Source organism: Paenibacillus sp. GQ49 (assembly GCF_059759055.1).
In genome coordinates, this window is sequence record NZ_JCAXEL010000005.1 from 115343 (window position 1) to 230685 (window position 115343).

Annotated in this window: 85 protein-coding genes (2 of these 85 running past the window's edge); 63 read left to right on the forward strand and 22 right to left on the reverse strand. The window is 44.5% G+C overall.

The window, feature by feature from the left end:
* The 6 genes from AC6CIF_RS11860 to AC6CIF_RS11885 all read left to right on the forward strand — a co-directional run.
* Window positions 1-46 carry the 3' end of a sensor histidine kinase gene (locus AC6CIF_RS11860; RefSeq protein WP_498199776.1) on the forward strand. The gene continues 1424 nt to the left of window position 1, outside the view, so only the last 46 of its 1470 coding nucleotides appear in the window; its start codon lies off the left edge, out of view; its stop codon occupies window positions 44-46.
* 6 nt (window positions 47-52) lie between these two features.
* Complete coding sequence (locus AC6CIF_RS11865; protein WP_498199777.1) at window positions 53-745, forward strand: response regulator transcription factor; 693 nt, start codon at window positions 53-55, stop codon at window positions 743-745.
* Window positions 746-864: 119 nt separating this feature from the next.
* Complete coding sequence (locus AC6CIF_RS11870) at window positions 865-2373, forward strand: S-layer homology domain-containing protein (RefSeq protein WP_498199778.1); 1509 nt, start codon at window positions 865-867, stop codon at window positions 2371-2373.
* Between the two features lie 10 nt (window positions 2374-2383).
* A complete protein-coding gene (locus AC6CIF_RS11875; RefSeq protein WP_498199779.1) occupies window positions 2384-3088 on the forward strand; it encodes an ankyrin repeat domain-containing protein in 705 nt (234 codons plus the stop codon).
* A 312-nt stretch (window positions 3089-3400) separates the two neighbouring features.
* Window positions 3401-4114 carry a beta-glucanase gene (gene bglS, locus AC6CIF_RS11880; RefSeq protein ID WP_498199780.1) on the forward strand — a complete coding sequence of 238 codons (714 nt, stop codon included), beginning with the start codon at window positions 3401-3403 and terminating at the stop codon, window positions 4112-4114.
* Between the two features lie 227 nt (window positions 4115-4341).
* A complete protein-coding gene (locus AC6CIF_RS11885; RefSeq protein WP_445253372.1) occupies window positions 4342-5988 on the forward strand; it encodes an extracellular solute-binding protein in 1647 nt (548 codons plus the stop codon).
* A gap of 156 nt (window positions 5989-6144) precedes the next feature.
* Here AC6CIF_RS11885 and AC6CIF_RS11890 read toward each other — a convergent pair whose 3' ends face one another.
* Window positions 6145-7785, reverse strand: a complete 1641-nt coding sequence (locus AC6CIF_RS11890; RefSeq protein WP_498199781.1) for a response regulator — start codon at window positions 7783-7785, stop codon at window positions 6145-6147.
* An 11-nt stretch (window positions 7786-7796) separates the two neighbouring features.
* Window positions 7797-9506, reverse strand: a complete 1710-nt coding sequence (locus AC6CIF_RS11895; protein ID WP_237175284.1) for a sensor histidine kinase — start codon at window positions 9504-9506, stop codon at window positions 7797-7799.
* A 146-nt stretch (window positions 9507-9652) separates the two neighbouring features.
* Here AC6CIF_RS11895 and AC6CIF_RS11900 point away from each other — a divergent pair, with 146 nt between their 5' ends.
* The 9 genes from AC6CIF_RS11900 (at window position 9653) to AC6CIF_RS11940 (ending at window position 21602) form a co-directional block, all read left to right on the forward strand.
* On the forward strand, window positions 9653-10603 hold the full coding sequence (locus AC6CIF_RS11900) for an ABC transporter permease (RefSeq protein ID WP_017688355.1): 951 nt from the start codon (window positions 9653-9655) through the stop codon (window positions 10601-10603).
* Between the two features lie 15 nt (window positions 10604-10618).
* Complete coding sequence (locus AC6CIF_RS11905; RefSeq protein ID WP_076210648.1) at window positions 10619-11497, forward strand: carbohydrate ABC transporter permease; 879 nt, start codon at window positions 10619-10621, stop codon at window positions 11495-11497.
* Between the two features lie 43 nt (window positions 11498-11540).
* Window positions 11541-15998 (forward strand): carbohydrate binding domain-containing protein, encoded by a 4458-nt coding sequence (locus AC6CIF_RS11910; protein ID WP_498199782.1) that lies wholly within the window; start codon window positions 11541-11543, stop codon window positions 15996-15998.
* Between the two features lie 97 nt (window positions 15999-16095).
* Window positions 16096-16224, forward strand: a complete 129-nt coding sequence (locus AC6CIF_RS11915) for a DUF6254 family protein (protein ID WP_219845137.1) — start codon at window positions 16096-16098, stop codon at window positions 16222-16224.
* Window positions 16225-16587: 363 nt separating this feature from the next.
* Window positions 16588-17886 carry an NCS2 family permease gene (locus AC6CIF_RS11920; protein ID WP_498199783.1) on the forward strand — a complete coding sequence of 433 codons (1299 nt, stop codon included), beginning with the start codon at window positions 16588-16590 and terminating at the stop codon, window positions 17884-17886.
* A gap of 164 nt (window positions 17887-18050) precedes the next feature.
* Window positions 18051-19028 carry an alpha/beta hydrolase gene (locus AC6CIF_RS11925; protein ID WP_498199784.1) on the forward strand — a complete coding sequence of 326 codons (978 nt, stop codon included), beginning with the start codon at window positions 18051-18053 and terminating at the stop codon, window positions 19026-19028.
* A gap of 143 nt (window positions 19029-19171) precedes the next feature.
* Window positions 19172-19936, forward strand: coding sequence for a MerR family transcriptional regulator (locus AC6CIF_RS11930; RefSeq protein ID WP_498199785.1), 765 nt, complete (start codon window positions 19172-19174; stop codon window positions 19934-19936).
* 12 nt (window positions 19937-19948) lie between these two features.
* Window positions 19949-20593, forward strand: coding sequence for a GNAT family N-acetyltransferase (locus AC6CIF_RS11935; RefSeq protein WP_498199786.1), 645 nt, complete (start codon window positions 19949-19951; stop codon window positions 20591-20593).
* A complete protein-coding gene (locus AC6CIF_RS11940; protein WP_498199787.1) occupies window positions 20586-21602 on the forward strand; it encodes an alpha/beta hydrolase family protein in 1017 nt (338 codons plus the stop codon). The genes AC6CIF_RS11935 and AC6CIF_RS11940 overlap by 8 nt, the downstream gene beginning before the upstream one ends.
* A gap of 110 nt (window positions 21603-21712) precedes the next feature.
* On the opposite strand, the gene AC6CIF_RS11945 is transcribed toward AC6CIF_RS11940, so the two are convergent.
* A complete protein-coding gene (locus AC6CIF_RS11945) occupies window positions 21713-23065 on the reverse strand; it encodes an MATE family efflux transporter (RefSeq protein ID WP_498199788.1) in 1353 nt (450 codons plus the stop codon).
* Between the two features lie 136 nt (window positions 23066-23201).
* On the opposite strand from AC6CIF_RS11945, the gene AC6CIF_RS11950 reads away from it, so the two are divergent.
* Window positions 23202-23882 carry a TetR/AcrR family transcriptional regulator C-terminal domain-containing protein gene (locus tag AC6CIF_RS11950; protein ID WP_498199789.1) on the forward strand — a complete coding sequence of 227 codons (681 nt, stop codon included), beginning with the start codon at window positions 23202-23204 and terminating at the stop codon, window positions 23880-23882.
* Window positions 23883-23972: 90 nt separating this feature from the next.
* On the opposite strand, the gene AC6CIF_RS11955 is transcribed toward AC6CIF_RS11950, so the two are convergent.
* Both AC6CIF_RS11955 and AC6CIF_RS11960 read right to left on the reverse strand, forming a co-directional pair.
* Window positions 23973-24209 carry a hypothetical protein gene (locus AC6CIF_RS11955; protein ID WP_498199790.1) on the reverse strand — a complete coding sequence of 79 codons (237 nt, stop codon included), beginning with the start codon at window positions 24207-24209 and terminating at the stop codon, window positions 23973-23975.
* A gap of 37 nt (window positions 24210-24246) precedes the next feature.
* Window positions 24247-24906, reverse strand: coding sequence for a helix-turn-helix transcriptional regulator (locus AC6CIF_RS11960; RefSeq protein WP_498199791.1), 660 nt, complete (start codon window positions 24904-24906; stop codon window positions 24247-24249).
* A 166-nt stretch (window positions 24907-25072) separates the two neighbouring features.
* Here AC6CIF_RS11960 and AC6CIF_RS11965 point away from each other — a divergent pair, with 166 nt between their 5' ends.
* From AC6CIF_RS11965 to AC6CIF_RS11990, 6 genes are all read left to right on the forward strand, one after another.
* Window positions 25073-26431: an MFS transporter gene (locus AC6CIF_RS11965; protein ID WP_498199792.1), complete on the forward strand. Its 1359-nt coding sequence runs from the start codon at window positions 25073-25075 to the stop codon at window positions 26429-26431.
* Between the two features lie 12 nt (window positions 26432-26443).
* A complete protein-coding gene (locus AC6CIF_RS11970; RefSeq protein WP_370511441.1) occupies window positions 26444-26791 on the forward strand; it encodes a winged helix-turn-helix transcriptional regulator in 348 nt (115 codons plus the stop codon).
* On the forward strand, window positions 26781-27137 hold the full coding sequence (locus tag AC6CIF_RS11975; RefSeq protein WP_498199793.1) for a HesB/IscA family protein: 357 nt from the start codon (window positions 26781-26783) through the stop codon (window positions 27135-27137). The genes AC6CIF_RS11970 and AC6CIF_RS11975 overlap by 11 nt, the downstream gene beginning before the upstream one ends.
* Before the next feature lie 187 nt (window positions 27138-27324).
* Complete coding sequence (locus tag AC6CIF_RS11980; RefSeq protein ID WP_498199794.1) at window positions 27325-28689, forward strand: MFS transporter; 1365 nt, start codon at window positions 27325-27327, stop codon at window positions 28687-28689.
* 70 nt (window positions 28690-28759) lie between these two features.
* The gene (locus tag AC6CIF_RS11985; protein WP_498199795.1) at window positions 28760-29980 is read left to right on the forward strand and encodes a macrolide family glycosyltransferase; all 1221 of its coding nucleotides are present in this window, start codon (window positions 28760-28762) and stop codon (window positions 29978-29980) included.
* A 138-nt stretch (window positions 29981-30118) separates the two neighbouring features.
* A complete protein-coding gene (locus tag AC6CIF_RS11990; RefSeq protein ID WP_498199796.1) occupies window positions 30119-31348 on the forward strand; it encodes a multidrug effflux MFS transporter in 1230 nt (409 codons plus the stop codon).
* Between the two features lie 170 nt (window positions 31349-31518).
* Here the strand turns inward: AC6CIF_RS11990 and AC6CIF_RS11995 are convergent, their stop codons facing one another.
* Window positions 31519-32493: a helix-turn-helix transcriptional regulator gene (locus AC6CIF_RS11995; RefSeq protein WP_498199797.1), complete on the reverse strand. Its 975-nt coding sequence runs from the start codon at window positions 32491-32493 to the stop codon at window positions 31519-31521.
* Between the two features lie 105 nt (window positions 32494-32598).
* Here AC6CIF_RS11995 and AC6CIF_RS12000 point away from each other — a divergent pair, with 105 nt between their 5' ends.
* Complete coding sequence (locus tag AC6CIF_RS12000) at window positions 32599-33081, forward strand: GyrI-like domain-containing protein (RefSeq protein WP_498199798.1); 483 nt, start codon at window positions 32599-32601, stop codon at window positions 33079-33081.
* 94 nt (window positions 33082-33175) lie between these two features.
* Here AC6CIF_RS12000 and AC6CIF_RS12005 read toward each other — a convergent pair whose 3' ends face one another.
* From AC6CIF_RS12005 to AC6CIF_RS12015, 3 genes are read right to left on the reverse strand one after another with little or no spacing between them, the layout of a single operon-like run.
* Window positions 33176-34297, reverse strand: a complete 1122-nt coding sequence (locus AC6CIF_RS12005; protein ID WP_498199799.1) for a Ger(x)C family spore germination protein — start codon at window positions 34295-34297, stop codon at window positions 33176-33178.
* Window positions 34294-35382 (reverse strand): GerAB/ArcD/ProY family transporter, encoded by a 1089-nt coding sequence (locus AC6CIF_RS12010; protein WP_076210622.1) that lies wholly within the window; start codon window positions 35380-35382, stop codon window positions 34294-34296. The genes AC6CIF_RS12005 and AC6CIF_RS12010 overlap by 4 nt, the downstream gene beginning before the upstream one ends.
* Window positions 35375-36838 (reverse strand): spore germination protein, encoded by a 1464-nt coding sequence (locus tag AC6CIF_RS12015; protein ID WP_498199800.1) that lies wholly within the window; start codon window positions 36836-36838, stop codon window positions 35375-35377. The genes AC6CIF_RS12010 and AC6CIF_RS12015 overlap by 8 nt, the downstream gene beginning before the upstream one ends.
* Window positions 36839-37070: 232 nt before the next feature.
* Between AC6CIF_RS12015 and AC6CIF_RS12020 the strand changes: the two genes are divergently transcribed.
* From AC6CIF_RS12020 to AC6CIF_RS12070, 11 genes are all read left to right on the forward strand, one after another.
* Window positions 37071-39371, forward strand: coding sequence for a copper amine oxidase N-terminal domain-containing protein (locus AC6CIF_RS12020; RefSeq protein ID WP_498199801.1), 2301 nt, complete (start codon window positions 37071-37073; stop codon window positions 39369-39371).
* Between the two features lie 117 nt (window positions 39372-39488).
* Window positions 39489-41774 (forward strand): preprotein translocase subunit SecA, encoded by a 2286-nt coding sequence (locus AC6CIF_RS12025; protein WP_498199802.1) that lies wholly within the window; start codon window positions 39489-39491, stop codon window positions 41772-41774.
* 278 nt (window positions 41775-42052) lie between these two features.
* Window positions 42053-43000: an ABC transporter permease gene (locus AC6CIF_RS12030; RefSeq protein WP_498199803.1), complete on the forward strand. Its 948-nt coding sequence runs from the start codon at window positions 42053-42055 to the stop codon at window positions 42998-43000.
* Window positions 43001-43013: 13 nt separating this feature from the next.
* Complete coding sequence (locus AC6CIF_RS12035) at window positions 43014-43883, forward strand: carbohydrate ABC transporter permease (RefSeq protein WP_498199804.1); 870 nt, start codon at window positions 43014-43016, stop codon at window positions 43881-43883.
* A 65-nt stretch (window positions 43884-43948) separates the two neighbouring features.
* On the forward strand, window positions 43949-45535 hold the full coding sequence (locus AC6CIF_RS12040) for an extracellular solute-binding protein (RefSeq protein WP_498199805.1): 1587 nt from the start codon (window positions 43949-43951) through the stop codon (window positions 45533-45535).
* Window positions 45536-45628: 93 nt separating this feature from the next.
* Window positions 45629-47368, forward strand: coding sequence for a sensor histidine kinase (locus AC6CIF_RS12045; RefSeq protein WP_498199806.1), 1740 nt, complete (start codon window positions 45629-45631; stop codon window positions 47366-47368).
* Window positions 47368-48978 carry a response regulator transcription factor gene (locus tag AC6CIF_RS12050; RefSeq protein ID WP_498199807.1) on the forward strand — a complete coding sequence of 537 codons (1611 nt, stop codon included), beginning with the start codon at window positions 47368-47370 and terminating at the stop codon, window positions 48976-48978. Before AC6CIF_RS12045 ends, AC6CIF_RS12050 begins: the two co-directional genes overlap by 1 nt.
* A gap of 111 nt (window positions 48979-49089) precedes the next feature.
* Window positions 49090-51306: an FAD-dependent oxidoreductase gene (locus AC6CIF_RS12055; protein ID WP_498199808.1), complete on the forward strand. Its 2217-nt coding sequence runs from the start codon at window positions 49090-49092 to the stop codon at window positions 51304-51306.
* Window positions 51307-51323: 17 nt separating this feature from the next.
* A complete protein-coding gene (locus AC6CIF_RS12060; RefSeq protein ID WP_498199809.1) occupies window positions 51324-52532 on the forward strand; it encodes an SGNH/GDSL hydrolase family protein in 1209 nt (402 codons plus the stop codon).
* Window positions 52533-52802: 270 nt separating this feature from the next.
* Window positions 52803-57866 carry a golvesin C-terminal-like domain-containing protein gene (locus AC6CIF_RS12065; RefSeq protein ID WP_498199810.1) on the forward strand — a complete coding sequence of 1688 codons (5064 nt, stop codon included), beginning with the start codon at window positions 52803-52805 and terminating at the stop codon, window positions 57864-57866.
* A 337-nt stretch (window positions 57867-58203) separates the two neighbouring features.
* Window positions 58204-59094 carry a cation diffusion facilitator family transporter gene (locus AC6CIF_RS12070; RefSeq protein ID WP_498199811.1) on the forward strand — a complete coding sequence of 297 codons (891 nt, stop codon included), beginning with the start codon at window positions 58204-58206 and terminating at the stop codon, window positions 59092-59094.
* A 137-nt stretch (window positions 59095-59231) separates the two neighbouring features.
* On the opposite strand, the gene AC6CIF_RS12075 is transcribed toward AC6CIF_RS12070, so the two are convergent.
* Together AC6CIF_RS12075 and AC6CIF_RS12080 are read right to left on the reverse strand one after the other, a co-directional pair.
* Window positions 59232-59672: a hypothetical protein gene (locus AC6CIF_RS12075; RefSeq protein WP_076210601.1), complete on the reverse strand. Its 441-nt coding sequence runs from the start codon at window positions 59670-59672 to the stop codon at window positions 59232-59234.
* 533 nt (window positions 59673-60205) lie between these two features.
* Window positions 60206-61564: an alkaline phosphatase gene (locus tag AC6CIF_RS12080; protein ID WP_498199812.1), complete on the reverse strand. Its 1359-nt coding sequence runs from the start codon at window positions 61562-61564 to the stop codon at window positions 60206-60208.
* Window positions 61565-61912: 348 nt separating this feature from the next.
* On the opposite strand from AC6CIF_RS12080, the gene AC6CIF_RS12085 reads away from it, so the two are divergent.
* The 6 genes from AC6CIF_RS12085 (at window position 61913) to AC6CIF_RS12110 (ending at window position 70152) form a co-directional block, all read left to right on the forward strand.
* Window positions 61913-63727: a glycoside hydrolase family 43 protein gene (locus tag AC6CIF_RS12085; RefSeq protein WP_498199813.1), complete on the forward strand. Its 1815-nt coding sequence runs from the start codon at window positions 61913-61915 to the stop codon at window positions 63725-63727.
* Window positions 63728-63961: 234 nt separating this feature from the next.
* Complete coding sequence (locus AC6CIF_RS12090) at window positions 63962-64276, forward strand: ArsR/SmtB family transcription factor (protein ID WP_339296825.1); 315 nt, start codon at window positions 63962-63964, stop codon at window positions 64274-64276.
* Window positions 64273-66747: an FAD-dependent oxidoreductase gene (locus tag AC6CIF_RS12095; protein WP_498199814.1), complete on the forward strand. Its 2475-nt coding sequence runs from the start codon at window positions 64273-64275 to the stop codon at window positions 66745-66747. The genes AC6CIF_RS12090 and AC6CIF_RS12095 overlap by 4 nt, the downstream gene beginning before the upstream one ends.
* Before the next feature lie 255 nt (window positions 66748-67002).
* Window positions 67003-67821, forward strand: a complete 819-nt coding sequence (locus tag AC6CIF_RS12100; RefSeq protein ID WP_498199918.1) for a MerR family transcriptional regulator — start codon at window positions 67003-67005, stop codon at window positions 67819-67821.
* 24 nt (window positions 67822-67845) lie between these two features.
* On the forward strand, window positions 67846-69018 hold the full coding sequence (locus AC6CIF_RS12105; RefSeq protein WP_340904743.1) for an MFS transporter: 1173 nt from the start codon (window positions 67846-67848) through the stop codon (window positions 69016-69018).
* 189 nt (window positions 69019-69207) lie between these two features.
* Window positions 69208-70152, forward strand: a complete 945-nt coding sequence (locus AC6CIF_RS12110; RefSeq protein WP_498199815.1) for an ROK family protein — start codon at window positions 69208-69210, stop codon at window positions 70150-70152.
* 46 nt (window positions 70153-70198) lie between these two features.
* On the opposite strand, the gene AC6CIF_RS12115 is transcribed toward AC6CIF_RS12110, so the two are convergent.
* Complete coding sequence (locus AC6CIF_RS12115) at window positions 70199-71455, reverse strand: helix-turn-helix domain-containing protein (protein ID WP_498199816.1); 1257 nt, start codon at window positions 71453-71455, stop codon at window positions 70199-70201.
* A gap of 274 nt (window positions 71456-71729) precedes the next feature.
* Between AC6CIF_RS12115 and AC6CIF_RS12120 the strand changes: the two genes are divergently transcribed.
* Window positions 71730-73082, forward strand: coding sequence for an MFS transporter (locus tag AC6CIF_RS12120; RefSeq protein ID WP_498199817.1), 1353 nt, complete (start codon window positions 71730-71732; stop codon window positions 73080-73082).
* A 75-nt stretch (window positions 73083-73157) separates the two neighbouring features.
* Window positions 73158-74945 carry a beta-glucuronidase gene (uidA, locus tag AC6CIF_RS12125; protein ID WP_498199818.1) on the forward strand — a complete coding sequence of 596 codons (1788 nt, stop codon included), beginning with the start codon at window positions 73158-73160 and terminating at the stop codon, window positions 74943-74945.
* 354 nt (window positions 74946-75299) lie between these two features.
* Here uidA and AC6CIF_RS12130 read toward each other — a convergent pair whose 3' ends face one another.
* Entirely contained in the window at window positions 75300-75536 is a 237-nt protein-coding gene (locus AC6CIF_RS12130) for a hypothetical protein (protein ID WP_498199819.1), read from the reverse strand.
* 252 nt (window positions 75537-75788) lie between these two features.
* On the reverse strand, window positions 75789-76550 hold the full coding sequence (locus AC6CIF_RS12135; protein WP_498199820.1) for a helix-turn-helix transcriptional regulator: 762 nt from the start codon (window positions 76548-76550) through the stop codon (window positions 75789-75791).
* A 163-nt stretch (window positions 76551-76713) separates the two neighbouring features.
* Between AC6CIF_RS12135 and AC6CIF_RS12140 the strand changes: the two genes are divergently transcribed.
* Window positions 76714-78135 (forward strand): family 43 glycosylhydrolase, encoded by a 1422-nt coding sequence (locus AC6CIF_RS12140; RefSeq protein WP_498199821.1) that lies wholly within the window; start codon window positions 76714-76716, stop codon window positions 78133-78135.
* Between the two features lie 122 nt (window positions 78136-78257).
* Here the strand turns inward: AC6CIF_RS12140 and AC6CIF_RS12145 are convergent, their stop codons facing one another.
* Window positions 78258-79172, reverse strand: coding sequence for an AraC family transcriptional regulator (locus AC6CIF_RS12145; protein ID WP_498199822.1), 915 nt, complete (start codon window positions 79170-79172; stop codon window positions 78258-78260).
* Window positions 79173-79389: 217 nt separating this feature from the next.
* Between AC6CIF_RS12145 and AC6CIF_RS12150 the strand changes: the two genes are divergently transcribed.
* The 5 genes from AC6CIF_RS12150 to AC6CIF_RS12170 all read left to right on the forward strand — a co-directional run bounded on the left by AC6CIF_RS12150 (window position 79390) and on the right by AC6CIF_RS12170 (window position 85886).
* Window positions 79390-80265, forward strand: coding sequence for a fumarylacetoacetate hydrolase family protein (locus AC6CIF_RS12150; protein WP_498199823.1), 876 nt, complete (start codon window positions 79390-79392; stop codon window positions 80263-80265).
* Window positions 80266-80286: 21 nt separating this feature from the next.
* Window positions 80287-81753: an alpha-ketoglutaric semialdehyde dehydrogenase GucD gene (gucD, locus tag AC6CIF_RS12155; protein WP_498199824.1), complete on the forward strand. Its 1467-nt coding sequence runs from the start codon at window positions 80287-80289 to the stop codon at window positions 81751-81753.
* A 16-nt stretch (window positions 81754-81769) separates the two neighbouring features.
* Window positions 81770-83746 (forward strand): YjhG/YagF family D-xylonate dehydratase, encoded by a 1977-nt coding sequence (locus tag AC6CIF_RS12160; RefSeq protein ID WP_498199825.1) that lies wholly within the window; start codon window positions 81770-81772, stop codon window positions 83744-83746.
* Window positions 83747-83808: 62 nt separating this feature from the next.
* Window positions 83809-85395 (forward strand): glycoside hydrolase family 43 protein, encoded by a 1587-nt coding sequence (locus AC6CIF_RS12165; protein WP_498199826.1) that lies wholly within the window; start codon window positions 83809-83811, stop codon window positions 85393-85395.
* 140 nt (window positions 85396-85535) lie between these two features.
* Window positions 85536-85886, forward strand: a complete 351-nt coding sequence (locus tag AC6CIF_RS12170) for an SH3 domain-containing protein (RefSeq protein WP_498199827.1) — start codon at window positions 85536-85538, stop codon at window positions 85884-85886.
* Here the strand turns inward: AC6CIF_RS12170 and AC6CIF_RS12175 are convergent.
* On the reverse strand, window positions 85806-86753 hold the full coding sequence (locus tag AC6CIF_RS12175) for an alpha/beta fold hydrolase (protein ID WP_498199828.1): 948 nt from the start codon (window positions 86751-86753) through the stop codon (window positions 85806-85808). The two genes, AC6CIF_RS12170 and AC6CIF_RS12175, sit on opposite strands and share 81 nt — an antisense overlap.
* 95 nt (window positions 86754-86848) lie before the next feature.
* A complete protein-coding gene (locus AC6CIF_RS12180) occupies window positions 86849-87463 on the reverse strand; it encodes a TetR/AcrR family transcriptional regulator (RefSeq protein ID WP_307412507.1) in 615 nt (204 codons plus the stop codon).
* Window positions 87464-87639: 176 nt separating this feature from the next.
* Here AC6CIF_RS12180 and AC6CIF_RS12185 point away from each other — a divergent pair, with 176 nt between their 5' ends.
* On the forward strand, window positions 87640-88377 hold the full coding sequence (locus AC6CIF_RS12185; RefSeq protein ID WP_076210575.1) for an SDR family NAD(P)-dependent oxidoreductase: 738 nt from the start codon (window positions 87640-87642) through the stop codon (window positions 88375-88377).
* A gap of 152 nt (window positions 88378-88529) precedes the next feature.
* On the opposite strand, the gene AC6CIF_RS12190 is transcribed toward AC6CIF_RS12185, so the two are convergent.
* Entirely contained in the window at window positions 88530-89402 is an 873-nt protein-coding gene (locus AC6CIF_RS12190; RefSeq protein WP_498199829.1) for a helix-turn-helix transcriptional regulator, read from the reverse strand.
* Between the two features lie 309 nt (window positions 89403-89711).
* Between AC6CIF_RS12190 and AC6CIF_RS12195 the strand changes: the two genes are divergently transcribed.
* The 10 genes from AC6CIF_RS12195 to AC6CIF_RS12240 all read left to right on the forward strand — a co-directional run bounded on the left by AC6CIF_RS12195 (window position 89712) and on the right by AC6CIF_RS12240 (window position 108446).
* A complete protein-coding gene (locus AC6CIF_RS12195; RefSeq protein ID WP_445253004.1) occupies window positions 89712-91010 on the forward strand; it encodes an IS110 family RNA-guided transposase in 1299 nt (432 codons plus the stop codon).
* Window positions 91011-91423: 413 nt separating this feature from the next.
* Window positions 91424-97810: a rhamnogalacturonan lyase family protein gene (locus tag AC6CIF_RS12200; RefSeq protein WP_498199830.1), complete on the forward strand. Its 6387-nt coding sequence runs from the start codon at window positions 91424-91426 to the stop codon at window positions 97808-97810.
* A gap of 276 nt (window positions 97811-98086) precedes the next feature.
* On the forward strand, window positions 98087-99799 hold the full coding sequence (locus AC6CIF_RS12205; protein WP_498199831.1) for a sensor histidine kinase: 1713 nt from the start codon (window positions 98087-98089) through the stop codon (window positions 99797-99799).
* Complete coding sequence (locus AC6CIF_RS12210; RefSeq protein ID WP_498199832.1) at window positions 99796-101202, forward strand: response regulator transcription factor; 1407 nt, start codon at window positions 99796-99798, stop codon at window positions 101200-101202. The genes AC6CIF_RS12205 and AC6CIF_RS12210 overlap by 4 nt, the downstream gene beginning before the upstream one ends.
* 249 nt (window positions 101203-101451) lie before the next feature.
* The gene (locus AC6CIF_RS12215) at window positions 101452-103032 is read left to right on the forward strand and encodes a type 2 periplasmic-binding domain-containing protein (RefSeq protein WP_498199833.1); all 1581 of its coding nucleotides are present in this window, start codon (window positions 101452-101454) and stop codon (window positions 103030-103032) included.
* Window positions 103033-103047: 15 nt separating this feature from the next.
* Complete coding sequence (locus AC6CIF_RS12220) at window positions 103048-103188, forward strand: hypothetical protein (RefSeq protein WP_498199834.1); 141 nt, start codon at window positions 103048-103050, stop codon at window positions 103186-103188.
* A 62-nt stretch (window positions 103189-103250) separates the two neighbouring features.
* Window positions 103251-104165, forward strand: a complete 915-nt coding sequence (locus tag AC6CIF_RS12225; RefSeq protein ID WP_047843154.1) for an ABC transporter permease — start codon at window positions 103251-103253, stop codon at window positions 104163-104165.
* Between the two features lie 13 nt (window positions 104166-104178).
* Complete coding sequence (locus AC6CIF_RS12230) at window positions 104179-105072, forward strand: carbohydrate ABC transporter permease (protein WP_100527586.1); 894 nt, start codon at window positions 104179-104181, stop codon at window positions 105070-105072.
* Between the two features lie 22 nt (window positions 105073-105094).
* Window positions 105095-106723 (forward strand): glycoside hydrolase family 13 protein, encoded by a 1629-nt coding sequence (locus tag AC6CIF_RS12235; RefSeq protein WP_498199835.1) that lies wholly within the window; start codon window positions 105095-105097, stop codon window positions 106721-106723.
* 52 nt (window positions 106724-106775) lie between these two features.
* The gene (locus tag AC6CIF_RS12240; protein WP_498199836.1) at window positions 106776-108446 is read left to right on the forward strand and encodes a glycoside hydrolase family 13 protein; all 1671 of its coding nucleotides are present in this window, start codon (window positions 106776-106778) and stop codon (window positions 108444-108446) included.
* A gap of 99 nt (window positions 108447-108545) precedes the next feature.
* On the opposite strand, the gene AC6CIF_RS12245 is transcribed toward AC6CIF_RS12240, so the two are convergent.
* The 3 genes from AC6CIF_RS12245 to AC6CIF_RS12255 all read right to left on the reverse strand — a co-directional run bounded on the left by AC6CIF_RS12245 (window position 108546) and on the right by AC6CIF_RS12255 (window position 111705).
* Window positions 108546-108881: a GNAT family N-acetyltransferase gene (locus tag AC6CIF_RS12245; protein WP_498199837.1), complete on the reverse strand. Its 336-nt coding sequence runs from the start codon at window positions 108879-108881 to the stop codon at window positions 108546-108548.
* Complete coding sequence (locus tag AC6CIF_RS12250; RefSeq protein ID WP_498199838.1) at window positions 108826-110580, reverse strand: methyl-accepting chemotaxis protein; 1755 nt, start codon at window positions 110578-110580, stop codon at window positions 108826-108828. Before AC6CIF_RS12250 ends, AC6CIF_RS12245 begins: the two co-directional genes overlap by 56 nt.
* 285 nt (window positions 110581-110865) lie before the next feature.
* Window positions 110866-111705: an alpha/beta fold hydrolase gene (locus AC6CIF_RS12255; protein ID WP_498199839.1), complete on the reverse strand. Its 840-nt coding sequence runs from the start codon at window positions 111703-111705 to the stop codon at window positions 110866-110868.
* Window positions 111706-111857: 152 nt separating this feature from the next.
* On the opposite strand from AC6CIF_RS12255, the gene AC6CIF_RS12260 reads away from it, so the two are divergent.
* Complete coding sequence (locus AC6CIF_RS12260; RefSeq protein WP_498199840.1) at window positions 111858-112721, forward strand: LysR family transcriptional regulator; 864 nt, start codon at window positions 111858-111860, stop codon at window positions 112719-112721.
* A 17-nt stretch (window positions 112722-112738) separates the two neighbouring features.
* Here AC6CIF_RS12260 and AC6CIF_RS12265 read toward each other — a convergent pair whose 3' ends face one another.
* Complete coding sequence (locus AC6CIF_RS12265; RefSeq protein WP_498199841.1) at window positions 112739-113143, reverse strand: VOC family protein; 405 nt, start codon at window positions 113141-113143, stop codon at window positions 112739-112741.
* A 166-nt stretch (window positions 113144-113309) separates the two neighbouring features.
* On the opposite strand from AC6CIF_RS12265, the gene AC6CIF_RS12270 reads away from it, so the two are divergent.
* The 3 genes from AC6CIF_RS12270 to AC6CIF_RS12280 all read left to right on the forward strand — a co-directional run.
* Window positions 113310-113477 (forward strand): hypothetical protein, encoded by a 168-nt coding sequence (locus AC6CIF_RS12270; RefSeq protein WP_498199842.1) that lies wholly within the window; start codon window positions 113310-113312, stop codon window positions 113475-113477.
* 259 nt (window positions 113478-113736) lie between these two features.
* Window positions 113737-114975: a sensor histidine kinase gene (locus AC6CIF_RS12275; protein ID WP_498199843.1), complete on the forward strand. Its 1239-nt coding sequence runs from the start codon at window positions 113737-113739 to the stop codon at window positions 114973-114975.
* Window positions 114962-115343, forward strand: the 5' portion of a protein-coding gene (locus tag AC6CIF_RS12280; RefSeq protein WP_498199844.1) for a response regulator transcription factor. The gene runs 263 nt beyond the window's last position; only the first 382 of its 645 coding nucleotides appear in the window; its start codon is at window positions 114962-114964; the stop codon falls past the right edge of the window. The genes AC6CIF_RS12275 and AC6CIF_RS12280 overlap by 14 nt, the downstream gene beginning before the upstream one ends.

A 115343-nucleotide genomic window follows, 5' to 3' on the forward strand; every position in this document is an offset into this window, starting at 1 on the left:
GAGTATATATATCAAGCTGAAACGGCTGAATGAAGAGAGGAATTAATAAGTAATGGCAAACATTTTGATCATTGAAGATGAAACAACGATTGCGGAACTGGAACGGGATTATTTTGAGCTCAACGGATTTTCCGTGGATCTCTGCCATACTGGAGATGAAGGTCTGAAGCAGGCATTGGAGGGGGACTATAATCTGATCATTGTTGATCTGATGCTTCCGGGACTTGACGGATTCGAATGTTGCAGGCGTATTCGCGAGGTAAAAGAGGTGCCCATCCTTGTCGTTTCCGCGAAAAAGGAAGAAATCAATAAGATCCGGACATTTAATCTGGGAGTGGATGATTTTATTACAAAACCGTTTAGCCCAAGTGAGTTGGTTGCACGAGCAAAGGCTCATTTGACCCGATACGAGAGACTACTTGGCAAAAACAAACCAGCTGAGCAGGATGAAATCCACATTCGGGGGCTTCACATTGACAAAGGATCACGCCGCGTTTTTGTTAATGGAGAAGAGGTGGCGATTACAACCAAGGAATTCGAGTTACTTGTATTTCTTGCGAGTCATCCCAACCGTGTATTCAGCAAATCAGATCTGTTCGAGCGGATCTGGGGCATGGATTCCACCGGAGACATTGCAACGGTTACCGTCCATATTCGCAAACTGCGGGGGAAGCTGGAGACAGACCCCAAAAATCCGGAGTATATTGAAACCGTCTGGGGTGCAGGCTACCGGTTTACTGCATAAGTTTCGTGAAAATTTAGAGCCAGTTTATATTTTGTTAATAACTTTAGCCTTCGGAGTTTCTTTTTGTTCTCTATTCTATAGATACAGGCAACTACAACCTATAGAGGAGGAATTCAACCATGAATTCTACAACCCGCAAAATCGCTACATTTCTAACTATAACTGCATTAGGTACAGCAGTGTTCCCGTTAACTGCGAATCAAGTACATGCAGCTACATACGTTACTAACATTGCGGCAACAACCACACAGCTTACCCAACAACAGATTGAAGCTGCTATCAAGGATCTGAATAGCTTGGGGATCATGAACGGATATGCAGATCAATCTATGGGTGAACTTCGAGCAATTACCCGTGCGGAGTTAGCTTCATTGGTTTTCAAATCGTTTAATTTGGAGAGCAAGACGGGAGAAATCGTAGAATTAACGGATGTCAATACCAATGCATGGTATGCGCCATATGCGGCAAAGCTTGTTGAACTTGGCATCATGCAAACGAATGATGGACAATTCAATCCGCAAACTCAAGTGTCGGATGCTGAACTCGAACAGATCGTATCCAAAGCGATGCAACGTGATGTAAAGTCTGTTCACCATTGGATGAGCGAGTTTTACTCCGAGAACGGTTTAGCAACGCGAGGCGAAACAGCAGTGTTGTTGCAAACTGCACACCAAGCTATTCCTTCGGAGCAAGCTCAAATCAAGAGCGTTAGATCACTGAATGGCATTACGTTAATTGTAACTTTTGACAAACCGCTGACAGCAGCGAATGAAGCTTTTGCCAAGGCACAAACGGACTTTGCGTTTAGTGGCGGGTTGACGTTAACCAATATGCCCCGTTTGAAAACAGGGTCGATTGCGACTTACATCGTTCCAACGTCTGTACAAGATGCTGGTGAAGTGTACAACCTGACTTACAAAGGCCAAGTCGCTGGTTCCTTTGAAGGCAGTGGCACGAAAATAAACATGACAACGGTTAGACAAGTAACAAATGATACATTCGAGATTGAAGCACTGCAAGTGAACGGTGTAGTGGATTATGGTTACATCATTTCGGCTTACAGTGGTGGTCGAGGAGCTAATGCATTTGTCCTAAATGATCAAGAGCAAGCAGGAGGCAAAACGTATCAAGTTATCTCCTCCATGCAGGCAAGACAAGTTGTAATTACGCCAGAAGGTGGCGAGCCTATCGTTGCCAGATATGTTCCGTTCACGCAATCCACAGATGGTAAACAAGAACCGAAGTTTCGTTTGCCTGAAGGACAAACGCTGAAATCAGGTGTCACATATACGGTTTCTTCGGATTGGGCCAACATCGAAAATGCTTCATTTACGGCGAAATCGTTTGATGCACTAGTGGTTGCAAGTGCTCAAGCAGTGAGCGAAACCTCCATTGAAGTTACGCTTGACCATGACCCTGGGGATGAACTGTTCTCTGGTCGAAGTGTAACGTTAACTTCACCTAGCGGAGATGTTCTGACGGCCACTTATAAATATTCAAGTCGAAAAGGTGCGACGGGTGTATTCGACATAACGAATGATGGGAAGTTGACTCCAGGTACTACGTATACAATAAACCCAGTTGGGGATTGGGGTATCGCTTCTTCGGTCACCTTGACACTGGAGTAAAGGAGGCAGTATGAGTAAATCGCTGATCATCGTTGTCCTGATAAGTAGTATGTTGATCGTCCAAGGCTGCGTGCCTGAAATGAGAAACGACTCTAACGTGGAGGTAAAGGCCATGACTTCAGCAGATGAACAGCTGTTCAAGGCAGTAGAGGACAGCGATACTGAACGCATCGAACAAATGATTCAAGCAGGCGCCAATATCAATGCTCAAGATCAGAGTGGACGAACCGCTACAATGATTGCAACCTACAATAATGATCTAACATCGGCTAAAGTGTTAATTGAAGCGGGGGCAGATGTGAATATACAGGACGATATGCAAAATACCCCGTTTCTGTATGCTGGCGCTGAAGGATACTTGGATATTTTGAAGCTGACAATCGAGGCCGGAGCGGACCCAGCGATAACGAATCGATATGGAGGGACAGCACTTATTCCAGCTTCGGAGCATGGATATGTGGATGTAGTGCAAGAATTACTGACTCAAACTTCGGTGGATGTGGACCATGTGAATCAATTGGGATGGACAGCACTACTCGAAGCGATCATTCTTAACGATGGCAATGCTCGGCAGCAGGAGACGATACAATTACTCGTTGACCACGGAGCAGACGTAAACATATCGGACCGTGATGGGGTGTCACCACTCAGTCATGCGAAGAATAGTGGCTTTAAAGAAATTGAAGACATTTTGGTACAAGCTGGTGCGAAATAGAACCCTTTTAGGGTGAATAAATTAACAAACATATTGAGATATATGTAAAAATGGTTTTGATGGAGCGCCTGATTCCTTCTATGCTGAAGGGCAGGCGCTTCATTCAATCCATCTTACGTATATGAAATTGGCGTAGTCTTAACATGACATGAATAGATACGAGAACGAGGATCTTAAAAATTGAATATCTCTGCTTTGAAGTTTGCTATAGTTTACCACCATGCTTCCGGATAAAATGGAAATACCAACCATGTAAGCGCTATCTATTATTGCGCTGCTTATACATGTTGGAATCATTCATGGAGGTGTATGATGAAGAGGAAGTCTTGGTATAGTTTGGCGGTAACGGGTGTCATCTCTTTGTTTTTTTCGGTAAGCGCTTTCGCGGGTTATGTGTTCTGGGAACCTCTAACCTATTTTAACGCAAGTACGTGGCAAAAAGCGGATGGGTATTCCAATGGGAACATGTTTAACTGTACGTGGAGGGCTAACAATGTTAATTTTACAAGTGACGGCAAGCTTAAGCTTGGTTTGACCAGCTCTGCACAGAACAAGTTTGATTGCGGAGAGTATCGTACCACGAATACGTATGGGTACGGCTTGTATGAAGTCAGTATGAAACCTGCCAAGAACACAGGTGTAGTTTCCTCATTTTTCACATACACAGGCCCTGCACATGGCACCCAATGGGATGAGATTGATATCGAATTTTTAGGAAAAGACACAACCAAAGTGCAGTTTAATTATTATACCAATGGGGTTGGTAATCATGAGAAGATTATCAATTTAGGTTTTGATGCATCCCAGGGCTTCCATACGTACGCATTTGACTGGCAACCGGGACATATCAAATGGTATGTTGATGGTGTATTGAAGCACACGGCAACCAGCAATATTCCGAAAACACCTGGAAAAATTATGATGAACCTCTGGAATGGAACAGGAGTAGATAGCTGGCTCGGTCCTTATAACGGGGCTAATCCGCTCTATGCAGAGTACGATTGGGTCAAATATACGAGTAATTAAGCAGACTGAAGCAGCCGTTAGCGGCTGCTTTTTGCTATATTCAGGCATTGTATTTATTCAATATATGTATTCAATATCCAATATCCTAAATTAATGCAATAAATGTTGCAATATTAGTATGGGCATAAATATCAAAAATTCATTATGATTAACCTGTAAGCAACATTACATAGACTGGGGGAACGAAGTTGGACACAAGTAAAAAGAGACGAGTAGGCAGTTTGGTCATGATTGGTGTATTGGCCCTATCTGCAGCCTTGAGTGGGTGTAGTAACGGGAGCGACAAGAAAACAGAATCGAGTACACCAGCGACAACGTTGGAGCTCAAAGATGGAAAGTATGATCCACCAGTATCCATTACGTATTTACGACCATGGGGTCCAGACGTGAAGTTTAAGTCAGGCGAGGATCAGGATAATAATGTCCATACAAAATGGGCCAAGGAGAAACTCGGAATTGAGTTGAAAAACCAGTGGATATCTCCTTCTACCAATAATGCATTTGAGACGAAACTGCGTCTGTCACTGGCTTCCAATGCAGACATGCCAGACATTATTTCGTATCGCGGTGAATTCAATCTGGTGCGTGAATTGATTGAGTCCGGAAAATTTGTCGATGCGGGCGAGTTGTTTGACAAATATGCCAGCGACACATGGAAAGCAGCCGTAAACGAAGATCCTTCCGTATGGTATCCATACATGCAAGATGGCAAAAAGATCGGTATTCCGATTCTTGACTATTCCTATAATGGTGATCCTGTCATGTGGATCCGTGAAGACTGGATGAAGAAATTCAATCTGGAAGCACCTAAAACGATAGATGATCTTGAAGTCATTATGGAAACGTTTACGAATCAAGATCCGGATGGCAATGGGAAGCAGGACACTTACGGACTCACCATTGGCTTCAAGAACTGGCTGAACACATGGATGTCTGAAGCTGGGTGGGTATTTGGCGCTTATGGTACAATGCCAAACCAATGGAATCTGACGGCAGACGGAAAACTTGAATACGGTTCCGTTACACCTGGTGCAAAACAGGCTTTGGCCAAATTACAGAGCTGGATGAGCAAAGGGTATATCCCGGAAGAAGCCGGCGTGTATGACGAGACAAAAGCAGCTGAAGAATTTACTGCCGGAAAAGCAGGTATTGTGGTTGGTCCTCACTGGATGCCATCCTGGCCGCTGGAGGATGTGAAGAAAAACAATCCTGAGGCTGAATACAAGGCGTATCCAATTCCTTCCGGTCCAAATGGTCAAGCAGGAAGACATGGTACGTCAAACGGAAATGGCGTAGTTCTAATTAACAAAGACATGAAAAATCCGGAAGCCTTTTTCACCTATCAGAACTATCTCTTTGATCACTATGCGAATCCTAAAGAGGGCGATGAGTTTGAGCATGGATTTGCGGAAGGATACGATTGGGTTATGGTAGATGGGAAACCATCAACCGATGCAAGTCTTACGGGTGGTTATGCTCCCGAGAAGTACACGTTGACTTTTGATGGCGCGAGAATTCCGAATTTGAGTATGACAACACTCGCGAAGCTGGCAAGTGGTGAAGAAGCAACTACACCGTTTGAGAAGAAAATCAAATCAGGTGTACCAGTACCTATGCTTGATGCAGCCAAGATTGTTTTGGATCAAAAGGATATCGTGTTCAATCAAATGTTTACCGGTGCACCTTCAATGACGATGCAGATGAACAATGACATTTTGACGAAGATGGAGAAAGACACCTTCTCTCAAATTGTATATGGCAAAACCTCTGTGGACGCGTTCGACTCATTTGTTGAGAAGTGGAAGTCTTCAGGTGGAGATCAGATTACGAAAGAAGTTAACGAGTGGTATGATTCCGTGAAAAGCGGAAAATAGGATGACAAAGGGCTGGCTGAAATGATTCATCCCGGCCACATAAGCACCAAAAAGGCATTGCAGGAGAAGATCTCCGGCAATGCCTTTTTGTATTTGATATGGAGAAGGGGAAACCGGAGAGATTACTAGAACGTCAAGTCTGGTCTGTGTACTCTCTTAAACCGGCAGATTTTCCCGATATTCCTGTGGTGTAAGATCATAAAATTTCTTGAAAACTCGAATGAAATATGCGGTATTGTTGTAACCGACAAGTTCTGCAATCTCAAACACTTTGGCGGTTGATGTTCGCAAATGATAGGCTGCTTTCTCCATTCTTAACCGGTACACATAGGCAGTAAGTGCTTCACCTGTCTCCGCCTTGTATACCTTGGACAAGTAGACTGGGTGCAGATGCACATGGTCGGCAATTGCAGGCAGTGATACATCTCCAGCCAGATGAAGGTCGACAAAACTTTTGACGCTGCGCACAATGGTGCTGTGATTGTCTCTAAGCTCTTGTTCAGCATCATCTCGTATGTAATGAAGTGTACGCACGGACCAGTCCTGTAGCTGCTGCGCAGTGGAATAGCTGGGAGCTTGAAAGTAACGATAGGACTCTGCTGGTATCAAAGAAGAGATTTGTTTGCCATTTTTATGAATGATGTACGCAAACGCGCCCGCTATAGCAAAATACACCTCAAAGGTTGACTCGGCAATATCATGATGTTCATTGGAATGCAGCAGTTCCGCAAAAATGTGTTCGATTTTCTGTTCCACATCCTCAAAGCGACCAGCTTCGAGCAGGCTAATCAACGTTGGTGGCTGATACAGCGACCTGATCGTATGTAGAGGGTTAGCATCCGTTTCATCGGAAGCGGTGACAAACAAACCTTGCACCTGACCCATCCGTTTACGCATGGACATAACCGTTCGCTCATAGAGTTCTCCAATTTCATGGGGAAACTTGCCCCAACTGGAGACCGAAATGGAGATAGCACCTTTCAAGTATAACTGAACATTGGTTTGAATCTGGGCAGCATACTGCTCAAGCAATGTCTGAGGCGTCTCGCTCCTGCTATAACTCATCGTTGTTGAATGTTTCATGCTTACCAGAACAACAATGTAATCGTGCACGTCACGTGTATGCCAGATATGAAAATGATTATGCATCACTTCACTTATGATATTACATATCGCATATTCCATTAGGGCCAGGTCGCCGTGTGCCATATCGGATAGATGTTTCTCCATACGAATAATCAGCATGCCGAGGTCTTCGCCTACGGAGTAGGGAAGTTCCAGCAGATCAAGCTTGTCTGCCAGTGTCTTCGGATCATAGACTTTTCCAGTCAGCAACTCATGCAGCATCGTGGATTGAAGCAATGGCAGATGATCCTGAAAGGCGTGTAAGGCACGTTGATGAGATGCTGCCGTTTCCCACTTTTCTTTAATCCGATGAACAAGACGTTGCACGGATTCGATCAGATCTTCATCGCTAACAGGTTTCAGCAAGTAATCAAAGCTTTCCTGCGCAATGGCCTGTTTCGCATATTCAAAGTCGGCGTGGCCTGATAACAAAATCGTCTGCACATGCGGCCACTTTTCATGAATCGCTGTAATCAGTGCAATGCCTGACATTTCGGGCATACGTATATCCGTAATTACAATGTCAATGTCGTGGTTGTCCATAATTTCCAGCGCTACTGCACCGGATAATGCTTCATGAACTGTACCGATCCCGCAGCTTTCCCACGGAATGGTCTCTGCCAGCGTTTCCACGACGGAACGTTCATCGTCAACTAATAATATTTGCAGCATGGGTCGTTCACCTACTTGTCTGTATTGTCGTGCCATGTGATGTTAACTTTAATCCCACCCATTGAAGAATGATCATAAGATAGTCCAGATCCTTCACCGTACAGAAAAGATAAACGCTGATGGACATTCCATGTACCACATCCCATATTCTCATCCAGCGGTTTAAGAAGATTATCTCTCAGATGATCAAGCTGTTTCTCAGACATGCCAAGCCCGCTGTCCTCCACGATAATCGTGTACACATCATCCTCGCAGTCCGCATAGATTTTAATCTCACCATCCACCGATTTGGGCTCCAGACCATGAATAATAGCGTTCTCAATAATAGGCTGGAGGGTTAGTCTGGGAACTGTTTTATCTAAAATATCATGGGGCACGTCGATTGTAAAATGCATTCGTTCCAGACGAAGTGACTGGATTTCCAAATAATTTTTGACCATTGTCAGCTCTTCACGAAGCGTGGCTTGATCCTTTTCGGACCTGGTTATGTATCGGTAATACTCCCCCAGATTCAGTGCCATGGCTACCACGGCCTTTTCATTTTTCATGCGGGCCATGTTCTTGATATAGAACAGACAGTTATATAGAAAATGCGGATTAATCTGCGATTGCAACTGTTTGAGCGTGGCTTCCCGACTTCGTAATTTCTCCTCATATACATTCTCGATTAATTCTTGAATTCGTTGAGCCATGATGTTAAAACGTGCAAATAACAGGCTGAACTCATTGCGTGCAGAATGATGAAGCCGAACGGAAAAGTCCCCGGTGGACAGGCGATTTGTCCCTTTCACCAACTGTAAAAGCGGAAGCTGCACACTTCGGTAGAGTGTATATAATACAACAACGCTCATCACGATCAGAACGGCAATTGAAGCGTAAAAGAGATTCCGGCTGCTCGTAATCGGTTTCAAAATTTGCTGCATAGGCACATAGTCAACATAATACCAGCCGAGGCTCTTGGATTGAATGTAAGAGACGTAATATTCCGTTTTGTTCAACGTTGTACTGAATCCACCGCTGGCTTGCAGTTTTGCTCCTTTCAGAGAAGGCAGGATCGCGTTCAAGGTTTCCTTTCCAGAACTATTGCTGATTAATCCATAATCGGGATGGAACATGAACGGGTCGCCTTTATTATTTAACTTGTTTTGATTAAGAAGTGCAGTTAAGTGATGAACTGGAAAACTGATTTTGGTAATCAATCTGGCTTTGCCAGGTCTCGCCATCGCTGTCGTTGGATCGGTAGTGTACCAGATAAACTGATTGTCGGCATAGGTCCAGGATTGCGAGAGAGGCTCCTTAAATTCATCATCCCTGTAAGGAATGTAAGCATAATAATCCGTTGATATCACTTTTTGCATCCTTGGGAAGTATAGTGTGATGGTCGAATGCCATTTGCTTGCTGCGTTGTACAGATTCATTTTCTCCAGAATGGCACTTCCAACTTTCACACGTTCATAGGGAATGTCCTTGTAGTCGGGACGCTGATATTCCTGAATACTCGAATCTTGCCCAATAGACATCCCATACAATGACAGTTGGTAAATGTTGGATTCTACTGAATCAGCAAATGTTGAGAGATGATTCATCGTATTGTTCTGAATCTCGTGTTCGATAACACGCACGCTTTCCCGGTTCGAGTATGTATAGAGAAACAGCACCAGAATAAGCAGCATCACAAACAACAGTGTAATTTTGGTAAAGACATTCAAACGTGTGAACAAAGTCCAACCTCCTTAATCTTATTAAAATATTGATATCGTTGTTGCAATATTAGGATATAGATCACAAATTTCCATTGCTATAATTTTAATATACAAGTTCACGATGACTTGTAAAATACAAAATTTAGAACATGGGGGATGCAGGAGTGAAGGAACATACGTTAGAAACGCCGCATAAACGGCGCTCCACCAGGGTTAAACAGCGCTGGAATATGCAACGGAACTGGACCTTGCATATGATGCTCATTCCAGCTGTATTGCTGGCACTGGTGTTTCAGTACATACCGATGGGTGGCATTGTAATTGCTTTTCAGGATTTCAAACCATACTTGGGATTTTCTGAATCCAAATGGGTGGGTTGGGACAATTTCCGATATTTATTTTTATATCCGGACGTAGGTCAGGTGATCTGGAATACGCTGGTCATTGCATTTTTCAAAATCATCGCAGGTCTGTTCGCTCCATTCCTGTTTGCCATTTTGCTCAATGAAGTGCGTTTGACGGCATTCAAGAGAGTAAGTCAAACGCTTGTGTATCTACCGCATTTCCTATCATGGGTTATTCTCGGTGGTATTCTGCTCGATATCCTGTCTCCTCAGGGCGGCATGGTCAACCAGCTTGTCGTAGCCTTTGGAGGAGAACCGATCTTCTTCCTGGGAGACGGTACATGGTTCCGAATAACGCTGATCCTCAGTGATGTGTGGAAAGAATTTGGTTTTGGTACGATCGTATTTCTGGCTTCTCTCTCAGGAATTAATCCTGCACTCTACGAGGCTGCCGAGGTGGATGGGGCCAACCGATTTAAACAGACGCTGCACATTACGATTCCGGCATTAATGCCGATTACAATCGTACTGATGACACTCTCTATCGGCAACATCCTGAACGCCGGTTTTGATCAGGTATTCAACTTGTACAATCCGCTTGTGTATGACAAAGGCGACATCATTGACACCTTTGTATATCGACTCGGGATTCTGAACGGGAAGATGAGTTTTGCCACAGCAGTAGGGTTGTTCAAATCTGTGGTTGCTACCATTTTGATTGTTATATCTTACAGAATGGCTTACAAACTAGCTAATTATCGAGTTTTCTAGAGAGGAGAAAAGGGCTTGTATTATAAAACAAAAGGATACCGCATATTCAGCATCGCTAACTATACTTTTCTTGGGATATTATCGATACTCTGCATTTTACCAATTATTCATATATTGGCTGTTTCATTCAGCAGTATGGCGCCAGCATCATCAAACCTGGTTACCTTCTGGCCCATCGGGTTCACAACCGACGCATATGTGAAAACATTTGGGAATTCAAACTTCATCAACTCCTTGATCGTATCACTTAAACGGACTGTAATTGCAACGATCATTGGTATGGTCATCATGCTCATAACCGCATTTCCGTTGTCGAAGGAAGATATCAGTTTTAAAGGTCGCTCCTTATATACGTGGTTTTTCGTATTTACCATTTTGTTCAGCGGCGGTTTGATTCCAAGTTACATTCTGATCCAGAAGCTTGGCCTGATGAATACAATCTGGGCACTTATTCTGCCTGGCGCGCTGTCCGTGTGGAACGTTATTCTCATGATGAACTTCTTCCGCGGACTGCCCAAAGAACTTGAAGAAGCAGCTTATTTGGATGGAGCAGGTCATATCAAAACGTTGATTCTGGTCTACGTACCGCTTTCACTTCCAGCGATCGCAACCTTGTCCTTATTTACGATGGTGTATCAGTGGAACTCCTGGTTCGACGGCATGATCTATATGTCTGATATTAAAAATTATCCACTTGCTTCTCTGCTACAGACCATTATCGTTCAGCAAGATCTCAGCAAAATCAACGTCGATCCTTCCATGTTGGAGAATATCTCGCAGCGAACCGTACGCGCAGCACAGATCTTTATCGGCGCGCTTCCGATCCTGATGGTATACCCGTTTTTACAACGTTTCTTCGTTAAAGGGATCGTTATTGGAGCAGTTAAGGAATAGGTTATGCAAATGCAAGGATAACTGAGCTGAGGGAGGAAGAAGGATGAGAAAAGGACTGGCATGTATGGTGGCATGGAGTTTAATAGCTTCTCTCGTTTATCCAGCAACTGCTGGAGCAGAAAGTGTAAAGGGTCAAGCGGAGGTGGGAAATGTGCAGGCGAAAAGCCTGCACTCCTCTGTTCCCTATACAGACCTGACCGGGCATTGGTCACAATCTGCAGTTACACGGTTGCAAGAGTTGAATGTATTGAAAGGTTATACGAACGGTACATTCAAGCCTAATCAGGAAATTAGCCGAGCTGAATTCGTTATGATTTTGGATCGGGCCTTTGGTTTCACGGGTAAAGCGACGATTGATTCATATGCGGATATGACTTCAGACGATTGGTACTATGACGTAATGGTGCGAGCGAATGGTTCCGGCATCATCGAAGGCACAGACCGTGAACATCTCTCACCGCAAAAACCGATTACCCGCCAAGATGCAGCGGTTATGGTAGATCGAGCTTTTCAGCTTTCCACGGTTACAAGTGAAGATAATGAACGATTGGAATTTCAGGATGCAGATGATATTTCCATTTACGCAAAGAAAGCGCTTACCTATCTGGTGAGCGAAAATATTATAAAAGGCTTCCAAGGTAAATTAAATCCCAAATCCCCGATTACACGAGCAGAGACGGCAACAATGTTGTCGGCGATGATTGCAGATGTAAAAAGTGCTCCTGGTATATATGAGTCCCCGGTGGAGGGCAACTTGATTATTAAATCGACGGATGTCACGTTAAAAAATATGGTTGTTAATGGAAATCTGCTGCTGGCAGAAGGCATTGGCGAGGGATCTGTTGTTCTTCAGGGCGTAACCGTCACAGGAAGTGTCATCATTAAAGGCGGAGGCAGCCATTCCATCGACATTAACAACTCCAAGCTGAATCGAGTAGTCGTTGACAAACGTGGGGAACCCGTCAGAGTTGCCATTACGGAAGAAAGTAACATTCAGGAGATGCATGTAAAGCAGAAATCCATTCTGGAGATCTCTTCAAACAGCCTGATTGATTCCATGAATATTCATGCAGAAGCCAGTCAGACTCGAATGGATACCAAAGGTACAATCCAAAAATTGAGTGTAGATGCCGATGATGTTGTGATCAACGGAGAGAAAGTAAAACAAGGATTACGCACATCCATGGTGGGTGAAGCCCACCAACCTGCTTCTTCGCAGCCTGGTGGTTCAACAAATGTGACAAGCACACCCACACCATCTTCTCCAGACGGGCAATCACCGTCTACACCATCGACACCAAGCCATCCGGCTGGCGAAAAACCGGTTCCAGCAACAACGATTCCGCATGATCAATGGGAGCTGGTCTGGAATGATGAGTTTAACGGACCTTCGATTGATTCTTCCAAATGGACCGTACAGGATACAGGACTTGTTTATAACAATGAAATGCAATATTACAGCCCCGATAACACTCGCATTACAAAAGATCAGAATCGAAGCGTGTTGCAGATTGAAGCAAAAAAGGGTCCGAAAAACGGAAAGGATTACAGCTCTGGCAAACTGATCTCCATGGGAAAAGGCGACTGGACCTACGGTAAAGTAGTTGTACGTGCGAAGCTTCCGATCGAAAAAGGCATGTGGCCTGCCATATGGATGATGCCAACAGATGAAGCACATTATGGTGGATGGCCTGCCTCAGGAGAAATCGATATTATGGAGCTAATTGGTGGCAAAGAGAGTAATAACAAGGTATATAGCACATTGCATTATGACAGTGTGAAGCCTGACGGTTCCCATGGACATGATCAGGGAAGCCATACTCTTCCGAAGGGAGAAACTTTTGCTGACGATTATCATGATTTCCAGGTGGAATGGTTGCCGGGTATGATTCGTTTCTATGTGGATGGAAAGCTGCATCATGAAGTGACCAACTGGCAAACGAAGGCCGCGGGCCAACCCGAGTATTATACGTTCCCTGCACCATTTGATCGTCCATTCTATCTGATTCTGAATCTGGCAGTTGGAGGAGACTGGCCGGGGGCACCTGAAAGCAACTTCACTTCCGAAAAGATGAATGTTGACTTTGTGCGAGTATATTCTTACAAAAATCTAGACACATGGCCTGATGTAACAACAAATCCCATCGAGCCTGCGCAACAGCGTGACCCACAAACCGATGGCAATCAAATATACAATGATCGTTTTGCGGAAGGGTCTGCAGACAATGGAGTGCCTCATCAGTGGAAATTCATCACAAATGCTGATGGAGCTGGCAGTGTCAAAGTTGTAACGGATGAGCAGAAAGGGAAAGCAGCAGAAGTTACCATTGATGCATCGGGTACTGAAAACTACTCGGTTCAACTCACTCAGATGCCGATGTACATCAAGAAAAACAAAAAGTACAAGATCCAATTTGATGCGAAAGCATCTGCTAACCGTACGATCATGTCCAAACTGAACCAATTTGAAAAAAGCTGGACCAATTATTCGGGTGATAACACCTTTGAACTCACGACAGATTGGCAATCCTATGACTATACCTTCAATATGCGGGATGGCACGGATAACAATGCCAGATTCGAATTTAATCTGGGGTTGGATGATACAACCGTTTGGTTTGCCAATATCAGACTGATCGAGGTGGGTGAAGCTGATCCGTTAACTGTCGAACGAAACGCGCTACCTGATGGCAACTTTATTTACAATGGCACATTCGATCAGGGCAAGGAGCGTCTGGGATTCTGGTCAAGCAGCATTCAGGAGAGTGCGGCAGCCAATATAAGTGTAAATAACTTTTCGAAATTCCCGATCATGGAGCGTCAGCTGGTTGTTGATGTTACTCAAACGAATGGTGACCCACAGCAAGTTTCGGTGAACCAACCGGATTTGAAGCTGGAAGCGAATACAACGTATGGTTTCTCCTTAGATGCCAAGGCAGACACACCGCGAAGCATCGACATTGATGTTGTCAGCAGTAACGGGCATACGGTACAGATTCATCAAGGACAAAACCTCTCCTTGAACCAAGAAATGAAAACATTCACCGGAGAAATCATCATTGGAGATGGAGCATCAATCGCACAATCCGAGCTAAAACTGTTATTCGGCAGTTCTGAAGGTAAGGTATATGTGGACAATGTTCGTCTGACGAAACGCGGCAAACCTCTGTCAGTGAATGGCTACGCACATGTACCTGCAACCGAAGCCTGGATGATGCAGGGCTTACAACTGGAGGACTCCGTAGAAGGAGGAAAACATGTCAGTTACATGGATCAGGGAGATCTGCTGCAATATAAAATCGATGTAGCTCACGACGGAGTATATGTTCTGTCTGCCCGAATGGCCAGTGGAAAGAGTGATTCCAAGGTTCAGTTCAGCATTCAGGATGAACAAGGTACAACCGTTGCACAATCAGACCTGAGTCTCGGAGACACGGGTGGATGGCAAGCATATAAAATGGTGTATTTCCCAGGGGTCAACTTGACAGCAGGCAAACCCTATTATGTGAATTTTGAAGGAGCAGATTATAATACACGTTGGGTGGATATTTCACAAAACAAAATTCAGAACAGTGAGCTAACAGCTGATCTGAATCATTGGGAGCTAATTCCTAATGATCTGACAGCCTCACATGACGAGGGTGAAGGATTAATGGTTAAATTGCCTGGTACAAGTGAACATTGGTGGGATGCTTTGTTGCAACAAGGTCAGATCAAACTCGATGCAAACAAAACGTACCGACTTACCTTCGAGGCATTTGCTTCAAGTCCTAAATCCATGCAAGCGGTTCTTTCTCAGAATGCAGGGGATTTTGTGAAGTATTTTGAAGAAGAAGTGGAATTAACCGCGGATCAAAAGTCATATAGTTACACCTTCACTATGGGGGATAGCTCCGATTCGGCAGCTATGCTTGCATTTGGATTAGGATATCCGCTCTCTACAGGTGAACACTCGATTCACATCAATAACGTCCAATTATATGAAGTGAATCCGAATGCAGATCAAGGAGGGCAGCCTGCTCATGTTAATCTTATTCCTAATGGAGACTTCTCCAAAGGTAAGGAAGGTTGGTTTACCCATGCGGATGGTGATGCAGCGGACCTTGAGATGCAAGTTAGCAATCAACAGCTTCAAGCCAAGATTGGTCATGCAGGACAGCATCCATGGGATCGTCAAGTCATCAATGAAGGATTTGGCATACAGCAAGGTTTTAAATATAAATTAACGTTTAAAGCCAAAGCGGAGAAGTCCAGAAAATTGGGTTTGGGAGTTGGATGGGTCGATGCCGCTGCCAACTATGAATGGCATGGTTTCTTTGGGGCACGAGTTGATTTGACTCCAGAAGAACAGGAGTTCACGTTTACATTTGATGCAACAGAAGACAGCTATGCGAATACTCGAATTTCATTTGATCTGGGTAACATTGATGGTGAGCAAGATGGCAACACAACCGTCTCATTATCCGAGGTCAGCTTGATTAATCTGGGTCCTGCCAATTAGCTTCTGAATTCTCTATATGCATGCAGAATAAAGTTGTCCAGAAATGACATCATAAAGAAGTAGTAAACATCTCAGTTTCCAGAGGAGGATATCTTGTATGGCTGACCAGAAGAAACGCAAAGAAGCTGCCTGGAAGTCACGAAAGCAAGAACAGCATCCCCATGGCAAAATCAAATCGCTTAAAGAATTATCCAGCGAATATGAAGAGAAACCTACTACGAATTAACCAAGAGACTGTCAGTGAACATTGCTGGCAGTCTTTCTTCATATATTGCAGACATTGAGCGATACGTACTTACTCTATTCTAAAAACGAATGAACACAAGATATAATGTCTGTATAGTTCGTAAACAACTGTGAACAAATCGTTAATTCATTGACATTGCATGTGATTTTAATTAAAATACGAAATGGACTTCAGGTTGAAAACAGATATGAGTATCTTTATGTTTAGTTTAGAGCTTAGCTGTTGAATCTTTAAATCCTAACAACGAATATAGGAGCGACAATATTACAATCCTATATGAAGATTAGGATTTTTTGTTTTTAGCTTTGGAGTATAATTTGAAAGTTGGAGGCTGGCTTTACCATGGACAAATGGTTCAAACTTAAAGAACGAGGCACGAGCATCCCCACAGAAATTATCGCAGGGGTTACAACATTTTTCACAATGGTATACATAGTTATCGTAAACCCAGGAATACTCAGCAGCACAGGCATGGACTTTAACGGAGTATTCATAGCAACGGTACTGGCAAGTATTGTGGGAACTCTGATTATGGGAATATGGTCCAATTATCCAATCGTCATCGCGCCGGGTATGGGCCTGAATGCATTCTTTGCCTATAGCGTAGTTGCCGGATATGGCGTGTCTTGGCAGGTTGCACTGGGAGCCGTATTTATAGCAGGGATTTTGTTTATTATTTTATCACTGACTTCATTCCGTTACATGTTGCTTGATGCAATTCCTGCTAGCTTAAAACATGCCATAACCGCAGGGATCGGATTGTTTATTACAACGGTAGGTTTGCAAAATGCCGGGATTATTGCCGATTCAGAATCAAATTTGATTACGATCGGAAACTTGGCTGAGCCAATGGCTTATCTGACCATTATCGGATTAATTATCACAGTTGTGCTAATGGCTTACAAAGTGAAGGGTTACCTGTTCATCGGCATGGTGGTTACAGCGATACTTGCCTGGATCATGGGACTATTCCAAATGCCAGAATCAATTGTCTCCATGCCGCAAGGACTCACCTCAACGGCTTTGCAACTGGATCTGGCAGGTGTATTCTCGAATGGCTTGTATACGATCATATTTACGTTCCTGCTGATCACACTGTTTGATACGACCGGCACGATGCTTGGCGTTGCTGAACAAGCAGGATTGCTTAAGGATGGTAAATTCCCACGCTCGCGTGGCGCATTATTGGCAGATGCCGTAGGAACAACCAGTGGCGCTTTGCTCGGAACAAGCCCAACATCAGCTTATATCGAGTCCAGCACAGGAGTCGCTGCAGGCGGAAGAACGGGACTGACAGCGGTAACGGTAAGTGTGCTGCTTGCGCTGACCTTGTTCTTCACACCGATCGTAAGTGTAATATCAAGCATTCCGGCGATCACTTCTCCGGCACTGATCATTGTTGGGTACTTTATGATTAACGTTATCAGCAAAATCAAATGGGATGATCTCGAAGAAGCATTTCCTGCCTTCCTGATTATCATCCTTACTCCATTGACGCATAGTATTGCGACAGGCATCGGCGTAGGTTTCATCTTCTATCCGGTACTCAAGCTGCTTCGTGGAAAAGGTAAAGATGTTCATCCCATCTTCTACATTTTTGCGGTATTGTTCTTCATTCAGCTTGTATTCCTGGACCACTAAAAATGTTCTAATCATAAAGAGAACTGCTTTAACAAGCAGCTCTCTTTTTTTTGTAGTTCATACTCCGTTCATATTCCCGTCACGTAGGGGACATCTTCTATGGTTACACTATACCTATGTCGCAAGAGCGGCTCTACAGATATAAAGGACAGGAGAAGATGGATATGGCAGAAGCAGTGGATGTAACAACAACGGGGACTAAGGGCCGTAAAAAACGGAACTTATGGTTGAAAATAATAGGTGGTATTGTCGGCGCGTTGGTGCTGTTCATGGGCATCACGTTTGTCGTTCATACAATCAGTAATGGGATCGAGAAAAAGAAAATTGAATCGTATGGTCAATATGTTAATGTTGATGGGAAAAATATGAATGTGTCCATTCAAGGTAGCGGTGAACAAACCATTGTGCTACTACCTGGACAAGGAACAACGTCGCCAGTACTTGATTTCAAATTATTAATCGATGAATTAACCTCTGATTACAAAGTTGTGGCAATTGAACCTTTCGGTTATGGGTTAAGTGACCAAACCGAAACGGAGAGAACCACCGAGAATATTGTCAGTGAAATTCATGAAGCTGTACAGCAGCTCGGTATAGATCGTTATATTCTGATGGGGCATTCCATCACGGGACTGTACGCGGCGACTTATGTGAACACGTATCCGGATGAAGTCTCTGCTTTTGTCGGGATCGATAGCAGTGTTCCGAATCAACCTGGCATGGATGTTAAATTACCTTTGAACTTAATGAAATTCCTTCAAAAATCAGGCTTAATGAGAGTACTCAATAAAGTAAGCGGTGATTCATATGCATCACTTGCCTATGATGAACATACCAAAGAACAGATGAAGTTGATTTCGAATCAAGTCTCGACGAATCCTACATTAGTAGATGAGCTTAAACACCTGGGTTCCAATTTCAAAAATGGAGAAAATCTCACTTACCCTCGTGATCTGCCGATGCTTCTCTTCGTACAATCCAATAACGAGCACAATCCACAGTGGATTCCACTACATGAAGAACAAGTGAAACAATCGGCACAGGGCAAAATGATCCCAATGGAAGGTTCGCATTACCTGCATCATACGAAATACAAAGAAATCGCCGAGGAATTCAAATCTTACATGAAAGAAATTCAATAGTATAAGTGATCATTGAACTGCGGTGCCAAAATGGGTGCCGTGGTTTTTTTGTTATCAGGAGAGGTTAAAATAAAAACTTGACCTTAGGTCAGACCTAAGGTTTATGCTTGTAATATGAAAAACAGCAAAGGTGGTGAATTTGGTTGAGTGATGAAATTACGATTAGCGAGCTGGCAAAGCTGATGAAAGTCTCTGTACATCAAATTCGATACTTCGAAGAAAAAGGGGTGTTAAACCCCGCTTTTATAGCAGAAAACCAATACAGGATGTATGGGGTTGATGAAATTTATCGTTTATCTCATATTTTGTTGCTTCGCAAAATGGGACTGTCTGTTCAAATGATCAAGGAATGTTTGAGTAATCTGACATGTGATCAAATCACATCATTATTTCATCAAGCGTTGGTAGACACGGAAGCAGCTATCAATCAGCTTCAGCAAACAAAACAACTTATCAGCAAGTTGTTGCATGAGAAAGAGCATATTCCGCCAGAGGATCAAGTTACTTATTATATTGTTACTCGTGAGGAGATTCACTTATCACTGTGGTTCCATATGGAAGCGCAAGGGTACTTGCAAGCAAGGCAACTGACCCAACATAAGGGGAACATTCCCAATTTATTTGAAGCCGACATCCATTATGCGTACGACGAGACGGACACCGTAGGAATTTATACACAAAAGGAGGGAGCAAACGATTTAGTTTTGCCTAGAGGAAAATACCTTTCTCGTCATGTATATGTACAAATTGAAGCTGAACTCAAAGAACATATCAACGAATTTTATGCTTACGCAGAAGATCAGGGCTATCCCTATCACGGTCCACTTATAATGGTAGAGAAATCTTATTTATCTTTATTCACACCAGAAAAGCTTCATTACGAGCTATTGTTACAAATGATTGATTAGGGGAGGCACACAGTGACAACTTCCATTCAGATAGAACCCGTTTGTCCCCAGTTTCATCAAGCTGTTGCTGAACTCATGGCTTATGGTTTTGGACACAAATTTCAAAAGATCACATCATTGTCCATAACTGATCTGGCTTACGTATTTGAACAGTTGCTCAATCATCCCCCCATGGAACTAAGTAGTCTTCGAGTCATTGCCCGTGAAAATGAGGAGATTGTTGGCACCATGTGCTTGAAATGGAAGGAAACAGATAACAGAGCAGCAATAACAAGCGTTCGTACCAACCCTCATTGGTGGGACCAGTGCAATAGGGTTGGCATGTGGAAACTGCTTCAGTTAATAACTGGTTTACATCTGCTGAAGCATACTCCTACATTAGGCGAATGTTATGTGGAAGATCTGGTTGTACATCCACAGCACCAAGGCAAGGGAATTGGTACGCAGTTGCTTCAATGGGCACAGAAATATATGTTGCAATCCAAATCAATGTCATTTCTTAGCTTGCATGTGGCAAGTCAGAATCATCAAGCGATAAAGTTATATGAACGCTATCAATTTCGCAAGCAGTATAGTACAAACAGTTTTCTGACCGGCCTACTATTAGGCGAAAAGCAATGGCATTACATGATTTACAAAGGAGATTCTTATGTTTAAACGAAAAAAAATATACATCTCAGTTATTGTGGCAATCTTATTGTTGGTTGGTACAGCAATGTATATAATCGCTCAAAGTGAATTTGACATGGTGGAACAAACCGTTGAAATTCAATCACCCCAGGGCAAGTTAACAGGCACGCTGACTGTACCGAGAAACCATTCAGGCAAGCTGGGTCTAGTGCTGTTTATTCACGGTGACGGTCCGATAGACTCTACTCATGGTGAGGGATACAAACCGTTGTGGGAGCGACTGGCATCGATCGGGTATGCATCCTTGTCGCTAGATAAACGAGGAATCGGGGGATCAGAGGGAAACTGGCTAGATCAAAGCATGGATGATCGTGTTGTGGAGGCACAGCAAGCTATTGCATGGGCGAAAGAACAATCCATCATTGATGATTCCAAAATAGGCGTATGGGGTGCCAGCCAAGCAGGTTGGGTGATTCCTAAGCTTGCGGGCAAAGAACATCTCGCCTTCAGTATCTTGGTATCACCAGCGATAAACTGGTTGGAACAGGGGGAATACAACACACGCAGCCAAATGGCGAAGGATGGTCATTCCCCCGAGGAGATCCAAAATCAGGTCGATTATGAAAACCAGATTAAAGAGATTTTAAAAAAACATGGCACATATGAAGAGTACACCAAGATTGCTCGAGAGGATGATCTGATTTCCAAAGAACGCTGGAACTTCATAAAGAAAAATTTTGCTTCAGATGCCACGGCGGATTTGCATCATTTCAAAACCCCTGTACTACTTCTGCTTGGAGAAGATGATGTGAATGTGGACATTGTTGATACAGAGCAAGCATACCGTAAAGGAATTCAACCATCTTCCTTGCTTCATGTGAAAATCTTCTCTAATACAGAACATTCGATGTTACCAACCTCTATTGCAGGCTCGGAATGGAAACAAACACTACGGTTTCTGTTTGCTCCGAGAAGTATTACAGTGGATGGGTATATGGATGAGATAGAACATATGTTGACCACTTCTTCCTTATAAAAGACGGTTTACGATCTCTTCGTATCACCAGATAGATATTTGTCATTTCGAAATGAAAGAGCAGGGTCAGGGTGCGCCCTTATCCTGCCTTTTTGCGTGTTATATGTTAACTACTGTGCCAAATGTTCCAGATCCGGCTGCAATTTGGTCCGCAAAGCATATAACATGATGGCCCCAACTAGGAACGCCACCGCATCCGCAATAACGAGTGACCAGATCACTCCATGAAAGCCGTTCATTTGATTAGCGATATACAAGACAGGAATTAGTGTAATCCCTTGAATGATGGACATAACAAACGCCGCGGTTCCTTGGGCTGTTGCTTGGAAGATCCCCATAAACAAAGAAGTCATTCCTGTAATAAACAAGGATAAGAAGGTCACATGAAGAATGTAGCTACCCATTTCAATTAATTGCGGGTCAGTCGTAAATAAACCAATTAAGTGATCGGAAATCAGATAGACGACAACCCCAAACAGGATGGCTAATGCCAAAATAGATTTGATCGTGAATCCAATGGTTTGTTTCATGCGTAATTTGTTCGCTGTGAATGAAAAGGCAATCAATGGCACAACTCCCTCGCACAAGCCCATCAGAATAAACTCAGGAAATTGCAATAAACGTGATGAGATTCCATACCCCGCAACGGCCTGATCCCCATATTCGACAAGAAAAAGGTTAAGAATAAGGGACATTGCACCCAAGAAGACACTCATAACAAAGACGGGAACACCGATTTTGAACACATTGCTCAGGATGTCCTTGGTCACCTTGAACCATTTTAGGGAGACGGTTAAGAATTGACTCTTATAACTCATATGGTAAGCGTAAAATGCACTCGCAACCAAGTTGGAGATGACGGTAGCAGATGCAACGCCGATCACGCCCCAATGGAAGACAAAAATGAATAGTGCATCGAGGATAATATTTATAACAACACTGAGAATCATACCGGTCATAGAAGTCATTGCTGAACCTTCTGAGCGCACGATATTCTCCAGGGTGAAGAATAAGATGACGAAGGGTGAACCCATAAGCATAATCGTGACATACTCTTTCGTAAATCCGAAGGACTCTGGCGTTGCCCCCAGCCCATGAACGATTGGTTCAATCAGCGGGAGCCCAACGGCCATCACAATAATTCCGAGAACTAAACTACTGTAAAAGGCAAATGAAGATACATGCTTCAGATCATCTACTTTTTTCTCTCCCAGCAAACGGGAGATGAATGTACCGCTGCCTATACCAATTAAATTACCAAGGGCCATGATAACCGCGAATAAAGGTAAAGTTAATGCGAGTGCGGTTAACATTGCCGTATTACCCAGTGTGCCAAGGAAATAGGCATTCAAGATGGAGTAAATAACACTCATTGACGTGCCTAGCATCATTGGGACAGCAAAATGAGCTACGGCTTTGGCGATTGGTGCTTTTTCAAAGTAATGGAGGTTTTCTGCATCCATGTGGGTCACTACTTTCTTCGTTAATATTGATCTAATCTAACACCGTTAGATTGAACCTTACAGTGTTAGATGTTATCATGAACTTATGAACCTGTAAAGCATAAACTTACACTGTTAGATAAAAGGGCGGATACCGATGAAAAAACAACAGCCTCAGATTTCGGAAGATAAGATTTTGGAAATTTCGTGGGAGCTTCTGGGGGAAGAGGGCATCGAGAAATTCAGCATGAGACGCTTGGCAGACAAGCTGGGGATTCAGGCTCCATCTCTATACTGGTACTTTAAGAGCAAGCAGACGCTCTACCAGCGTCTGGCCAACCAGATATCGAAAATTATTCTGGACGAGTTTCATACTGAAGGGGACTGGAAGGAGCAGATGGAGGGGCTTGCGGTGACGATACGGAGTGTGCTCAGCCGATACCCGTGTTCCACACAACTCATGATGATGACGCTGCCCCACGAACCGGACATGATTCGATTTACCAACCGCATGTTGCTCTGTATGGAATCAACGCCACTAAAGCAAGAGCAGAAATTACAGGCCGTTCTTACACTGGTCAACTATGTATTCTATTTCGTACTGGACGATTATCAGCATCAGCGCAATATATCTGCTGTTCTTAAGGACCAGGAAGCACTTCAGGGTGAAGAGATGATCAGCCTTCTGGACTCTATGAGTGAGAAGGAAGCTGGACTATTCAGCAGGATGTATAAGAACGGTCTGTTTGAGGTGATGGGAACCGACGGAGCGTTTGAGTTCGGCTTGAAGCTTATTTTGCTCGGGATCGAACAAGTGATAAAGGAACATGAGAAGTAGACGTGTGAAGAAACGGAGAAAGTAACGAGGATTACCGGGTGGTGAATGAATATGTAAAATAACAAATAATGATAACAAAACTAGCCATTATTATAGACAGATTGTTGTTATCGTTATTTGTTGTTGGAGGATCAGGAAAATGATTTTATCGGAAGCTTCAGCGAACTCGACTTTATGAATAAAGGCATCAACTTCTTCTCTACTGTCAGCACCAATGGAAAATATCACTTCTGCGCTATGGGAAGTATCTGCGGTTTTGGCACCTGTAAATTTCTCAAACGCTGAATCCGGAAACAGTAGAATCGTTCTAATCTTGTTCAAATCCAAACCAAAAGAGCAATCTCCAATGAGGTTGCTCTTTTGGTCATGGCTTATTATGCCTAACGGTGTATACGCAGTTTCTTCCTCCGGCTAAAATGTATTCTCCCCGTTCAATATGAACATTATCGCCTAGAACCGTTTTGAATAAATGTAGCTCATTCTTGCATAACCCGGTACATACCGCGGCCGCTTCACAGATCGGACAATGCTTCTCAATAAATAGAAGACTGCCATCATCCTGCTCCTTAACCTCGGCCATATAACCTTCATTTGTACGAATTTCGGCCAATTTCTCCAATCTCTCTCTGACACCTGATGAATCACCAAGATGCTGAAGATATTGTTCTTGCATATTTTTATTTCGAACATCCAGCAGCTTGTCCAGCCCTTCAGTACCAAAAGCCTCTTTCATCGAATTGATGAGACTGACGGATAAATCGGAATATCCACTTGGGAAAAAACGATTAGCCGCGGGAGTTAATATCCATAGCTTGGTGGGGCGACCCATGGGACGGGCCTCTTCCACAGTGGTAACCAATCCTTCTTCTTTTAGCGCATTCAGATGTTGCCGAATAGCCATTCCAGATAACGAAAACTGAGTGGAGAGTGCCACGACATCCATTCCCCCGCGCTCTTTTAACAGATTAATAATTGCTCTCCGGGTACTGGTCGAGGCATCCTTTTTGGTTTGATTTCCGCTCATGGTGCACCTCCTTTTGAAACAACTGAATCTACATGACTAACTACATTTTAAACAAACATGTTGACAAAGTCAAAGCCGAACTGTAGCTTAGACATTATAAACAAAAATGTTTACTAAGTATCCGGATACGATGTATACATACCAATTTTCTTGGAGGTCACATTTCATGTCGTCTAATCATCAAAGTATTTTCAGCCCGCGTTATTTTGCACTAACCATAGGGATTATTTTGTCAGTGATGGCCGTTGGATTCGAAGGTTTATCCGTCACCACCATTGCTCCTTCAATTGCTGGAGACTTGAACGGCCTTAGCCTGTTCGGATGGATATTCAGTACATATCTGCTTGCGCAGATTATCGGAACTTTGGTCGTCGGTCGAATCATTGATAAAAGAGGACCTGCAGCACCGTTCACTTTTGCACTTCTGTTGTTTATCGTAGGGCTGATCGCTGCCGCAACCGCAGGCGACATGTATACCATGATAGGATCACGGGCTCTACAGGGTTTGGGTGCCGGAGCTATGATGACTTGTGTGTATACAGCTATATCGTTAAGTTACCCGGATGAGTTACGTGCCAAAATTCTTGGAGCATTTGGTACTGCCTATGTTCTTCCGTCCATGCTCGGTCCATATGTAGCAGGAGTTATCGCAGATCAGTGGTCCTGGCGCTTTGTTTTCTGGGGGATCTTACCTGTGCTGGTGGTTTCAGCATTGCTTAGTTTACCTGCCTTTAGGAAATTGAAAGTGCAGAAGACGGGAGGGGATAGCGGATCTTCATCCACTTGGATGGCTTTACTCTTAACGTTGGGTACAGGGGTTTTCCTGGTTGGTCTAAGTAGGCTTCCGAGCATTATGGGATTTGTTTTAGTCATAATTGGCTTCGTATTGATGATATTTCCTCTCCGTAAATTGCTACCGAAGGGAACACTTACGTTGCGCAGAGGAATGCCAGCTATTTTGGCAACACGTGGATTGTTCTTCGCTGCCTATACTAGTACACAGAATTTCCTGGTATTGGCTCTAATCGATGTGAAAGGAATTACACCTTCTCAGGCCGGATTAATTGTGGCGAGTGCTGCATTAAGTTGGTGTATCATTGCGTATCTGCAAGGACGGTGGGATGCGGCAGATCAGGGCAGTGGACGTCATATGAGAATTATTCTTGGCGTATTGTTACTTGCCATAGGGATTGCCATCGTATTTTGGGTACCTGTTGTGACCGTTACCATTGCAGTTCTTGGTCAGATCATTGCAGGAGTTGGTATTGGATTGGCGCATCCGATTAGTGGTGTTGTCGCATTTTCCCAAACGGGGGAAGAAGGGGTGGGCCAAACCTCGGCAAATCTGCAATTTGCAGATTCTTTTACACCTGGTGTAGTGATCGGCATTGGTGGTTCCATTCTTGTCGTGTGTCAGGCTGGCGGTATGTCACTTCAATCCGGCTTAATTGTAGCCATGGGTTTCCATCTCTTGTTGATCGTCACGAGTATCATTGCCAGCACTCGGATCTCACCACGCGGATGAATAAGAAAGTGGGTGTACAGACCATTGCTCACTGAAGATCCGAATAAACTATTTACAGCTTATCGCATCATCGGAACGAAATGGACGATCCATATTTTATGTGCTCTGTCTCAAGGCCCGAAGAGATTCGGTGAAATATTCGATAACATTCCTTCCATTTCCGAAATGATCCTCTCCAGACGTTTAAAGGGTCTTCAACATGATCATTTGGTCAAAAGAACAATACGGACACGTCCTACACAAATTATTTATGAACTTACGCCAAAAGGAGCTGCTCTTGCAGCATTCATACCCTGTCTAATGGACTGGGATACCAAATTTCAAAATGATACCACCGGGAGGAATAAAGATGATCATTGAGGTCAGTGATACAGCATCGGACAAAATCGTTGAGATCCTATCAAGTGCGGATATCCAAAATGCCTTCCTTAGAGTAGGCGTTGATGAAGGGGGATGCAGTGGTTTATCTTATACCCTTATCGTGGATGAACAGCAGGCACAAGAAGACATTGTGTTAAATAAAAAGCAATTTAAGATATTGGTTCACGCAAACAGTATTCCATATATTGATGGTCTTGAGATTGACTATGAAGAGAGCGGAATGTTAGGTGGATTCACCATGAATAATCCAAATGCCAAAGTTTCGTGTGGATGCGGGGCCAGTTTCAGAATGGCCAATTATCGTGGCGAAGTGAAAAAATGTTGATTCTATTCTAGACCATCATTCTACTTTTTAAACATTTAACTTTACAAAGTATAACACTTCATGTATATTCAGGAAGTTAAAAGGTTTATTTTACCATAATATCCATCTAATTATGGAGGTGTAGAAGACAAATAACAATCAGATTGGGATTTTTGATGCTCAGTACAGGGCGACTACAATTGGTATTATGCTGGTTCTGTCAACCGTAGCTTTCGAAGGACTGGCTATCACAACGATTGCCGCGAAAATGGCACAAAGTTTAGAGGGCATTCATTTATATGGTTGGATCTTCAGCGCATTTTTGTTATCTCAGCTTATTGGAACCTTGGTTATGGGTCAGCAGATTGACAAGCGCGGCGTTTTTACATCCATGCTGATATCTTTTAGTGTTTTTGTGTTCGGAACTGTGGTCTCCGCGATCTCTTTCGATATGCACATGCTTATTGCTGGAAGAGCCCTTCAAGGTTTTGGAGCGGGGGCCCTGATCACATGCATTTATACCTGTGTGACGTTACATTATCCAGATACACTTCGTACTCAAATCCTGGCCGCATTCTCCATGGCATTTGTCCTGCCTACCTTAATCGGACCTTATGCAGCAGGCCTTATAGCTTCCTACATCTCGTGGCGATATGTTTTCTGGATCGTTTTACCCTTGATTGGAATAGCGCTCAGTCTCACATTCCGTTCTTTCCGTCATTTGCAGCTTCAGCAAGATCTGTCAGGTCCAGCGCGAGCAACCGACTCAAAGATTATGTATGCGATTCTGCTTGCCGTTGGAACGGGGCTGTTACTCACAGGCCTTGGTATGATTACCGATTGGAAAGGCACAGTACTCACTTTGGCTGGATTAGTCGTCATGATCACACCAATGCGTAAATTGCTGCCTGTGGGCACTTTCTCGGTACAAAAAGGATTGCCTGCTACTTTGGTTTCGAGAGGGCTATATGTTGCTTGTTATTTTACAACGGAAAGTTTTGTGATCTTGGCACTAACCGAAGTGAAGGGACTATCAGCTGACCTTGCTGGTCTCATTGTAGCAGCAGGTTCTCTGAGCTGGTCCGCCGCAGCGTGGTTACAAGCCAAGCTGGATGCACGAGATCAAGGTCGTGCCCGAAAGGGCAGAGTCATGACGGGCATTGGGATTATGATCGTTGGAACTGCACTTGTGATCCTGGCTCTTATTTTGACGGACGGCGGGATTATACTCATCCTTCTCTCACAAATGATTACAGGGTTCGGTGTTGGATTGGCCAACCCTACAACGGCAGCCATTGCTTTACAACATGCCTTGCCCAGGAAAGAGGGCGAAATGTCCGCGAATCTGCAATTTGTGGATTCCTTCTATATGGGCGTAAGCATTGGAGTTGGTGGCGCCCTGATTGCCTTGTCCGAAACGTTACAGTGGGGCATATCGACAGGTGTTTTGATCGTGTTAACACTACAATTATTATGGGTCTTGTTAAGTTTCTTAGCATCACTACGAATTACCAAACTCGTTCATCAAGAACATCATCCAATCAGCCCAGTGAAGGATAACATCTCCATGTAACGGATGACGACCGCGTCGTTAAATACATCACGAAGAACGGGGGGACTAATTGCATTGGGAGGTGGGTAAGATGGCACGTGTATTAGTAGTCATTACTCCTGCTGAAGGACATGTGAATCCGTCGTTAGGATTAGTTACTCAGTTGATAGACAATGGTGAAGAAGTCATCTATGTGTGCACGGAGGAGTACCGTTCCCGCATTGAACAAAGCGGTGCCCAGATCATTACCTATCCATTTCCACAAGATGCCTTCTCTCATGATCCGGTGTTGAAACCCCAGGAATACAAGCATCCTTATCAGTTCATTTATATGATGGTAAGTATTATCCGGAGGATCGTCCCCGATGTACTGCAGGTGATCGAGGATCAAAAGTTCGATTATATGATCTTTGATTCCCTGGTGGGATGGGGAGGGACTATTCTTGCAGAAAAACTGGGAATTCCTGCGGTGTGCTCGATTGCGTCCTTTGCTTTTGTGGAGCCTCTGGGGTCTAGCTCAGTTCTGAATGAGACGGAGACGAAGGAGTTATATGAGGCTACGATGAAGATCACAACGGAGTTAGCCGAAGAGTTTCAAGTGAGTATTCCAGCCATGGAAGAGATTCCGGCACATGCAGGTCAGTTAAAACTCGTGTACACCAGCCGTTATTTTCAGCCACAGGCCGACAAGCTGGATGATCGTTTTATTTTCACGGGTCCTTCGATCATAACACGGCAAGATGCACCGGGCTTCTCGTTTGAGTTGCTTCGTGAACGGTACCCGCAAACCGTGTACATTGCTATGGGTACGATTTTAAATAAAGACTTGGATTTCTATCAGCTTTGCTTTGAAGCATTAGGGGATCTACCCGTGAATGTTGTTTTATCTTCAGGAAAATACACGGATATGGAGCCGCTGGCTGATCAAATACCTCCTAATTTTATCGTCAAGCCATACATTGCTCAGTTGGACATGCTGCAGCATACCGATGTGTTTATTACACATGCTGGAATGAACAGTACAAGTGAGGCGTTATATTACAACGTTCCGATGGTGATGATTCCATTAACATCGGATCAGCCTCTTGTTGCCAATCGGGTACAGGAGCTGGGCGCGGGTATTACTTTAAATAAACATAATCTCAGTGCAACTCATTTGAGAGAGGCATTAACAGAAGTACTACACAATTCACTTTATAGACGGCAGGCTTACCTGATTGGTGAATCTTTAAGGCAGGCAGGCGGTTACAAGCGAGCTGCTGAAATAATTATGAGTCATATGGGTTCAGGCCGGGGAAGTTACACAATTTAGATGGTTTTCCATTCAAAGTCGCTTAATAAGCGGCTTTTTTTGGTTTTAATAGTCTCAAGACTTGACCTACAGTTAACTCTATGTCTTATACTCGATTAGGCTTGCAAATTATATAAGGAATTGGAGATTTTATTTATTATGGCGAAGAGCACAAATTGGAATGTTTTTGGACTGGCAATACTACTAGGTTTATTTTCTACATTAGGTCCATTTACGATTGATATGTATTTACCGGCTTTTCCGGAGATTGCACAAAATATGAATACAACGGCATCACTTGTACAATTTAGCCTTACTGCTTGTTTATTAGGACTCGGTGTAGGACAACTCGTTATGGGTCCTTTGAGTGACGCGTACGGTAGACGAAGACCATTGTTGATCTGTATGGCAGCCTATATTATTTGTTCCTTGGCATGTGCTTTTGCTCCGAATATCGGACTATTGATTTTGTTTCGGTTCACGCAAGGATTTGCGGCATCAGCTGGAATTGTCATTTCCCGTGCGATAGCTAGAGATCTATACAGTGGACATGAACTCACTAAATTTTTCTCTTTGCTGTTGCTCGTAGGGAATTTGGGGCCTTTGGCAGCACCGATTGCGGGAAGTGGGGTTCTTTCATTCACAACCTGGATTGGCGTATTTATCTGCCTTTCATTCTTGGGTATTTTCTTATTAATCATGACAAAGTGGAGCTTAAAAGAAACACACCCCGTCGAAAGACGTATGGTTCCTGACTTCAAACAGCAATTGGGTAATTACAGAATGCTTCTGCGTGACCGAAAGTTTGTTGGTTACATGCTGGCACAGGGAATCATGACGGCAGGGGTTTTTGCTTATGTGGCGGGAACACCATTTATTTACCAAAATATATATGGAGTCACACCCACAGTATTTGCTATACTGTTTGCTTCGAACGGCATCAGCTTGATCATCGGATCTCAAATCGTAGGTCGATTGGCCAAACGTATCCCTGAGCAGACGCTACTATTATCTGGTCTATGGCTTGCTATAATAGCAAGTGTGGCTGCTTTGGTCGTAACTCTGGTTCATGGTCCACTTTTCGCGTTGGTGATTCCATTGTTCTTCTTCGTTTGCTCGATCGGCATTACGTCTACAGCTGCATTCCCGCTGGCCATGGAGAGTCAAGCTAAGATGGCCGGAAGTGCAGCAGCACTGCTCGGCGTTGTTCCTTTTCTTCTGGGTGCACTGGTTGCTCCTTTGGTCGGCATCGCAGGTGAGGACACTGCCGTCCCGTTAGGACTCACTTTATTAATGACCAGTATCATTGCCATTGTTACTTATTTTCTACTCGTCAAAAAAATCTCGCAGCATATACCTAATCATGCCCAGTCTAATGCTGACTTTTAGTATAGAAGGAACAGCTCGCCAAGCATTGGTGTAAGACATGAATGACTATGAATATGATTCCATCACAAGTCGCTGCAATAGCGGCTTTTTTGGTTTTTCTAACTGAACGCTCAGCCTGAATTCCGGTAAGGCATTGTTAGAAAATGGAGAGACTAGGGAGGAGGAGCTGCTCACTGCTTCATTTGGTATAGGCTTAATCTCTCTTGTACAGCATCCAGGACTTCTTCCGGAATTTCCTTAACCTTGATGTCTTCACCTAGAAAGAGCAACCAATTGGTGATTTCGGTTAACTCTTCCGAGTTATGAACATTCATAAATGCCTTTAGGAGGGCTGTAGTTTGGTATGGATTCGTATAGGCTATTGAAAACTTTAAAGGATGGTATTTTTTGAATTGCGCAATCGCCTTTGGACCAAGTTCCAGGACAAGGTTGATAACTTCTTCCTGTGTATTTCGTTTGAGTTGTTCTACAATCTTTTTTGTACTCCGTCTTTTTTTCGCCGGGTATGCTTCAACATGGATGAGGTTATCAACGGATACGATCCGTCTTTTTTCTTCCTCCAAGTCAAAACCTTCAATGATCCAATGTCCTTTTTGATGATGAAGGTGCAAGAGAACAATGGGATAGGACTTTGTTTTCTTCTCTTCTTGGACAGTAACTAACAGATAACGTTCTATAAGAAGAATTTGGATAAGTTTTTCCAAGGTAGGGTGAGGCAGGTCTGATAGATCAAGCAAGTCTGGATTATGGGGATTGGTCCCTTCAAAAAGCAATATTTGATTCAAATGCACAAGGTCATCTTGCTGATTTTCTGAGATAAGGCCCAATAATTTTTCAGCCAAAGAATGACGACTCTTCAGATAAGGAAGCTGTTGATTTCTTGTCGCCATAAAGGCAATGAATAACGCTTTGATTTCATTATCGGTAAACCGGACCGTGGGCAGGAGGGAGTTGTTCATGACAAAATAACCCCCGTCACGCCCAACTTCAGCGACAAGTGGCATTCCCATGGCTTCAATTTCTCTGATATCTCGAATGGCTGTTGAACGAGAAATATTAAATTCTCGCATGATTTCAGAGATGGTAAAGTGGGCACGGTTATTGATATACCGCGTGATGGTATTTATGCGTTCAACTTTTTTCATTGGGCCCCCTAAACAGTATCATATTCTGACATGATTTAAGGTTATTATAAACCTATCAAGTGAAAACACAAATCAACTGAAAATTTAAAGAGGACGGTGTAAACCATGAGTAATTATCATTTCGAAGAAAAAGACAGCTTTATCGTTTTGGGTATTGGAACAGAGCTAAAAAGCGACTACACAGACTATGCTGGGATCAGCAAAGAGAAGGCGGATTTTTGGTCCGCTGTGAAAGAGGATGGAAGTCTGGACACATTAAAGTCTCTAGCTACGAATGACTACATTTTTGCTGTGAACGAAGCAGTGAATAACAAGATGATGCATTATGCTGGGGTCATGACAGAACAATCTCTGCCAGAAGCAACGAGAGTAATCCAATTTCCTAAGGGAGCATACCTGGTTGTGAAGGGCGAAGCTGAAACGGCTGATGCGCTCAATAATATGCTTACTGGCATTGCCTTTGGTCAAGCTCTACCGACGGAAAAGGATTATGCCTATGTTGGTGGCCCAAACACTACGGTTGAAATGGGAGAGAGAAACGGTCTGCTATATGGTGAAATGTGGATTCCTGTTGTAAGGAATGGATAAGAAGTGGAGATCTGAAGACTTTTGAATTGAATATGAAGGAGAAAGCTCTCTTCCAAATGGAAGAGAGCTTTCCCAATTACATGATATCAAGTTGCTAATTTAAAACGCCACTGCCGACTATTGTAACCTTTACTTCCGGGTGAAAACGAACTTGCGCATATTCTTTATTCCAGTCTAGGCTTTTCCATAAGTCCGGGTAATGGGCAATTACATGTCTGCCAATACCGAAGGAATCACAACCACTTTGCTGAAGTGTCTTGATAATTTGTTCTGCGTCCTGAGTCATGTCATCGGATAACTGGCGGTTCAGACGTTCAATGGTGTCTTTTTCCTGAAGATGATTCATTGCATACTCAACGATCGTTACTGGAAGTTCGATACGGAGATTCACATCAATTTGGCTATCATTTGCCACCTTTACCGCAAGTTTGCGCTTAATTTGTGCGATATTTGCTTCATAAGTGACATAGTTCCGCGGGTTGTTGGAAGGCCCTGGGTGGACCTTTTTGACAAAACGCGCCGTTTTATTCCATTTCCCACTCATAATAATGTATAGGGGAGCCTGTTCGGTATTAAGACTGCCACTGAACCTTTGCCCATGAAACAGGGCAATTCCCCGAGCATCAATTTCCTCTCCATCCTTATATAGATAAGGCAGCGTAAAATCCTGTCCCGGATCCAGCATGGGAGGGAGAAGGGTCTCTAACGTCATCTCAGGAAAAATACATAATTCCTCCAGACTCTTAATTTTTTTCGTGATAAACTCACCAATCAATATGCTGCCAACTCTTTTTTGGTGTAACAAATCTCCGGCATCGCCATCCACAATCGCAATTTTCACATGTGAGGTTGGGTAATCGGGTTCCCGATATAAGACGTCCAGGTATGGGTAGATATCATTTTGTGCGAGTTTGTTGCCGTATAAGATCATCCCATATTTGAAAAACCGGATATCACCAGTCACTTTAGCGCGAATTCTATCTGTACTTTGACGGACAGATCTCCCGGTGCCTGAGTGGACTTCATTACCGCTGCTCCCTTGTTGACTCTCAGAATCATCGACAATTTCAAGCGTCTGTTTAATTTCACCCTCTGAGGTGATGTCAAACGCCGAAGCACTAGCCAGTCTGGCATCCTTTAAACTATCCTGATCCCAACATCCCGTCATCACCATGAGCAGGGTCAGCAGGATGAGGATTTTCCCCCGTTTACTCATATCATCTTCTCTTTTCGTTTCATTATATAAGATAGAACCAACAGGAGCAGAGGCAGGATCATGAGAAAAAAGTATGCCGATCTGTTGGCAATCGTACTAATCAACTCCAGTTTTTCCTTCTGTTGTGGCAGATAGGCAATTATGCAAGAAGCAAGAACGACATACGGTACGGCTTTTTTATGGTGTTTTTGTTTGAAGAGATAACTTATCCCATAGGATGCCGTATAGTAATAGCCACATATGGCCCCAAAAATGGATATTAACCAGATGGGGAGGAACAGGAAATCGGCCCGATCCATTGTCCCAAGTGGGATAGAACGAAGCAGATAAATGACCGGTTCAGGCATTAAGTCAAGTTGCTGGGGGCTAAAAGCCGTTGAACAGATGAACACGGTGAACGCATACAACAACACTACAACAGCACTTGCTGAAGCAACAGACTTAAGTTTGCCACCGCTGCTACCTTCAACCATAGGAAACACAACGAGAAAAAACTCGAATCCAAACATAGCCATTAATGTTTCGGTTGATCCACTAATGATATTGGGCCATCCTGCTTCGGTTAAAGGCAAAAGATATAACAGATTGACTTCCTTGAGTCCATAACTGATCAATACCATCATGGGCAAGACCAAAAAGGAGATGAGCACTAGTACTCGCGCAATGATTCTTAATTTTTGCCGAACCAAATAGATACTGCTGAACAGGAAGAGGGCTAATATAGCCCATCGAGGCGTATCCTGCAGCATCCAGCGGTTAATCACACCGTAAGCGTTCACCAGAACAGAAGTGCCCATTAACAGGAAATATCCAACATAGGCAATGATCAGCAACTTGCCAATCCATTTACCCGTGATCAGCGTTAAAATGTGGTAAATGGACGAACTCGGGAATCTTCGCATCAAAAGCCAGCACAACAGTATGACAAGTTGAATCAGAAACCCTCCAAGGAAAACAGAGATCCACCCGCCGCCCTTAGAGAGAAGGTGTATGCGGTAAGGGAGGGACAAAATATCTACACCGATCTCAAATTTCAGAATGAGCAAGAATAATTGTCCCTGAGTGATTGTTGTTTCCTTATTCACGTTTTTTCCCACTCCTATAGAACTTCTGCTGATTCAGCCGCTGCGGGCGGGCATCATGAGGACGCCCGCGAAGCGCCCAAATGGGAAATCGAATCCATACATCCTTCATGTCAGCTAATCGGAAAGGGGCCACTGGAGCAAAATAAGGCGATCCGAAGTTTTCCATCTTACTGAGGTGAATGGTTAGAATCACCAGACCAAAAGCGATGCCGATATATCCAAAAAGTGCCGCTCCAATCATCATTGGAAACCGGAGGATACGTACTGCCGAACTCATCTCATGAGAAGGCACCAAAAATGACGAGATAGCGGTTAGTGAAACCACAATAATCATTGTGTAGGATACAAGCCCCGCACGAACGATAGCATCTCCGATAACCAAACCGCCAACGATGCCGATAGTCTGGCCCACGCGGCTGGGAAGTCGGACCCCGGCTTCTCTTAATACTTCAAAGATCAATTCAAGCAACATTGCCTCTACAAGTGCAGGAAAGGGGATGTTCTGCAATGATTTCTTGATTGTGTGTGCCAGCTCGATCGGTAAAATAGCGGAGTGAAAGGAGATGGTAGCAATATAAACAGCAGGTAATGTAAAAGCAATGACAAAACTCATCATGCGAATTAAACGTAAAAAGGAACTGACGATCCAGCGACCATGATAATCATCCGGACTTTGATAAAAAGCAAAAAACGTAACTGGAGCGATAAGAGCTGAAGGACTCCCTTCGGCAAGTATGGCGACACGTCCTTCCATCAAGTTGGCAATAACCCGGTCAGGTCTTTCTGTATTGAGCTGCTGGGGAAACAGAGAGAAGGGGTTATCCTCTATAAACTCTTCAATAAAACCTGGAGCCAGCACCATATCTGAAGATATGGATGTGATTCGCTCTTCTACTTCGTTCACCAACTCCGGATTGGCCAAGTCCTGAAGATATACAACTGCAATTTTGGTATGTGTCTTCTCGCCGACGTTAAAATATCGAACGATTAAGGATGGACTGATAATTTGTCTACGGATCAGATTCAAATTAACGGAAAGCTGCTCTACGAATCCATTGTGCGGACCGCGAATAACACCTTCGTTTTCAGGTTCGGTTGTGCTACGGACATACATTTTCTCGGTAGAAAGAATGTAAAACTCCCGGTACCCGTCGATTATGTAAAGACATTTCCCTTGAATAAGTGAGTCTATTCCACGTTGCAGATCCGTATCTTTTCGACTTTCTAAAGTGGTGAACGATGGGTAGATTTCCGAATGAGCTTGGCCATTCAGTGCTGTTAAGACATGTGTTTGAATGATCTCCTGATCTACAAGTGAATCGATGTAGAGAAGTACACTCTGTACACCATGTAGTAGAAGCTGTTGTTGTTTCAAATCGTCAGTACAGTAGAGGGACTGTTCCACATAAGAAATATTCATTTTTAATTCAGAGAAAGCCTGATTGGTTGGGGTCATTGATCCACCTCTTTATAAAATGCGACATGGATTATCTTGTGCAAAATCAAGACTATTATTCAATAGGTGTTTCTTATTCAAAGAACTTATAACCAAACATTGAAAAAATAGTTGCACAAAAATCCATAATTTACAATTCAATTAGAAACTTTTTCCTAAATCTAGCGTCTAATATTATGACTTTTTGAGGGGTTATAAATTACTAGAGAGTAGAAGGAGCCAAAGACAACACATGAATATGAAGAAGAAATTATCCATTTTTACCGCTTTAGCCGTTTTTCAAGCATTTGCAGTCGGTTCTGTGAATGCGCAATCAGCACCGCAAGGTGACACCGCGTCAGTAAACACGGCCAATGTAGAATCAGTTGAGGTGTTACAGCAAGAGCAGCCGATTGCAGAGCGTGAAGTGAAGACGGAGAGCAACAACAAATCTACCAATACTCCGCCCACTGAAGCCAAGGACACTCAAACTTCAACCGGCACTGAGGCAACACCCAAAACAGATAGCGAGAAACCTGCATTGGATGGGGGAGAGACCCCTACAAACGAAACGGATACAAAACCTGTAGTTCAAGAGGAAACCCCTGAGAAGGTTGAAACGCCAGCTACGCCTGCTCAGATAGAGCAACCATCCGTTGATGGGACGTCTCCTGCAGTAGCAGGTGGAAATCTGACGTTGTACATGAATAGCAACAAAATGGAGCAGGATGGAAAAACGTATCTTGCTGGCCAGCCAATGGCTGTAAAAAACGGTGTATCCTATGTTGCAATCCGTGCGCTGGTTGACCGTGTGGGATACGGCGTCAAATACGATAACAAAACCAAGGAAACCATCATTATTAGTGGTGAGGATGAACTCCGATTCAAGACTAACAGCAAGGACTATACGGTAAACGGAGAGACCAGAACGATGAAAGGCCCTGCATATCAGCAAAAAAGTACATTCATGGTACCGTTAACTTCCATTACTCAAGCCCTGAATATTACCTATAAAGTGAATCAGTCGGCGAAGACGGTTGTGCTGAATCTGAATACAAAACCTGTTGCAAGCTTCACCATTTCCCAAAAGGAAATCTTTGCGGGTGATCAAGTGGACTACGTGACTTCTTCCAGTTCACCTAATGGAATGGATATCGTTGACGAACGCTGGACAGGTCGCCAGGATTCATTTGATCAAGCAGGTACATATACGATTTCATATCAAGTACAGGATTCCAATGGTCAATGGAGCGATCCCTATTCAACTACGATTGAAGTTTTGGCTCCTAATCTTCCTCCTGTAGCCATGTTCGCCACGGATAAAGAAGAGTATAAAATGGGCGAAAAAATAACATACACAGACCAAAGTACAGATGATGAAAATAATATTGTTAAAGCGGCGTGGGAGAACAATTCACTTGCGTTCTTTGAACCGGGGCCAAAAACGGTGACTCTTACGGTTACTGACAATCACGGCGCTACGAACACGTACTCCAAAGTCATCACCATAACCAATGAGACCTTATATTCATTTACCGATTTTAATTTACTCTTCACGCCGGTAGGACAGAAATTCACCTTTAACGGCGGCGAAGTGACTACGATGGAGAAAGTGCCTTATACGTACATGGATGAGCCAAGTTTGCTGATCCGCAGCAACAGTCCGGAAACTGTGAATACGGAAGGCATTGTATATAAAGAATCATCTTCGGGGCAGACCCGTTTCATGATTCACCACGTGAACAATACAGGCAAAAGAGTAAAAATGTATGTGATTGCAACCAATAACAACCCAAATCCGGCCGTATTTGAACAACAGAATATGGGCTTTGCCGGCCCTACTCCGTATGCTACCGTAGCTGGGAAATTGTCTATTGATAAATGGTTCAAGTCGATTCAGACCGGAGCGGATCAAAAGAAAGAGTACCTTCAACCTGGGGAAAGTAAATTGATTTTGACTGAACTTAATAAAACGCCGATGAAAGAAGGACAAGTAATCTCTCTCTATTCGGACGCTTATAGTGATTATTCCTTAGACTATAACGTTATCCTGGTGGAAGAAAATAAAGATCCGTTCGAGGCTCTGCCATTGTTACCTGTGCTGGATCGTGACGGCGTACACAACCGGGGTACGTACCCGAATGCGACTCGCACTATAAAGTACGATGAGCACGTGGGAATCAAACCTGCCCGTCTGCCACTTGGTGACAATTCAAGCGATCCCAATCTGGTAGGAACAGATCCTATGGCTTACACTGACGCATCCAATGCAGGTAATTTCGGTGTACTGTACAAAATCACGCTGTCCAATGTTGCTCCGCGTACACTTATCTCCTTTAACCCACGTGGAGGGAAGTACTCCGGAGTAGCTCTGGTGAACAATCAGTTGGTTGCGATTGCCGAAGGTAACGTTGCGGTTAGCAATTCAAGTGAACAAAGCGTTCTTTACCGCACCGGGTTAACTGGAGAGAGCGTAACGATTCTTTTCTCTGCCGCGCCAGGAAGTAACCTGCCGGTCAATCTGCTCTTCACACCACTCCCATCGGAGAAGTAATGTAGTTGTCTCTTATAACAAATGGTTTGAGTGGCACGTTAATCATCGACAGAAAAGACTCCGTATGGAGTCTTTTCTTTTCACTACTTATTTCTACTAAGGAGGAATCAGAATCCGATGAATGTAGTCGTCAAGTTGATACGTGAATTCAAAGAGCGCGATACCCGGCGTTTGTTGAAAGATTATCGAGACAGAGTGGAGCTTATAAGGAAACGGAATTTGGAAACTTGGGACGATCAGCGCCTGCAAGCGGAATCCCTTCGGCTGCAAGAAGAAGCAAGATTAGGCACGTCTTTGGATGAGCTACTTGTTGATGCTTATGCTTTAGTCTGCGAGGCTGCGAAGAGAACACTCGGATTACAGCCGTATGATGTCCAGATTATGGCTGCTATCGCTTTGCACGAAAGATTTTTGATCGAGCAGCATACCGGTGAAGGAAAAACACTCTCTGCTGTTATGCCTGTTTATCTCAACGCGTTGACAGGCAAAGGCGTTCATGTGCTTACTTTTAACGACTACTTGGCAAATCGAGATGCGGAGTGGATGGGCCCGATCTATCGCTTCCTCGGGTTAACGGTAAGCTCGGTTCAATCGGACATGAGCCTGTTCGAGAAACGGGAAGCTTACGCCAAGGATATAACCTATGTTACGGCTAAAGAAGCAGGGTTCGATTATTTGCGTGACACAATAGCATTAAATGAGGCTGATACCGTACACCGTCCTTTCCACTACGTCATCGTTGACGAAGCGGATTCGCTGCTTCTTGATGAAGCGCGGGTGCCGTTAGTCATTAGTGGCGATTCGAGTGCTTCCAAAAGTGATGGCGTTCTTTTCGCAGAAGTGGCCCGGCAGCTGCAGCCAGGAGAGCATTACGATTTTGACGAGTTCCAGCGGAACGTTTACTTGAATGAAGCAGGTGCTGCAAAAGCGGAGTTGCTGCTGGGATGTGGCAATCTGTACGATAGCCATAACAGTCATTGGTTAACGTCATTGAATTGTGCGCTGCATGTGGAATCGTTATTAAAAAAAGACGTCGATTACATCGTCAGGGACGGTGAAATTGAGCTAATCGAGGAACACACCGGACGTGTGGCCGAGAACAGGTATTTGCCTGACGGGCTGCAAGCTGCGCTGGTGGCCAAAGAAGGGTTGCAGTGGAAGGCCGGTGGGAGAATTCTCGGCACGATCACCATTCAGCACTTTATTAGTCTGTATTCGGGAATTTGCGGAATGACGGCTACGGCGCACACTTCAGCAATGGAATTCGAAGATATCTATGCGCTGCAGGTCGTGCGAATTCCGCCGAACCAACCAAACATACGGATTGACCACAAACATCGAATTTACACCCACAAAGAAGCCAAATATAAGGCGCTTGTACGAGAAATCTCTTCCGTCCATAGGATGGGACGGCCCATTCTTATTGGTACGTCAAGCGTCGAGGAGTCTGACATGCTGGCGGAGGCGCTAGCGGTTACCGGTGTACCTTGTCAGGTTCTGAATGCAAAAAACGATGCAAAAGAAGCCGAAATCATCGCTAAAGCCGGAGAAATCGGGGCAGTAACGGTATCTACGAATATGGCAGGACGCGGCGTCGATATTCGTCTCGGTGGCGGCAACCCCGCGCAGGCAGAAGTCATTGCCAAGCTTGGCGGATTATACGTGATAGGTACATATGTGAATGAAAGTATGCGGATTGATGACCAGCTGCGCGGACGTTGCGGCCGCCAAGGTGACCCTGGAGCTTCCGTATTTTATATTAGCCTGGAAGACGAGTTGATGCTTCGGTTTGGCATTCATAAACTGTTTCACGCTCCCAATCAGGACGAGGTTCTTGATGATCCGGCGCTCCACAGCAAAATCGAGCATATTCAGCGCGTTATTATAGGCCAAAACTTCGATATTCAGCGGGAATTGAACTGTTATTCGGATATGGTGGAGGATCAGAGGCGAATCCTATACGAAGAACGGCTCGGAATATTGAAAGGCGAGAGACCGATGAGCCCATCGGAGCAGCGGGTACGGCTTTTTTATATCGACGAGTTCTGGGCTGACCATCTGGCATTCGTTTCTTACATTCGTGAAAGCATTCATCTCGAGAGCATTACCAGTCGCAACCCAATCGACGAGTTTCATACGCAAATCACCCAAGCATTCGAGCAAATTCCGGCTAAAATAGATCATGAATCGGCGAATATGCTTAGAAAACTCGGAGGTTCGAATGATCCCGAGAAATGGGAACAGTTCGGTCTGAAGAGTCCTATTTCGACTCGGACTTATATGATCAACGATCAATACAGCCAAGATAAGCGCAGCTCATGGACAGGAACGACGGTATTTGCTTTTTGGGGGAGTAAGATTTTGAAGTTGTTACTGAAGCCAGTATATAGGATGTCAAAATAGGGATGGGAGCGTGAAAATCGATGAACAATAATTATTGAATTCGATTATGAAACTGAGATTTTTTGGGGAGAAGTATAAATACGGCATTTGAAAGTCGCTATTATAGCGGCTTTTTTTTATTTTAGTAGAACAAGTTCTTGTCTCAGTTGCCGGAATTAGCTGTTGGAACGAACCCAAGCACACTTCCTTAAAATCTTATAAGAAATTCTTGATATTTCAGAAATTTATCCGATAGGTGGGTGCTATTATACAAATACAAACAAAGACGAGGTGATGAAATGCAAGCAAAGTTGGCAGCGGACGCCATTCCCATCTCCAAAAAGCGAAAGACATGGATAAGGATGATGCAAAAGTACAAAGTGATGTATGCTCTCTTATTACCAGCCTTAATTTACTTTGCGGTATTCAAATACATTCCTATGGCGGGAATCATGATTGCTTTTAAAAACTACAACCTGGCTTTGGGACTATGGGATAGCCCATGGGTGGGATTCAAAAATTTTACGGATTTTATGAACGGCGTTTATTTCTGGGACATCATGAAAAATACGATCATTATATCGCTTTATAAGCTATTGTTCGGTTTCTCCGCGCCCATCGTACTTGCTTTACTCCTCAATGAAGTGTATAGCCAATGGTTTAAGAAAATCGTGCAGACAATCACTTATTTACCTCATTTTCTATCATGGGTCATTGTGTATGGAATTATGGTAGCTTTACTAGCCCCAGGCGATGGTCTCTTTAACATGATTTTAAAGGACTTTGGTGTTGAACCCATCTCGTTTCTAACCGAACCTGCCTGGGGCAGAATGCTGATCATCTTATCTGAAGTATGGAAGGATATTGGATGGGGGGCGATTTTGTACCTTGCCGCCTTGGCAGGAATCGATCCAAGCTTGTATGAAGCGGCTCGAATGGATGGTGCATCTAAATGGAGACAGCTCTGGCATATCACGTTACCTGGTATTCGAGGCGTCATTATTCTGATGCTGATTCTTAAATTAAGCCATATCCTGGATGCGGGTTTTGACCAAATATTCATGTTTGCCAACACCTTTAACCAGGAGAAGATCGATATTATCGACACATGGGTATACCGGGAAGGGTTGGAGCGTCTTAAGATTGGCTTGGCTACTGCTGTAGGATTGTTTAAAGCTGTCATCGGATTTGCTTTAGTGTTGGCAGCGAATAAGCTCGCCAAAAAATTCGATGGGCAAATCTGGTGAGGTGGTCTTTAGAATGATCCATTTGACAATTGGGGAAAAAGTCTGGCAAACCGTCGTTTATGTAATTCTTATTATATTATCCCTACTGTGCGTGCTGCCATTTCTATATGTGGTTGCTGTCTCCGTAACGCCAGAATCGGAAGTACTGAGAAGAGGGATTGTGATTATACCAGAATCCTTTACCTTTCTGGCCTATAAAGAAGTATTCATTTCTCATGGGATCTGGCAGGCGTATAAAATTACGTTGTTCCGAACGATTGTAGGGACTGCGTTAAATGTGTTTTTTACGGTGATCGCGGCCTACCCGTTATCCAAAAAATATTTGCCCGGAAGAAGTCCGTTTTTACTCTTCATTGTGTTTACCATGATGTTCAGTGGGGGGTTAATTCCGACATATTTACTAATCCGCTCTCTGGGATTGTTAAACAGTCCTTGGGTATTGATCATTCCAAATCTCATTAGTGCATTTAATCTGGTGATCATCAAAGGCTTTTTTGAGCAATTACCTGGTGAAATCGAGGAATCAGCAAGGGTAGACGGTGCGAGTGAGCTTCAGACGTTATGGCGGATCATTTTACCCTTGTCCTTACCCGTACTTTCTACCATTTCCCTATTTTACGCAGTCGGGCATTGGAACAGTTATTTTGATGCCATTGTATATATCAATGATTCCAACTACATGCCACTTCAAGTGATTTTGCGCAACATCCTGCTTAACGTCGCAACTCAAAGCGCTGATTCGCTCGCCAATTCCGGCGCTGTCAGTACGTTCGCTGTGCAAATGGCTACAGTTGTTGTAACTACGGTCCCGATTTTGATCGTTTATCCATTTTTGCAAAAACATTTTACCAAAGGTGTACTCCTGGGATCTGTTAAAGGTTAAAAGGTGTTCCAACCTAACTTATTACGGGGAATCCGTGATAATATACAAGCAAAGGAGAGGTCAATATGCAGCGTAAAAAGATTTCATTTGCTATTCTGTCGGCAATCTTAGGACTTGGAACGCTATTGTCAGGATGTGGGGGAAATGAAGAAATTACATCGACAACTTCGAGTAATTCGCAAGGCCAGTCTGGCCAGTTTGCAACCAAAATGAAAATCTCAATGTTTAACCAAGGCACTTTTAATGCTGCTGCTCCAGTACCTCCACGTGATGAAGATATTCAACGCCAAATGTTGGAAGAAGAGATGAACATCGACTTGGAGATGATGATTCCTCAAGCGGGTCAAGCAACAACCAAACTGAATACACTCATTGCAGGCGGGGATATTCCAGATTTAATCTTCTTAAAGAGCCGTGCTGATCTCGCGCAATATTATGACCAAGGTGTTCTTGCAGATTTGACACCGTATCTGGATCAATTCCCTGAATTGCAGAAACGGTTTGGCAGCGACTCCTGGGAGGCAATGTCCTATCAAGGAAAAATGATCGGAGTTCCAGGTTATGATAATGTAAACGGTATCAGTAGAAGCTTTTTCATTCGGAACGATTGGCTGAAAAAGCTGAATCTGGAAGTACCAACGACACCGGATGAGCTGTTCGAAGTTATGAAAGCCTTTACAGAGAAAGATCCGGACGGTAATGGCAAAAACGATACGTACGGATTCATCGGCGGTATGAATAAAGAAGGCAATCTGCAAACCTACGGCTTCGATAGCTTGATGTGGATGTTCGGCGTCAATCCTCCTTCGGCCATTGAAGTGAAAGATAATGAACCGGTATTCCTGTTTATCGATCCCAAAATGAAAGAGGCGCTTGCTTACATTAATAAAATGATGACAGCAAAAGTGGTTGACCCAGACTGGGTGACGATGAATTCGCCTGATTTGTTGGACCAAAAGATGTTTAAGGGGAAAGTTGGTTTCATGATCAGAGATGCCCGCAGGCTGGAGCCGGATTATCAGCAAAAAATGAAAGAAATTAGTGGCGAAGTGCCGGAGTGGATCGTTATTCCTCCGATGAAAGGTCCTTATGGTGATCAAATTGTTGAGAGAAAATCGTTCCAAGGCAATTCATGGGCTATCTCCGCGAAAGCGGATAAGGACAAAATCATTCGGATCTTGTCTATGCTGAATTATCTCTTTACAGACGAAGAAGCTTATCCAAACTTTGCATACGGAATCAAAGGCATCCATTGGGATGTAGTGGACGGCAAGATCAAAAATAAAACCTCCGAGTTATCGAAGGAAATGAAAGAGAAGTACCTGTGGGTCGATCATTATAGAATGCCGCGCCGTGGTGATGATGCGGAGTACTTCAGCTTCCAGAATCCGAAGACTGCGGAAGCTTTCAAGAACAACCAGCAATATGTGGGGCCAACGCTGCCCGGAAATTTATTGACTCCAGACCCCAACGATACATTGGATGCTGACCGCCAACGTTTCATTAATGAAAGCTTGGTTAAATTTATGACGGGCAAAGAGCCTCTTTCCAACTGGGACAATTTCCTCCAGACGCTGGATACCAAGTTTGACATGCAGAAATATAAGGAAACCGCAATCCAGCAATTTAAAGAAGCCGGCCTTATCAAGTAAAAATAAACGAAGAGAGAGTGGCTATTCGTAGCCCCTCTCTTTATTAGCATATGCTATTCTTAGTTTAAAACGGAACTAAAAGGAAGATGATGGATGCGAAGAAGAATCAGCTTGCCTTTAAAATTATTTTTTATCGTGTTTGCCTTTGTATTAGGCTGCATCATCTTGATAAGCCAATTGTCTTATCGCTATGTCCAAAAGGAAATAAGAACCAATGACATTTTTTACACCAATCAAATATTAGACAAGGTAGACCAGTATTTCACCGTTAATTTTTCCTCCTTCCAGACGATTCTCTTCTCAGTTGAAACATCAGTGAAAGCCAACATTAACAATACCGAAGTGATTAAAAAGCAATTAAGGGAGCTGTATGAACTCAACAGTATTTATGTCAGTAATATTTATTTGATCAAAAGCGATTTATCCATTCTAGGCGGAAGTACACCTACTCGAATATTCGATGAACCTTTAGCTGAAAGAGCACCTTTATTTGATGCGGCTGACAAGAATAGAAGGACTACCTTTGTTAGTGAACCTTACAAATCGAAGTATTCCGGCTGGACCGTTACGATGGTTCGATATCTGAACGGTGCTCCGTTTCCTATGGCCATTGCGGTTGATTTGGATCTAAATGCCATTGAAGAAACCTTATTCAAGATTAATAAACAGGAACAAATGAATCTGGCTCTGATCACTGCGTCAGGTAAGATCATTGCCGGATTTTCTGAAAATAAAGGACCTCTGAATATTCAAGATCATTCTTTTTCGATCGGAGAGACGTCAGCGGAAGAAATTCTGGATACAACAGAAACAAACCTTCAACTGTATACCAACGATGGTATTCCGGTCTCCCTTTTGAAAAAACCAACGGAGAAATTCAACTGGACCATCATCTCGATCAACGATGAATCACGCTTAAAAGCAGCGTTGTCCAGATTGGAAACCTATTACCTCGAGTTGCTCGCTGCAGGTCTTCTTTTAAGTTTGTTCATTTCTTTTTTGGTTGCCAAATATATAAGAAAACCACTTTATACGCTCAAAACAAAAATGAAGCAGGTAGAGCAAGGCATCCTCACAACAACAATAACCATTAAGCGAAACGATGAGTTTGGAGATCTTTCACGAGCATTCGATCGTATGTTACAGCAAATTGTGGAACTGATTCGCCGGGCCGAGCTTCATAATGAACTTGAGCGGAAGCTGGAAATCCAAGTGTTACAGTCTCAAATAAACCCACATTTTCTGTATAACACACTTGGTTCAATCAGCAATGTGATACGTCTCGGACAAATAGAGAAAGTAGATGTGGTGATCGGGTCACTAATTTCATTATTGGAGTATGGGATAGACGATGCATCTGAGAAGGTTTCCCTACGCCAGGAATTACGCAATGTAGCGGACTATATCGAGATCCAGAACATTCGGTATAACCGAAACTTCAACTTGATTGAAAATATCGAAGCAGGACTGATGGATTTCCCAGTTTTCCGAATGCTGCTGCAGCCCCTTGTCGAGAATAGTATCTTCCATGGTTATAACGGAGGGGGAATTGAGGGGCCTATTACGATTCATGCATACAGGGAGGACGGCATCGTCATCATCGAAGTTGTTGATCAAGGTGAGGGAATTCCAGCTGATAAAATAAAACATATTTTAATCTCAGAACCGAGTGAAGAGGAAGTAAAAAGAAAAAGAATTGGGCTGAACAATATTCATGGGCGAATAAGACTCCACTACGGAGATCAATTCGGGCTGGATATCATAAGCATACCTAAGGAAATAACCCGTATACGCGCTGTATTCCCGGCAGAATTGCCAAAAGGAGATGCATAATGGGGAGAGAATATACCTGCTTCATTGTTGACGATGAAGACCTGATCATACAACGATTGGAATTGTTTTTTAATGAACTCTCTCATAGGGATAGACGATTTGTTCTAGTGGGCAAAGCGAATAATGGGTTGAATGGGATCGAGGAGATCATAAAACTTAAACCGGATATCGTCATATCCGATATTGTAATGCCGCGGATGGACGGAATCTCCATGATTGAGCAGCTCAAGGCGGAGCTCCCCCATACCCAATACATACTGCTGACCGCCTATTCATCCTTCGAATACGCTCAGCGGGCGATTCAAGCCAACGTATTGGAGTACATTGTAAAGGTTCCGCTGAGGGAAGCCGATTTGAATCGAGCGTTGGATAAGGCAGCCGGAATTTTAAATGAGTTTGAGAAAAAAGAGGCGGAATTCCACTCGTTAAACGTATCCGTGCTTGAAAATAAATACAGAGTCCGCAAGCAATTTTTTAACGAATTGATCCGAGGTGAAATTCCTTCTCATCGGGCATCGGATTTTGCCAATCGCATGCAGTTTCATTTCTTTCAAGCCAACTATTGCTGCTTCATCGTTGAAATGAATACGTATGAAAGTTTCCGAAACGAATACGCGGCCGCAGATCAAAACATCTTGAAGTATGCGATAACAAATATCATCGAAGAAACGGTGATGAATGGTAGCAGTGGCGTAGCTGCGGATCTGTCCGATAATCGTTTTATTGGCTTTTTATCTTGGGAAAATAACCGCAGTGATATGGAAACGGAATATGCTTGTTTATCTTTGGGAGGGCAGATCATCTCTCATTTGCATCAATATTTGAATAAAAGGGTATCTGTCGCTTTTGGAAGTCCGCATCGAGGCTGGGAATCGATCAAACAGGCGTACACGGAAGCTGAAAATGTGAGTGAGGATTTCTATTATCATACCGAAAAAGTCGTAAAAACACCGATGCATCGGTTCCAATACCATAATGACAAAAAAGCAGACTTTCAGCAGAAGTTGGCTGATTTTCTTATACGGATGAAACGAAAGATTTCCAAGGAAGAGCTGGACAATGCACTTGCCGATCTGTCGCAGTTTGTTTCGGACCATAAAATCCACAAGTCTATCATGGCACCAATGATTAGAGACTTGTACAGGGACATTACCGCAAAGTTTAAATCGGGGAACAAGATGACCACGGAAGTTCCAGAATTCCCTATGAAATTTATGGCATTTCAAGAGCAACTCGCTTATATTGGCGACTTCACATTTGAATACGTGCACGCGGGCCAACTATTACATCGTGCAGAAATCATGAGTGCAATGCATTTTATAGAGAAAAACCTGAAACAACGTTTAACCCTGGAGGCCATTGCGGAGGAAGTGAATCTAGCGCCATCGTATTTTAGCAGCTTATTCAAAAAAACAATGAACGAAGGCGTGATCAGCTACATCAATCGTAAAAAAATCCATCTTGCCCTCGATTTGTTAAACGTTCGGGATTATTCATTATTGGAATTGTGCGAGGAAGTAGGTATCGTCAATGAAGGGTATTTTTGCAAACTGTTCAAAGAATACACTGGGGATACGCCCAAGCAATATCGGATAAAAATGACACGGTAGAAATCCTAATAAGGATGCAAAAAATGTATGATTTTTTCGCGAAATCCTGTAAAAAAAAACGGACCAAAACCATTACCATGATAGGAGTATCTAATCATGGAGGTTATCCAAATGGAACTTATGAAAGCAGATGTAACCGTCATAGGTGGAGGAATTGCCGGGATATGTGCTGCCATTGCTGCCGCACGCCAAGGACTTCTGGTTTCACTTATCAATGATCGGCCAGTTCTGGGTGGAAATGCGAGCAGCGAGGTCAGAGTTCACATTAACGGGTCTGCATATCTCGGAAACAGTCCATCCTACTATGCTCGCGAGGGCGGGTTGGTAGAAGAACTGAAGCTGAAGATATTTCATTACAATCCGTTATACAACAAAAAACTTATGCTTTCGCTTTCGGATACGGTCTTGCTCGACATGGTTTATGATGAGCCCAACATTTCTCTATTCCTGAATACATGTGTGCATGAAACCGGCATGGAGAACGGCAGAATCAAATGGGTGGAGGGCCTTCAACTAGCTTCCGAAAGAAAATTTCGTTTTGAAAGCTCAACCTACATCGATTGCTCCGGGGATGGAATTGTTGGATACCAAGCAGGTGCTCACTTCCGATGGGGAAGAGAGGCGAAGCATGAATACAAGGAGCAGCTCGCTCCAGAAGTGGCGGATCATTACACCATGGGTGATACGATTCTGTTTCAAGCCCGTGACGTAAACTATTCCGTTCCTTACAAAAGGCCAGGCTTTGCGTATGATATTACGAAGCTGGAGTTTTTTGATAGTATCAGAAAAGGATTAAACCATCGGTCTTTTCCAAGGAAAATCAACGGGCTTGGCGGATTGTGGTGGCTGGAATACGGCGGACATATGGATATTATCAAGAATAATGAAGACATTGCCTTGGAACTGCGAAAATTGGTATACGGGATCTGGGATTATATCAAAAATAGCGGTGAGTTTGATGATGTAGACAACCTCATCCTGGATTATGTATGCCCGATTCCGGGAAAGCGAGAGTCGAGACGGTTTATAGGGGAACACATGCTGTCTCAGAACGATCTTACAGAAAAGACTCATTTCGAAGATGCTGTATCCGTCGGAGGCTGGTATATGGATCTGCATGCGAATAAAGGCATCTACGATGAGGGGCCGGCTACCGCGTGGAATTTTGTGCCGGGATTGTATAATATCCCGTTTCGCAGCTTATTTTCACACAATATCCCAAATCTCATGTTCGCTGGCCGTAATATAAGCGCTACCCACGTGGCTTTTGGGTCTACAAGGGTCATGGCAACCTGTGGTTGTATGGGGCAGGCGGTAGGAACGGCTGCCGCGTTATGCGTAAAATATGAGACAGAACCCGCGGCTATAGTCAAAGCCCATATGGGTGAGCTTCAGGCGCAGCTGCTTCGAGACGGGCAAACGATTGTAGGGCTTCAAGAGCCGTTGGATCCTTATTTCGCTGACGGATTAACGATTCATGCCTCGTCTCAGAGAAGCTATGAACATGTTCTTTCAACCGAAGAGGTCTCCTTGGACAAAGCGTTATGTTTGGTCTTGCCAATTCAGACATCTGTGGTTGAGAGCGTGCAGATCAAAATTAAAAATAGTTCCGAGCATTCGGAAACGCTGCAAGTGAAGCTGTATGGCGGTGATCGGAAGGAAAACTATATTCCCACCAGCGAGCTGAAGGGCTACAGCTTGGTGATTTCAGCGGGTCACGATGACTGGATTACACTGGACCTCAGCTGCAAGAAGCCAGAAGACGACAAAATCTACATCGTATTGGAAGGTACGGCGGACCTCACTGTACACAGCAATGAAGAGAAAATGACTGGAGCGGTGAGCTTCCTTTATAGACCGGAAGAGCCATCCAGGCTGAAGAAGCTCAATAGGAGCATTTGCTTCAAGGATCTAAAACCATCGCAGGATATGTATAATCCCGCGAATGTCGTCAACGGCTTCTCCAGACCTTATGGTCTGCCGAACAGCTGGATTTCGGAACGTACAGAAGGACAGGAATGGTTGGAATTTGGTTTTGCAAGCCCCAAGAATCTGGATGAAATCCATCTTGTTTTCAATTCGCAGCTGAATTTGGAGCATTTCGACGATCCAATCGAGCCACTGATCCAGGATTATGATGTGACCTTAACCTTAGAAGACGGAACCGAAAGCGAAATTAAAGTCCGTGGGAATTATCTTTCGTTAAATAAACATCAGGTGCATGCACAAGGTGTAACCCAAATCCGGTTTGATTTCTGTGCAACGTATGGTTCGCCTTATTATGAAGTGTTTGCTGTAAAATTTTTTGCTTCTAAAAACGCTAAGTGAGGTCGGGTGAAGTCGAGATGAAGGAATTTTTCCCACGAAGAGGGCTGCCTAATGTCATTCAGAAGTTGGAAAATGGGGAAACCGTGACCATCGTTTATTTTGGCGGCAGTAATACACGTTCGGCAGGATACAGGGTCATGACGGCGGATTGGCTGCGAGGGCAATATCCCCATGCCGATATCCGCGCTGTGAACGCAGGCATTGATGGGACAGGATCGGACCTTGGCTGCGCCCGTTTGGAGACAGATGTACTGCGTCATCAGCCTGATCTCGTGTTTGTTGAATTTGTTGGCAACGATGGCGGAGTTCCCGAATCGAAGGCGCGGATCGAAGGCATTGTCCGACAGATTCGCAAGCGGAGCCGGTTTACCGATATCCTGTTTGTATATACGGTTAAGGAGCGGGATTTGACCTCATTTCAATCCGGCGAATACCAGAAGGGCGCTCTTATGCAAGAGGAAGTCGCCGACTATTACGGCATTCCTTCGATTCATCTGGGCGTAGCGGTCAGTCGATTGGTTTCGGATGGAAAGCTTATTTTTACTTCAAGGGCAGACGTGTCCATCCCCGGAGCCGTTATTTTCACGCATGATTCGATCCATCCGACAATTCCCGAAGGACACCAGATCTACACGGATACCATCACCCGGTCGTTTGAGAAAATGAGCGAACTTCGCGATCGTGTGGGAAAAGTCGAACATCACTTGCCACAGGACCCTTTGGTCCCGGCCAATCCTTGGGAGTATGCAACCATGCTGCCACTGGATCATCTTACTCATTTTTCACCAGGATGGTCTTACATGACCCCTGATGATTTTCCTTTAGTGCGCGAGTATGATTGGTTGTTCCCCGGTTTATGGCGAGCAGTTGATTCCGGAGCGACGATCACAGTGGAGTTTGAGGGAACACACATCGGCTTATTTGATATCGGGGGGCCGGATTCTGGCAGATTGAAGGTGTCGGTGGATGGAGGGGATCCCTTCCTTATCGATCGATTCACACCCTATAACGATCATAATCGAAATCAATATGTTTTCTTGCCGGAGCTACCCAATGGGAAACATACAGTTCGCTTCGAGATCGATCATGAGAAAACTGACAAAGCCGCTGTGTTTGAGGCAAGTGGCAATAAACGAAGTATGGAACATATTCGGCAGCATCCAGCTTGGTATGATCAAACGGTCATTCAGCTTGGAAAGTTGTTATTGGTGCAGCCGCCATTATAATTGATTAGTCCTCATAGGACACTTGGAAAACCTATATTCTATCTGACTGCAACTGAGCAATCAATTAGGATGTAGGTTTCTTTTTTTACTTAAAATCGTATAAGAAATTCTTAAAATGAAAGAAATTTTATGGTGATGTGACTGCTAAGATAAAAACAACAGAGCGCGTTTAGTCAGAAGGCTAAGGGTAATTGCTTTTTTACGATCATTCGAGCAAAAGACAATGCATTTGTGGAAGCGTTATCATTTTAAGGAGAGGCTGTGAATTGTATGGTCAAAAGGAAGCTGTTTTTCTTCATCGTTTTCATGTTGACGGTCGTAGTTCCTTCCAGCCTGATCGGAATAAGGACCGCTTATGCGGAGACCTTACCTTATCAGACGATTATTATCGATGACGGGAGTATCGAGATCAATGATGTTGTGACACCAGATGCGGGTAACGAGAACAATGGATATGCGGCTCCAAATTGGACTACAAGCACAGGGGTGAAGGGGTATGATCTTTCCAGCACCAAATATACGAGTACAGCAGGCAGAACGATAACATGGAATCCACGCTTGGAAGAAGGAACGGCGAAAATATCGTTCTATAAGCTGGATTGGGCGGATAAGGCTGATAGCAATGTGAAAATTGAGATTGTTCATAATGGAACAACGGATGTAGTCTTTATGGATCTAAGACCCTCATCTGGCGCTCCAGCAGGGTGGGTTGATTTGGGAGAGTACTATTTTTCTGGAGTTGGGGAAGAATTTGTTCAATTGACCCGGTCTACCGGCACCACAAACACGATCCTTACGCGCGCGGATGCGGTCAAGTTCGAAGGAAATATTCAGCAGAAAGAGCCACATAAGACAATCATCATTGATGATGGAAGTCTCACGATTGATCATGTCGTCACTGTTGATGCAGGTAATGCCAATAACGGATTCTCCGCTCCTTATTGGACCACAAGCGCGGGAGTGAAGGGATACAATAATTCCACTTCCAAATATACGGATGCCGTAGGTAGAAGCATCACCTGGAATCCACGCTTGGAAGCAGGGACGGCGAGAATATCGTTCTATAAGCTGGATTGGGCAGATAAAGCAGATAGTAATGTGAAAATTGAGATTGTTCATAACGGGATTACGGATGTGAAGTTTATGGATCTTAGACCTTCGTCAGGTCCATCGGTTGGATGGGTGGATCTGGGGGAGTATGAGTTTAGTGGTAATGATAGCGAATTTGTCAGGCTGACTCGAACGCAACCTTCTACGGGTAAAATTATTACGCGGGCTGATGCAGTCAAGTTCGAGGGGAATATCCGTCAACAAGCACCACCGCTGCCCCCGCTAAGAAGCCGTACCTTAGCGAATCTCAGTTACACAGAGAAAGGCAGCATCGAAAATGCTAACTACAAGGCAACCTTCTATGAGGCAGCATGGGATGAAGGTAAATCCATCGTTCGTGACATGTTCTACAAAAACACGGAGACAGGGAACTGGGTTCCAATCAATAATGAATCGGAAAGACTTGAGGAACAATGGGTTTTATTGGACGGGAATGCGGGGAGCCGAACCAATTACTATGATACGATGAACAAACGCTGGATTACATTCGACGGGGTCCATTTTCCCGACAGCCACACGGCGGTATTAACCGATTCTACGCATGGCAGTGATTATGATTTTGAAGTGAACTGGTCCATGGCAGGGGATAAACCAGATGTTTCCTTCGCCTTTACACCTCGCCGCGACGGCAATTATGTGATTGGATATCAGTCCTTCACAACAGAGGCAATCTCGGGCATCAATGAAGTGTTAAATGGATTCAGGTCACATGCCAAAATGGTAGGTACGGTGGAATCAACAAGTTTAAGAGAGCTGAGCGCTCCGATGAGCCTGGTTGAGAAAAATGATGGTGCGGGAAATCCATTGACGTATGGCATATTTGTTCCTTCGGCGGAGCTTCCGGTTGAATTTGAACCGACGGGAGGTGTTACGAAACAACGGCTTGGCATGAGCCTGGTCAACAACGAAGGCAGCGTGCAGCCCATCTTGTATGCGCCTCAATTAGGGACTTATTCGCAAATGACCGCAGAAAACACCTATCAATTTCATATGGGGCTAATCGCTCAAAAAAGCAATCTGTATGAGTCCTACGCGGATATTCTTCGCAATGAGTACGATTATTCGGCATACCGGGAAAATGTGTCAGATCAGTCGCTTACTGACGCGATGTTTAATATGATTGATCTACTTAAAATTGAGCCGCAAGGGGACGACTCTGTGAATTATGTCCCATCACCCAGCGGGTGGTGGAGCCGTGCCAAGGGTTTTATTGATATCGAAAACGAGGACAGCGTTCGAACAAGCTCGAATGCGGTCCTTCTGGGGGCTTATTATTTAACTGGGGATGACCAGCTATACGATACGCGAGCACTGCCGTCCGTCCAGTATGGCGTATCGCGAAATGGTATCGGTTGGTCGCCAACGCAGAAGAAAGTATACGGTGTGCCTTCCTTATGGAAAATGGCTACTCTGCCGTTTGATGTTTCAAGTGTCGCCGCTGTCAATCAGATGATGGGCACTTCGGCAGGAATTGGGGCACTGGCACAGGAAGAATACCTCGTGCGTGACCCGGATCAGAAAGACCGGGGTCCTGTCATTCAGCCCCTGATGATGTATCGGATGACGGGAGATGCGCAGTATTTGCAAGCTGCGAAAGATGCAGCCGACAGTTATATCACGCAACATATCGATACGCCTGCATCCGTGGATGTAAGTAAAAATGAGTTCATTTATTATTATAGCAAGCTGTGGATGGAGATCTTGGAGCTATATGAGGAAACGCAGGATCCCAAATACTTGGATGCCGCTTATAAGGAAGCCAAACGATATGCAACCATGTTTGTTGCTCGTCCAGTTTCTGAAGGTAACGTTACGATTCCTCAGCCGGAGACATATAATTACGCGGAATCGTTCCATTGGCCGGAAAGTGGTAAATTTCAATATCCTAGACTCAAGCTTCCAGAAGATGTCGTCGGAGGGGTTCAAGCGGAGCGTTGGCTTGTTTCACCAAGCGGATTGACGTTTGAAGCAGGAAGTACAACTGGCTATTATCGGATGAATGCTCAGGAAGCTCCGTTCATGCTGAGATTGTCTCTCTATACAGGGGATGAACTGCTGCAGGATATTGCTCATAATGCGGTTATTGGACGATATTCCAGTTATCCAGGCTATTATTATAAAGGCTTCGCTGTTAGCCAACTTGAACCGGATTTTCCTCTGGAAGGCCCAAGCGGGGCTACATCTATCTATTATCACCATATTCCAGGGCAACTCGGGCAAACGATGGATTATTTGATTAGCGAACAATCATTAAAATCAAACGGGAGTATTACGTTTCCTTCCGTATTTGAAACGAATTTTTTATGGTTCAAATATCACCTCTATGGGAATAAACCAGGTCAATTTTATGGTAATTCGGACGTTTGGCTCTGGATGCCTAAGGGGATTATTAAGACCAACCATCCTCAATTGAATTGGATAACGGGTGAGAGCGGGGATAAATTCTACATCGGGTTAAGCAACGCATCTTCAGATGAAGTTCAGACTCCAATTGAATTAAATGAACAAATCATTGGATTCAACCCAGCACAAAATTACGCCGTAACGATCATCCGTGACAATGGCACACCAGAGCAAACGGTAATGAGTGGTGGAATCATTCAAGCCACGGTTTCAGGCAAGGGCATCACTGCGATCATTGTAGAGGGACTTGATATTGATGTACCGTTGCATCAGGTCAGAACGGCAGATACATCGGATGCAAGTTATTTCTTTGATACGCACAGTCCAATTGATGCGGTTAAAGGCATGCTAATCGTTAAGCCCGATGAAACGGTTTATGATGCTTATGTGCAGGCCAAAACGACAAAACCAGCGACAATCCATTATTCCCTGGATGGCGGGGCCACGTACACAACCGTGCCAGATACGATATACCCAATGGAATGGTCGATACGAGTGAATGATTTATCCCAAACCTTCACGTATTACGTGGAATCGGAGGGGAAACAGACCCGTAAGCGGACACTTTATCTGCCTGATCAGGTATCGGAAACTCCAGTTCAACCCGATGGGCAGGATAGTTCAACCATCATTGTGGATAATACGGAGGCGGAGACAGAAGGCGTCTGGATAAGGGATACGACGGCTAACGATTATTATTATGATAACTATGTGTATGCCAAATCTACGACCGGCACAGCGACAAGCAAAATGAGATGGCGGCCTGAGCTTCCAGAAAGTGTCACTTACAGTGTGTATTACAAGATTCCGCAAATCACGGCTGCGAGTGAAAATTGGGCAACAAATGCCTCATTTACCGTTTATTATAGCGGAGGCTCCGAGACGGTGACAGTTGATGAGACAACAGCGAATGGTACTTGGGTGCACCTGGGAGATTATCCTTTTGCTGAAGGCGATAGTGGGTACGTGGAACTAACCAATAAGGCCAATAAGTCCAGAGTCGTTGCCGATGCAATCATGTGGGTGGACCCAAACAGGATACCGCAATTGGAGTCTGCTGTGATCATATCCGATCGGAACGAGCTACAGATGACTCAAACCGCACAACTGAGCGTAACCGGTTATTTGGATAACGGTTTGATCGGTGATCTTACACAGGCCGATGTGCAGTATTTCGTTGATCGTACGGATCTTGCCGAAGTGAATAGCAGTGGGGTGTTGACCCTTCTTAATCTTGATGGGAACACGGATCACATTGAGGTATGGGCTACTGTTACGATTGACGGAGTGACCTTAACCACACCAGCTTTGAACATCACGATCAGGGACCTAACGGTTATCGTCGATAGTACAAATACAACGGGGTTATACACGACAGAAGGGTCGTGGAGCCAAAGCAATTTAGCCGGATACAAAATTGGGGTTAAATCCCGCTATTCAACAGTTCAAGGCTCATCAGCGACGTGGAAAGGCGAGTTTCCAGAAGGTAAATATACGGTCTCGATCTATAAACTCGTCCATACGACAGCAAACGATAACAATGTCAAAGTGGAAGTGAAGCATAAAACGGGTACCGACGTCACCTATATCGATGCAACGGCCGGATCATCGGGTTGGGTTAATCTGGGAACGTTCGACTTTACGGGTGACGGTAGCGAGTATGTCCGGTTAACCAGAGTTTCGCCTACCACGGTAGACCCGCCAACGCTTCCTGCGGATATGATCTATACGAGAGTTGACGCTGTTATGTTCGAAAGGCATTCCGATGATTCGGAGCCGCTTCCCAATGAAGCGCCAGTTGAACCGACACTTTCTGAATAAGAGCAGTGAATTATGAATGGAAGTGGAACAACGGTAAGTGATGTTATACAAATGATTGTAAAATAACGCTAAGAGCCGAGTGGATCAAAACGATCCATTTGGCTCTTTTTGTCTACGTGCAAGAAAGTATGGTTACAAGGGAAGCAGTCGGCCACCTTCCTCTTACCCCCCATTAATCACTTAAGTTTGCCAAATCCAACTTTTTTGGATTCTTGTAAAAAAATTGCCGCGTTCAGATTATGTTTCGTCACACTCAAAACGTTTCTCTAGACCCAAACAAATCTTCAATGGTACCATGAAACACGTGCTTGAATTGAAGATTGCAGGAGGATATCATGTGGATCAACTTAAATACGATAATCTAAAGCTGGGGGAGCGCGGAGCTATCATCAGCATTATCGCCTACATATGTTTGACCGTATTAAAACTGATTGTTGGCAATATGGCCGGATCAGAAGCGCTCAAGGCGGATGGATTAAACAATGCCACCGATATTGTGGCCTCAATAGCTGTACTGATCGGTTTGAAGCTTGCCCAACGCCCAGCCGACACAGATCATACATATGGTCACTGGAGAGCAGAGACCGTTGCGTCACTTGTTGCTTCTTTCATTATGATGGCAGTAGGTTTACAAGTACTGTTTCAAGCCATTAGTTCTGTGTTTCGGGGTACACATGAATCTCCGGATATCATTGCTGGGTACACAGGCATTTTCTGCGCAGTTATCATGTATCTGGTCTATCGCTATAACAAGAGACTTGCTACACGTATTAAAAGTCAGGCGGTCATGGCTGCGGCTCGTGATAACATTTCCGATGCCTGGGTGAGCACCGGTACGGTCATTGGAATCGTGGGTTCCCAGTTCGGCCTCCCATGGCTGGACCCTGTAACGGCTGTCATCGTAGGTTTCCTCATCTGCAAAACCGCTTGGGACATTTTCAAGGAAGCAACGCACCATCTGACCGATGGTTTTGATGTTGAACTGATTCAGGAGTACAAAAAGACGATTGCCGGAATTGACAGCGTAGAGACGGTTAAAGACGTGAGAGCGCGGAACTATGGCAATAACGTTGTAGTAGACGTTGTCATAACAGTTGATGCAGAGCTGGATCTTCAACAAGCACACGATATCTGTACAGACGTGGAGAATGAGTTAATGGAGGAGCATGACGTATACACCGTTCACGTTCATGTGGAACCTGATATGTTGAAAGATTGCATTGGATAGCAAGATGCTATGATAAAAGAAAAACTCGGCAAAGCAAAAACCAGTGAAATGTAATTCATTCACTGGTTTTTGCTGATTTCAATTTTCATCTTTAAAAGAGTACGGGCGTTATTTATCCATACCGGAGTAAAAGTGTATCACTTGGTATACCTCAAAAGTTTACTGTAACCATAAGCAAGAACAAATGGCAGGAGGTATGACAAAAAGGTCCAAAGAATGTTCCATCCATTAAAATAAATGACATGCCCTAGCATTTTGGCAACCCATTCGATTAATGTCAGCGACAATGATGCAACAAGAATCGCCAACCATGGCTTGGCACCTTTGACGATAATGGCATACATCATCAAGCAGCCGGCAATCGGATAGATTCCAAGATCCATTGGAAGAGCAGCCAAGGATTGATTATGAGTATTCGGAAGAATATTCCAGAAGTAATTAAACCCGATATTGTTGATGGATGCTGCTACAGCCACACCAAGTGGATAATATAGAATAAGGATTGTAAAGTTCCGACGCAGAATCCATACACCCAATATAATGGGAATGACCATACCCAGCAGAATGTTTCCTAACATGCAATTGTCCTCCAAAGCTTGTTACTTCTATAGCTCACAATAAGCTGCATCACTCCGTTGTTTTTTCCTCCAGAAGACGATCGACCTTATCTGTGAGTGCATCCAATTTTTTGTCATAATGCTTGTACGTATAGAACCCAATGACTGCTTTGACTGCAAAAAAGAGCACCGCAGCAATGACAATGAGAATATAGTTGTGGGCAAGCTGCCTTAACCATTCGTTAACTGCATTTATCGGATTTCTCTCCCTTCAATGCGAGCGGTTTTGTATAAGGTAACCAACTCCATGGGATATAATGCATATTAGCAAATTCGGAACAGGCATGCTCTTGCATTCGTCTGGCATCGTACGCCTTACTCGAAGTGAATGGACAAGTTTCGGTCATGAAAAAAGCCAAGTATAGAACGGCTACGGTTGAGGTTGTTCATAAAAAGGTAGAGTGGCATATCAATAAGGATTTTATGAAAAAAATCCCTTCTCTTCGGATGAAAGAAGAGAAGGGATGATCGTAAACTATTGAATTATTATCGAATTATTGGTGTTTGCTGAGAATATCGAATATGACCTTGGCATTATCTGTGTTGTCGATCAAACCAGCGAAGCGATGACTTGCCGGGCCGTAGGCATAGACCGGAACATCTTCACCTGTATGTCCACCTGTTGTCCAGCCCGTAAATGAACGGTTATCAATAATCGCTTCAATGGCATTATCAATCTTTGTTACATCCGCGGTTTGGGCTGCTTCTTTCACCGATTGAATCTCTTCCGGTTTCAACTCCAGTTTCAGATAACTTTTTAGTGTTTCTTCAACCGAAGCACCTTTTGCAATTTGTGCTGCCATGAAGTCAGGTGTACGCAGTGCAGCTTTGATCGGGTCTACGAAGAAGTTGTATTCTCCGTCTTTTCCCAGGGTAAGTCCGCCCGTGGAGTGGTCGGCAGTAGCAACGACAAGTGTTTCACCGTCTTTTTTGGCAAAATCAATAGCTGCCTGAAATGCTGCTGCGAAATCATCCATTTCACTCATCGCACCAACGATATCATTATCATGTCCAGCCCAGTCGATCTGGCTGCCTTCGACCATTAGAAAGAATCCTTTGTCATTCGAACTGAGACGATCAATCGCTGTATTGGTCATCTCAGCCAATGATGGAGTTGCAGCACTACGATCAATCAACTTGTCCAGACCTCCGTCCGCAAACAGTCCAAGCACTTGTTGATTCTTATCAGCAAGGAGAGAGGAACGATCCGTGACATAGCTGAATCCGGCCTTCTGAAACTCCTTCGTCAGGTCACGACCCTCGCGTACAAAATTGGATTTCCCTCCACCAAGAAGTACATCCACCTTATGCTTGCCATTAATCAACTCATCATAATAATCGTCCGCAATTGCATCCATATTTTTTCGACTGATATCATGGGCACCAAATGCAGCTGGTGTAGCATGAGTGATCTCAGACGTAGCCACAAGTCCGGTGGACTTGCCGTTTTCTTTGGCCTGTTCAAGTACGGTTTTGACTTCCTTCTGCTCAGGGTCAACCGCAATGGCCGCATTGTAGGTTTTCACACCCGCCGACATGGCCGTTGCTGCGGAAGCGGAATCCGTTACATTTTGTTTATCATCATCCGGATAGGTCATTTGTGCCCCAACCAGATAAGGGTCAAATACGGTTTTGTCCATGCCCTTCGTTGAAGGATCATCTTTCATATAACGGTAGGCGGAAGTATAAGAGGTCCCCATGCCATCCCCAATGAGGAAGATGATGTTCTTGATTTGTTTTTTCTCCACACTTACAGCTTGAACCGCACTTGCTTGTCCTGCAGACAAGAGAGTAGAAGCCGATACAGCCAGAGTCAGCGCTACCGCTGGTAATACTCTTTTGGATAATTTCACAATGATTCCTCCTCGTAATATCTCAACAACAAAAATGAATGCATGAATCTATATTCATTTGTTCATCATTAAGCAGATTAGCATTTATTTGTAAATGATAACCAAGAATTTTGTATACCTTAGGTAAAATAAAGGCGATGTTTTGATTCTTTGCATGAGGAGCAAGTCAAACATTCCAATCAGGGCAATAGTTTCCGGCGAAAGATTCACATGATCTACAACATACGAGATTACAAAAATATACTCATCCCGCTGTTTTTGAAGTATGATACAACATAAGTGGAACGCTTTCATTTTTTTGATGACGGTTAGTATAAAGTCAATTTCATTTCAGGAGGCTCATTACCATTGACCAAAACAACTCCAACTTATGACGGGTATCTCTTTGTACATTTTATTGGCGAACAACCAGACGGAGAGCAGGTTTATTTCTCCTATAGCGAGGATGGTCTTCACTGGAAAGATCTTAATGGCGGATCGCCTGTGCTGTTTTCCGACCTTGGAGAGAAGGGGGTACGGGACCCGTTTCTGGTTCGTTCAGTCAAGGAAAATAAATTTTATCTGATTGCTACGGATCTCCGCATCGCAAGCGGCAAGGGATGGACTCATGCCGTTAATACCGGAAGCCGTGACGTAATCATATGGGAATCCAGCAATCTCGTAAACTGGTCATCCCCATGGAACGTTACACTAGGTGTTGAGGATGCTGGATGTGTCTGGGCACCGGAAGCTGTGTATGATGAAATGGCAGATGAGTTTCTTGTATTCTGGGCTTCTGCGACGCAGGAACCTCAGGAGCAAGAACGAAAGCAAAAAATATACAGCGCTCGTACAAAAGATTTTCGTACGTTCTCTGCATCGGAAAAATACATTGAGCGGGATAATCATATTATTGATACAACGATTCTTCCAGCGGATGGCTCTTATTATCGATACTCCAAGGATGAAACAACCAAAAACATACGGGTAGAAAAAGGAGACTCTCTCGACAAAGGGGCGTTTGTTACGCTTCAAGCCCCGGTACTGGAGGCTGTGGCAGGTGTGGAAGGACCTCAAATCTTTAAATTCAATGACCGGGAGGAATGGTGCCTGATTGTTGATCGATTTGCTGAAGGAAAGGGTTATCTTCCTCTGCTGACTACGGATCTGGGAAGCGGAGAATTCCGAATCGTCCCTGATGGTGAATTCGATATGGGAACGACTCAGAAGCGGCATGGAAGTGTCCTGCCAATCACAGCTGAGGAGTGCAGTCGGCTTCTTGCGGCTTTTGGGGATGGTCATCAGGTGCTTCCCGGACAATATGCCGATCCTGATGTAGCCAAGTTTGAGGATCGTTACTATATGTATCCAACAACAGATGGTTTCGAGGGGTGGTCGGGGACACAGTTCAAGGTGTTTTCTTCTTCAGACCTGAAGCATTGGCAAGACGAAGGTGTTATCCTTGATCTGGGAACAGAGGATGTCGCCTGGGCAACCGGTAATGCTTGGGCACCGGCAATTGCCAGCCATAACGGAAAGTTCTATTTTTATTTCTGTGGCAAAATGCTGAACGGCGAGAGTGCCATTGGCGTTGCTGTAGCGGATACACCGATTGGTCCATTCCTGGCCGAGTCGCAGCCTTTGATCACAATGGAGCAGTTGAAACGTCTGGGCATTACCATGGGCCAGGCTATTGATCCCTCCATCTATATTGAGGATGATGGAAGACCGTATCTGCTATTTGGCAATGGACATGCTGCCATTGTGGAGCTTAATGAAGACATGATAAGTGTCGTGGAGGACACAATGAGTAATCTGGCGGGCTTACATGATTTTCGTGAGGCGGTAACCGTGTTGAAGCAGGGTGGACTATACCACTTTACATGGTCCTGTGATGATACAGGCAGCGAAGACTATCATGTGAATTACGGTACGGCAGAGCAGTTATACGGTCCAATTACCTATCGATACCCAATCCTGAGCAAAAATGTGGAGAAGGGCATGCTGGGCACAGGGCATCACTGTATATTTAATGATTCCGAAACAGGTCAATACCAGATTGCCTATCATCGTTTTGTCACGCCACTGTCCAGATTTTCCTCTGGAAAGGGGTATCACCGCGAAATATGTATGGACCCGCTTCTTTTTGGTAAGGACGGACTGATTCAGCCTGTTATACTCTAACATAAGCCGTTCAATTGAATCGCTATCTATAATAAAGGCCTGATACAAACATAAATGCCTTTCAAATATCGCTTTAGCGGTTTTGGCAGGCATTTTTATCATCCACCTGAAACAAGTCAAAGCCGTAGGGTTGAGCGGGTGTCAAACTTATTGAACGCGTTCATTCGAGAATACATTTGACATAAGAATCAATAAATCGTATTATTACGATATAACGATTTAGGAGGAATACTTTTGAACACTCCCGCTTTTGACAGCAATAACATTAAACAGTTCGATGAACCTGCTAATCTGCTGAAAGCTTTATCTCACCCCATTCGTTTATGCATTGTGCGGGGACTGATGATGAAAAAAAAATGTAATGTTTCTTATATGCAGGAATGTCTGGATCTTCCCCAATCAACAGTCTCTCAACACCTCCAGAAACTTCGTAGTGCTGGTATTGTTGCGACGGAGCGGAATGGTCTTGAAGTAAACTATGTGCTTGCCGACAAACGGGTTGAACAGATTATTAAAACTTTATTTGAAAAGGATGATTGTGAATCATGAGCAAAAAAGTACTGATTGTTGGCGGTGTAGCTGGAGGTGCATCTGCAGCTGCACGTCTTCGCCGTCTGGATGAACATGCCGAGATTATTATCTTTGAGAAAGGGCCCTATATCTCATTTGCCAATTGTGGCTTGCCTTATTATATAGGTGGCTCAATCGAAGATCGAGAGCGTCTGCTGGTGCAAACGCCAAAAGGGATGGCAGATCGCTTTCGTATCGATGTGCGTACAAGAAGTGAGGTTGTAGCTATCGATTCGCAGAAGCGAGTGGTTAAGATACAGTCCCAGGAGCGCGGTGCATATGAAGAAAGCTATGATGAGTTGATTTTGTCACCAGGTGCAAAACCGATCATTCCTGATCTTCCGGGCAAGGACAATCCACTAATTTATACCGTACGAAGTATTCCAGATATTGATCGGATCAAAGAACAGGTAAGTTCTTCTAACAACAAGTCTTCGATCGTCATAGGCGGCGGATTTATCGGCGTAGAAATGGCTGAGAATCTAAAGGAAGCTGGTCTGGATGTAACGCTTATTGAGGGGAACGCACAAGTACTCACACCATATGATCCCGAGTTAGGAGCCGCATTGGCACAGGAAATGGAGAATCATGGTGTAAACCTGCTGTTTTCCAAGCGTGTTCAGGGATTCCATTCCCTAGAGCAGGGCATAGGAGTTGAACTTGCAGATGGTCATACGCTGACTGCTGACATGGTTATTCTTGCGATAGGCGTAACACCGGACACCTATTTTTTGAAGGATAGCGGCGTTTCGCTGGGTGCACGTGGACATATTATCGTAAATGAAGCTTTAGAAAGCAGTGTGCCACATATCTATGCTGTTGGGGATGCGATCGAAGTAACCGAAACCATTCATGGTACGAAGGCAACGATACCACTTGCCGGACCTGCCAACAAACAAGGTCGTATTGTTGCCGACCGTATCGCAGGGCTTCCTTCTACCTATAAAGGAACACAAGGTACGTCCATTATCAAAGTATTTGGAATGACCGCAGCTACGACAGGCAGTAATGAAAAAACACTGCAGCGTCTCGGCGTGGAATATCAAACCGTTATTGTACACCCTGCTTCTCATGCATCTTATTATCCGGGTTCAAGCGCGATTACTCTTAAACTGCTGTTTACTCCGGAAGGTAAAATTTTGGGCGCACAAGCAGTCGGTTATGATGGAGTGGATAAACGAATAGATGATATTGCTGTAGCCATTCATTTTGGAGGGCATGTCCGGGATTTGACAGAGCTTGAACTGAGTTACGCACCACCTTATTCTTCTGCCAAAGATCCCGTGAATATGGCTGGATATGCGGCAGAGAATATGATCACCGGACGTGTTCAGACGTTCACCTATAATCAACTGGCTGATCGTCAGCCGGGGCAGTCCATACTTCTGGATGTTCGCAGTGAAATCGAGCATCAAAATGGTCATATTCCGGATTCACTCTCTATTCCAGTTGATGAGCTTCGTCAACGTTTAGATGAATTAGACCCATCCAAAGAAATCTGGCTATACTGTCAAGTCGGCTTACGTGGTTACACTGCTTCGCAAATTTTGCGTCAGCATGGTTTTAGTGTAAAAAATCTGAGTGGTGGTTATAAAACATACCGTCAAGCCCAGTTTAAGCCTGCTCCATTTACTGCTATAAAACAAGAGCAGCATGATCCTGCGGTGGACGTTAAGGAAGAAAAGTCTATTCCCTCTGACTCGACACAGCCGCAGCGTATTGATCATGAGTTGAACGTATGCGGATTAAGTTGTCCTGGTCCCCTGATTCAGGTTAAGCAGAAAATGGATCAACTCTCAAACGGAGAAACCCTTCGTGTGAAAGCTTCCGATCCAGGCTTCTATGAAGATGTCAAAGCATGGGCCACGATGTCGGGTTCCACAATCTTGCAGTTGGAAAGAATGAAAGGCGGTACGATTGAGTCTGTCATTGCTAAAAATACAGCACAACCCGTATCGGAGGCCCCAATCAGCGATCCTAATCCTGCCAGCACGATGGTTGTCTTCAGTGGCGATCTGGATAAAGCGATCGCTTCACTCATTATTGCAAATGGGGCCGCAGCCAGTGGTCGGAAAGTAACCCTATTTTTCACGTTTTGGGGATTGAGCATTATTCGCAAGCAGCAGCCGCAGAAGTTATCCAAAACCATGATCGGCCGTATGTTTGATATGATGTTACCTCGCGGTAGCCAGAAGCTTGGCATGTCCAAAATGAATATGCTCGGTGCAGGCCCGAAGATGATCCGTGGTTTGATGAAAAAACATCATGTACCTTCGTTGGAGGAATTGATAGAGAGCGCAATTGCTCAAGGAGTAGAGATCGTGGCCTGCCAAATGTCCATGGATTTAATGGGAATTCAACGTGAAGAATTAATAGACCAAGTTAAAATTGGTGGTGTCGGTTACTATCTTGGACAAGCATCACAAGCCAATCATAATCTGTTTATTTAAAAAAATTAGTAATGCTGAGCAGGATAATTGAATGCGTACCGAGAGAATGCCACGATAAGTGGCATTTTTTTGTTCAAAAAAAATGAACGTTTTATTCAGAAACGGTTCTTTGACTTACCCATAACAGCAACATAGAGTGATGACAAGGACGGTGGTTGATTTTAGCTAGGCAAATGAGAAGCATATATACCCTTGACTTTCCCCTGTACGGGAAACTATATACTCGCATTATGTTAAAAGATTGGAGATGATATGTTGTTCAAAATCAGTGCGTTTTCCAAGCTAAGTAGGGTCTCATTAAAAACACTGCGTTATTATGATCAGATTGGCATACTTAAGCCGAGAAAGGTAGATCACGATACGGGTTACCGTTACTATTCCGCAGATCAGCTTCTCGAGCTTAACCGAATCTTCATTTATAAAGAATTGGGGTTCACGTTGCCACAAATTACACAGCTGTTACAGGAACATATTACATTGGAGAATATTCAAGGCATGTTTAAGCTAAAAAGAAGCGAAATTCAACAAATTATTGATACGGAACAAGCCAAACTCGTCCGGATTGAGGAACGCATGCAGCTTATAGAGGAAGAGGGGCACGTCGAAACTGGGCAAGAAATTCGAATCAAAGAGGAGGGTGCTCGGCAGTTTCTTTTTCAGACAGGGAGCGGGAGGGAAGAGGAGATCCCGAGTTTATTTCATCAGTTTGATCAGTCATTAACAAAAGAAATGCGCCAACTGATCGACGGACCTCAGGTTGTTTTGTGGAAAGAAATCGCAGGACAAGAGGAAGAGTTCGAGTTTGAAATAGGTTACTTCTTAAGCTGTGAGCTGCGATCACCTCCCGACCCATTTCAACTGCGGACTCTTCCTGCTGAGCCCATGATGGCCACCATAGCTTATCGTTCCAATGCCACCTTTGCCTGTAAAGCCTGTGTTCATCTAGCTACATGGATTGAGAAGAATAACTATCAGATTAAGGAAAACGAGTCTGGTAGGGAACTGTACTTACCCTTATCTCAAGAACAAGATGCACAATTGATAGAAATACAAATCCCCATACTAAATAGATAACTGTAGAAGACGGAGTGGAGTAAATTGAAAAATAAATGGATTATATATATCTTGGCATTGGCTGTTTTTCTGATTGGAACCCTTGAATACATTATTACAGGAGTCATTGAAATGATCGCCTCAGACTTGAGCGTATCTACTTCCGAAGTGGGTTTACTGGTGACTGTATTCGCTCTGGCAGCGGCCATTATCGCTCCGATTCTCATTGCAATTACAATAAATATGGATCGCAAGAAGTTACTGTTGTCCGCCCTCAGTGTGTTTATTGCCAGCAACGGACTTATGCTTGTTGACCTTTCTTACGAAACTTTACTATGGGTGCGAATTATTCAAGGGGCTAGCGGAGGAGTGGCTACCGTAGTAGCAATGGCCGTATCGACACGACTGGTTGAAAAAGAAAAAAGGGGCAATGCCATCGGCATCATTTTGATGGGGCTAAGCAGTTCGCTAGTGCTCGGTGTCCCATTGGGCACATTTTTTAGTGAAATGTTTGGATGGAGAGTTCTATTTATATTCATTGGATTGTTAAGTGTTCTTCCATTACTTATTATCTACAAAAAGGTTCCGGCAATCAAAGAGGAAGAAAAGATCACCCTCAGAATGCAACTCTCCATTTTAAAAAATCCACTCATTCTGACTGCCTTGCTTATTACATTATTGTATATCGGCGGTTATTCGACACTGTTCACGTATATTACGCCTTTCTTGCAAGCTACATCCACTCTTACTATGACCGAGATAAGCGGTGTTCTGTTTCTCGCGGGAATTTGCAGCTTTGTCGGATCAAAAGTGGGCGGACAATTGGCAGATGCAAAGGGATCAAAGTTTACAATTTGTCTAGGCCTTCTGTTACAAGGCATAACTCTTCTTTTGTTTGCTCTAGCTGGAGTTAATCTTATGATGTTAATCTTGGTTTTAATGATTTTTATGTTAGCAACGTGGAGCATATCTCCGGCCCAGCAACTATATCTGGTTACACTGGCACCTCGTAATCCCGACATTGCCCTTAGCGTAAATACGTCATTTATCCAATTTGGTTTTGCACTGGGATCTGGATTAGGTGGGATTGTGATCAGTCGTACATCTGTCCTGTATTTGAATTGGTTGGGGTTTGGAGCTGTAGGAATTGCTTTACTTCTTGCGATACTGCTATTTAAGAAATCGAGAAGCAGGACTGGAACTCCAGATCCAGTGTAATTTCAGTGATGGGTAAGCATTCACTGCTCAAGAGATCTTTTTGGTGTATAACAAAGTTATAACGAGAATCACGTGTGTTTTGCGTATCAGATATGACCAATTCCTGCTCAAGTGGGGAACGTTTCTCGGTATCAAAATAAATGAGAGCGGAGATTATTATGCGAAAATACATCATCGGAATTGATCTGGGTGGAACCAATATTAAAGTCCGCCATCTTCAACCTGGAGTTTCAAAAAATTCATGAAAGAAGTGACCCTACGGAGGCGACACAAGGACCGTTTCATGTATTAAACCGAATGGTAGACATTATCCAAGAGATGCTGTCTTATGAAGGAATCCAGCAAGCTTCTATTCTGTGCATAGGTATGGGCATCCCTGGATTATTAGATCCTGAGCAGGGACTATCCATATTTTCACCTAATTTTCCAGACTGGGAGAACATTCATGTAGTCAATTATATGAAAAATCATTTTGAATTCCCCATTTATATCGACAATGATGTTCGGGTAAATCTGTATGGTGAATGGCTGTTTGGTGCAGGCATTGGATCTAAAAACCTGATATTGATTACGTTAGGCACTGGTCTGGGATCTGGTATTGTCAATGACGGAAAGGTCCTCTACGGCACTACATCGAGTGCGGGCGAAATCGGTCATATGAATATGTACCGTGAGGGTCGACCTTGTCGTTGTGGAAGTTCGGGCTGTCTGGGGAGATACGTGTCTGCGATAGGAATCGTCAAAACTTTTACAGACAAGCTTGAGGAAGGCCGGTCAAGTATGGTTCTGAATTGGGTGGGAGAGGATTGGGCTGCAATTACTGCCCGTATGATCTCGGAAGCATACGACCTTGGAGATTCACTTGCTATTGAAGTTATGCATGAGACCGGAAAGACTCTCGGATATGGTCTTTCCAATGTAATCAATCTGTTCAATCCTGAAATGATTATTGTTGGTGGAGGAATGTCCGCAGCCGGAGATCGTCTTCTAAACACCGTTCGTGATACCATCAAAAAGCATTCGTTACAGCTAGCTTACGGAGCTTGTACCATTGTGCAAGCCGAATTGGGAGGACAAGCGGGCATGATTGGTGCTGCCGCCTATGCAAATCATAGGCTGTTCTCGAACCGGTGAGTAAACAAAAGAGCCCATAGAAGCCGCTGTGTGCAGCGGCTTTTTGTTATGTCTGAGCAAGTGAATTCTTTCTTTGATCTTTGAACTGTTTGGGTGTACACCCTGCATAAGTTTTAAATACTTTTGCAAAATAACTCTGATCGTAAAAGTTCAAGAGAGTAGAAATCTCAGCTAAAGAATAATGGGAGTAAGTTAACAGGCTTTCAGCTTCTTCAATTTTCGTTTTCAGAATAAATTGTGATATGGAGATGCCTACTTCTTTTTTGAACAGATTGGATAAATAATTAGGATGAAGGGACGTTATTTTAGCTAACTGGGCAATTGTAATCCGTTCATTTAGATGGTTGAAAATATAATTTTGGCTTATGTTAACTGGCTTCGAATATTTATTTTTTTTGCTATGTTCCACACGTTTCGAAAATTCAACCACTGCATCTTCCATTAAATCTTCCACGGCTTGGCTATCCGTTAATTCCTCTATTTTTAGGATATATAAATCACTAAGATTATAAGCAATCTCTTGAAAAACGCCGCCTTCTACCGCTGCTCTAGTCGCGAGAGTGATGAGGGAGATCGCCAGATTTTTTTGACTACGTAAATAACTCGTCTTGGACAACACACTTTTCTTGCCTTGTTTATGAATAGTATGAAAGGATTCAAGCACTTGATCTGTTCTGCCTAACCGAATAAAATCAAACACTTTCTTTTCTTTATCTATTTCCGTGTGGATCAGATTATTTTGACGGTCGTCTATGATTTGATTATACGGTTGCTCAATCTCTAACGCTTTTTTACAACGATCTTTCTCATTTTTTATCAAAATATCGTCCAGCGTTAACTGTTGCTGATAGAGCATGAAATAAACAGTCATACTCAGATTAATAAAATTAAAAGTACTCATTACAGCGACACCACTGTAATACATCTTCATCTCCTCGTGATCCGCTTTGCTCAACAAATCGCTTAAAGTAACCCGAATGATTTCCTCTGTCATCTTAAAATTAATGATCGGACCTACAATGATGGTTCCTTTCCAATCATGATCAGCATAAATACGTATTGCGAAAAATTTTTCCAGATAGACCGTTTCACGAAAGACAGGAAATTGCTGTATTTCCGTATTGGAAAATAGGTCAGTCATGATCTCATAATCGGAGGAGACTAACGGGTTATGCTGAAAATTTGGAGGTATGACCTGGTAGATTAGCTTGTATCCGTTATCAAAGTAGTAGACAGGTACATTGTATAAATGATGGGTCATGTTACATATATATTCAACATTTTCAGCACGACAGTTATGCATCTCTAAACCTCCGTTCCAATCTCACAAGTAAAATCAAATGTGAATATTCCTATTTCTATGTGAAACATACCATATGAAACGTTACAAGACCGATTATAATTTGTCATGAAATCGATTTCAAGCATGGGTTTAAGGGGGATCAGCTACTCAACCAATATAAACAGAGAACTCACATCATGAAATGAGAGCGTTATCAAAATGGTCTAATTCATATTAACAAAATACAATACAGTTATTCCAAATTGTGAAATATTGAAGAAAGAGGTGGATTTTTATGCGTCCTTTTGGATATAAGGATAAATTCGGATACTTGTTTGGTGATTTTGGAAATGATTTCTTTTTTGCTTTGGTTGGCTCATTTTTGATGGTTTATTACACCGATGTATTTCATATTAACCCGGCGGCGGTCGGAGGATTATTCCTGTTAGCACGCTTATGGGATGCCATAGCAGATGTCTCCTGGGGACGCTTTATTGACTCTCGGAAAGCAACAAAACACGGTAAATTTAAACCATGGATTTATCGAATGTCATTTCCACTTGTGATCTCCGGGGTACTGATGTTTGTTTACATCCCAGGGATGTCGGATGGATTCTATCTTGCCTACGCTTATGTCACTTACATTTTATGGGGGACATTGTACAGCACCGTTAACATCCCTTACGGCTCCATGGCTTCGGTCATTACCGCAGACCCCGTAGAACGTACAGTGCTGTCTACATGGAGATCGCTGGGAGCCACTTTGGCGCAATTATTTGTCGGTGTTGTGGGTCCATTGCTGTTATTTGTAAATAACGAAGCCAATGCTAGCCGTTTTTTGCTGGGAGCCGTCATTTTTGGAATTCTGTCCATTGCTTCCTACATGGCATGTTACAAAATATCGCTTGAACGCGTCAACCCGAATGTGAATGAGAAACCAAACACCAACTTGAGAAAAACGCTTTATGGCCTTTTAAAAAATAGACCGCTGATTGTCTTTCTCATTGGATCACTCATTTTCTTAATCAATTTAATGTTGATTGGTACGGTAAATACGTATTTGTTTAAGGACTATTTTGGTAATGCTCAATTGCTTAGTGTATTTAGTCTGGTTCAGTCTATACCCTTATTTATTGGTATGCCGTTAGTCAAACCACTCGTAGCGAAGTTCGGAAAAAAAGAAGTAGCCGCTGCAGGTTTTTTACTCTCCTCAGGCGTTTACTTGCTGTTATATTTCATTCCGAATCTATCGGCAATTCAATATATGGCGATTCTGTTCATTGGGTTGTTTGGCTATGCTCTGTTCAATCTGATCAGCTGGGCATTTATTACAGACCTGGTTGACTATCATGAACATGTCACAGGGCTGCGCGAGGATGCGACCATATATTCCATTTATTCTTTTTCACGCAAAGTCGGGCAGGCCGTAGCGGGAGGGATAGGCGGGGTAGCCATGGCAGCTGTTGGGTATAAAGCTACACTTCATGTGCAAACACCACGTACGCTTGAAGGCATTTATTTCTTGGCAACGCTAGTACCAGCGATCGGTCTGTTTCTCGTATTTATCTGTATTGCTTTCTTGTATCCATTAAACAAAAAACGCACGGCACAACTTGTAAGCGATATCAAAGAAAAGCGAATGAACTAATACCTATTTGAAACGTGTAACCGACTGGGAGGTAGAGGAAACACCTATTTAATAGAAAATGAAGGAGATGCTTGCATGTTATATCCTATATTGACCGAAACACGTAATATCATCGATCTCAATGGCATTTGGAATTTCAAACTGGATACTGGAGAGGGATTTCAGGAAAATTGGCAAAAGGATAAACTTCAGCATCCGATATCTATGGCAGTTCCAGCTTCATATAACGACATCGGAGTAAGTGCAAAAATTCGTGACCATGTTGGCTGGGTCTGGTACGAGCGTGAGATCATCCTGCCGAATGTAATGAGTGAAGAGAGAATTGTATTACGATTTGGTTCAGTTACTCATTTGGCTAAAGTGTATGTGAACGGGGAGTTCGTTGTGGAACACAAAGGCGGTTTTTTACCTTTTGAAGCTGAAATGAACCGTTACCTGCATAATGGGAAGAATCTCCTAACAGTCGCTGTAAATAATATCGTGGATGAAACAACGTTACCCGTTGGCTCCATCATTGAAAAACAGGTTTCTGACGGGGGAAAAACGCTGCAAAATCTGCCGAATTTCGATTTTTTTAACTATGCCGGTCTACATCGCCCTGTAAAAATATATACAACACCGCAGACCTACATTAAAGATATCACCATCGTGACGCAATTGCATGGTCAGGTTCTTTATTCCATTGATATTGCTGGTTCGGCTTCGGTTAAAGCTAAAATTCTCGATGAAACCGGCACTCTGGTTACACAATTCGAAGGCGAGTCAGGCACAATGATCCTATCCGATGTTAGACTCTGGGAGCCGCTGAATGCCTATTTGTACACGCTGCGTGTAGAACTGGAAATCGAAGGTGAGACGATCGATGTTTATGAACAACCGTTTGGGGTGAGAAGTGTTGAAGTGAAGGAAGGCCAGTTCCTGATCAATGATAAACCTTTTTACTTCAAAGGGTACGGCAAGCATGAGGATACAACAATACACGGCAGAGGTTTGAATGAAGCAGCCAATGTGCTCGATTTTAATCTAATGAAATGGTCGGGAGCCAACTCCTTCCGTACCGCACACTATCCATACTCAGAAGAAGTTATGCGACTGGCAGATCGGGAAGGTTTCGTCGTGATTGATGAGGTGGCAGCGGTGGGTATGCATCTGAACATGCTGGTTGTACATCGCGGGGGCGTGCTGAAGAACACATGGGATGAACTTGATACGTTTGAACATCATCAGGATGTAATTCGAGAACTCATTCAGCGAGACAAAAATCACCCCTGTGTGGTCATGTGGAATATAGCCAACGAGCCTGCCTCTGAGGAAGAGGGGGCATATGAATATTTCAAACCGTTAATTGATTTAACGAGAAAATTAGATCCCCAGAAACGCCCGGTTACCATTGTTACTCAAATGGAATCCTCACCTGAAAAAGATCAGATTGCAGAGCTGTTGGATATCCTCACCTTTAACCGATATTATGGATGGTATGTGGATGGCGGCGATCTGGATTCAGCTAAGGAAAAGCTTCGTGCCGAATTGAATGGCTGGCTAAAAAGATGCCCGAACAAACCCTTCATGATGACCGAATACGGGGCAGACACGGTTGCCGGATTACACGATGTTGAACCTGTGATGTTTACAGAAGAATACCAAGTTGAGTTCTACAGAGCGAACCATGAGGTGTTTGATGAATTTGAACAGTTTGTTGGAGAACAAGTATGGAACTTTGCTGATTTTGCAACCAGTCAGGGAATTATTCGTGTACAGGGCAATAAAAAAGGCATTTTCACACGTGATCGCAAACCGAAATCCATCGCACATGAACTGAAAAGACGTTGGACGGGTATACCGGACTTTTATTATAAGGGTTAATTTAGAAGCAGGATAGCAACTTAAACAACACAGTTATAACCAGGGAAGGCAGCTAATGATATTAATTAGCTGTTTTCTTTTTATTCCAATGAAACGCCAAAAATCGACAGAAAAATAGAATGAATGGGCACCTATCAGGATTGAATCCCCACGAAACAGCAATCGACTCCATTAACGTAGACTTTCCCATCCCGTTTTCACCACTATGTATGTCATTTTGGGATGGAAATCAAGTGTAGGCAGGTTAAGAATGACGGGCAAGTCAAAAGAATACTCTTTGTTGGCAGTTATTTGATTGCGTTTCAGCTGTATTCTCACCAAGTACAGACAAGTGATGTAGCTCATGCCCGGTAATCACGTAAGCAATGGGTCGGAAGCCACATTATCGTTGACCAATCCTGTGCGCATCCAAGCTTCGGGACTCAGACGACGAAACAGAAGAAGCGTGGAGTGCCTTACCACTGCATATTCTTCAGCCAGATCAACCACGGTATACGTTTCAAAAGGATTGTTTTGCATAAGAATGTCCTGATCATATCCTGGAAGAGAGGTCTTATCCCCTCTGGCGATACGAAGCAAACGGCCGCTCATAATACGACCTTCTGGAATTGTAAGAACAGCAGAAATCTTATTTAGCTCACAATATAAGATAAACGCCCCTTTTCACAGCAATTTCCCAAATAAGGTCTCCTGAGATCGTTAGATGAGGATTAATCAATAATCGATCAGGATAAGTCATTGTATCCATTAGGTCAAAACTTTATCTTTAATCATAAGAGAGCGCTACCAACTTGTGAGGAAAACCTGTGAAACAGAGGGAGTCCGTTCCACATGTGCAGATGCTCAGAGCTGCTGCTTGAATTGTTTAGGCGATACACCTGTCATTTGTTTAAACTGGCGGCAAAAATGCTCCACGTTATGGTATCCACACCTGTCGGCAATCTCTGCAACCGTATATTGATGGTGTCTAAGATTCTCTTTGGCCAATCGAATTCGACTATGGATAACATCATGCATACAGGACAACCCAAAAACTTTTTTATAAATAAGCTGCAAGTACCCAGGGCTGATGTTCATCGTTTTAGCCATTCCAGCAACTGTCCATGGGTGACTCGGATTGTTGTGAATCGCTGTTCGAAGTTTCATCAGTGGATAATGCTGCGGGCCAATGTTCTGTTGAACACAAGATTCCAGCAACTTGTTGAATAGTGTTCGAAACAAATAATCAATTGATGATTCCCGGTAGTCTTTCTGGAAGGAGTGCTCCGCGACAAGTAATTGAAACAGCTTATGACAATATTCGTGATCATCTAATGGAAAGGGCTCGCCCAGTGGGAGAGACGTTTCCGTTACATACAGCTCATCACTTGCAAAACGAATCCAATCGTTCACATATTGTTCTGTACAACCGCGATAGTATATTTTCTGATTCGGTGCATACAAAACAGCACAATGGGGCGGATATTCTTCAAGCGTACCATTGACCCAGAACAGAGCGGGAGTATGCGTAATGACCAATAGCCAGCAATCATGTCCTTCGGGAATGTCAAACACAAACGGACTGTGGTGGGCAGCATCATATTCAACGTAAAAAATAGTATTCATTGTTCTTCACCTTTACCAAGCATTTTGTGGAGTGTATAAAACACTTTACGAACATGATCGTTGTCTCCTAATTATACGAAATTTCTCTTCCATGCAATAGAGATAACCTCATCATTACTTCAATCTTGATACAACATCACTTTAGATAAGGAGTCAACTTTAAATGAAAAAACAAGGTTTAAATCCATACCTTCCATCCTGGGAATACGTTCCCGATGGAGAGCCTTACGTGTTTAACGACAGAGTTTATGTATACGGATCACATGACAAGTTCAACGGACATGTCTTTTGTCTGAACGATTACGTGTGCTGGTCGGCACCAGTGGATGATCTTGGGAATTGGCACAATGAGGGTGTCATTTATCAAAAAACAGATGATCCGATGAACCCCGACGGTAATATGTGTCTATATGCACCGGATGTAACATTGGGCGTGGATGGACGGTACTATTTATATTATGTACTCGATAAAGTGCCAGTGGTTTCTGTGGCAGTATGTGATGCACCTGCCGGTAAATATGAATTCTATGGTTATGTACAATATGACGACGGCACTCGTCTGGGCGAAAGAGAAGGGGACGAGCCCCAGTTCGATCCCGGCGTGATGACTGAAGGACAGCTCACTTATCTGTATACCGGCTTCTGTGCGGCCGGAGACCAATCAAGACATGGCGCGATGTGCACGATGCTAGGTCCGGATATGCTGACGATTGTGGAAGAACCCGTATTCGTAGCACCTAGCGAGCCTTACAGTGAGGGCAGCGGTTATGAGGGCCATGAATTTTTTGAGGCCCCTTCCATCCGGAAGAGAGGTGATACCTACTACCTGGTGTATTCCTCCATCGTTATGCATGAATTATGTTATGCCACAAGTCAGTTTCCAAACAAAGGATTTACATATCAGGGTGTCATCGTAAGCAACTGTGATCTCCATATCGACTCCTACAAACCTGCTGACAAACCCATGTATTATGGAGGCAATAACCATGGCAGCATTGTGGAGATCAACGGAGACTGGTATGTCTTCTATCACCGTCATACCAATGGGGACGCATTCAACCGACAGGGCTGTATTGAGAAGATATCTTTTAAAGAGGACGGCAGCATTCCTCAGGTGGAAATGACCTCCTCTGGTCCAAGTGGGAGACCGCTAGAAGGAAAAGGCGAGTACCCCGCATATCTTGCATGTAATCTTTTGACCAAAGATGATCAGAAATACACTGGAGGTTTCGGGGCAGGAGCCTGGCTGGACAGCCGCTTTCCAAAGATCACCCAGGATGGTAGAGACGGTGATGAAGAGACTGGTTATATTGCCAATATGGTTGAATCCGCAACTGCAGGATTTAAGTATTTTGATTGCAAAGGAATTCGCGAAGTCTCAATCAAGGTGCGCGGATATTGTCACGGGGTATTTGAGGTCAAAACCGCATGGGACGGTCATGTCCTGGGTACAATCCCGGTACATTTCACCAATCATTGGAAACCCTATTCAGTCGAGATGACCATTCCGGATGGTATACAGGCTTTGTATTTTACGTACAGAGGTTCTGGAAGTGCAAGCCTTGCATCATTTATTTTAGCGTAATCCTCAAACACATGATCTGAGCAATCCAGACAAAACAAAGCAGCTGCTGGTCATCCAGTAGCTGTTTTGTTGACCGATCAGCCTATGCGGCTCATACAATTGGTTTTTTTATGATTAAACTTTTAGTCATCCACAACGTTGGCTTCTCCTGCCTGCTGCGAATGACTGCGATATTCGCTTGGCGCGATGCCTGTCCACCGCTTGAATTGGCGACTAAAATGCGCATTGGTCTTATACCCCAGCATCATTGCAATATGGTCTATGTTCAGGTCGGTTTGCTTTAACAGCCGCTGCGCTTCGTTCAGAAGGGTTTCGGATAGAAACTTGCGTGGAGCGATGCCGTATACCTGCCGAAAAATACGATTAACCTGTGACGGGCTAATGCTCAGCGACTTGGCAATGTCCTGAATCCAGGTTCGATCGCTCTCCTGAATTTCCCCGTGAAGATGGATATATCTTACCGAATCCTCAATGTGCTCGGCAATCTGATGGGCAATGGTTTCTTTTCTCGACAACGTAACGGAAGCTTGCTGAGATAACTGGCCGACCAGGGAACCAAGCAGTTCAAACACGGCGGCATGTACCTTCATTTGTTTGGAGGAAGATAGCGAGCTAGACAAATGCTCTGTGGCCAAACCATACAAGGTAGACAGGGAAGGGGAGAGCCCCAGAGCCAAATTCGAATTTGCCGGATAATAGATGTCTTTGCAACGGTTAAGTTCTCTGCAAAAGGATGTATCGTGTATGCTGAAATGCACGGAAAAATAAGTGAACCCCTCCGGTCCGGCTCCGGTGCAAGAGTGGGTCATACCAGGGCGGATGAACAGAAGGTCGCCAACCGACTGACGATAAGACTGCCCGTTGACAACCATGTTCATCTGCCCGTCCATCATCCAGTGGACTTCATACATTGAATGTTCATGAGACGGATAAGTCCAGCTGGAATCTACTTTTCTTGCATGCAGCCCCAATAATTGAAAAGACATGCGAACATCGGGCAGACGACCTAAATATACAGCATCCGAAAGCTTGGTCACAGCAAACCAACCCCCTTGTACTATTCTATATTCCAACATCCTGTCATCGGAGTTTCCTCGTAAATCATCTTTAGTTCAACGGATCTAACCTCATCTTAACAGAAAAAAAATGCGTGAAAAGGGTAAATCGTCGGAGTGATTAGAACATCGTCATGAACCATAGCGGGTGCTATGGTAGTATTATCAACCCGATGGGGAAAAATGGAGGCAAGCTTGAATGAGAATTATTCGATTTCTGGACGGACAACAGAAGTGGCTGGCAGCCGTTACGGATGATGAACAAGCGTATCGTTTGCCACAAGCAGATTTTATGACTTTGATCTATCAAGCAAGAAAGCAGGGGATTTCTCCCGTCCAACTTGTTGAAAGCGCTTTTAAAGCGTTAAACAAGTTAACTGACGATTGGACTTCCTTACATCTAATCACTCCATTGGAAGCTCCGGAAGTATGGGCGGCGGGTGTGACTTATCAGCGCAGCCGCGAAGCGCGAAATTATGAAGCAACGGAAGGCAAGCTGGATGCAAAGACCTTTTACGATAAAGTTTATGATGCCGAAAGACCGGAGATCTTTTTTAAATCCACAGCAGCCCGCACTATAGGACCGCTTGAGGCAGTCACGCTTCGCAGCGATTCCAATTGGCAGATCCCGGAGCCGGAGCTGGGGTTGGTGCTTGCCGCGGATGGCAGCATTGTGGGATACATCGTTGGCAATGACATGAGTTGCCGCGATATTGAAGGGGAGAACCCGCTGTATCTGCCGCAAGCAAAAATGTGGCGCAATTCCTGTTCTATAGGTCCGGCCATTCGTCTAGCGGAAACGGTGCAGAATCCATATGCGTTCAGCATCGTCTGCGAAATATATCGTGAAGGAGATTTGGTCGTCAAAAGCGAGGCAAGCACGAGTGAGTTAAACCGAAAACTTGATGAGCTGGTTTCTTTTCTGGCCAGAGATAACGATCTGTTTGATGGTACTGTTTTATTGACAGGTACTAGCATCGTGCCACCCAATGATTTTACACTTGCACCCGGGGACCGCATTGAAATATCCATTAGCGATATCGGGACACTTATTAATCCAGTCATTTCAAACTAATGTACAAGGAGGATGAATGCAATGACCACATTTCAGGTAGAGCAGACATACAGCAATTACATTAACGGAGAATGGGTGAAGGCGACATCCGGTGAAACCGAACCGAGCATCAACCCGGCGAATCGGAAGGAAGTAGTTGGCTACGTACCCACCTCAGGCGTAGAGGATCTGAACCGGGCTGTCGCAGCCGCGAAGGAAGCAGCAAAAGATTGGCGGAGGTTATCGGGCGCGGAACGCGGAAACTATCTATTTCAGGCAGCCAATGTGCTGGAACGCCGGGCCGATGAAGTTGCAGAGGCGATGACCAGGGAAATGGGCAAAACACTCCCAGAAGCCAAAGGAGAGACACTGCGCGGTGTCGCAATCTTAAGGTATTACGCCGGAGAAGGCATGCGAAAAACTGGGGATGTCATTCCATCAACGGACAGCGAAGCGCTGATGTTTACGACCCGCGTACCCCTTGGCGTTGTAGGGGTTATTGCTCCTTGGAATTTCCCGGTAGCCATTCCGATTTGGAAAACGGCTCCGGCCTTGATTTACGGCAATACGGTTGTGTTGAAGCCTGCTCAGGAAACTGCGGTCACTGCAGCTAAAGTAATGGAGTGTTTTGAAGAGGCGGGCATTCCGGCAGGCGTTATTAATCTGGTATGCGGCAGAGGCTCAGTGATCGGGTCTGCACTTGCTGAGCATCCGGATGTGGGCGGAATAACATTCACAGGCTCCAATGAAGTGGGCAAACGGGTCGGCGGCGCAGCACTGGCACGTGGGGCCAAGTATCAACTTGAAATGGGTGGGAAAAACCCGATTATTATCGCGGCTGACGCTGACCTGAATTTGGCTGTGGAAGCCACGATCAGCGGTGGGTTGAAATCGACCGGGCAAAAATGTACGGCCACCAGCAAGGTCATTATTGAACGAAAAGTATACGACGCCTTCAAAGAAAAGCTGCTCTCGCAAATCCAGGAAATTCGACTGGGTGACGGCATGTCTTCTGGAAGCTGGATGGGTCCATGTGCAAGCGAAGGACAGCTCAATACCGTGCTGAGTTATATTCAAAAAGGCCAGGATGAAGGTGCTGTTCTGCTCGCTGGCGGAAAAAGAGGGGACGGTCCGGGACTGGAAGAGGGATTCTATGTGCAGCCGACCGTATTTGAAGGGGTCGAATCCCATATGTCCATCGCCCGGGAAGAAATCTTTGGCCCGGTTCTGGCCTTGATTGCGGTAGATTCCCTGGAGGAAGCCATCGAAGCGGCTAATGATAGCGATTATGGCTTGAGTGCTTCCATCTATACACAGAACGTCGGAGCCATGTTGTCTTTCATCCGGGACATGGATGCAGGACTCGTCAGAATTAATGCAGAAACGGCCGGCGTAGAGCTGCAGGCTCCGTTTGGCGGAATGAAGATGTCAAGTTCACACTCCAGAGAACAGGGGCAAGCGGCTATCGAGTTTTTCACGGCCATCAAAACGGTCTTTGTGAAGTCATAAACTGTGGGAGGCTATCATGTACGAACAGATTACGTCGATTATGGGAGAGACCGCATCCAACTGCTTCGATATCATAGCCCATGCTCCAGGGGCTGCAGGACGTCTGCCTCTAACGGATGATTTGCTGCGGAATGCTCCAAGCGGCGACTTGTTTGGCATGTCCCAGAATGTTGGAATGGGCTGGAAGCCCGGGGATTTGAACGGAAAACAATTTCTGATCTTGAGTACACAAGGTGGCATACGCAATGAAGACGGCAGCCCGGCAGCACTCGGTTACCATACGGGCCACTGGGAAGTCGGCCTGCTGATGAAGGCTGCCGCAGAAGAACTGTCAAGCCGTGGAGGAATCCCGTTTGCTGGATATGTCAGCGATCCATGTGACGGCAGATCACAGGGGACAACCGGCATGTTTGACTCGCTTCCGTACCGGAATGATGCCGCTATGGTATTTCGCAGGCTGATTCGCTCGCTGCCAACGCGTAAAGGTGTTCTTGGTGTCGCCACTTGTGACAAAGGTCTTCCAGCGATGATGCTCGCGCTTGCCGGCATGCCGCAATTACCTGGTGTAATCGTTCCCGGTGGCGTCACACTTCCGCCTACCGATGGAGAGGACGCCGGTAAAATTCAGACCATCGGTGCACGTTACGTCAACGGGGAACTTTCTCTGGAAATGGCGTCTGATTTAGGATGCCGAGCTTGTGCTACACCGGGAGGAGGCTGTCAGTTTTTAGGTACCGCGGCTACGGCCCAGGTTGTAGCAGAGGCTCTGGGTATGACAGTGCCACATGCCGCGCTTGCACCTTCCGGTCAGCCCATCTGGTTTGAAATGGCACGCCAATCGTCACGTGCACTCATCCATATGGAGTCTCAGGGGATGAGAATGGGAGACATTGTCACGGATGCATCCATTCGCAATGCGATGACCGTTCATGCCGCGTTTGGCGGATCGACCAATCTGCTTCTTCACATACCGGCGATTGCCCATGCCGCCGGTTTAACCGTACCTACAGTACAGGACTGGATACAGGTCAACAAAAATGTTCCGAGGCTTGTTAGTGCCCTCCCAAACGGACCGATCTTTTATCCGACCATACGTGTCTTTCAGGCCGGAGGTGTACCGGAGGTCATGCTCCACCTCAGACAGCTTGGTCTGTTGGATGAGTCTGTACCAACGGTTACAGGTACTTCATTGGGTCAGGTACTGGACTGGTGGGAATCGTCGGAACGCCGTCATCTCATGCGGAAGCAGTTAAAAGAGCAGGACGGCATTGATCCGGACAGTGTCATCATGAGTGTAGAACACGCTCAGCGGCTTGGAATCTCTTCGACCGTAACATTTCCAACCGGGAATATCGCTCCAGAAGGTTCTGTCATCAAATCCACCTCTATTGATCCTGCTGTGCTGGATGAGCATGGCGTATACCGTCATCGTGGCAGAGCAAAGGTGTTTACCACCGAACGTGAGGCGATCCATGCGATTAAGACCGGAGGTATTCTGGCAGGCGACGTTGTTGTGCTTCTCGGGCGAGGTCCATCGGGAACTGGAATGGAGGAGACGTACCAGCTTACATCTGCGCTTAAACATTTGCCTTTTGGCAAATACGTGTCACTGATTACGGATGCCCGGTTCTCCGGTGTTTCCACCGGAGCGTGCATTGGTCATGTTGGCCCTGAAGCGCTGGCAGGCGGACCAATTGGCAAGCTGCGGAACGGAGATCTGATTGACATCGTGGTTGATCGTAACACGCTGGAGGGCAGCATTAACTTTGTCGGAGAAGGAGAGCTGGCGTTTTCGCCGGAAGAAGGTGCTCTCATCCTGGCACAAAGGTCCTTCCATCCGGATATGAGGCCTGATGAAGCTTTGCCGGATGATACAAAGCTCTGGGCTGCATTGCAATCGGTCAGCGGTGGGACTTGGAGAGGGAATGTATATGATGTAGAGCGGATCGTAACCGCCCTGGAAGCCGGCAAAAAAGCGCTGGGCTGGTACTGATATCCACCTTTTGTGTATCTGTTGTTGTACAGATCATTACTTTCATACCGGAGGTTTCTTCCATGAATAAGATCAAGAAAATGATCACCAATCCCATCCTTCCCGGTTTCCATCCCGATCCGTCCATATGCCGAGCAGGGGAGGATTATTATATCGCTACTTCCACCTTTGAATGGTTCCCTGGTGTACGGATTCACCACTCCCGGGATCTGGTTCATTGGCGGCCAATCGCTTCTCCACTGACTCGTGTAACCCAGTTGAACATGGAGGGCAACATTAATTCCGGAGGCGTATGGGCACCCTGTCTCAGTTACGACAACGGTGTGTTTTACCTGATCTACACCGATGTCAAAAGCCGGGTAGGCGCTTTTAAAGATACCCACAATTACCTTGTGACAGCAACGGATATCGAGGGCCCATGGTCCGAACCGGTGTATCTGAACAGCAGTGGTTTTGATCCTTCCCTGTTTCATGATGAAGACGGGCGCAAATGGCTGGTCAATATGATATGGGATCATCGTAAGGGCAAAAACCGGTTTGCAGGCATCGTTCTTCAGGAATATTCCGTCCAGGAACATAAGCTGATCGGACCAGCCATGAACATATTTAAGGGAACAGAATTAGGCCTGACCGAAGCACCTCACCTGTATAAACACAACGACTATTATTATCTCATTACGGCTGAAGGAGGAACCGGTTATGAGCATGCGGTTACCGCAGCACGTTCCCGTACGTTACAAGGTCCTTATAAGGTCGATCCTGCCAATCCGATCCTCACTTCATACGGCAGACCGGATTTAGCACTGCAAAAGGCAGGCCACGGTAGTCTAGTCGAAACGCATACCGGCGAATGGTACATGGCTCATCTGGTCGGACGACCCGTTCATCACAAATATTGCATTCTTGGACGTGAGACCGCACTTCAGCCGTGTACGTGGAGCGAGGACGGCTGGCTGAGACTTGCGAGCGGTGACCGATATCCAGAGGTTCAGGTGCCTGCACCGATGATCCCGTCCCATCCGTTTGAGCCGATTGCTGAAATGGATCATTTCGATCAATTTGAGCTTCGGCAGGTTTGGAATACACTTCGCATTCCACCCGATTCGACTTGGGTCAGCTTAACGGAACGTCCCGGTTACTTGCGCTTGCACGGCATGGAGTCGATGAGTTCAACGCACAGGCAAAGCATGATCGCACGGAGGCTTCAAGCCTTGGAGTGTGAAGCCGAGACGTGTCTGGAATTTGCGCCGGACCATCCCCAGCAAATGGCAGGATTGATTTTGTACTACGATACCCAGGACTATCTCTACTTACGTGTAACTTATCATGAGGATAAAGGGCTCTGCCTGGGGATCATTCAGTCCAAATACGGGGTATACGAAGAACTGCTGGAGGATATTCCGCTAGAGTTGGTGAGCACGCTCCGTTTAAAGGCTGTGGTGGATCAAGATCGCGCCCGCTTTTATTATGCGTTAAATAGTGATTCATCCTGGAATACAGCAGGCGGGTGGATTGATATCACACATCTGTCCGATGAATCTCCGGAGTATATCCGGTTTACGGGAACCTATATCGGTCTTTGTGTGCAGGATCTTGGTGGAACCCGAAAACATGCCGATTTTGACTATTTTATGTATAAGGAAATATAGCATGCTGTGAGTTTATTGAGATAAGCCAGAGCCCCTTGTGATGGGGGCTCTGGCTTATCCTAATAGGGATGAATAACTACATAATAATATGATATTATGTTTGTCGGTAACAGGTCGAATATAATAGTTGGAGGTATATTATGAATTTATATAAAGTTATTGAACCCCATAATTCAAACTATCCTGATCCCATCGTTTTAGCTAAAGGAGATACGATCCTATATGGGAGAGAAGATACTGAATTCCCCAACTGGATTTTCTGTGAATCCTTGCATTCTAAAAAATGCGGCTGGGTACCGAAGCAAATATTAAGCACTCCCAATGAAGAACAGATCGCGACTGCATTATCAGACTATTCTGCACACGAATTAACCGTAAAACCCGGTATCATCGTTACAAAAGAATTTGAACTAAATGAATGGAGTTTTGTTCATACCGCAGAGGGTGAGAAGGGCTGGTTGCCAAACAAGGTATTGACTCCATCGGATTAAAATAAGGAAATTGTAAACAGAATCAATGAGCCCATCTGGACAAAAAGAATTCCATGGCGTGTTTGACTGTATTAACTTCCTAATAGGCGGAGAGGGGTGCCAAAAACTGCTGAATGAGATCACTAATCTCGTCAGCATGTGTTTCAAGAGCAAAATGTCCCGTATCCAGCAAATGGATTTCCGCCGATGGAATACACGCTTGTATGCCTTTGCGCCAGCAGGGAGGAAGGCAGGATCATTTTTGCCCCATACAGCTAAAAGTGCAGGTTGATACTTACGAAAATATGCCTGAAAGTCCGGATAACGATCCACATTGGTCCGATAATCCAGAATCAGATCCAGTTGAATTTCTTCCGCATCCGGTCGTGACATGTACGCGATATCCAGTGTATACCCGTCAGGTGAAACCAGGCTGGCATCGGCACCGTGCAGATACTTAAAATCACGAGTGGTTTCAGGGCTTAAGGAATCGCGACATGCTTCACGGTTGTCCGGTGTCGGTAAGTGCCAGTACGTCTCCCAGGCTCCCCATGCGTCACTATATCCCTCCATATATGCATTCCCATTCTGACTAATGATAGCTTGAACCTTCTCCGGATGAGCAACGGCCAATCTATACCCCACAGGTACACCGTAATTAAATACATATAGTACATACTTATTGAGAGATAGGGTTTGAGTAAAACCTTCAACAGCGAATTGACTGCGAGGCGGCGTTTTTGTTTGACCGAATCCAGCAAGATCCGGGGCAATGACACGGTAATGTACTGCCAGTTTGGGAATCGGGTCGCGAAACATATGACTCGAATAGGGAAACTCATGTAATAACAATATAATTAGACCATCCTTGGGACCGATAAAAAACATCGACCTCTCCAACTTTTTGCCGCTGATAACTAATTCAGCTGTTATCTAAAGCAGACATATCGTTCATCATGATTCTCAAATCAACTTACTTGAGATCAAGATTCAAACGTGTTGCCGACATAATGAAAAGAGTGAATATGCGTTTTGGTGAGTTCAATCACGTTTTTGATAAATGCCTCGCGTGATTCACGATATCCGCTTAATATCCAATTGTTCAATAGTCCAAAAAAACCGTAGGCGGTATAGTACTTGAAATAATCCATATTAACTGGGGAGTTGTTGATCGTCTCAAAGACAAATTGCTCCTGATAGATTTTGAGTATGGTTTGCGGAAAGCCTGTATGTAGACCGGGTAACGTATCATCGTATTGAATCAGTTCGAAGAAATCACGGTGCTCGTAGATATAATCCACGATTTGAAAAGATTCGGCATCCAGCTTGTTTGTTGAGACCTTTTGACCGTGCCAATAAGGTTTACCTACTGCGCCCCTCAATCCTTCGAGTGTCATACTCAACAACTCTTCGGCGAGAATATATTTATCCTGGTAGTGTAAATAAAACGTGCTGCGATTATAACCGGCCTGATCAACGATGTCTTTGACAGAAACACCATGGAATCCTTTTTTCTTAATGAGCTGAATCAGAGCGGTTTTTAGGTGCTCCTTGGTTCGATTACGATGTTGAGATGTCACAGTAAGTTCATTATTCATTCAAAAAAACTCCTATAAATATAGACATAGTTTTATAAAGTGTCTACGAGGTAGACACTTGGTCACATCTTAATGATTGGATTGTTACAATTTTAAGCATAGAATTAGTTTTGTAAACATCATATAGCACTATTTATATAGGCGCTATTCAAAATATTATACTGGGGGATTTATTCATGGGCAAACTTCAAGATAAAGTTGCAGTCATCACAGGAGGAGCATCCGGGATTGGTGCAGCAACAGCTCGCTTATTCGTTTCCGAAGGAGCTAAAGTGGTCTTGGTGGATCTGAATGAAGAAAAAGGCAAGGCGTTTGAGCAGGAACTGAAAGCGCTTAAAGCAGAGGCTCTCTTTATTAAAGCAAACATAACAAGTGAAGAAGAGGTTTCTGAGATTTTCAAACAAACCGTAGAAGCATTTGGTCAAGTCGATATCGTATTCAACAATGCGGGAATCGGACGTGTTCATCCGACGCATGAGCTTGATTATGCCGAATGGCGCAATACGGTCAATGTTGATCTGGACGGCGTTTTCTTGGTCGCTCGTGAATCGATTCGCGAAATGCTCAAAATTGGTGGAGGTACAATCGTTAACACGGCGTCCATGTACGGATGGGTTGGTTCGCCTGGTTCAGCAGCCTATAATGCAGCTAAAGGCGGCGTTGTGAACCTGACTCGTTCGCTCGCGCTGGAGTATGCTGAGCAGAATATTCGGGTGAACTCCCTTTGCCCTGGCTTCATCGATACACCGATTATTCCGGAAGAGAGCAAACAAGCACTTTCTGCGGCAACACCAATGAAACGTCTGGGTCAAGCAGAAGAGATGGCCAAAGCCGTTCTGTTCCTAGCTAGTGACGATTCTTCATATATGACAGGAAATAGCTTGATCATAGATGGAGGATACACCGCTCAATAAGTGCAGCAATCGTCGAAGCACACAAAGAACATAGTTCCATAGTTCCATAGTTCCATAGTTCCATTAAAAGTCGCTATTCTAGCGGCTTTTTTTATTGTATTGGTATAAGAGCAGTTCCCGAGCCAAGGACAACTAGCAAATAGCGAGTTTAGCTATTCATAATAGATGGCCTCATAAGGAAACTCTAACTTATTCAAGCGATATTCTTTGGGCGACATGGACATATATTGCCGAAAAACTTTGCCGAAATAGCTGGGACTCTCAAAACCGCATTGTTGACCAATTTGGGAAATCGGAAGTTCCGTTGTGCGGAGTAGTCGCACTGCTACCTCAATACGTCTGTCTTTGAGATAGGCTAGCGGTGATGTTTTCTCGGATTTCTGAAATAACCTGCACAAGTAGTGTTTATTGATATCGCAATGGCTGGCAAGAAGATCCAGCGTCAATGGAGATGCATAATTCTCTCGTATGAATTTTTTACATTTCTCAATTGTTGTTATTGAAAGGGCACCGATATCCTTCTCCGCATCCCGACTCGTCTGTACCAATATAAGCAACCACCGATAGACTTGCATGGACAAGCGATACTTGTCCGTAACTTTCTCTTGATGAATCAAATGGATAATTTGCCATAACTCTTGAATCAAGGGAGAATCCGCGTTTCGTCGAATGACATGTCCCTCATTATCATGAATCATATCCCAAATTCGGTTGGCTTCATCCCCGCGAATGTTGATCCATATAAATTCCCATGGTTCGTTGTTCTCTTGTTTATAGTAATAACAATGTTCTCCGGAGATTTTAACAAGTAGGGCATGTCCCTTTGGTAAAGGAATCGTTTGATTTTCAATATCCAGATAACCCTGACCATTAAGCGTGTATTGAAAAACGACGTGCCCCGGGTCCGGTCTATCATCACTTGGACAACGATATTCCTCGCTTGAAACAATCTGCCATCCAATAGAGTCCAGTGTCATGATTGATGTATCGTCATTACGAAAAGCATAAGAAACCGTATGAACCATCGTTTCATCTCCTTCCTAAAAAAGTCAATTATTTTATATAATACGTCACATTTTTTAGATTGTCTGTCTTTTTTTAGACCTGTAAGATAAATGTAAGCGGTAACATGAAGGGGAGGTGGCTGTAAATTGTGTTCATTTGACAACAAACAGGGCAGGATCGAACTGATGATTCTAAAAATGAATTCTTAGATAAGGAGCCATTCCTGTAATGAAGTAATTTGAGCTTTGAATGAAAAATGCGCCTTTAGTATACTGGGAATCGTTGTTCCGACCAAAGAACAATACCCAAATACGAAAAGAGGCGCACAAATGAAGTATAAGATGAAACAGAAACAGAATCAACGTATTACGCGAATTACAGAAGATACGCTAGTCATTGGAGCAGACATTGCCAAAAAGATTCACGTAGCTAGAGCGGTAGATTTCCGTGGCATTGAATTAGGAAAAGACTGCGTGTTCTACAACGATCAGGAAGGGTTAACTAGGCTAGTAACATGGATGAAAGAACTTCAGGAGGTTCATCTAAAAACGGACATTGTTTTCGGAATCGAGCCTACCGGGCACTACTGGTTTCCGCTAGCCGCTTTTCTGGAAGCTCGAGATATCAAGATCGTCATTGTGAACCCGCATCACGTAAACAAGAGCAAGGAACTTGAGGATAACTCGCCGACGAAGAGTGACTATAAGGATGCCAAAGTCATTGCAGATCTCATTCGAAACGGGAAGTACTCGGAGCCCAAATTGCCGGCAATGGAATATGCGGAACTACGCATCCTCATGAATTTCCGTGAGAAGGTTATGGTGAGTTTAAACCAAGTCAAGGCCCGTGTGCATAATTGGTTCGACCGCTATTTTCCAGAGTATTTGAGCGTGTTTAAAGATTGGGAAGGCAAAACTTCCTTGATGACAATGCGCCAGTTTCCGACACCGGAAGAGATCGTCTCTACAGGCGCCAGAGGCGTTCTCGCACACTGGAAAACGGAAGTGAAGCGTGGAGTTGGTATCAAGAGAGCGGAAAAGCTCTTTGCGACAGCCGGGATATCCATCGGGCTTACCGAAGGGTTACGAGCTGCGAGACTGGAGCTTCTGAGCTTGCTCGACCAGTATGAGCTTTTCTCTAAACAGGTGGAAACGACCATGAAACAGGTCATGGATATCTTGAGTGAGATACCGGGAACGACGCAGATGTTGAATATCCCAGGCGTTGGCGCGGTTACCGTTGCAGGATTTCTGGCTGAGGTTGGCGATCTGAGTCATTACGACCACGGGCAACAAATCATCCGGTTGGCGGGCTTGAATCTAAAAGAAAATAGTTCTGGTAAGCGTAAGGGTAAAACTGGCATTACCAAGCGTGGACGATCTCGACTAAGAGCCCTATTGTTCCGTTGCGTCATGCCAATGGTAGCTAAGAATGAGGAGTTCAAGGCCCTTCACAAGTATTTCACAACACGAAGTCAAAATCCGCTGAAGAAAAAACAGTCGCTCATCGCGCTCTGCGGCAAACTGATACGAGTCCTGCACACGCTGGGGACGAAGGAAATAGAGTACAACGCAAACGAAGTTCTTGGTCCTGTACGACAAGCGCAGTTACAACAGATTGCAGCTTAGTTCAAAGAATCAATAGCCTGAAATCTCCACTCGTTCACAGATGTATAACGAGACAATTGAAGCACCGGAGAAGCCGAAGAATACCATTCCATAAGGGCAACGACCCCGTTTAGGAGCAAGAATCGGCCTCCACCCCTTGGCAGGTAGAACGAAGGAATGTAAGGGCAATGACCCCGCGTGACATGGGAGGGTGAACCCCGAGGGAGATGTGGAGATCCACTGTGCGATCAAAGTATGACCACAGTTTGGATAAAAAAATGGAGTCCAAGCTCTGTTCCCGTCACCGGTCATTACAGAAAAATCTGGTTCTGAACCAATATTCCTCCATCAAGCCAAGATGTCGAAGTTGTAAATCTACGAATGGACGAGAAAACAGGCGAAAACATTACTTTATAGTGGGAGGAGTTAATCGAATGATCCGAAGAACTGTTTCCATCCAGAAATCGATGTTTGTATCTTTTTTAGCACTCCTTATGGTTATTTCACTGGCTGTTCCTCCGGCACCGATGCGTGCAGAGTCATCATCAAACAGCCTGCCGGGTCGCCAAGCAGAATATCTTAACCGGGGTCTGGTTGCGGTTCTTGTAGACAACGGCGTTTTTTTAAGCTGGAGGTATTTAAACAACGATCCAGATGATATCGCTTTCAATATATATAAAAACGGAACTAAAGTGAACGCATCGCCCATAAGCGATGTGACGAACTATGTGGACACCACTGGTTTCGACAGCTCGCAGTACCAAATATCCACCATCGTTGCGGGCAAGGAGCAAATGCTGCCGGAGGTTGTATCGGTCTGGCATAACGAGTATCTTCCTATTCCGCTCGATAAACCGGCCGACGGCCGGACCAAGGACGGTGGAACCTACTCCTATTATGCAGGAGACGCTTCCGTAGCGGACTTGGACGGTGATGGCGAATATGAAATTGTCTTCCTGTGGAGTCCGAGCAATTCCAAAGACAATTCGCAGGCCGGTTATACCGGCAATGTGTATATCGATGCCATCAAACTGAACGGTACGAAACTGTGGAGGATTGACTTGGGCGTGAACATCCGTGCCGGAGCGCATTATACACAGTTAATGGTGTATGACCTGGATGGCAACGGAAAGGCCGAAGTTGTTGTCAAAACGGCAGACGGCACGAAGGACGGCCAAGGCACGATCATTGGTGACGGTACGAAGGATTATCGCAACGAAGGCGGATACATACTGTCTGGGCCGGAATATCTCACGCTGTTTGACGGTGAGACTGGCGCGGCCGTATCCACCGTGAATTATGATCCGCCAAGAGGCAACGTCAACGATTGGGGTGACGGCTATGGCAACCGTGTAGACCGGTTCCTTGGAGCCATCGCTTATCTGGACGGCACGAAGCCAAGTGTGGTGATGAGCCGGGGTTATTATACCCGCACTGTGCTTGTTGCTTATGATTATGTTGGTGGGGAACTCGTCAAGCGCTGGACGTTCGACACAAACGAAGCAGGATCACAATATGAATCACAAGGCAACCATAATCTAAGTGTGCTGGATGTCGACAAGGACGGCAAGGACGAAATCATGTTTGGCGCCCTAGCCATAGACGATGACGGAAGCGTGCTGTACAGCACCGGACTAGGTCACGGCGACGCCATGCACGCCGGCCAGCTTGATCCGAACCGGGAGGGCTATCAGGTCGTAAGCGTGCACGAGCATTCGGATGCGGCATACGGACTGGAGATGCGCGATGCGGCAACAGGTGAAATCCTCTGGGGTGAGGAAACAGGTTTCGACACCGGTCGCGGGATGTCGGCGGACATTGATCCGAACTATCCGGGTTACGAATCATGGGCCACGACCGTTACCAACGGGCAAAGTGTACCTGTAACCAATACCTATTCAGCAGCCGGAGAGGCGATCTACACTGTGGACGAAGGGCCCAAAACTGCCAACTTTGCCATCTGGTGGGATGGAGATCTTCAGCGGGAGCTGTTTGACCATGAGTGGGATAATAGCACAGCCAAAGGAATTCCGCTCATCTATAAGTGGGATTACCAAAACAAAAAGCTGAATGAAATCTTCCGGGCGACCGGTACGTTAACGAACAACCATACCAAAGGCAATCCGGCACTTCAGGCGGACATTCTGGGCGACTGGCGTGAGGAGCTTCTGCTGCGGAGCGAAAATAGTTCGGAGTATCGTCTCTACACAACGACCATTCCTTCAGACTATCGCATCCCTACGCTGATGCAAGACCCTGTGTACAGACTTGGCGTAGCCTGGCAAAATGTATCCTACAACCAGCCGCCTCATACGGGCTTTTATCTTGGAGCGGAAGCTACAGCATTCCCTAAAGCCAATCTGGCATTGACCCGCGAAGCAGAAATGCTGGAGCCGGTTTACCGCTTTGATTTTGGTACGGAAACAGCTTCAGGAAATACGGCTATACAGGACTCGTTATACACACAAGAGACGGGATATGGCTTCAAGGATACAAGCGGGGTTACCGTAGGAGTAAACGAGGTTTCGGTTGTGACAGGTACGACATTTGCTGTTGACCTGCCAAATGCCAACTATAAGGTGACGCTACGATTGGGCAATGATGCCCATGACTCGAACGTCGGGGTCAAATCCGAATTCGTTCAGAAGCTCGCCGTAACCAATGTGACAGCAGGAGCACCACTGGAGTATTCCTATGATATTGCTGTGGTGGATGGACAGCTTGATCTTCTCTTTACGGGTACAGCCATAGACATCCAAGACGTCATCATCGAGAAATATCCGGAGAAAGCGGCCGGTGCGGCAACAACGATCTATATGGCTGGTGATTCAACCATGCAATCGTACAGTGAAATGCAGGCTCCTCAAGAAGGATGGGGCCAGCAGTTCGGACGTTATTTCTCCAATGGGGCAGTGATCGTGAACGATGCGATCGGCGGCCGAAGCAGTAAATCTTTTATGGTAGACGGTCGTCTCGATACAATCCTGCAGCGTATTAAGCCAGGGGACTTCTTCTTCATTTCCTTTGGTCATAATGACGCCAGTGCAGGGATACCGGACCGGTATGCATCACCGGAGGATTATAAGATTTACTTGGCTCGTTATGTAAACGGTGCGAAACAGCGGGGCGCTACACCTGTATTGCTCACTCCGGTTGGGCGCAGAGATTTCAATACGGTGACTCAGGAATTCAACGTCAGTTTCCCTGCCTATGTGCAGGCCGCCAAAGAAGTGGCGGAAGAGCAGGATGTGCCGCTGATTGATCTCAGCAAGTTGAGTATTGCTTACTACGACAAAATTGGCAATACAGCTACGGAAAAAGTGTTCCTATATGCTAATCCGGGTGAATATCCAAAATACCCGAATGGGATCAACGATAATACCCATTTCAGCAGCTATGGTGCACAGAAAATTGCCGGACTCGTTGCTGGTGCAGTCAAAGACATGGAGCTGAGCATTTCATCGCTGGTCATCGACCCGGATATTTCCGAGCCAGAACCAGAGCCGGAAGCCCAGCTCTATGAGGAGGATTTTGAAGGCGACGCTGCCGGTTACCAGTATGCGATGGTCAATGCCACAGGTATTGGAGGAACCATGACGGGAACCGTTGTTGAACAGTCAGGAAATAAGGTGCTGTCCGTCGCGGGGTCAGGTTCAGGCAATCGGGCCAAAGTATTCCGTCTGTTCGATGCCGTAAACGGCGATCAGGTGAACGTGAACTTTGACTGGCAATCCGGTAATGTGAGTGCCTATCCATCAGAAGGTCATCTCACGGTCCAGGATTCCAACGAAAATGCCCTGTTCACGCTGTTTACCAAAACCGGAAGCACCAAAATTCATTATTATATCGGTGCATATAATCCGGACTACGGCACGGGTGATACAGCTATACCCGAAGGGGGAACGGCTACAGAGATTTCCAAAAACCAGTGGGTCAATGTGGATGCAACCATTAATTTTGCCAAGAAAACACTGGATCTGACATTAACGAATGTGGCGGATCCGACAGTTACACAAACGATTGCAGATCTCTCGCTGAGTTCCGGCGTATATGCAGACAACGTCAGAGCCATGCGGTTCCTGGGGACGAGAAAAGGCGGTGGAGGCACGTTGAACTGGACTACCCAGATCGACAACGTGCGGATTGAAGGCACTCAGCTTCCTTCGGAGGGCGGAGATCAGACTGCCTTAATCGCTCTGTACGATGAGATCAAAGCACTTGATCTGTCGAATTATACAGAAGCATCGAAAACCGTGGTGAACCGGGCTTTGTCAGCAGCCGAAGCTGTATTCAATACGGAAGCCACCCAAGCTAAAGTTGACCATGCGTTTAACATGTTAACTGTTGCGAAGGATTCATTGACAAGTGAACCGAGCGAAGAGATAAGCGAATATAAATTTGATTTTGGTTCTGGCGTCGCAGCTGACGGATACATCAAGGTAGATGCCAAAAGAGCGTACATCGAAGGCAACGGGTACGGCTTTGCCGATACTGCGCTGACCAAAGATGAGAACCGGGCAACCGGAGATTTGCTCAAGGAAGATTTCACACGAGTAAACGGTACCTCCTTCCTAGCGGAGATGGAACCGGCCAATTACCGAGTAACGATGACCATCGGGGATGCGGAGGAATCAACCAGCGCAAATGTTGTTGTAGAGCAGATGACAAAGCTGCCGCTTACAAGCATTGCCAAGGACGAATTCAAAGAAATCACGTATGACGTTGCCCTGATCGATGGGGTGTTTAACTTCAACTTTACCGGAAATGCACCGAAGATCAATGCGCTGAAGCTGGAGCGCCTGCCAGATCACAGTGCAAGCGATAAACCGGTTATTTATTTGGCCAGCGATTCCACTGTGGCCAACTACGCGGAGAACTATCGTCCGCAAGCGGGCTGGGGCGAAACGTTGGGTGGATATTTTGATCCAAATGAAGTCAGTATTGATAACCGGGCAGTTGGAGGTTTGAGCAGCAAAACTTTCCTGGTCGGTGGATATCTCAACGATATTTTACTCGACATTCATGAAGGCGATTATCTGTTCATGCAGTGGTCTCATAACGATTCCACGCCTTCACGTCCAGAGCGTTATCTTACGCCAGAGCAATTTAAGGTATATCTAAAAGAATACATTAACGGTGCTCTGCAGAGAGGGGCAATTCCGGTTCTGGTCACGCCAGTGAATCGTCGTGATTTTACCGGAGAAGTGCTGAACAAAAGCTTCCCGGAATACGTACAGGCGATGAAAGAAACGGCGCAGGAAACGGAAACACTCATCATTGATCTGAACCAGGCCAGTTGGGAGCATTTCCAGGAGCTTGGTACAGAAGGAACCAAATCGATATTCATGTGGGTAGGCACTACGGAAGACAATACACATTTGCAAATGAACGGTGCAATCAAAGTGTCTGAACTCGTGGCACGCCTTGTAAAAGATTTGAATATACCGTTATCTGATTTTGTCACGCTTGAAGGGGAATCACCGGAGCAGGAAGCCCCGCATACTACGGCAACTGTGGAAGGGGAATCGCAGAACGACTGGTATACTTCTCCAGTACAAGTAACCTTCACAGCAAGCGATGAAGATTCCGAAATCGAAGCGACCTATTATCAAATCAATGGTGGCGAAACGGTGAGTGGCACTCAGTTGACCCTAACTGAAGAGGGTACTCATACCGTCACCTACTGGAGCGTCGATGTTGACGGTAATAAAGAGAGTGAACAGTCTTTGTCCATATCCATTGATCTCGTACCTCCAACCATTGAAATTCATGGTCAAACCGAGTACACCATTGATCAGCATGTGGAAATTGGCTATACAGCCTCCGATTCGGTATCCGGTGTGGAAAAACCGGAGGGTGTGCTTCTCGACACTCCTGCGTATACACTGGAACCCGGTCTGAACCAGGTTACGGCAACGGTCTTCGATTTGGCTGGCTGGGAACAGACGGTAGAATATCGTTTTGGCGTTATTGCTACATTCGACAGCCTGATCAATCTGACCAACGCCTTCGCGGATGAATCGACCGATCCTAATGCTGGTGTTCTTGCTGATCAGCTCACAAACACGTTGGAGCAGGCCAAACAGGCAGCAAACGATCGTGAAGGATCAAAAGCGCGTCAATTGCTTGCATCCTACGGTAATGACGTTCAAGCAGCTAGAGGAACCGTATTTACGGATGAACAGGCAAGTGTGCTGATTAAGTGGGAGGAATGGCTCCATCAGACAACGCCACTTGCAAACGGTGCCCCTGGCACTCCGGTGTTATCTGATAATAATGGTTACGATACGGGGCTCAAAGACGGAGACTTTACAATCACGATGAATCTGTGGTGGGGGAATAACGGCAATCAGTTCAAGCTGTATGAGAATGGTGAATTGATTAAGGAAATTTCTCTGGTCGATCAATCCCCATCCGCCCAATCTGTTCAAGTTGATATTACTGGAAAGAAAAATGGCACCTATATCTATACTGGAGAATTGATCAATGCACTGGGTTCAACCATGAGTGTTCCACTGACAGTCATCGTCACGGATGCTTCCCCGGGGCAAGCCGTTCTGTCGAACGACAACTGGGACGGTGACGGCAACTATAATGTCAACATGAATCTGTGGTGGGGAACAAACGCAACCAAATACGAACTTTACGAAAATGGTGTATTGATTGACACACAATCGCTGCAATCACATTCGCCTGGTGCACAGTCTGCGGTTACCTCAATCTCTGGAAGGGTACCTGGAATCTACGAGTATGAAGCTGTACTTCGTAATTCTTCAGGGGAAACCAGATCACACAAATTAAATGTGACGGTACGAGAGTAGACTGAAATGTTTGAGCATTCCATTAACAAGAAGTGATTACAACTGAAGTAAGGTACGCATATAAAAGTGCTATTCCTCATCATTTTGAGGAGTAGCACTTTTTATATATGCACAGTATGAAAGCGTTTGACTTATTTGAATATCAATCTATAATGATGAAAGGAAATTGGACTTGGACAGGATACAGACAGCGTGTCCGCTTGAATGTATATTCAGAGCAAGCTTCCATACGCAGGAGGCTTGCTGTTTCATTTTCAGAAGGAGAATAGGTTTCCCATGACACTTAAAAAAAGAATCTTTTTACTGTTCTTTCTCAGTGCGTTTATCCCCTTTATCAGTATATTTGCGATTTCTTATTATACGATCGACTCCATTTTCGCAAATAAGATCGATGATGGCATCCGTAGCAATTTACAGCAGGTGACATCCTCATTGGAGAACTCCATCACCAATCTGAATCATGTTACGCAGCAATTATCTTACAGGGGTACTTTAGGCAAAAGATTAGATGAATTCTTGAGTCCGTCCTCCGATATCTTCGAACTGATTGAGGCCAGGGACGAATTAAAGAACGAGTTAAGTGTTGTCACCTTCACCAATCCTAATATCGGATTGACCCTGTATTACTTTCAAAAAGAAGGTACTACTCAGTTCGGCAACTTTCCAATCAAGGATCGTTTCTCTCCTGAGTCTCTGCCTGTGCTCTTCCAAACCTATGGCATTAAGTACTATGGCCCCCACATGAGTATGAACCGATTTGATGATCAACTCGTTCTGTCTGCTATGCGAAAAGTACAACTTTCCGAGAGGAACGACGTGTTCATTTACGTAGAATCAGGCTTTCGCCTTACACAGGATATCTTGGGTTACAATCAATACAACGGCGCATTATCTCATCTCATCCTGGATGGTGAAGGAAACATTGTGTACAGCGAAATACCGGAAGCCATGAAGGTAGGGGAGAATTTCACCAGCTTAACGGCCGATCCTGCCAAGGACGGAATATCCCGCGGGTATCACTGGTTCAAGGAGGATTCCTCACAGAAATGGAGTGTCGTATCGGTCATTTCGCAGTCTCAATATCAACAGGAGAAAAACCAGTGGTTGCTTCAAATTTTGCTGGTCGCTTTATTTTTCCTCGGCTTTACCGTGTTTCTCGCTTGGCTCCTATGGAAGATGGTCTACAAACCACTCGGTTTGTTTCATTCGGAGATCAATGGAATGTCCAAGAATCCACAAACGAAAGGAAGCCGAGCTCGCACTCAGATTCCTGAATTTGATTTTCTGTTGGGTGAATTTTCGAATATGCAGCATCAGATTGGTGACCTCTTCAAGGAAGTTCAGCAGAAAGAAAAGATACGTGCAGACCTGGAAGTGGAAAAACTGCTCTATCAGATCAACCCGCACTTTCTGATGAATACGCTGGATACGGTGCACTGGCTTGCCGTCATGAACGGACAAGGGGAGATCGACAAGCTGGTGCAGTCTTTGAACAAGCTACTCTATTACAATCTGGGCAAATTAGGGCAAGTATCTACAATGGAAGAAGAGATTGATGCGTTAAGACAGTATCTGATTTTGCAGCAAATTCGCTATGACTTTGAATTTGACGTCCGCATTACGGCAGATGAACAAGTACTTCAAATTCCTGTGCCCCGCTTTATTCTGCAACCGCTGGTTGAAAATTCGTTATATCATGGATTGAGTGACGAAGGTTTTATTCAGATTGAAGTGACATGCACTTCAACGTTGAACATTATGATACAAGATAATGGCGCAGGTATGACGGAGGAAACCATTCATAATCTGCTGAACAATCGTGAAGCTGAACAACAAAAAGTAGGGATGGGCATCGGACTCAATTACGTTCACCGCATGTTGAAAGCACAGTACGGGGACCAAGCACAACTGGTGATCGAGAGTGAATTGGGAACAGGGACAAGCATACTGCTCGTATTGCCTATTAAAGGAGAAGATATCTCGGCATGATTAAGGTATTGATTGTAGATGATGATAAGCTGGTACGCAAAGGCATTAGCTCTGCGATGCCATGGAACGAGTTCGACATGGAGGTTGTAGGAGAAGCAAGCAACGGGTTGAAAGCACTGGATTTTCTAAAATCCCAACCGGTCGATCTGATGCTAACGGATCTTGCGATGCCCGTCATGTCAGGGATTGAACTGATGCGAGCTGCGAGGCAGCTCTATCCCGAACTTCATATCGTTGTGTTAACACTGCATCAGGATTTCGATTATATCCAGGAAGCGCTAAGACTCGGAGCCATCGATTATATAGCCAAAGTGCAGCTGGAGAAAGAGCAGTTCGAACATGTTCTGCAACGGATACATACCCGAATTAGCGGGTTGACAAACACGATAAGAAAGATGCCTTCGCAGGATGAAATCAATGTCCATTATCGAAATGTGTATGCACTTGTTTCACAGGATCGTAAATCAGAGCATAAGTGGCCAACGCAGCTAACTGCGCATGAAGATGAGATAAGGTGGGAGGTTGAGCGTCATAGCTGCATGTGGGCTGCACCCTCGTCCGAAGAGGATCAACTATTTCATCAATTGAAGGAATGCTTGCATCAAGTTCCCCAAAGTACGTTGTTGGTTTTGTCTGATGTACAAGAGCGAACATGGTCTCAAATCAAAAACTGGATTAGGAATTATACAGAGACGACTTTATTCTATGCGTACAATCCCAATAACCAAGTCATTTCCATTTCCATGAATGAGGAAGATACATTTTCAAAAGAACCGCAGGATGAGGACCTTGACCGGATTAAACAAAGTTGGTTCCAAACCCCATGGACCCACCATGACAGTTACTACAATCAACTCATTGACCAGTTTATATCCTTACGATTACATAAAGGTCAGTTGATGGGATTGCTGTACTCAATCGTGATGGAATGGAACCGTATTTTTGCCCAAACTACGCTTGGAAGAATCTCGATGATCCATTCTTTCGAGTCCTGGTACGAGGTTGAAGAATGGATCAAACAGATTGCTGCAAGCATTCGAAAGGCTGATGAACAGACTTCATATTCACAGGAAATCATTGATGCCGTGAAAAAAGCAGTGATGATCGTGCAGCATGATTTGGAGCAGGCCTATACAGCTTCAGGTCTCTCCCAACAACTCAACATCAGCCGAAGTTATTTCAGTCAATGTTTCAAAGATTTGATGGGGAAAACCTTTAATGAGTACTCCCGCTTCATCCGGGTAGAGAAATCCAAAGAGTACTTGCTCAATACGAATAATACGATTTTCTGGATTGCGGAGCGAGTGGGTTATTCGGATGAAAAATATTTCAGCCGGATTTTCCGCGAACTGACAGGTCTTCTGCCAAGCGAATATCGGCAGCTAGGTAGAGGAAATAAATAGCCGACAGTCTCCTGTTTTAGGAGCTGCGGCTTTTGTTTTTGATCGAGAAGAGGGGTAGATAGACAAATGTTGGTCAGTAGGTAGGGTAAATGATCACAAGTTAACCATACTTCATCATACGGACTGAAAACTGTAACCATTTCTCTATCCAAACGGACGTGTAATCCCTATCTCGATTGGCCTTCACTTCATTTTATAATGAAAGCGCAAACAAATATTGAACATCAGAATAAAGGGGAATCGAACTAGATGAGAACAAAATGGTCTATGAAAAGCAAACGGGTGACAAAGCGTCTGGCCGTGCTGTCCATGTCCGCCTTGATGGTTGCAGCCCTAGCGGCATGTGGAGGCACTTCCACCCCTCCTACAGCAGAGGAAGCAGGCAAATATGAGGTAACGCCGGGAGATCCGTTCAGTGCCTATAAAGACGAAATCACCGTAACCATGGGACGGGTAACCACAGCCAATCCAAAACTGCCGGCTGGTGATACCTATGAGAACAATGCATATACTCGGCTGGTCAAAGACACGTTTAACGCTCAGATTACAGACCAATTTGAAGCCAATGGCGAAGATTATAGTCGTCAAGTTTCGCTCGCCATCGCATCCGGGGAATTGCCTGACATGATGCGTGTTGATTCCAAAGATGAACTGAAAGAGCTGGTGGATAACGACCTGATTGAGGATCTGACTGCCATTTACGATCAATATGCTACGGATAATATCAAGCAGATGTACGATTCCTATGATGGACGTGCATTAGAAAATGCAACAATCGATGGACGTTTGATGGGCCTTCCGGCGACTTCCCTGGATTCCGCGCCAACGATGGTTTGGGTTCGTCAAGATTGGCTGGATCTGCTGGGGATTCAACTGGATGCAGACGGAGACGGTGCCATTTCGCTGAATGAGGTGGAGCAAACAGCACTGGAATTCCTGAAAAGAGATCCTGGTCAATCCGGGAACCCGGTAGGTATTCCATTTGTGAACACGATGAATACAACAGATTATAATGGCTCTGCTTATACGATGCTGGGTGTGGCCTCAACCGAGGGAGCCTTCCCGCAATATTGGATGAATGGTGAAGACGGCAAAATCGTGTATGGTTCCACAACAGAAGAAACGAAGAAAATGCTGGGTACCATGGCGGATTGGTTCAAGAATGGCATTATCGACCCGCAATTCGGAACCCGCACGTTTGATGATATTACCGCACTCTACGCCAATGGCCAAAGCGGTATTGCCTTTGGACCGTGGCATATCCCTGACTGGGGACTGATCAGTGCAAAACAGATGGATAAAAATGCGAAATTCTCGGCTTATACGCTGGAAGATGCAGACGGCAAGGTCAACGTGGCGCATGCCAATCCATCCAATCAGTTTATCGTGGTGAGAAAGGGTTATGAACACCCTGAACTGGCCGTTAAGATTCTTAACCTGTTCTACGATAAACTGGCCAATGATAAAGATGCCGCAACAACCATGCCGGAAGCTGCCAAATATCAGGAGACCGGGGTAGACGGATCTACGAGACCTTTTAATATCGAAGTCAACTCGGCTACATCGCTGCTGGATGATTACTCTGACGTTGTTCGCGGGATTAAAGGAGAGATCAGCCTAGATGAGGTTCGCACAACCGAATCGAAAAACAACATCGGAAGCATCAAAACGTATTTGAGCGACATGGATACGGATGATGTGACTGCTTGGTCAAAATATCATTCGCGGATCAACGGAGTTGGACTGATCGACAAACTGACACAAGAAAACAAATTTGTATGGATGACACCTGCTTTCTCTGGCACTACACCAAGCATGAAACAGACGTGAGCCAATCTGACAAAGTTGGAACAGGAATCGTTTATCAAAATCATAACGGGTTCAGAACCGCTCGATTACTTCGATACATTCGTCAGCAATTGGAAGAAACAAGGTGGTGATCAAGTCATTCAGGAAATTGAAGACGAGATCACATCGAAACAATAGACATCCATGAACAGTAGCAGGGCTGCGATACGCAGCCTTTCTTCAACGAAAGGGGTTCATCCATGAAACAGGGGAATTGGAAAGCGAGAGGGCGGCTCGGCCCAGGTGCCATGTACCATATGATGATGCTGCCGGGCATTTTGTTTTTGCTTGTATTCAGCTATGTTCCAATGGTCGGCATCATTACGGCGTTTCAGGACTATATACCGGCCAAAGGCATGTTTGGCTCCGAATTTGTAGGCCTGAAGCATTTTATGTATATGTTCAAGCTGCCGGATATCGCGCAGGTCGTCAGCAATACGTTGGTGATTGCGATTGGCAAGATTCTGCTCGGAACGATGATGGCCATCATTTTTTCCGTTTTATTAAATGAAATTCGGATCAAATACGTTAAAAAATCCGTGCAGACGATTGTTTATCTGCCACACTTTCTATCCTGGGTTGTACTGGCATCGGTTGTTGTCAACATGTTCAGTTTGGATGGCATTGTGAATCAAATGTTGGCGTTCTTTGGCCTCGAAAATATTAATTTCCTTGGCAGCAACACCTGGTTCCAGCCACTGATTATCGGTACAGACGTATGGAAAGAGTTTGGTTACAGTTCCATCGTTTATTTGGCTGCGATTACGTCGATTGATCCCGGTCTTTATGAAGCAGCAGGAATGGATGGAGCCAGTTGGTGGAGAAAAGTGTGGCATATTACATTGCCAGGCATGCTGCCTATTATTCTGCTCATGGGCGTAATGAGCCTGACCAACATTTTGAGCGCCGGTTTCGATCAAGTCTATAATCTGTATAACCCGGTTGTCTATGAGTCGGGCGACATTCTGGATACCTATGTCTATCGAATCGGTCTCGTTGGGCGACAGTATAGCTTCGGTACAGCTGTTGGTTTGTTCAAGTCCGTTATCGGTATTGTTTTGCTCATGTCTGCCAACCAGTTGGCCAAAAAATATACGGACCGAAAAATATTCTAAGGAGGCCAAACCTGTGTCCTATTCTGCAAACTTAAAAGATCGAATTGGCCGGTTTGCCATCTATGCCATCGTCATCATGCTGGCATTGGTCTGCCTTCTTCCGTTATGGAATATCGTTGCCATTTCATTCAGCAGCAGCGAGGCGGTATCCGCCAACGCAGTAGGTCTCGTTCCAGTTAATTTCACAACAGCAGCGTATACCAAAATTATCGAAGATGCACAGTTCTGGCGCTCCTTTGGTATATCCGTTCTACGTGTTGCGCTAGCTCTTGTGCTCAACATGATTCTGATTATTTTAATGGCTTATCCACTATCCAAATCAAAAAGAGATTTTAAAGGCAGAAACATTTATATGAATATCATGATTTTTGCCATGTTGTTCAGTGGAGGCATGATTCCCAGTTACCTGCTGATCAAAAACCTGGATATGCTGAATACGATCTGGGCACTTGTTCTGCCAGGCGCTGTCCCGATATTCAGTGTCATTCTCGTGATGAATTTCTTCTCCGCTGTACCTAAAGCGCTTGAAGAAGCAGCATTCATCGATGGGGCCAATCCGCTCCAGGTCTTGTTCAAAGTGTATGTTCCCGTATCCATTCCTGCACTGGCGACAGTCGCCTTATTCAGTATCGTGGGTACGTGGAATGACTTTTTCGGCGGGTTGATCTATATGACCAAAGTGAGTAATTATCCGTTAATGACCTATATTCAGTCCCTTAACGTGAATATTGCTGATTTGCTTCAAGCCGGCACCAATTCCAGTGAACTCAGTAACCTGACTGAAATTTCGAACAAAAACCTGAATGCAGCCAAAATCGTAGTCGCTGTTATCCCGCTATTGCTGATTTATCCCTTGCTGCAAAAATACTTTGTGACGGGCATTGTCGTAGGATCGGTCAAAGAATAACATTAGAGAGGTTGAATGGAACATGGAAAATAAAAAATGGTGGAAAGAAACCGTTGTATATCAGATATATCCACGCAGCTTTCAAGATCGAAACGGGGATGGCATTGGAGACTTGAAGGGCATTGTGTCACGATTGGATTATTTGCAGCAACTCGGCATCGGTGCGATCTGGTTATCACCCGTGTGCAAGTCTCCTCAAGATGATTACGGATATGATATTTCAGATTATCAGGATATCGATCCGATGTTTGGGTCCTTGGAAGATATGGAAACATTAATTGATGAAGCCGGGAAACGAGAGATCCGGATCATTATGGATTTGGTGTTGAACCATACCTCGGATGAACACCCCTGGTTCCAAGAAGCCAAAAAAGGCAAAGACAATCCGTACCATGACTACTACGTCTGGAGAGATGGTGTTGAAGGAACGCCTCCAAACGACCTGGGGTCCACCTTTGGTGGTTCAGCCTGGGAATGGGTGCCTGAGATCGGGCAATATTATTTGCATCTATTTTCCGTAAAACAGCCAGATCTCAACTGGGAAAACCCCAAAGTCCGGCAGGAGATATATAACATGATCAATTGGTGGATTGATAAAGGTATTGGTGGTTTTCGACTTGACGTGATCGACTTAATTGGCAAAGAACCGGATTTGAAGATTACGGGAAACGGGCCTAATCTGCATAAATACATCAGGGAACTGAGCAAGGAGACGTTTCAAAAAGCGGAAGATCTGCTGACGGTTGGAGAAACATGGGGCGCGACTCCGGAAATCGCCAAGCTATACAGCAACCCGGACGGAAGCGAGTTTTCAATGGTCTTCCAATTTGAACACATCGGTTTGGATGAACAAGAAGGCAAAGGAAAGTGGGATCTTAAACCTTTGGATGTGATGGCATTAAAAAAAGTGCTATCCAAGTGGCAAACGGAGCTCAAGGGTGATGCCTGGAACAGTCTGTTCTGGAACAACCACGATTTGCCACGTATCGTATCACGTTGGGGAAATGATGGAGAATTCAGAGTTGAATCGGCTAAAATGTTGGCTACCCTTCTTCATGGCATGCAAGGTACGCCTTACATATATCAGGGTGAAGAGCTGGGTATGACGAATGTTCAATATGCGATCGAGGATTATCGGGATATTGAATTGCTCAACTTTTATAAGGAAAGAATGGAGAAAGGTTATCCTGAACAAAGCGCGATGGAGTCGATCTACGCCAAGGGCCGCGATAATGCACGCACACCTATGCAATGGGATACTTCCGATAACTCGGGTTTTACACAAGGGGAACCTTGGATTAAAGTGAACCCAAATTATAAGCATATCCATGCCGAGGAAAGTTTGAATAACCCTGAATCCATATTCCATTATTACCGGAAGTTAATCCAACTCAGAAAAGATCATGAAGTCATTGTATATGGTGATTATGAGCTGATCTTTCCAGAGAACCCAGACGTGTTTGCTTATACCCGAACGTTGAATAGTACGACAATTCTTGTTGTATGCAATTTCCAGGGATATACGACAGAACTTTCGCTTCAGGAGCAATTAACAGGGTCCTATCAGCTTTTGACAGCTAACTATACAGGTGAACTCTCGGAGAGCGAATTACGTCCATATGAAGCAAGAATGTACCTTATCCATGATTAAAGCATAATACGTTATATAATGTTCAGTTCTCAAGAAAGAAGGATTGTATTCAATGAAAAGAGTATGGTGGAAAGAAGCAGTAGCTTATCAAATCTATCCGAGAAGTTTTATGGATTCCAACGGAGATGGAGTTGGTGACATCCAGGGGATCATATCTAAACTGGATTATATTCAAGATCTCGGTATTGATCTGATATGGATCTGTCCGATGTATAAGTCACCCAACGACGATAATGGTTATGACATCAGCGATTACTGTTCCATTATGGATGAATTCGGCACGATGGCGGACTTTGATCAATTACTGCATGAAGTGCATCACCGCGGCATGAAACTCATTATGGACTTGGTGATCAATCATACAAGTGACGAACACCCGTGGTTTATTGAATCCAGAGCTTCACTGGATAATCCCAAACGAGATTGGTACATCTGGAGAGATGGGAAGAATGGAGACGAACCGAATAACTGGGAGAGCATCTTTGGCGGTTCTGCATGGGAATATGATGAAGTCTCCGGACAGTACTATCTCCATCTGTTCTCCAAAAAACAACCGGATTTGAATTGGGCAAATCAGGAAGTTCGGAAATCCATTTATGAAATGATGAATTGGTGGCTGGATAAAGGGATTGATGGTTTCCGTGTGGATGCAATCAGCCATATTCACAAAGAAGAGGGCCTCTTGGATATGCCAATCCGAGAAGGTGTCAAATACGTCTCTTCTTTTGAAAAGCATATGAATGTGAAGGGAATCCAGAGTTATCTGCAAGAAATGAAAGAGAACACATTATCCAGATATGACGTCGTGACTGTTGGGGAAGCAAATGGAGTTAAAGTAGAGGACCAAGAAGATCTGCTGGATTGGATCTGTGAAGTCAGAGGGAAATTTAATATGGTCTTTCAATTTGAACACCTGGACCTTTGGAAAAACAGCACAGACAGGCAACTGGATGTTCCCAAATTGAAAAACGTCTTGACCAAGTGGCAAAAATCACTGGAAGGCGTAGGTTGGAATGCTTTGTTTATTGAAAATCATGATCAGCCTCGCAAAGTTTCAACTTGGGGAAATGATACGGAGTATTGGTATGAAAGTGCCACAGCGCTTGGAGCCATGTACTTTTTCATGCAAGGCACACCTTTCATATATCAGGGGCAAGAGATAGGCATGACAAACGTGGCTTACCCTTCCATAGCGGATTATAACGACATAGCCGATCGGAATTTATATCAGATCAAACGTGAAGAGGGGATGTCACATGAGGAGATCATGAACATCATCTGGGCTTCGAGTCGCGATAACTCCAGAACGCCGATGCAATGGTCCTCGGCCAAAGAGGCGGGGTTTTCCAGTGGTATGCCATGGCTGAAAGTGAATGACAATTACATCAATATTAATGTAGAGAAACAACTCCAGGAACCACGTTCCATTCTTCAATTTTATAAACAAATGATTCAGCTGCGAAAAGAGCACGATACGCTGACTTATGGGATCTATGAGCTCCTTATGCCGGATCATCCGAGTGTATATGCATATACACGTACACTGGCAGACCAACAGGTGCTGGTAGTCATCAATCTTTCTGAACACATGGTGGAGCTTGAGGAAGATGAGCTTGGCCGCAACTTCTCAGAGACCTGGCTTACCAACTATGAGAATGGCTTGCTGCCACTGGTGTTGCGACCGTTTGAAACCATTGTTGGATTAAGCGATAAAGTAAAGTAGGATACGTAAAAGTAAAAAGGCGCCTATATCATTCAGAAAATGATATAGACGCCTTTTATTGTTGTGTAACCACCTTAAAATCAACTGCGAATATTCGTTTTATTGATGGAGAACGTCAGCGTATTCGGAGATACGTTCAAAACGCCCCTTGGCAAAAGGGCATAGAGGTAAAATCTTAATACCGTTTTCCCGCGCGTATTCCACCATCGCTTTGATAAGTTCATCGCCAAGCCCTTGTCCTCGGTAAGCATTTTCCACCAAAGTGTGATCAATGATGTATAGCTCTGGACTCGAGATTACATAGGTCATCACCGCAGCAATATCATCGTTATCTTGAATAAGAAATCTTTTATTGGCAGGTTCATGTTGGGATTGGGAATTATTTAGTGACTTTGATCTGAAATTGATCGGAATATGATTTGAGGTTGCTTGCAAGACCAGCGAGTTCCCCGGAGATGTTCGACAGTTCGCTCGCCGACCGTTGCTGTTCCACAGCACTAGCCGTGACTTCCTCGGCCATGGCTGAAGTTTCCTCGGTTGCGGAAGCAATATAACTGAGGTTCTGTTCCAGCTCCTGACGAATAGAGTGCATATCCATCGTCCGGCTGTCTAAACTCTGAGCCAACTCATGCACTTCGGTCGATAAGCGGTTAACCTGTCCAAATGCCTGGAGACAATCAGCGATCTGTTTCTCCTGTTCCTTAACAGCTACCATATTTGCATCAAAATGACTGCCCATCCGATGTATCTCTTGAACAAATGAACCCAGGATCTCATCAATCTCCTGGATCGAACGTTCGGATTGTTGAGCGAGCTGTCCCATTTCACCAGCAACGACTGCAAAGCCTTTACCCGCTTCTCCAGCTCGTGCTGCTTCAATTGAAGCATTTAGGGATAGTATTTGGGTTTGTTTTAAAATGTTGTGAATTTGACCGCTAATAGAGGAAGCGAGTTCGGATTGAGTCGTCAGAGACCTGGAAATATCCTGTTGATGCTCAACACGCTTGGCATTCTCTCGGCCCTTCTCAAGCAGAACCTCATGTTCACGTGTAACTTGTACTTGGACAGAAGATAGCTGCTCTGAAGTATAAGTAAACTGTTTCACATATGAACCTACTTCATCCATTATTTTGCCGAGATTCTCTGAGTGCTGGACGGAGTGTTCTGTCTCTTCAGCCTGTTTCATTGAACCTATGGCAATTTCCTCAATCGCTCTGGAAAGTTCTTCGCTCTGACGCTGGTTCGTCTGAGCGGTTTCCGAAATATCTTTTGATGACTGCTGCAACGTATTTGATCCTTGCTGTATTCCCATCAGAATGTTCGTCAATTGGGCAACCATGATGTTAATCAAATCACTGATGTCACCGAGTTGATCATTGGACATATGTGTGGATACAACTTTGAGATTCCCATCAGCAACCTGCTCAAGGCTTGACTTAATATCGCGTACTTGTCTAAGAATACCTCGTACTACGAATAACATCATGACCAAAGAAAGAATCAGTACAACCACAAAAATCGGGATAATCGTCTGATAAGCATTATTCACGGATGTCGCCGAGACTTGATTCACTGCTCCAGCAGAAATATCAATGCCCAGATAGCCAATGACAGTACCTTGCGAATCCTTGATTGGTGTAAAGGAGGACAATAGCTGTCCCCAGGTTGGATCATCTACAATGCCTGTTGTGACGACTTCACCGCGTAACAAGCGTTCTTGAATCTGGGGATTGAATTCCATTGCAGTGCCGTAAGGACTATACTCTGTATCATTCCAATCCGCTCCATCCACGGTGTAGATCCACCCGTCCGAAGTTTTGTTATACATATAAACATACAAGGCTCCCGATTGAAGCCTAACTTTAACGAGTTCGTCCCTAAGACTTTTATATTCGTTGCTCTCCTCTGAAGCAGTAGAAGATAATGTCTTAATTAATTCCGACTCCTGACCTAGTTGAGAGGCAGTATTCACAGCCAGCTGCTGATTGTTATGCTGCATGGTCATTAGTGATGCATTTTCACTGGAGTCGATGGTGGCCCATATGATTAGACCGCCCATAGCCAGTAGCGGAACCAGAATAATCAAATACAGTTTGAACCTTAAATCCATCTTTTTTTGGTAAGTCTTTCTCAAATCCTGTTCCCCCTTGGATGTAATAAAGTAAATAGGGTTATCCATATAACCCCATACTATTTATCGTAATATTGAAGGGGGAAATGAAGACTAACACTAAATTTGTATATACATATACGTAGGGGAATGTGATCATTTGTGGTACCAGTGCACTCAAACCGAATGTAGAAGTTACTTTGCATCAAGAAACGAAACGTTGTCATTAACCAAAAAAGTTCCACCAGCTTTATGCCAGTGGAGTGCTTAATTTTTCTCTTAGACATTCTGTTCAATATACAAATATACTCACGGATGTTTATTGCAGAAACGGTCGATATAATCAGAACATTGGCCCGGCTCATCTTCCATTACGAAATGACCAGCTTTGGGAATGACTTGTAGGCAGGCATGGGGAATATCCTGGACAAGCCTCTTTGCATAAGCGAGGGGCTGCCATTCATCTTCTTCCCCCCATATAATTTGAACGGGAACTTTCAGCTTGGTTAAATCTGTTCCATAGGATTCAGTATATTTTGCATTATAGTGAGCTACCTGATGGGAGAAAAAAGAGGCTTTGCCCAATGAACCTGCATGGGGTTCGAGATATGCATCCAGTGTATCGCTAGTCATAAGCTCTTTATTATACACTGCCATGGGTAATTGTTTCTTTAGCATGGTATCAAAATCAGCACGGGGCATTTGTTCAACCTGTTCAAGCTGTTCTTCGATAATTTTCTTCCAGGTTGGTGAGGGCCACGAATCATAGCTGGGCATGTTGAGTAACGTAAGCGATTGTACACGCTCAGGCTGTTCCAAGGCCAGTTGGACTCCAACAATTCCACCTAGATCATGGGCTGCGACATGTAAACGATCCATTCCGAGTTCGTCTAAAAGCTGACTGAATAGCGTATATTGTGCTGCCACAGAAGTATCTGCTTCGATTGGTCTTTCCGATGCTCCATATCCAAGAAGGTCATGAACGTAGACTTTGTACCCTTTTTGAACCAGAGCGGGTATTACTTTTCTCCATTCATAACTATAAGAGGGTGTTCCGTGAAGGAGCCATATGGGAGAGCCTTCTCCGTATTGTTCATAAGCGATTCGATATCCATTAATCAAGATGGATGACGTTGCTGCTGTTTGCATAGTGATTACTCCCTTCCATAAACGATTGAGATTAAAAAATGAAATGGGCTCTTAATGAGCTACATTGAATATAAACGATTGCTTTTCATTAGTTAAATTGATAGTTTATATGTAAACGATCAGTTTTAATGATGTTACAAAGAAGGGAGCCAATGATGGAAATACGTCATTTGGTCACATTTATTACAATTGTGGAACACGAGGGATTTACCAAAGCTGCTGAGCATCTTGGATACGCGCAATCTACAATTACATTGCATATTAAGGCGTTGGAAGAGGAGATTAACTATCCTTTATTTGATCGAATCGGTAAGCGGGTTATTTTAACGGAGACTGGGAAAAAATTGTTGCCACATGCCCAAAAAATGCTTGATCTGTATCATATGATTAAGGAAGTGACCGCTGCACAAGGTGAATTAACGGGTAATATCGTGATCAGTATTGGAGAAACGTTGTTGATCTATCGTTTTCCGCCTATTATTGAAGAGTTTAAAAAAATGCATCCTCATGTCAATATCGAGTGGCACCAATTAGATTCCGTACATTATAAAGAGAATTTGATGCAAGGTAAAAGTGATATTTCCTTCATGCTGGGGACAGAGGTACATGACCCCAATCTGTACAGTGAGAAATTGGCTGAGGAGCCCATGATGCTGCTGTACCCCAATTCATTTGAGCTACAACGGGACATTGTACGAAGCAATTTACTTTTTACCGAAAGAGGTTGCGGTTATCGCACATTGTTTGAACAATGCATTGAAGAGTATCAGATTGGGATTACTTCCAATATTGAATTCTGGAGTATTGAAGCTGTGAAACAGTCGATATTGAGCGGTATGGGCATATCCTTGTTACCTCGAATTACGGTAGAGAAGGAGCTGAAGGAAGAAAAACTTTCAGGTCAGCAGTACAAACAAAATCTAGTTACGCAGTTGCTGTATCCCAAAAACAAGTGGATCTCTCCCCAAGTAGAAGCATTTATTGAGATCGTTAGAAAGCATGCCTCCCTCTGGTAGCTCATTTCAACTATCCTTTATAGCCTGCCACTGAACCGTTGGATTGCTTCCTCGGTCACTGGTGTGAAGAGATTAACCAGATTACCGTCAGGATCGTGAAACAGTAAAGCACGATTCCCCCAAGGCATTGTGGTAGGTTCCTTTACCCACTCATCGACAAACGGCTTCAAGCGCTCGTATTCCGCATCGACATCGTGGACATGGAACTCAATAATGACTGTACGATTGTTGGCCGCCACAGCGGAACCAGCGCCAAATAGTTGCACCGTCTGGGAGTGGCCGATCGCTAGAGTGCACGATGGCATAACAAGTTTGGCAAAGACAGGTGCAGGGCGTTCTGCTGAAACACCCGTAATTTTCTCATAGAACTCGACAAGACGATCCACGTCATCAGTAATGATGCGCACAGAAGCAAAATTCACGAGATATCATCCTTCCTATAATAAGTAATACATTTTGGATCAAAAACACTTCGCACTTACTTCTACTCCTTTACAATTGCTTACTCCGACTATACAAAAACACTACTGACAACGGTATGTCAGTAGTGTTTTACGAGAAACGATAACACCGGGAGGGATCTCACAGTTGGTTGCTACTGTAATTTGTATTATTGCTTCAATGGTATTATCGAGCTTTGAGTTATCTGCTGTATATGTGAATGTATCCTTTGCGCTTATTCTTGCATTTCTGCCAGCCAGTGTGAATATCCCAAGTTCTTTTTTACTCGATGGAGAAAAAAGTATGCCGGAATAATCCTTTCTTATGTAGTCACTGCCCTTGCCATTGCAGGATTAAGAAAATTGCTAGGCTACTATATGAACATAGAAGAATATCTCTTTTAGTATTCGGAATAGTAGCTGCATTTAGTGTTGTAGTATATACACTCTCATGGATCATATGCCCAAGATGGCTAAGCCATAAAGAATTATGACCACTTGGAAAAGAACTGTATTTTTCTTATGAAATAATCTAAGATTTATTTTAGGTAGTGATAACACTTGGTGAGTAGGGAGTGGAAAATATTTTAATGGAGTCAGAGCAGTCATCTTTCAATGATTCTCGTTATCTAGGATCTAGAATGAAAAAAATCATTGCTTTCATGGACTGGAGTATATTCTCGCTTCGTTTTTATCATTACTTGTTGCTTGCCATTCTAATTCTGACTGTACCCGGAGACTCGGCTCACGTTCAATTCGAGATCATCTGGCTCTTGGCGGCCTTCCTTGTTCCGATCTTATTTTGGTTTCCACAACTGCGGTTGAACACTCTGTGGTTTTGTATTACCGAAGTCATTCTTGGCGGATCATATTATGTGAACATGACTATCCATTCTGAATTCATCTCCTCGCCTGATTACCTGCTTCCCAGCCTAACCATGGGCTACTTATTGACCAGAAAGACAGTTTGGATTATCCCCACTGTTTTTTTGCTACCATTTGTCTTCCTGTTCAATCAAGGATATACCTTGAACCAGAGCATGAGTATTGGGTTCGACAACTTGTTATTTTGCTTTATTGGTATATGGGTAAGCTTCATAGCTAATGCTTACCGTCAGAAAAATGCCTTAGCGGTTGAAATTGCACATCAGAACAGGTTGTTGAGCCATTATGCCGCTCAGGTCGAGAAATTAACGTTAATGGAAGAACGCAGTCGTATGTCCAAGGAACTGCACGATACACTTGGGCATTCCTTTATTTCTCTGATCATGAGTCTGGATGCCGCCATTGCTCTATTGGATCATAAGCCTGCTGAGGTGAAAGATAGACTCATTCGCTTGAGAGCGTTAGCTGAGAGAAATCTCGACGAAATGAGAGATGTTGTTCACGAAATGGGAGAAGACGAAAATAGCCTCTTTAAGCAGATTAGGGTACTTGCAGATAGCTTTGCCGAGCACACTGGAACGAATGTTACATTGAATCTGCCTGTGACAGAACATGCAATGCTTCTTAAAGCGCGACAAGCTATTCTGCGCGTGATTCAGGAATCGTTTACGAATGCGCTAAAACACGGAAAAGCGTCTAAGTTGAAGTTGGAGCTTTCCTTTGTTGAAGAAGCCTTACATATCGTTATTCGAAATAATGGGAAGCCATTGGACAAATTGGAATACGGCTTTGGCTTAACCACGATGAAGCAACGGATTCAGGAAATTGGAGGCAAGCTTATCCTCTCAGCCTCATCTGGAGCCACGTCGTTCACCGAGGTGAGATGCGAAATTCCGTTAAATGGAGTGATGTTACATGCAGAAGATTAGAATATTAATTGTCGACGATCAAGAGCTTATTCTGGAGAGTCTGCATATTGTCCTGTCTCTTGAAGAAGATTTTGAAATTGTCGGATTAGCCAAAAATGGGGAAGAAGCCATTGAAGGCAGTAAACAATTTCAGCCAGATATCGTGCTAATGGATATTAATATGCCCGTCATGGATGGTGTTGCTGCAACGTCACGAATTAAGCAACAGCTTCCGGCGATTAAGATCATTATGCTGACCTCATATAAGGAAGTGGATTATGTTTTGACGGCATTAAGCCATGGAGCAGAGGGGTATCTACTCAAAGCGATCCGTCCCAAGGAGCTGGCTGCAGGAATACGTGTGGTTCATACAGGAGGTACATTGATTT

Excerpts from the sequence above, each read along its gene's own strand:
- AC6CIF_RS11925 (WP_498199784.1), top strand. The coding sequence starts at position 18,051 with ATGGCAGAAGCAGTGGATGTAACAACAACGGGGACTAAGGGCCGTAAA.
- AC6CIF_RS12015 (WP_498199800.1), bottom strand. The coding sequence starts at position 36,838 with ATGACCCCAACCAATCAGGCTTTCTCTGAATTAAAAATGAATATTTCT.
- AC6CIF_RS11940 (WP_498199787.1), top strand. The coding sequence starts at position 20,586 with ATGTTTAAACGAAAAAAAATATACATCTCAGTTATTGTGGCAATCTTA.
- AC6CIF_RS12055 (WP_498199808.1), top strand. The coding sequence starts at position 49,090 with ATGGAACTTATGAAAGCAGATGTAACCGTCATAGGTGGAGGAATTGCC.
- AC6CIF_RS11995 (WP_498199797.1), bottom strand. The coding sequence starts at position 32,493 with ATGAAAAAAGTTGAACGCATAAATACCATCACGCGGTATATCAATAAC.
- AC6CIF_RS12185 (WP_076210575.1), top strand. The coding sequence starts at position 87,640 with ATGGGCAAACTTCAAGATAAAGTTGCAGTCATCACAGGAGGAGCATCC.
- AC6CIF_RS11950 (WP_498199789.1), top strand. The coding sequence starts at position 23,202 with ATGAAAAAACAACAGCCTCAGATTTCGGAAGATAAGATTTTGGAAATT.
- AC6CIF_RS12205 (WP_498199831.1), top strand. The coding sequence starts at position 98,087 with ATGACACTTAAAAAAAGAATCTTTTTACTGTTCTTTCTCAGTGCGTTT.
- AC6CIF_RS11920 (WP_498199783.1), top strand. The coding sequence starts at position 16,588 with ATGGACAAATGGTTCAAACTTAAAGAACGAGGCACGAGCATCCCCACA.
- AC6CIF_RS11890 (WP_498199781.1), bottom strand. The coding sequence starts at position 7,785 with ATGCTGCAAATATTATTAGTTGACGATGAACGTTCCGTCGTGGAAACG.
- AC6CIF_RS11960 (WP_498199791.1), bottom strand. The coding sequence starts at position 24,906 with ATGAGCGGAAATCAAACCAAAAAGGATGCCTCGACCAGTACCCGGAGA.
- bglS (WP_498199780.1), top strand. The coding sequence starts at position 3,401 with ATGAAGAGGAAGTCTTGGTATAGTTTGGCGGTAACGGGTGTCATCTCT.
- AC6CIF_RS12040 (WP_498199805.1), top strand. The coding sequence starts at position 43,949 with ATGCAGCGTAAAAAGATTTCATTTGCTATTCTGTCGGCAATCTTAGGA.
- AC6CIF_RS12195 (WP_445253004.1), top strand. The coding sequence starts at position 89,712 with ATGAAGTATAAGATGAAACAGAAACAGAATCAACGTATTACGCGAATT.
- AC6CIF_RS11990 (WP_498199796.1), top strand. The coding sequence starts at position 30,119 with ATGGCGAAGAGCACAAATTGGAATGTTTTTGGACTGGCAATACTACTA.
- AC6CIF_RS12115 (WP_498199816.1), bottom strand. The coding sequence starts at position 71,455 with ATGCATAACTGTCGTGCTGAAAATGTTGAATATATATGTAACATGACC.
- AC6CIF_RS11885 (WP_445253372.1), top strand. The coding sequence starts at position 4,342 with ATGATTGGTGTATTGGCCCTATCTGCAGCCTTGAGTGGGTGTAGTAAC.
- AC6CIF_RS12140 (WP_498199821.1), top strand. The coding sequence starts at position 76,714 with ATGAAAAAACAAGGTTTAAATCCATACCTTCCATCCTGGGAATACGTT.
- AC6CIF_RS12255 (WP_498199839.1), bottom strand. The coding sequence starts at position 111,705 with ATGCAAACAGCAGCAACGTCATCCATCTTGATTAATGGATATCGAATC.
- AC6CIF_RS12045 (WP_498199806.1), top strand. The coding sequence starts at position 45,629 with ATGCGAAGAAGAATCAGCTTGCCTTTAAAATTATTTTTTATCGTGTTT.
- AC6CIF_RS11865 (WP_498199777.1), top strand. The coding sequence starts at position 53 with ATGGCAAACATTTTGATCATTGAAGATGAAACAACGATTGCGGAACTG.
- AC6CIF_RS12095 (WP_498199814.1), top strand. The coding sequence starts at position 64,273 with ATGAGCAAAAAAGTACTGATTGTTGGCGGTGTAGCTGGAGGTGCATCT.
- gucD (WP_498199824.1), top strand. The coding sequence starts at position 80,287 with ATGACCACATTTCAGGTAGAGCAGACATACAGCAATTACATTAACGGA.
- AC6CIF_RS12060 (WP_498199809.1), top strand. The coding sequence starts at position 51,324 with ATGAAGGAATTTTTCCCACGAAGAGGGCTGCCTAATGTCATTCAGAAG.
- AC6CIF_RS12025 (WP_498199802.1), top strand. The coding sequence starts at position 39,489 with ATGAATGTAGTCGTCAAGTTGATACGTGAATTCAAAGAGCGCGATACC.
- AC6CIF_RS11975 (WP_498199793.1), top strand. The coding sequence starts at position 26,781 with ATGATCATTGAGGTCAGTGATACAGCATCGGACAAAATCGTTGAGATC.
- AC6CIF_RS12180 (WP_307412507.1), bottom strand. The coding sequence starts at position 87,463 with ATGAATAATGAACTTACTGTGACATCTCAACATCGTAATCGAACCAAG.
- AC6CIF_RS12170 (WP_498199827.1), top strand. The coding sequence starts at position 85,536 with ATGAATTTATATAAAGTTATTGAACCCCATAATTCAAACTATCCTGAT.
- AC6CIF_RS11915 (WP_219845137.1), top strand. The coding sequence starts at position 16,096 with ATGGCTGACCAGAAGAAACGCAAAGAAGCTGCCTGGAAGTCACGAAAG.
- AC6CIF_RS12075 (WP_076210601.1), bottom strand. The coding sequence starts at position 59,672 with ATGTTAGGAAACATTCTGCTGGGTATGGTCATTCCCATTATATTGGGT.
- AC6CIF_RS12240 (WP_498199836.1), top strand. The coding sequence starts at position 106,776 with ATGAAAAGAGTATGGTGGAAAGAAGCAGTAGCTTATCAAATCTATCCG.
- uidA (WP_498199818.1), top strand. The coding sequence starts at position 73,158 with ATGTTATATCCTATATTGACCGAAACACGTAATATCATCGATCTCAAT.
- AC6CIF_RS12035 (WP_498199804.1), top strand. The coding sequence starts at position 43,014 with ATGATCCATTTGACAATTGGGGAAAAAGTCTGGCAAACCGTCGTTTAT.
- AC6CIF_RS12200 (WP_498199830.1), top strand. The coding sequence starts at position 91,424 with ATGATCCGAAGAACTGTTTCCATCCAGAAATCGATGTTTGTATCTTTT.
- AC6CIF_RS11985 (WP_498199795.1), top strand. The coding sequence starts at position 28,760 with ATGGCACGTGTATTAGTAGTCATTACTCCTGCTGAAGGACATGTGAAT.
- AC6CIF_RS12190 (WP_498199829.1), bottom strand. The coding sequence starts at position 89,402 with ATGGTTCATACGGTTTCTTATGCTTTTCGTAATGACGATACATCAATC.
- AC6CIF_RS12065 (WP_498199810.1), top strand. The coding sequence starts at position 52,803 with ATGGTCAAAAGGAAGCTGTTTTTCTTCATCGTTTTCATGTTGACGGTC.
- AC6CIF_RS12130 (WP_498199819.1), bottom strand. The coding sequence starts at position 75,536 with ATGAGCGGCCGTTTGCTTCGTATCGCCAGAGGGGATAAGACCTCTCTT.
- AC6CIF_RS12215 (WP_498199833.1), top strand. The coding sequence starts at position 101,452 with ATGAGAACAAAATGGTCTATGAAAAGCAAACGGGTGACAAAGCGTCTG.
- AC6CIF_RS11870 (WP_498199778.1), top strand. The coding sequence starts at position 865 with ATGAATTCTACAACCCGCAAAATCGCTACATTTCTAACTATAACTGCA.
- AC6CIF_RS12150 (WP_498199823.1), top strand. The coding sequence starts at position 79,390 with ATGAGAATTATTCGATTTCTGGACGGACAACAGAAGTGGCTGGCAGCC.
- AC6CIF_RS12135 (WP_498199820.1), bottom strand. The coding sequence starts at position 76,550 with ATGAATACTATTTTTTACGTTGAATATGATGCTGCCCACCACAGTCCG.
- AC6CIF_RS12000 (WP_498199798.1), top strand. The coding sequence starts at position 32,599 with ATGAGTAATTATCATTTCGAAGAAAAAGACAGCTTTATCGTTTTGGGT.
- AC6CIF_RS11965 (WP_498199792.1), top strand. The coding sequence starts at position 25,073 with ATGTCGTCTAATCATCAAAGTATTTTCAGCCCGCGTTATTTTGCACTA.
- AC6CIF_RS12020 (WP_498199801.1), top strand. The coding sequence starts at position 37,071 with ATGAATATGAAGAAGAAATTATCCATTTTTACCGCTTTAGCCGTTTTT.
- AC6CIF_RS11945 (WP_498199788.1), bottom strand. The coding sequence starts at position 23,065 with ATGGATGCAGAAAACCTCCATTACTTTGAAAAAGCACCAATCGCCAAA.
- AC6CIF_RS12120 (WP_498199817.1), top strand. The coding sequence starts at position 71,730 with ATGCGTCCTTTTGGATATAAGGATAAATTCGGATACTTGTTTGGTGAT.
- AC6CIF_RS12260 (WP_498199840.1), top strand. The coding sequence starts at position 111,858 with ATGATGGAAATACGTCATTTGGTCACATTTATTACAATTGTGGAACAC.
- AC6CIF_RS11980 (WP_498199794.1), top strand. The coding sequence starts at position 27,325 with ATGCTGGTTCTGTCAACCGTAGCTTTCGAAGGACTGGCTATCACAACG.
- AC6CIF_RS11875 (WP_498199779.1), top strand. The coding sequence starts at position 2,384 with ATGAGTAAATCGCTGATCATCGTTGTCCTGATAAGTAGTATGTTGATC.
- AC6CIF_RS12165 (WP_498199826.1), top strand. The coding sequence starts at position 83,809 with ATGAATAAGATCAAGAAAATGATCACCAATCCCATCCTTCCCGGTTTC.
- AC6CIF_RS12005 (WP_498199799.1), bottom strand. The coding sequence starts at position 34,297 with ATGAGTAAACGGGGGAAAATCCTCATCCTGCTGACCCTGCTCATGGTG.
- AC6CIF_RS12160 (WP_498199825.1), top strand. The coding sequence starts at position 81,770 with ATGTACGAACAGATTACGTCGATTATGGGAGAGACCGCATCCAACTGC.
- AC6CIF_RS12030 (WP_498199803.1), top strand. The coding sequence starts at position 42,053 with ATGCAAGCAAAGTTGGCAGCGGACGCCATTCCCATCTCCAAAAAGCGA.
- AC6CIF_RS12235 (WP_498199835.1), top strand. The coding sequence starts at position 105,095 with ATGGAAAATAAAAAATGGTGGAAAGAAACCGTTGTATATCAGATATAT.
- AC6CIF_RS12175 (WP_498199828.1), bottom strand. The coding sequence starts at position 86,753 with ATGTTTTTTATCGGTCCCAAGGATGGTCTAATTATATTGTTATTACAT.
- AC6CIF_RS12225 (WP_047843154.1), top strand. The coding sequence starts at position 103,251 with ATGAAACAGGGGAATTGGAAAGCGAGAGGGCGGCTCGGCCCAGGTGCC.
- AC6CIF_RS12050 (WP_498199807.1), top strand. The coding sequence starts at position 47,368 with ATGGGGAGAGAATATACCTGCTTCATTGTTGACGATGAAGACCTGATC.
- AC6CIF_RS12210 (WP_498199832.1), top strand. The coding sequence starts at position 99,796 with ATGATTAAGGTATTGATTGTAGATGATGATAAGCTGGTACGCAAAGGC.
- AC6CIF_RS11910 (WP_498199782.1), top strand. The coding sequence starts at position 11,541 with ATGAGAAAAGGACTGGCATGTATGGTGGCATGGAGTTTAATAGCTTCT.